This window comes from Fictibacillus macauensis ZFHKF-1, assembly GCF_000269865.1.
GTDB lineage: Bacteria > Bacillota > Bacilli > Bacillales > Fictibacillaceae > Fictibacillus_C > Fictibacillus_C macauensis.
The window spans coordinates 57,672-138,696 of sequence record NZ_AKKV01000042.1 but is presented as its reverse complement, the minus strand read 5'-3'; the positions used below and the strand labels follow the sequence as shown (position 1 = coordinate 138,696).

General features: G+C 40.0%; 88 protein-coding genes, 3 pseudogenes and 1 other annotated feature (1 of these 92 running past the window's edge). Of the genes and pseudogenes, 29 read left to right on the top strand and 62 right to left on the bottom strand.

Translation table 11 applies throughout. From position 1 onward, the window contains the following. Positions 1–210 precede the first annotated feature (210 nt). Entirely contained in the window at positions 211–468 is a 258-nt protein-coding gene (locus tag A374_RS18240) for a hypothetical protein (protein WP_007203727.1), read from the bottom strand. Between the two features lie 804 nt (positions 469–1,272). Here A374_RS18240 and A374_RS18235 point away from each other — a divergent pair. Then, the gene (locus tag A374_RS18235) at positions 1,273–2,322 is read left to right on the top strand and encodes a serine hydrolase domain-containing protein (RefSeq protein ID WP_007203726.1); all 1,050 of its coding nucleotides are present in this window, start codon (positions 1,273–1,275) and stop codon (positions 2,320–2,322) included. Positions 2,323–2,471: 149 nt separating this feature from the next. Here A374_RS18235 and A374_RS18230 read toward each other — a convergent pair whose 3' ends face one another. After that, complete coding sequence (locus A374_RS18230; RefSeq protein WP_007203725.1) at positions 2,472–2,951, bottom strand: DUF2247 family protein; 480 nt, start codon at positions 2,949–2,951, stop codon at positions 2,472–2,474. Positions 2,952–3,216: 265 nt separating this feature from the next. On the opposite strand from A374_RS18230, the gene A374_RS18225 reads away from it, so the two are divergent. Then, positions 3,217–4,410: an ABC transporter permease gene (locus A374_RS18225; RefSeq protein ID WP_007203724.1), complete on the top strand. Its 1,194-nt coding sequence runs from the start codon at positions 3,217–3,219 to the stop codon at positions 4,408–4,410. A gap of 223 nt (positions 4,411–4,633) precedes the next feature. On the opposite strand, the gene A374_RS20775 is transcribed toward A374_RS18225, so the two are convergent. From A374_RS20775 to rbsK, 18 genes and pseudogenes are all read right to left on the bottom strand, one after another. Further along, complete coding sequence (locus tag A374_RS20775) at positions 4,634–4,759, bottom strand: GAD-like domain-containing protein (RefSeq protein WP_007203723.1); 126 nt, start codon at positions 4,757–4,759, stop codon at positions 4,634–4,636. Further along, positions 4,740–4,997, bottom strand: a complete 258-nt coding sequence (locus A374_RS18220; protein ID WP_007203722.1) for a polymorphic toxin type 15 domain-containing protein — start codon at positions 4,995–4,997, stop codon at positions 4,740–4,742. Before A374_RS18220 ends, A374_RS20775 begins: the two co-directional genes overlap by 20 nt. Before the next feature lies 1 nt (position 4,998). Beyond that, complete coding sequence (locus A374_RS20770; protein WP_156793274.1) at positions 4,999–5,160, bottom strand: hypothetical protein; 162 nt, start codon at positions 5,158–5,160, stop codon at positions 4,999–5,001. Between the two features lie 169 nt (positions 5,161–5,329). Further along, the gene (locus tag A374_RS18215; protein WP_007203721.1) at positions 5,330–5,647 is read right to left on the bottom strand and encodes a hypothetical protein; all 318 of its coding nucleotides are present in this window, start codon (positions 5,645–5,647) and stop codon (positions 5,330–5,332) included. Between the two features lie 170 nt (positions 5,648–5,817). Continuing rightward, positions 5,818–6,173: pseudogene (locus tag A374_RS18210) on the bottom strand (Imm3 family immunity protein). A 26-nt stretch (positions 6,174–6,199) separates the two neighbouring features. After that, positions 6,200–6,514 (bottom strand): annotated as a pseudogene (locus tag A374_RS21335) (deaminase domain-containing protein); the annotation flags it as partial. Positions 6,515–6,878: 364 nt separating this feature from the next. Further along, positions 6,879–7,217: a hypothetical protein gene (locus tag A374_RS18200; protein ID WP_007203719.1), complete on the bottom strand. Its 339-nt coding sequence runs from the start codon at positions 7,215–7,217 to the stop codon at positions 6,879–6,881. Between the two features lie 19 nt (positions 7,218–7,236). After that, positions 7,237–7,602 (bottom strand): annotated as a pseudogene (locus tag A374_RS18195) (polymorphic toxin type 50 domain-containing protein); the annotation flags it as partial. 461 nt (positions 7,603–8,063) lie between these two features. Beyond that, a complete protein-coding gene (locus A374_RS18185) occupies positions 8,064–9,113 on the bottom strand; it encodes a GDP-mannose 4,6-dehydratase (RefSeq protein ID WP_007203716.1) in 1,050 nt (349 codons plus the stop codon). Next, positions 9,088–10,500 carry a UDP-glucose dehydrogenase family protein gene (locus tag A374_RS18180; protein WP_007203715.1) on the bottom strand — a complete coding sequence of 471 codons (1,413 nt, stop codon included), beginning with the start codon at positions 10,498–10,500 and terminating at the stop codon, positions 9,088–9,090. The genes A374_RS18185 and A374_RS18180 overlap by 26 nt, the downstream gene beginning before the upstream one ends. A 13-nt stretch (positions 10,501–10,513) precedes the next feature. Further along, positions 10,514–11,401: a UTP--glucose-1-phosphate uridylyltransferase GalU gene (gene galU / locus A374_RS18175; RefSeq protein ID WP_007203714.1), complete on the bottom strand. Its 888-nt coding sequence runs from the start codon at positions 11,399–11,401 to the stop codon at positions 10,514–10,516. A 14-nt stretch (positions 11,402–11,415) separates the two neighbouring features. Then, complete coding sequence (locus A374_RS18170; RefSeq protein WP_007203713.1) at positions 11,416–12,174, bottom strand: tyrosine-protein phosphatase; 759 nt, start codon at positions 12,172–12,174, stop codon at positions 11,416–11,418. A 285-nt stretch (positions 12,175–12,459) separates the two neighbouring features. After that, positions 12,460–12,891, bottom strand: coding sequence for a VanZ family protein (locus A374_RS18165; RefSeq protein ID WP_007203712.1), 432 nt, complete (start codon positions 12,889–12,891; stop codon positions 12,460–12,462). 97 nt (positions 12,892–12,988) lie between these two features. Continuing rightward, positions 12,989–13,201 (bottom strand): hypothetical protein, encoded by a 213-nt coding sequence (locus tag A374_RS18160; RefSeq protein ID WP_050979776.1) that lies wholly within the window; start codon positions 13,199–13,201, stop codon positions 12,989–12,991. A gap of 183 nt (positions 13,202–13,384) precedes the next feature. Then, positions 13,385–13,960: a L,D-transpeptidase gene (locus A374_RS18155; RefSeq protein WP_007203711.1), complete on the bottom strand. Its 576-nt coding sequence runs from the start codon at positions 13,958–13,960 to the stop codon at positions 13,385–13,387. Positions 13,961–14,157: 197 nt separating this feature from the next. After that, positions 14,158–15,165: a L,D-transpeptidase family protein gene (locus A374_RS20270; protein WP_007203710.1), complete on the bottom strand. Its 1,008-nt coding sequence runs from the start codon at positions 15,163–15,165 to the stop codon at positions 14,158–14,160. 142 nt (positions 15,166–15,307) lie between these two features. Beyond that, positions 15,308–15,550, bottom strand: coding sequence for a hypothetical protein (locus A374_RS18145; protein WP_007203709.1), 243 nt, complete (start codon positions 15,548–15,550; stop codon positions 15,308–15,310). Between the two features lie 122 nt (positions 15,551–15,672). After that, complete coding sequence (rbsK, locus tag A374_RS18140) at positions 15,673–16,548, bottom strand: ribokinase (RefSeq protein WP_007203708.1); 876 nt, start codon at positions 16,546–16,548, stop codon at positions 15,673–15,675. Positions 16,549–16,710: 162 nt separating this feature from the next. Here rbsK and A374_RS18135 point away from each other — a divergent pair, with 162 nt between their 5' ends. The 3 genes from A374_RS18135 (at position 16,711) to A374_RS18125 (ending at position 20,769) form a co-directional block, all read left to right on the top strand. After that, on the top strand, positions 16,711–17,652 hold the full coding sequence (locus tag A374_RS18135; RefSeq protein WP_007203707.1) for an LCP family glycopolymer transferase: 942 nt from the start codon (positions 16,711–16,713) through the stop codon (positions 17,650–17,652). Positions 17,653–17,739: 87 nt separating this feature from the next. Beyond that, positions 17,740–18,039 (top strand): GNAT family N-acetyltransferase, encoded by a 300-nt coding sequence (locus A374_RS18130; protein ID WP_156793272.1) that lies wholly within the window; start codon positions 17,740–17,742, stop codon positions 18,037–18,039. A 369-nt stretch (positions 18,040–18,408) separates the two neighbouring features. Continuing rightward, entirely contained in the window at positions 18,409–20,769 is a 2,361-nt protein-coding gene (locus tag A374_RS18125; protein ID WP_007203705.1) for an ABC transporter permease subunit, read from the top strand. 14 nt (positions 20,770–20,783) lie between these two features. On the opposite strand, the gene A374_RS18120 is transcribed toward A374_RS18125, so the two are convergent. Beyond that, complete coding sequence (locus A374_RS18120) at positions 20,784–21,962, bottom strand: macrolide family glycosyltransferase (RefSeq protein WP_007203704.1); 1,179 nt, start codon at positions 21,960–21,962, stop codon at positions 20,784–20,786. Between the two features lie 229 nt (positions 21,963–22,191). Between A374_RS18120 and A374_RS21190 the strand changes: the two genes are divergently transcribed. Together A374_RS21190 and A374_RS18110 are read left to right on the top strand one after the other, a co-directional pair. Beyond that, positions 22,192–22,329: a DUF3953 domain-containing protein gene (locus A374_RS21190; RefSeq protein WP_274517066.1), complete on the top strand. Its 138-nt coding sequence runs from the start codon at positions 22,192–22,194 to the stop codon at positions 22,327–22,329. Positions 22,330–22,569: 240 nt separating this feature from the next. Further along, positions 22,570–23,379 (top strand): SDR family oxidoreductase, encoded by an 810-nt coding sequence (locus A374_RS18110; RefSeq protein WP_007203702.1) that lies wholly within the window; start codon positions 22,570–22,572, stop codon positions 23,377–23,379. 85 nt (positions 23,380–23,464) lie between these two features. On the opposite strand, the gene A374_RS18105 is transcribed toward A374_RS18110, so the two are convergent. Beyond that, a complete protein-coding gene (locus tag A374_RS18105; protein ID WP_007203701.1) occupies positions 23,465–24,175 on the bottom strand; it encodes an SH3 domain-containing protein in 711 nt (236 codons plus the stop codon). 116 nt (positions 24,176–24,291) lie between these two features. Here A374_RS18105 and A374_RS18100 point away from each other — a divergent pair, with 116 nt between their 5' ends. Both A374_RS18100 and A374_RS18095 read left to right on the top strand, forming a co-directional pair. Beyond that, a complete protein-coding gene (locus tag A374_RS18100) occupies positions 24,292–24,855 on the top strand; it encodes a DUF2238 domain-containing protein (RefSeq protein ID WP_007203700.1) in 564 nt (187 codons plus the stop codon). 137 nt (positions 24,856–24,992) lie between these two features. Continuing rightward, complete coding sequence (locus A374_RS18095; RefSeq protein WP_007203699.1) at positions 24,993–25,367, top strand: hypothetical protein; 375 nt, start codon at positions 24,993–24,995, stop codon at positions 25,365–25,367. Between the two features lie 150 nt (positions 25,368–25,517). Here the strand turns inward: A374_RS18095 and A374_RS18090 are convergent, their stop codons facing one another. The 3 genes from A374_RS18090 to A374_RS18080 form a co-directional block, all read right to left on the bottom strand. After that, positions 25,518–25,790: a hypothetical protein gene (locus tag A374_RS18090; RefSeq protein WP_007203698.1), complete on the bottom strand. Its 273-nt coding sequence runs from the start codon at positions 25,788–25,790 to the stop codon at positions 25,518–25,520. A gap of 129 nt (positions 25,791–25,919) precedes the next feature. After that, positions 25,920–26,189, bottom strand: a complete 270-nt coding sequence (locus A374_RS18085) for a hypothetical protein (protein ID WP_007203697.1) — start codon at positions 26,187–26,189, stop codon at positions 25,920–25,922. Positions 26,190–26,268: 79 nt separating this feature from the next. Then, positions 26,269–27,072, bottom strand: a complete 804-nt coding sequence (locus A374_RS18080) for a hypothetical protein (RefSeq protein ID WP_007203696.1) — start codon at positions 27,070–27,072, stop codon at positions 26,269–26,271. Positions 27,073–27,336: 264 nt separating this feature from the next. Here A374_RS18080 and A374_RS18075 point away from each other — a divergent pair, with 264 nt between their 5' ends. Further along, positions 27,337–27,792: a hypothetical protein gene (locus A374_RS18075; protein WP_007203695.1), complete on the top strand. Its 456-nt coding sequence runs from the start codon at positions 27,337–27,339 to the stop codon at positions 27,790–27,792. Between the two features lie 46 nt (positions 27,793–27,838). Here A374_RS18075 and A374_RS18070 read toward each other — a convergent pair whose 3' ends face one another. Together A374_RS18070 and A374_RS18065 are read right to left on the bottom strand one after the other, a co-directional pair. After that, on the bottom strand, positions 27,839–28,276 hold the full coding sequence (locus A374_RS18070) for a YrvL family regulatory protein (RefSeq protein WP_007203694.1): 438 nt from the start codon (positions 28,274–28,276) through the stop codon (positions 27,839–27,841). A gap of 61 nt (positions 28,277–28,337) precedes the next feature. Then, positions 28,338–28,880, bottom strand: a complete 543-nt coding sequence (locus tag A374_RS18065) for a DUF4865 family protein (RefSeq protein ID WP_007203693.1) — start codon at positions 28,878–28,880, stop codon at positions 28,338–28,340. Positions 28,881–28,998: 118 nt separating this feature from the next. Between A374_RS18065 and A374_RS18060 the strand changes: the two genes are divergently transcribed. Continuing rightward, on the top strand, positions 28,999–29,808 hold the full coding sequence (locus tag A374_RS18060; protein WP_007203692.1) for a LysR family transcriptional regulator: 810 nt from the start codon (positions 28,999–29,001) through the stop codon (positions 29,806–29,808). 98 nt (positions 29,809–29,906) lie between these two features. Then, positions 29,907–30,734: a hypothetical protein gene (locus A374_RS18055; protein WP_040340720.1), complete on the top strand. Its 828-nt coding sequence runs from the start codon at positions 29,907–29,909 to the stop codon at positions 30,732–30,734. A 50-nt stretch (positions 30,735–30,784) separates the two neighbouring features. On the opposite strand, the gene A374_RS18050 is transcribed toward A374_RS18055, so the two are convergent. The 8 genes from A374_RS18050 to A374_RS18015 form a co-directional block, all read right to left on the bottom strand. Continuing rightward, positions 30,785–32,071: a flippase gene (locus A374_RS18050; RefSeq protein WP_007203691.1), complete on the bottom strand. Its 1,287-nt coding sequence runs from the start codon at positions 32,069–32,071 to the stop codon at positions 30,785–30,787. Continuing rightward, positions 32,065–33,231, bottom strand: coding sequence for a glycosyltransferase family protein (locus A374_RS18045; RefSeq protein WP_007203690.1), 1,167 nt, complete (start codon positions 33,229–33,231; stop codon positions 32,065–32,067). The genes A374_RS18050 and A374_RS18045 overlap by 7 nt, the downstream gene beginning before the upstream one ends. 5 nt (positions 33,232–33,236) lie before the next feature. Beyond that, positions 33,237–34,412, bottom strand: a complete 1,176-nt coding sequence (locus A374_RS18040; protein ID WP_007203689.1) for a hypothetical protein — start codon at positions 34,410–34,412, stop codon at positions 33,237–33,239. Beyond that, positions 34,405–35,514 carry a glycosyltransferase family 1 protein gene (locus A374_RS18035; protein WP_007203688.1) on the bottom strand — a complete coding sequence of 370 codons (1,110 nt, stop codon included), beginning with the start codon at positions 35,512–35,514 and terminating at the stop codon, positions 34,405–34,407. The genes A374_RS18040 and A374_RS18035 overlap by 8 nt, the downstream gene beginning before the upstream one ends. After that, positions 35,511–36,599: a glycosyltransferase family 4 protein gene (locus A374_RS18030; protein ID WP_007203687.1), complete on the bottom strand. Its 1,089-nt coding sequence runs from the start codon at positions 36,597–36,599 to the stop codon at positions 35,511–35,513. The genes A374_RS18035 and A374_RS18030 overlap by 4 nt, the downstream gene beginning before the upstream one ends. A gap of 74 nt (positions 36,600–36,673) precedes the next feature. After that, on the bottom strand, positions 36,674–38,518 hold the full coding sequence (locus tag A374_RS18025) for a polysaccharide biosynthesis protein (protein ID WP_007203686.1): 1,845 nt from the start codon (positions 38,516–38,518) through the stop codon (positions 36,674–36,676). A 183-nt stretch (positions 38,519–38,701) separates the two neighbouring features. After that, a complete protein-coding gene (locus A374_RS18020) occupies positions 38,702–39,403 on the bottom strand; it encodes a CpsD/CapB family tyrosine-protein kinase (protein ID WP_007203685.1) in 702 nt (233 codons plus the stop codon). A gap of 15 nt (positions 39,404–39,418) precedes the next feature. Continuing rightward, positions 39,419–40,132, bottom strand: coding sequence for a YveK family protein (locus A374_RS18015; protein WP_007203684.1), 714 nt, complete (start codon positions 40,130–40,132; stop codon positions 39,419–39,421). Between the two features lie 545 nt (positions 40,133–40,677). Between A374_RS18015 and A374_RS20765 the strand changes: the two genes are divergently transcribed. After that, a complete protein-coding gene (locus tag A374_RS20765) occupies positions 40,678–40,935 on the top strand; it encodes a hypothetical protein (RefSeq protein ID WP_007203683.1) in 258 nt (85 codons plus the stop codon). 61 nt (positions 40,936–40,996) lie between these two features. Here the strand turns inward: A374_RS20765 and A374_RS18010 are convergent, their stop codons facing one another. The 4 genes from A374_RS18010 to A374_RS17995 form a co-directional block, all read right to left on the bottom strand. Further along, complete coding sequence (locus tag A374_RS18010; RefSeq protein ID WP_007203682.1) at positions 40,997–42,136, bottom strand: hypothetical protein; 1,140 nt, start codon at positions 42,134–42,136, stop codon at positions 40,997–40,999. Positions 42,137–42,283: 147 nt separating this feature from the next. Next, the gene (locus A374_RS18005) at positions 42,284–43,417 is read right to left on the bottom strand and encodes a hypothetical protein (RefSeq protein WP_007203681.1); all 1,134 of its coding nucleotides are present in this window, start codon (positions 43,415–43,417) and stop codon (positions 42,284–42,286) included. 180 nt (positions 43,418–43,597) lie between these two features. After that, complete coding sequence (locus A374_RS18000; protein ID WP_007203680.1) at positions 43,598–44,350, bottom strand: hypothetical protein; 753 nt, start codon at positions 44,348–44,350, stop codon at positions 43,598–43,600. Between the two features lie 74 nt (positions 44,351–44,424). Next, the gene (locus A374_RS17995) at positions 44,425–44,895 is read right to left on the bottom strand and encodes a hypothetical protein (RefSeq protein WP_007203679.1); all 471 of its coding nucleotides are present in this window, start codon (positions 44,893–44,895) and stop codon (positions 44,425–44,427) included. Between the two features lie 388 nt (positions 44,896–45,283). Here A374_RS17995 and A374_RS17990 point away from each other — a divergent pair, with 388 nt between their 5' ends. Continuing rightward, positions 45,284–46,594: an MFS transporter gene (locus tag A374_RS17990; protein ID WP_007203678.1), complete on the top strand. Its 1,311-nt coding sequence runs from the start codon at positions 45,284–45,286 to the stop codon at positions 46,592–46,594. A gap of 804 nt (positions 46,595–47,398) precedes the next feature. On the opposite strand, the gene A374_RS17985 is transcribed toward A374_RS17990, so the two are convergent. Beyond that, positions 47,399–47,980 (bottom strand): hypothetical protein, encoded by a 582-nt coding sequence (locus tag A374_RS17985; protein ID WP_007203676.1) that lies wholly within the window; start codon positions 47,978–47,980, stop codon positions 47,399–47,401. A gap of 251 nt (positions 47,981–48,231) precedes the next feature. Between A374_RS17985 and A374_RS17980 the strand changes: the two genes are divergently transcribed. The 3 genes from A374_RS17980 (at position 48,232) to A374_RS17970 (ending at position 50,439) form a co-directional block, all read left to right on the top strand. Continuing rightward, entirely contained in the window at positions 48,232–48,516 is a 285-nt protein-coding gene (locus A374_RS17980; protein WP_007203675.1) for a CD3324 family protein, read from the top strand. Positions 48,517–48,615: 99 nt separating this feature from the next. Then, on the top strand, positions 48,616–49,263 hold the full coding sequence (locus tag A374_RS17975) for a FusB/FusC family EF-G-binding protein (protein ID WP_007203674.1): 648 nt from the start codon (positions 48,616–48,618) through the stop codon (positions 49,261–49,263). Positions 49,264–49,323: 60 nt separating this feature from the next. Beyond that, complete coding sequence (locus A374_RS17970; protein ID WP_007203673.1) at positions 49,324–50,439, top strand: hypothetical protein; 1,116 nt, start codon at positions 49,324–49,326, stop codon at positions 50,437–50,439. 12 nt (positions 50,440–50,451) lie between these two features. On the opposite strand, the gene A374_RS17965 is transcribed toward A374_RS17970, so the two are convergent. The 4 genes from A374_RS17965 to A374_RS17950 form a co-directional block, all read right to left on the bottom strand. Further along, on the bottom strand, positions 50,452–50,952 hold the full coding sequence (locus A374_RS17965; protein ID WP_007203672.1) for a hypothetical protein: 501 nt from the start codon (positions 50,950–50,952) through the stop codon (positions 50,452–50,454). Positions 50,953–51,076: 124 nt separating this feature from the next. Then, positions 51,077–51,724, bottom strand: a complete 648-nt coding sequence (locus tag A374_RS17960; RefSeq protein ID WP_007203671.1) for a TerC family protein — start codon at positions 51,722–51,724, stop codon at positions 51,077–51,079. Positions 51,725–51,802: 78 nt separating this feature from the next. Continuing rightward, on the bottom strand, positions 51,803–52,609 hold the full coding sequence (locus A374_RS17955) for a YihY/virulence factor BrkB family protein (protein WP_007203670.1): 807 nt from the start codon (positions 52,607–52,609) through the stop codon (positions 51,803–51,805). A gap of 87 nt (positions 52,610–52,696) precedes the next feature. Then, complete coding sequence (locus tag A374_RS17950; RefSeq protein WP_007203669.1) at positions 52,697–54,157, bottom strand: flavin monoamine oxidase family protein; 1,461 nt, start codon at positions 54,155–54,157, stop codon at positions 52,697–52,699. 172 nt (positions 54,158–54,329) lie between these two features. On the opposite strand from A374_RS17950, the gene A374_RS17945 reads away from it, so the two are divergent. Further along, a complete protein-coding gene (locus A374_RS17945; protein ID WP_007203668.1) occupies positions 54,330–55,064 on the top strand; it encodes a class I SAM-dependent methyltransferase in 735 nt (244 codons plus the stop codon). Positions 55,065–55,129: 65 nt separating this feature from the next. Here A374_RS17945 and A374_RS17940 read toward each other — a convergent pair whose 3' ends face one another. Then, positions 55,130–55,627: a hypothetical protein gene (locus A374_RS17940; protein ID WP_007203667.1), complete on the bottom strand. Its 498-nt coding sequence runs from the start codon at positions 55,625–55,627 to the stop codon at positions 55,130–55,132. 196 nt (positions 55,628–55,823) lie between these two features. On the opposite strand from A374_RS17940, the gene A374_RS17935 reads away from it, so the two are divergent. Continuing rightward, positions 55,824–56,243: a hypothetical protein gene (locus A374_RS17935; protein WP_007203666.1), complete on the top strand. Its 420-nt coding sequence runs from the start codon at positions 55,824–55,826 to the stop codon at positions 56,241–56,243. A gap of 53 nt (positions 56,244–56,296) precedes the next feature. Here the strand turns inward: A374_RS17935 and A374_RS20760 are convergent, their stop codons facing one another. From A374_RS20760 to A374_RS17915, 4 genes are all read right to left on the bottom strand, one after another. Then, positions 56,297–56,731: a hypothetical protein gene (locus A374_RS20760; protein WP_156793271.1), complete on the bottom strand. Its 435-nt coding sequence runs from the start codon at positions 56,729–56,731 to the stop codon at positions 56,297–56,299. Positions 56,732–57,098: 367 nt separating this feature from the next. Continuing rightward, the gene (locus A374_RS17925; RefSeq protein WP_007203664.1) at positions 57,099–57,515 is read right to left on the bottom strand and encodes a DUF1284 domain-containing protein; all 417 of its coding nucleotides are present in this window, start codon (positions 57,513–57,515) and stop codon (positions 57,099–57,101) included. Between the two features lie 93 nt (positions 57,516–57,608). Then, the gene (locus tag A374_RS17920; RefSeq protein WP_007203663.1) at positions 57,609–58,829 is read right to left on the bottom strand and encodes a PAS domain-containing sensor histidine kinase; all 1,221 of its coding nucleotides are present in this window, start codon (positions 58,827–58,829) and stop codon (positions 57,609–57,611) included. Next, the gene (locus A374_RS17915; RefSeq protein ID WP_050979778.1) at positions 58,789–59,433 is read right to left on the bottom strand and encodes a response regulator transcription factor; all 645 of its coding nucleotides are present in this window, start codon (positions 59,431–59,433) and stop codon (positions 58,789–58,791) included. The genes A374_RS17920 and A374_RS17915 overlap by 41 nt, the downstream gene beginning before the upstream one ends. 179 nt (positions 59,434–59,612) lie before the next feature. Between A374_RS17915 and A374_RS17910 the strand changes: the two genes are divergently transcribed. Then, positions 59,613–60,404, top strand: a complete 792-nt coding sequence (locus A374_RS17910) for an STAS domain-containing protein (RefSeq protein ID WP_040340718.1) — start codon at positions 59,613–59,615, stop codon at positions 60,402–60,404. On the opposite strand, the gene A374_RS17905 is transcribed toward A374_RS17910, so the two are convergent. Then, a complete protein-coding gene (locus A374_RS17905; protein ID WP_007203660.1) occupies positions 60,401–61,189 on the bottom strand; it encodes a TrmB family transcriptional regulator in 789 nt (262 codons plus the stop codon). The genes A374_RS17910 and A374_RS17905 overlap by 4 nt on opposite strands. Before the next feature lie 371 nt (positions 61,190–61,560). On the opposite strand from A374_RS17905, the gene A374_RS20950 reads away from it, so the two are divergent. Next, positions 61,561–61,710: a hypothetical protein gene (locus A374_RS20950; RefSeq protein WP_007203659.1), complete on the top strand. Its 150-nt coding sequence runs from the start codon at positions 61,561–61,563 to the stop codon at positions 61,708–61,710. 161 nt (positions 61,711–61,871) lie between these two features. After that, positions 61,872–62,774 carry a COX15/CtaA family protein gene (locus tag A374_RS17900; RefSeq protein WP_007203658.1) on the top strand — a complete coding sequence of 301 codons (903 nt, stop codon included), beginning with the start codon at positions 61,872–61,874 and terminating at the stop codon, positions 62,772–62,774. A 50-nt stretch (positions 62,775–62,824) separates the two neighbouring features. Here A374_RS17900 and A374_RS17895 read toward each other — a convergent pair whose 3' ends face one another. Then, positions 62,825–63,184: a hypothetical protein gene (locus A374_RS17895; protein ID WP_007203657.1), complete on the bottom strand. Its 360-nt coding sequence runs from the start codon at positions 63,182–63,184 to the stop codon at positions 62,825–62,827. 388 nt (positions 63,185–63,572) lie between these two features. Further along, entirely contained in the window at positions 63,573–64,613 is a 1,041-nt protein-coding gene (locus A374_RS17885) for a lactonase family protein (RefSeq protein WP_007203655.1), read from the bottom strand. Positions 64,614–64,748: 135 nt separating this feature from the next. On the opposite strand from A374_RS17885, the gene A374_RS17880 reads away from it, so the two are divergent. Next, positions 64,749–65,207, top strand: coding sequence for a DUF6143 family protein (locus A374_RS17880; RefSeq protein ID WP_007203654.1), 459 nt, complete (start codon positions 64,749–64,751; stop codon positions 65,205–65,207). Here A374_RS17880 and A374_RS17875 read toward each other — a convergent pair. From A374_RS17875 to A374_RS17860, 4 genes are all read right to left on the bottom strand, one after another. Further along, positions 65,204–66,019 (bottom strand): lipid II flippase Amj family protein, encoded by an 816-nt coding sequence (locus tag A374_RS17875; RefSeq protein ID WP_007203653.1) that lies wholly within the window; start codon positions 66,017–66,019, stop codon positions 65,204–65,206. The genes A374_RS17880 and A374_RS17875 overlap by 4 nt on opposite strands. A gap of 152 nt (positions 66,020–66,171) precedes the next feature. Beyond that, complete coding sequence (locus tag A374_RS17870; RefSeq protein ID WP_007203652.1) at positions 66,172–66,900, bottom strand: alpha/beta hydrolase-fold protein; 729 nt, start codon at positions 66,898–66,900, stop codon at positions 66,172–66,174. 87 nt (positions 66,901–66,987) lie between these two features. Further along, the gene (locus A374_RS17865; RefSeq protein ID WP_007203651.1) at positions 66,988–67,200 is read right to left on the bottom strand and encodes a hypothetical protein; all 213 of its coding nucleotides are present in this window, start codon (positions 67,198–67,200) and stop codon (positions 66,988–66,990) included. Between the two features lie 187 nt (positions 67,201–67,387). Beyond that, positions 67,388–70,072 carry a S8 family peptidase gene (locus A374_RS17860; RefSeq protein WP_007203650.1) on the bottom strand — a complete coding sequence of 895 codons (2,685 nt, stop codon included), beginning with the start codon at positions 70,070–70,072 and terminating at the stop codon, positions 67,388–67,390. Between the two features lie 284 nt (positions 70,073–70,356). On the opposite strand from A374_RS17860, the gene A374_RS17855 reads away from it, so the two are divergent. Together A374_RS17855 and A374_RS21185 are read left to right on the top strand one after the other, a co-directional pair. Further along, complete coding sequence (locus A374_RS17855) at positions 70,357–71,106, top strand: sulfite exporter TauE/SafE family protein (protein WP_007203649.1); 750 nt, start codon at positions 70,357–70,359, stop codon at positions 71,104–71,106. A gap of 134 nt (positions 71,107–71,240) precedes the next feature. Next, positions 71,241–71,864, top strand: coding sequence for a hypothetical protein (locus tag A374_RS21185; RefSeq protein WP_007203648.1), 624 nt, complete (start codon positions 71,241–71,243; stop codon positions 71,862–71,864). Between the two features lie 10 nt (positions 71,865–71,874). Here the strand turns inward: A374_RS21185 and A374_RS17845 are convergent, their stop codons facing one another. Both A374_RS17845 and A374_RS17840 read right to left on the bottom strand, forming a co-directional pair. Beyond that, complete coding sequence (locus A374_RS17845; RefSeq protein WP_007203647.1) at positions 71,875–72,609, bottom strand: SDR family NAD(P)-dependent oxidoreductase; 735 nt, start codon at positions 72,607–72,609, stop codon at positions 71,875–71,877. A 39-nt stretch (positions 72,610–72,648) separates the two neighbouring features. After that, positions 72,649–73,680, bottom strand: coding sequence for a S8 family peptidase (locus A374_RS17840; protein ID WP_007203646.1), 1,032 nt, complete (start codon positions 73,678–73,680; stop codon positions 72,649–72,651). Between the two features lie 180 nt (positions 73,681–73,860). On the opposite strand from A374_RS17840, the gene A374_RS17835 reads away from it, so the two are divergent. Then, positions 73,861–74,529, top strand: a complete 669-nt coding sequence (locus A374_RS17835) for an SDR family NAD(P)-dependent oxidoreductase (protein ID WP_007203645.1) — start codon at positions 73,861–73,863, stop codon at positions 74,527–74,529. 259 nt (positions 74,530–74,788) lie between these two features. Here the strand turns inward: A374_RS17835 and A374_RS20750 are convergent, their stop codons facing one another. Together A374_RS20750 and A374_RS17825 are read right to left on the bottom strand one after the other, a co-directional pair. Further along, positions 74,789–75,190: a hypothetical protein gene (locus A374_RS20750; RefSeq protein WP_156793270.1), complete on the bottom strand. Its 402-nt coding sequence runs from the start codon at positions 75,188–75,190 to the stop codon at positions 74,789–74,791. A 108-nt stretch (positions 75,191–75,298) separates the two neighbouring features. Then, on the bottom strand, positions 75,299–75,964 hold the full coding sequence (locus A374_RS17825; RefSeq protein WP_007203643.1) for a DNA alkylation repair protein: 666 nt from the start codon (positions 75,962–75,964) through the stop codon (positions 75,299–75,301). Positions 75,965–76,110: 146 nt separating this feature from the next. On the opposite strand from A374_RS17825, the gene A374_RS20745 reads away from it, so the two are divergent. The 3 genes from A374_RS20745 (at position 76,111) to brnQ (ending at position 80,007) form a co-directional block, all read left to right on the top strand. After that, positions 76,111–76,254 carry a hypothetical protein gene (locus tag A374_RS20745; protein ID WP_156793269.1) on the top strand — a complete coding sequence of 48 codons (144 nt, stop codon included), beginning with the start codon at positions 76,111–76,113 and terminating at the stop codon, positions 76,252–76,254. Positions 76,255–76,313: 59 nt separating this feature from the next. After that, positions 76,314–76,538 (top strand) — a binding site (T-box leader). Positions 76,539–76,587: 49 nt separating this feature from the next. Then, a complete protein-coding gene (argS, locus tag A374_RS17820; RefSeq protein WP_007203642.1) occupies positions 76,588–78,273 on the top strand; it encodes an arginine--tRNA ligase in 1,686 nt (561 codons plus the stop codon). 381 nt (positions 78,274–78,654) lie between these two features. After that, a complete protein-coding gene (brnQ, locus tag A374_RS17815; protein WP_007203641.1) occupies positions 78,655–80,007 on the top strand; it encodes a branched-chain amino acid transport system II carrier protein in 1,353 nt (450 codons plus the stop codon). A gap of 26 nt (positions 80,008–80,033) precedes the next feature. Here brnQ and A374_RS17810 read toward each other — a convergent pair whose 3' ends face one another. Beyond that, on the bottom strand, positions 80,034–80,495 hold the full coding sequence (locus tag A374_RS17810) for a hypothetical protein (RefSeq protein WP_007203640.1): 462 nt from the start codon (positions 80,493–80,495) through the stop codon (positions 80,034–80,036). A gap of 130 nt (positions 80,496–80,625) precedes the next feature. Then, positions 80,626–81,025, bottom strand: the 3' end of a protein-coding gene (locus A374_RS19675) for a hypothetical protein (protein WP_007203639.1). 1,130 nt of this gene lie beyond the right edge of the window; only the last 400 of its 1,530 coding nucleotides appear in the window; its start codon lies beyond the right edge, outside the window — the gene reads right to left on this strand; the stop codon is at positions 80,626–80,628.

Below are 81,025 nucleotides of genomic sequence, written 5' to 3'. Positions count from 1 at the left end.
ATATTTCGACCTGAAATTTTCATATTGTTTTTTTAACACAAGGTCATTTCTAAAGCTTCCACCATTCTCCACTAAGAATGCATGATGTTCTTCGTATGCTTCGGATCCCCAGAACTACTGATTTTCTTGGTAAATTCCTTTTGCCACTTGTACTTAAAAAGTCGAGAAAGGTATAGCCTCTCAAGGGTTCATTGAAAACTTTACCTTGTATTAATAGATATCTAATCTTTGACAACAAAAACTTATAAAATCACCTTCATTTATATCTCCTGGTAACAAATTGTTATCCAATTCTAATAATAGTTCACCTAATTTCACTTTTTCATATTGCTTATCAATTAATTTCCCTATTAATCTATAGGCAAAATAGTCATCTAATTTTCCAATAAAATACTCTGACTTTTCAGCTTTCACAAGATTTGAGACATTTAAACAATAAATTGGCTCTATTAATTCACTTTCTTTCAAGTAATTTAATGGTTGTGCAAGACATATTATTTCAAGTTCTCCATCTGTTACAACTACTTCAGCTTCTAAAGCTTCTTGTGAAATCCAATTTATTTTTTTATTTCCAACATATCCACCTACAAATTGATTAACTTAAAAAAAGATGACTCTGGAACAATATCGGAATCACCTTTTAACTGCCTAGATCTTTTATTAAACTGTCTATTTTTAAGGATACAGTTCATAATGCCCGACAGGGTGTATTTCTCTAGATCATCGTTTATTGACAATTCCTCACAGTCTCATCGCAAACGTGAAAAATCATTTATATGTTTTTCCTTATTAATTCTATACTAATTCTGTCCACTTTTATTTCAACATACCTATTAAACAACTCTGGATAATCAAACAAATACTCATCTTAATCGGTAAAAACGTTCCTCATCCACTGAATTCCCATATAATAGTCCTCTTAGATTATATTTAAACCAGTACGATGTATTTCTTTCTTCATCCCTGGAATTTCACGAATAAATAAGCCATCTAAAATCGCATATCCAATTAATACAGGATATGTTTTTCTTACTTCAATTTTATAAGGACAACTAGAAGAAAACCCTGTGTTGTCACTTCTTATTCAATATGTGGATCTAATCTCTTAACAGGATAAATCCTCACTTTCTACTCTATTACCCCATTTCATGTTGAGCAGAATCAATAGTCTTTTATAACAACGATGTTAGATGCTTTAACTATTCTTGCTAAAGAGATAAATTGTTGTTAACATTAATTTACTTAAATGTAAATTAAAATGAGGTGTAACGAATGACGATTGCTGAGAAACTTCAAAATTTCGTGTTAAGCGGCAAAGACCACCTACCATTTTCCGGTTCGATTTTAGTGCAAGAAGGACAAAACACTCATTATAAAGAAGGTTTTGGTTATGCCAACAGAAGTGAAAAGCTACAGATTACTCCCTCTACAAAATTCGGGATGGCATCTGGATGTAAAATATTTACCTCTCTGTCTATTAGTCAATTAGTTCAGGCAGGAAGATTAAGCTTTAATACGCGTTTGAAAGATGTTTTAATAGCGCCCTTCCCTCACTTCCATCCCGACATCACCATCCATCAGTTATTAACACATACTTCCGGTATCCCGGATTATTTTGATGAAGAAATAATGGATGATTTTGAAGAACTGTGGAAACAAGTACCTATGTATTCCATTAAAACACCGAAAGATTTTTTACCCATGTTTCAACAGGAAAAGATGAAGTTTACTCCTGGCAGTTCATTTGCTTATAACAATGCAGGTTATATATTACTGGGTTTAGTTGTTGAAGAAATAAGTGGACAAGCTTTCCCTGAGTATGTACAGAAACATATTTTTAATGTTTGTGAGATGACGGATTCTGGCTACTATCGCATGGATCAACTCCCAGAGCATACTGCATTAGGATATATAGATAATGTGGAGATGGATACATGGAAAACTAACATATATTCCGTACCAATCATTGGCGGATCAGATGGAGGAGCATTTACATCTGTAATCGATTTAGTAAAGTTTTGGGATGGACTCATGAACGGAAAGCTGCTGAACAAAACGTTTCTTGATCAGATATTATGTCCTCACGTTGAAAGTGGAGAAGAAATGGCTTACGGTTATGGTATTTGGATATCAAAAGAAAAAGGCGAGATCAGTAAGTATTTACTTTTTGGTTATGATCCAGGAGTTAGAATGCACTCTTCATTTCATGTAAAAACGAAAATTCAAACACATATTTTATCTAATATCGAGCAAAGTGTATATCCTATTGGATCCTATGTAGATGAATTGTTTGCTGATATAAAAGCACATCAGAATTTATGAGCATGGAGAAAAAATAGTAATACTATACAACCAGATTGATGAACGCTGTTCGTCATTCTGGATTTTTATATAAAGTATCTTGATCGTTCTTTTATCGTTTGCCCCTTATACTGAAAATTCCCTTGTGCCCAGAATTGGATTGCCCGTAGCTAACTAAATCTCGCTCTCTCTATTTTCAAAAATTCATCAAATCTATACAATAAATCTTCTTTCGTACTAGGAACTTCTGAAGGCATATAATTAATAAAACTCAACATTTCTTCTGGGTAGTGATGATTTCCATAAAACTCTGCAATTTTATTTAATAATTCATGACCTTCTTTACATTCTTCTTTTAATACAGATAAATAAACAAATCTGAGCTTTCTATTCTCATATACCAATATTTCACAATATTCATCTGATTGGGGAAAATAATTAGTTTTTATTTCTAACAACACTCTATTTAAATCTTCACTACATACTCCCCATGCAAGTTCATTAACCATCCCACTTTCATCATACCGTTTCATCAACTCTACCGCATAATCAGAAATAACGTCTTTACTAAAATAATTTTCTTGGACACCTACAAAGATAGTTTTCCAATCATACTCAATATTTCTATTTTTTAAATCTTTTAAATTCATAGGATCTACCTCCTACTGCTTTTTTACACTATTCATTTCACTAGCCCACAATCGTTAGCCACTTACCAGTCCGTTAGCGATAATGCTTAAATTTTTGCACTACGATCATATCCACCACTCTGTAATGTCCCTTTGATACATCTCAAGAATTTGAATGAGACCTTTGAAGATTAGAAGGAATCCACTGAATGGCTATCGAAATGTATTAAGAAATATATTTCGTAATTTGTAGTGAAGACAGATTCATGAAGGTATAGGTGTATTAATGAATATAAATACATTATGGACTTCACGGGTTCAAGAATTTTATAGAAAGATTTTCGGATACTATTCAATCATCGGTGCGAATGTTATTTATTTTTTGCTGATTATTAGTAGTGTCTTTATTTATTATTTACATCTATTTCTTCAATGGATCCCTCCACAAATTCCTGTTGAAGCAATCTTGTCACTATTTATTACTTTAATTTTATTACCTGCAAAAGTTCGTACCTTTATTAAAAGGGCAGACATCGTCTTTTTATTAGCATTAGAATGGAAATTACAATCATACTTTATTAGATCAATTGTCTATAGCTTTGTTATTGATGCTATTAAATTGCTTAGTATCGTTATCATCTTTATATCACTATTTTTACAAGTAGCTACTATACATCTTTTTGTACTTATTTTCATAGTGGGAATTGTTTTTTATAATATTCTTATGAAGTGGACTGAACAATGGCTAGAAAACCATGTACAATACATTTTCCATAGATTAATTCGAGTTTTTTCACTATATTTCATGTGTTATTTTGCGCTTATAAGTGAGTGGATTTTTGGGCTTATCTTAATGGGTTTATGTTTCATTTTTTTAATGTATTTTATAGGTAAAAAAAGAACCGTGAATTGGAACTGGCTAATATCTGAAGAAGAAAGCGCCTTACTACGAAACTATAAATTTATTAATAATTTCATGGATGTCCCTAATCTTAGACGTTCGTTTCGTAATAGACGCTTGCTCGCTATGATTGTCAAAAGGTGCATTCCATATAGTCAGAGTAGTACATTCTTATATTTATACTCGCTTTTATTTGTTAGATATAATGATTACTTCTACCTTTATTTAAGACTCACTGTGATTGGAATATTTGTTAATGTTGTAATACCAACAAGTGGGTGGTTTTTTACTTTTCTAATTATACTTGCTACTGGATTTCAAATTCTCCCTCTGCAACATGAAATTAAACAAAGTGTATTACTTAATCCTATTTCTACATCACAAATGAATAAATCCTTTTTGAAGGTAATCTTGGTAATATTATATGCACAATTTTTTATCCTATATAGCGTTCGGCTCATTCATCCTTCTACAGCTACTATATACTACCTTGCAATTGGCATTTTATTTGTTTATCTCTATGTAAATTTCTTTGTATCAAAGAGAGTCAATGTCTCAAGAAGCGCAATTAAAGAATAGCCTAATCCAATTAACAGTACTTGGGCAGCATAACTGAGGACGTAATAATTAATACTTCCCTTAATTTCATCCTTTATACTGTATTCTCAACGAGCAAGCTGGAAATCGCTCAAATCACTATTCCTTAGAAGTCTCGGGGCTTTTTCAAGTAAGCTTTCAGTTGCTTCTGCATCTCTTTCAACACGAGTTGTTCAAGTCCCGACTATGTAAATAGTTTTCAGTTTCATGTTCCAAATCCATATTCCTGCCACAAGTCTATTATTTCTTTTGGAACAAGGTTTTTATATTTTTCTATTATTTCGTTAGGAGCCTTCCTGTTTTCCTTAAAATCATATAATATTTCTTCCATAGATACATCTCCTTACATCTCCTTGGTGTGTCAGTTTTACAATTCTATATCTCCATCGGGAACCCATTGAAGAATCAATGCCTTTTTGCCCCATTCCACCAATTTCAATGGATTTTCCACCTTCAAATAGCATTGTCTGATATAGTTGCAGAATTTTAAGTCTAATGGAAATACATTGGATGAAGAAGAAAAAATGCTTAAAAATGCCTGAATACCCAAGCAACACTTCATCATCCATATTAAAGCTCTCTTAATATTTTATCAGCTCTTAATCTATCAATAAAATCATCTAACGCTTCTTCCTCATCCGCTGCTGTAGCTATTGCACCAGCAATCATAGCTCCTGTTCCACCAGCTATTTTTAAATTTTTAATAGGCGCAGCTATATAAATATTCTGCATTTTCGAGCCATTTTCTTAAAATGAACGTCGCTTGCTTGTCTTGGAGCACTTCTTCTGAGAGGAAATTTTGAATCATTCATGGTATGTTAATCTTGGTCACTTTCTCTATGTGGCTTACGTAATTTACATTGTACTTTTCACTTCATTCTTTTAATACATTAATGCTATACTAAAGCAACTCCACTCCCAATTGTTTATAAAATTTCAATTTTATTTTCTCTTCTTCACCCACGATTATTACCATAGCTTTGTCATATCTTTTTATACGTGTTACATTATTAAATTCACCTGTAAACACTATATAATCCTTAAATGTAATGCTTAGACTACTTGTTTGTTGATATACATCTAAAGTTAAATTCACCTTGAAATTCTGGTCATCTTTGTAAATATACATTAATAAACCATCATCTATATTGCCTGTAATACTCACCGGTTCACTCTCAAAAAGTTCTAACAGATCGTATTCGTCATATTTTATAAACATCCGTATTCACCCTATTATTTATTATTTCGGCATTACGATCACATCGCCTGCTCCCACGTTGTGATGTCTTTTTTTCGGTGATTGCAGCTGAGTCTTATTTCGTCAAAATGCCTATGCATCATAACAATTGGAGACCTCTATGATGGTATACTTTTGAATAACACTAACCTTTATTCTGCTGAAGAATTATAATCCACCTCTACATTTTTTAGTCCTTCTATTACTTTATTTATTCTTCTCGATAAGTCTTTTATTTCTTCTAGTGTTAACTCATCTTCCGCTTCTTGTGGATTAAACATGTTTAGTCTCTGTGTTATACCTTCAATACGACCAACAAAAACTTTCTCATGGCCAATCGCAATCTCTCCAATAGCAATATCAGCAATAACATCTTCTATCTTACCCAAGCGATCAAATTCATCCGCTAGTACGGCTAGGGCATACCTATACCCCTGTCTTCTTCTAACAACTCTTCATATGTCTCTTGAATTGCATCAAATAATTCATTATATTCCCAGTATTTCATTAGTCTTCTCCTCCAAAAAATTGTGTTTAAGGATTAATTTTATTTCCATTGTTGTGTATAACTTCTAATTCAATATTTTTATACTTAGCTGCAAATTCTGCTATAACTTTACTGCAACTGTCGCAGGTATCCAATTCTGTAAATAGCTTAATTTTCCCAGTAGCTTGTGTATTCTCTCCCAGCCTAGAAGCAACCGCTTTTTTATTTCTCCCTTTCGTTAGCTTGAGAGCAATTTCAAGCCGTTGATATTGGTCTAATAACTCCATTAAGCCATTCGCCAAATAGTCGTTTGGGTCTTTCTTATGGATACTGTACATGGGCTGTTCAATACTTTTAATATCACAGCCTTATTTCTTCAATACAATCTCGCCTATTCATCGTACTTGTCACCCTATCCGAACATTAAAACCAAACTCCATGAAGGTACTACCTTCATGAGTTCTGAATTTCATGAAAGCATTGTTTAAGTTGCTCACATATCTTTCTTTTTTACCAGCTATATGTGTTTGTATGTTATCATTCTCGTGTGAAAATATAAATCAAGTAGTTAGGGTGGTTGTATTATTTAATCGTCACCGCATCCAATCTCGTAAATTTGCTAACCATCATGGGCCTTCATGAGCTCTCAATTCTCAAACAAATATCAATTAAAGTAAAACCTTGAAAGGCTTTAGCCAATCAAGGTCTATGTTTAAAGTAACAATTTTATTTTTGACTATCCCTTTTCCACACACTTTGTCCATCAGTTAAAAAAACTGCACTTGGTGGATCATCATAGAGAGAAATTTCAACCAATGAACTTTTTTGTTGTTTCAACCAATTATATACACTCCCTTCGTTACTAGAAGGCTGGGATAGTATATGATTTACTTGAAATGCAGTTGCATAATATTCTGCGTACTTAGGGTCATCATCATCTAATCCATTGTCTGTCTCAAAAAATGTGTCTGTTTTGCCTACAATTTTCAATCCACTGTTCCACTCTATTATGATTTCTACACCTTCATACTCTATTAATATTTTAAATAAAGAATCTGCTTCCATAGACATCCTCTTTCTTATTTTATTCTGATGGTTTTTCTGGTACTATATGAGCACCATCTTTTCCATAGTGTACCATTCCTCTATTAGTCTCTATATATTGTCCAGTCACAGTGTCATAGTAATTACCTATTGGCTCACCAAAGTCCACTCTCTCTTTATTTTTGGTAACAGTGGCTCCTCTCCCAGCAAACTTATCAAGCAATTCTTGTGCTGTTTTATTATCGCCATAGAAAATACTTTTGTTTTTTCCATTTGCTATTTCTTGTTTGTAATTTGGAGTATTAGGAATATGTTTCTCTTGAGCACCTGGCTTTACTTTAACTGGGAATCCATTAACTTCTCTATAAGGTCCGATAGGTACTGAATTCTTTCCATAAGAAGGTACATCTTTAATGAATCTTTGACACAACAAAGATCGAAGGAATTCCTTTGTTGTCTAGATGAGGAACACGTTTAAAATATGTATCTCGCATCTCTACAACATTTTTCAAAAGTGATTTGTGCGTTTCAAGAGCTTCTTTTATCTGATCATGTAGTTCATCATAATCATTTTTTTTTGATCTATAGTTCCACAGATCCATAATACATTCAGCACTCCATTCTTATCAGTATCAGTAGCGCTTATTACTTGTAAAATTAAAATATGAATATCACAAGCGTGCTAAATCCATAAAAACGATTTATTTCATCACAATACCATTGCAGTAATCCACCATTTTATGGTACCTCATCTATGAAAATGTTCAATAAGGAAGAAGAACTATTAGACGAATGTATCTCTCTGAAAAAATGGTAAAATTATCATATAACCCCACAAAAAAAAGCCCTCATTCGAGGACTCTCCCTTTATCCAACCGGCTTTGGCTGAACAATTTTATAATAATCAACATACCAGTCAACAAATGCTTGCAGACCATCGGCTATCGAGGTTTTCGGCTGAAAGCCTACTGCTTGCTGCAGTTTGGTTACGTCAGCGTAGGTAGCGGGGACGTCTCCTGGCTTGATCGGTTCGAAGTTTTTTAAAAACGTAACGGGGTGACCGAGCGTGTTGCTTAAAGCGCTTTCGAGTGTTTCGATAAAGGTCATGAGTTTTTCTGGTTGGTTGTTACCGATATTATAGACGGCGTGCGGCACATCTGCGGCATTGCCCGGGCAATGATGCACCAGTCGCTCCATCCCTTCTACGATATCATCTATATAAGTGAAGTCACGGTAAAGATCATGCTCGAAATCACCATTGTTATAAATGGCAATTGCCTCGGACGCAAAGTATTTCTGAACAAATTGGAAATACGCCATGTCAGGTCTACCCATCGGTCCATATACGGTGAAAAAGCGCAGGCCGCTCGTTGGCACGTCATACAGGTGGCTGTACGTGTGCGCCATGAGCTCGTTTGACTTTTTCGTTGCCGCATAGAGAGAGACCGGATGATCAACCGGATCGTCTTCTGAAAATGGCACTTTCTGATTGGCTCCATAGACAGAGCTTGAAGACGCATACAGTAAATGCGCAACCTTGTAGCGACGGCATGCCTCCAGCACATGAAAAAAGCCCATCATATTGCTACTCATATAGTCGTGTGGATTTGTAATCGAATACCGCACCCCAGCCTGGGCCGCCAAGTGAACGACAACGTCAGGTTTATACGCTTCAAATAGCGTCATGAGCGCTTCTTCATCGCAAAGATCTTGCTTTGTAAACGTGAAATTCTCATAGCTTTGGAGCTTGGCAAGGCGGTCATGCTTTAACTGCACATCATAATACGCATTCAAACTATCAAGGCCAATGACGCGATGACCTTGCGCGAGCAATCGCGCACTAAAGTAATAGCCAATAAAGCCCGCTGCTCCTGTGACAAGGTAACACGCATTAGGTGGTATGAAGGACGAATTCACGTGTGCCACCCTCCTTTTGGTTCAAGCGTTGCACGGGCTGGCGGCCAATCGAATGGTACTCGACGCCTGCTTTTCTCATGTCAGCTATATCAAATAAGTTTCGCCCATCGTACAGAAGCGGCGTCCACATTTTTTCGGTAAAAATAGCAGGCGACAGCGCGCGGAACTCGTCCCATTCGGTGAAAATAAAGCAAACGTTTGCTCCGTCAAGCGCTTCTTTACTAGAGCTCGCATACGTCATCGTGCCGTTGCCATGCGCTCCCGCAGGATACAATTTTGCGAAATTGTCCATGCCAACTGGATCATAGGCAACGACGTTTGCACCTTGTTCGAGCAGAAGCGGTACATTCACAAGCGAAGCCGCTTCACGCAAGTCATCTGTTCCTGGTTTAAATGTTAAACCGAGCACAGCAATTTTTAGCCCATTCAGCGTAATGTGACGCTCACTTGCTTTTTTATACAGCATCGTTTTTTGCGCATCATTCACATCAATTGCCGCACGTACGGTGCGTAGCTCATAGCCATTTTGACCTGCTAAATAGGCAAGCGCTTTCGTATCCTTTGGAAAACAAGAACCCCCAAAGCCAATTCCTGCATTTAAAAACTTACTGCCAATGCGCGGATCATAGCTCATGCCGCGCGCTACATCTGAAATGTCAGCGCCAACAAGCTCACATAAATTCGCAATGTCATTCATATAGGAAATCTTTAATGCTAAGAAATCATTGGACGCATATTTAATCATCTCTGCCGAACGACGGTTCACAGACACGATGGGCAAGTCAAACGGCTCATAAATGGACGTTAATAACGCGCGCGCCCACTCGCTTTCCGTACCGATAATAATGCGCTCCGCGTACAGCGTATCATGCACGGCAGAGCCTTGTGCTAGAAATTCAGGATTTGAAGCTACCTCTACCTTTACATCACGCACTAAAAAGTCTTGAATGAACTGCTCTACTTTATCATTTGTCCCAACAGGAACCGTTGATTTCACGACGACTAAGCAATCATTTTCAATACTTTCTGCAATTTGGCGGGCGACGGTAGCGATGTGGGTTAAGTTTGCTGAGCCATCGGGTTTTTCCGGCGTTCCAACGCCAATAAAAATAGCGTCTGCATCCTTATACGCGGACTGATAATCAGTTGTATACTGAATGCGTCCCTCATCATAATTTTTTTGCATTAACTGCTGCAACCCTGCTTCATAGATCGGCGAAATACCTTGACGCATCTGCGCCACTTTTTGTTCATCAATATCTACACACGTTACCTGATGTCCCATTTCCGCAAAGCAAACACCGGCAACAAGTCCAACATAACCTGTTCCAGCAACCGCTAACTTATAATGATGATTATCCATGCCCCACACGTTCCTTTTCTCCATTTCTTGTAACTTCCTATTTAATATGCATTTCCTCTTGTTGTAAAAGCGCCGTCATTAGTGTACGTAATGGCTCACGTAACGCTTGGTCACGCAGCGCAAATTCGAGCGTCGTTTCAATAAACCCTAACTTTTCTCCAACATCATAGCGTCGGCCTTCAAAATCATAGGCAAATACACGTTGATACGTATTCAATTTTTGAATAGCATCTGTTAGCTGAATCTCCCCACCAGCACCTGTCTCTTGTTGATCTAAATAGTGAAAGATTTCTGGTGTTAATACGTAACGACCCATGATTGCTAAATTAGAGGGAGCCGTTCCAGTCGGTGGTTTTTCAATAAATTGCTCCACACCATGTAATCGACCAATTTGAAACGATGGAGCCACAATTCCGTAGCGATTCGTTTCTTGTTCCGGCACTGTTTGCACGCCAATGACCGAGGAACCTATTTCCTCATATTGCTCAATGAGCTGCTGCAAACAAGGCTTCTCTGCCTGTACAATATCATCGCCTAGGAGTACTGCAAACGGCTCATCACCGATAAATTTACGCGCACACCATACTGCATGTCCAAGTCCCTTTGGCTCCTTTTGACGAATATAGTGAATATCAGCCATTTTCGAAGAACGCTGTACTTTTGTAAGCAGTTCCATTTTTCCTTTTTCAAATAAGTTTTGCTCAAGCTCAAAGGCATGATCAAAATGATCTTCAATCGCTCTTTTCCCTTTACCAGTAACGATAATAATATCTTCAATTCCTGAAGCAATTGCTTCTTCCACTATGTATTGAATCGTTGGCTTATCAACAATGGGCAGCATTTCCTTTGGCATGGCCTTTGTTGCTGGCAAAAAGCGTGTTCCAAGCCCCGCTGCTGGAATAATGGCTTTACGTACTTTTTTCATCCTGTTCTCTCCTTTTAAAACCATCTTTTCTTCCATTCTAGTTCGTCTTGAACATGGAGCGATTTTCCGTCCATAAGTAGTCTTGTATTTCGTTCCAAGGCATGACGCATCTCACGTCCTAGCTTTTTTTCTATTTCTTCATACGCCCCCCGTAAATGAAAAGACCGCAGCGAAACATTATGAGCATCGGAAGCTATAAAGTGTGCACATTTATTTTTTAATAATTTATAAGAAAAAGACTTAACATTTCTGCCAAACTTACCGATAATACTACTAGCCGTTAGCTGAACATAGGCACCTTCATTCAGTAGCGCCACTAGCTGGGCTGGCTTCTCTTTAAAGGTCATGTTGCGCTCGGGATGAGCAATAACGGGTGTAATACCAAGTAATGTACATTCATACATCATTGCTGCCGCATAGGCAGGAACTTCCCCACTCGCAAACTCAATTAATACGTAACGCCCTTCATTACGATACGTTAGCAACCGCCCTGCTTTTAAATCCTCAATGAGCTCTTTATACATACGTATTTCCTGACCTGGATGCACAACAAGCGGGATTTTTTGCCGTTGCAATGCCTCATTTAATTCCATCGTTGCCGTAAGAATGGTTTCTTTCTCCACCTGATAACGCCCATCATAATGTGGGGTAGCCACTAGGTCTGTAATTCCTTCGTTTACCGCTATGGACGCCATCTCCAAACTTTCCGATAATGACGTAGCACCATCGTCTACACCAGGCAATATATGACTATGTATATCAATCATGTTCATGCGCCTAACCCTTCTTCTCTACATTCCATACCATCAAACTATGCTATTAGTACCATTATTTATTTTCTATCGAGTATTATAGCACAAAAATTTGGAATATCTATTCATATTTTAGATTTATATGTAATTTATTACGTATTATTGGATTAGTAACCAAACTTTTCTCATGGAGGTTAGTAGCTTAGTAGGTATATAGTTATACCTTTTTGCAATTTAAAGTGAAGATAATTCAACAGAAGTGAAGATTTTAAGAAAAAAAAACAAGCGCATGTAGCACTTGTTCCTTTATCTAGCCATTGTATTCGACATCTTTTTTCGATTGATTCGTTTCAGAAGAGCAAAAACGAGGATAATCCCAATAGAGTCAATCACGATATCATACAGTCGTCCATCTCGACCGAAATAAAGTTGAAAAATCTCTGTAAAAATCGCAAAAGCAACCGATATGAAAAACGAGCGAACATGTCGCTTCAGCCACCAAAAAACGAGTAAATCAAAGAGACCAAAGCCAACTAAATGCCCCAGTTTTACAATGACAAAGTCGGGATGAATGGTCGTTAAATCATTCATGTTTAACATGGCGGCATAATCAGGCGATGCGTTCCAAACAAAACCAACTCGTTCACCACTTAACAACTCTTCTAAATCATCTGTAAATGTATTTAAACACAAAAATAAGCCCCAGCTTAGGACCAGTAAAAATTTAAAAAATTTCATATGGCTCTCTCTTTCTGCATATGCTATAAACTTCCTCTCATTCTATCATGACCATAAAAAAAAGCCACTGCAATGAGCGGCTTATGTTGATTACTAATTATTGTGCAGCAAGTTCTTTACGCATTTTTCGATAGTGCTTTTCGCAATATCCTTTGCAAAGGTGAGGTGATTCACAGCCCTCGACTTGGCATACTTTACGGACTTTCGTTGTGAGTGGATCGCCGTGACGCGCCCACCGTTTGTAATGCATGTGACAAAGACCTCTGCCAGCAACAGGTTTTTCACAGTCCTCGATCATGCATATTTTCATGCTCCATCCCTCTCTTTGTCTAATCAGTTGTAAAGACATTATATAGCAAAGTCGTTTAAAAGTGTTAACAATTTTAATAGACAATCAGTTTACCATAATCATCAATAATCTGTCTTTATGTGGGATACTGTCCTGCGTTACTGTATGTAGGAAGGACTCGCGCTAAAACGAGCCAGCTTTGTCTTACTTTTTTGCTAGGTGCTTTTCCTTCAAGTAGCCTACCTTCTTCGCTAACGATGTAAAAGAAGAGGAAGAATAGGTGATGAAGACCGGTGTATTTACCTTTACTTGATTATACAAGGATTTTTCAATGTCTTCATTGTACATGCGAATACAACCACCAGATGCATAGGTGCCGATCGAGCTTTTTAAATTATTACCATGAATGGCATACACATTGCCAAGTCCTGCTTGCTCTCCACGCTGTGGAACAGCCAATCCTAGCCATCGTTTTCCAAGAGGATTATGTGGCGAACCACCCGCAATATTTTTAGAGAAATACGGACGATTGACAATTTTCTTTACAATCTTATACGTACCTTCTGGCGTTAAATCACGCGTTCTCCCCGTTGCCACTTTATAGACACGAACACGTTTTTGCTTGTGATAAAAAGCCAATTCATTCTTCTTTTTATTAATAATAATATAGTCGTCACTTTTCGTTGTTTTCTTCTCCACTGCTTGTGCACCAGGAGCCATTACAAACGAAAATAATAAAGTAGACAACACAATTAAGATGCATTTATTTAGTTGTTTCATAGCCTTACCAGATCTCCTCAAAACTGAATGTTAACATTCATATTTATATTAATATTACATTTGTGTTACAAAGCACACTAGCTATATTACTCCGATATTCGTCATTTGGCAATTGTTTTTTATAGGAAAAGAGCCTCATAGTTTTTGGAAACCACAAAAAAAGCAGTCGCGCGTTCACGAACTGCTTTTTACCACCTTTAGAACGGTAACTTTTTCTCAAAAGGAGAATAGGCTGTTACTTTTTGAAGAAAGTATTGGCCATTTTGATGGTGAATATAAGATAAATAATACGTACCATCATCCTGTAGCGCATTCATAAAAGCTGACTGTTGTGCTTGATAGACAGTGGGTGCTCCTGTTAGGACATCATGCGCTTCAAATGAGTGGGAATCGGCCCACCCTTTAAACGTTGCTTGTGTCGTTACGATCGTTGGACGTGTTTGCGAAGACCGGAGCAGATTGTAGGTCTCTGCATCAACAATGCCCGTTTCATTTAAATAAAATTTCTTTTGAAAGGCAGTTACCGCTTTTTTTGTAGAGACATCATAGCGCTTTGTTAGTTTAATAGGGTATCCGTGCTTTTGAAGATTTTGTTGGAGTTCTTTAATCATGGAACCGCGTTGACCGAGCGTTAGCGCTGTGAATTTTTTACCTTTTATATAGCCAATTTTTTTTGCTAATGCTGCAAAGGATTTATAGGAACGTGTGATATACACAGGTGTGTTGAGGAGGACTTTCGGATAAAGCGACTTTTCAATTTCACTGTTAAACATGCGAATACAGCCACTAGAAGCATATTTACCGATGGTACGAGGATTGTTATTGCCGTGAATGCCATAGACACTTCCCCAGCCTGCAGCTTTTCCTTTATTCGGGATGGAAATGCCAAGCCAGCGTTTACCAAGAGGATTTCTTGGATCACCACCGGGAATGTGCCCTTTATAATACGGCCGATTCACGAGCTTTTGCACAATCTTAAATTTCCCTTCAGGTGTGTAACTTTGTTTACGACCAGTAGCAACGGAATACACCCGCACGAGCTTTTTGTCTCGATAGTATGCCAATTTGTTGTAGGTTTTATTAATGATGATATAGTCGTCAGAAGCTTTTTTGTTGGCAGCTTCCACGCGTGGATGGAGGGTAACAGTACTCGTTACACTTGCAGATAACAGTAAAAGAGCAGTAACTTTCGAAACGAATTTCAATAAGATTCCTCCTTTAGTGATCTGTATATCTCATATCGTATCATCATTTTTTGTTAAAATATACTAAATTTTCAAAACATTTAGCGCACAAAAAAAGACGTGCTACCCTAAAATGAGCTACACGTCTTTTTCATGCTCCCTATTACAGCTTCTTTTTGCCTAGCAATCCTTGTTGCTCAAAAGCTGTTCGCAAAAGATCCGATACGAGTTGGCTTCCCCAACCACGCTTTCGTTTTGCGGCTTCACGCTCATATACTTGCAAAACATCTTGATCAATATAGATGCCTTTTAGTTTTTTGGAAAAACGATCGGCTTCTTCTAATGTGGCAAATGACGACGAAACCCCCGAAACGTCAATTGTGCCTTTTGTCCCCTCAAATTTCATATCGGGTTGCCCACTCCCTCTTTCACTGCAAAAACAGTTCTTCTTCCTTATAAGATTTCGTAGGCTTTTTCGTATTTTTGAGCCCATCGTTGGAATTTTTCCGAAAAAATATTTTTTTCTATTTATTCTTTCTCTACTAAGTTTTGGACCGCTTCTTTTTTCGGCATACCCGCTTGCGCACCGAGCTTTGTAGTGGAAAGCGCACCGGCTGCATTGCCAAACAAACACGCTTCTTTTAATGATTTCCCTTCACTTAATGCCGTTGCGAATGCTCCGTTAAATGTATCGCCTGCACCTGTCGTATCTTTTACTTCAACAGAGAAGGCTGGAACGCTCACCTCTTGGCCATCTTCATAGTAAATGAGACCTTCGCTTCCTTTTGTGACAATGACTTTTTCAAGAATCGCTTTTTTATCGCGACCTTCTACTAACAATTCTAGTTCATGCTCATTAGGTGTAAGATAGTCGACATTGGCTAATAATGCATCTGAGAGCTTTTGAATCGGCGCTGGATTTAAAATGACTTTTACATCATTTTCTTTCGCAATCTGAACCGCTTTCTCTACACTTTCGACAGGAATCTCTAGCTGTAGCAATACATAATCGCTATCCTTAATAGCATCCTTATGACGCTCCACAAAGTCAGGTGTCACCTGCTCATTCGCTCCCGGAACGACGATGATGCTATTGTCGCCTTGAGAAACAAGAATGGTCGCTGTGCCACTTGCTCCGTCTACTTCTTCCACAGCCGAAACATCAATCTTTTCTTTTTCTAACGTTCGCAAAAGATCCTTACCAAACGTATCATTCCCAACAGCACCGACCATCTTCACATCAGCACCTAGACGGGCAGCAGCCACCGCTTGATTGGCTCCTTTTCCGCCAGGATTACTTAGAAAATCTTGGCCAAGTAAGGTTTCACCCATTTTCGGAACTTTATTCGAAATTGTCACAAGATCCATATTAATACTGCCTACTACGGTAATTTTTGCTTTCAAGACGTACCATTCCTTTCTGTATTTACAGTATACGCTCTTTATTTTAACCTACGCAAAAAGGGAGCTTTCTGTAAAAAAAGTAGGCACATTGCTTTATTTTGTTATATTATAGGCTTAATGGTAGTTACTGTTTTTAACTTTCACAGAAAAGGTTGATGTCATTTGGAAAACAGTCGAACGACTCGTACGAAAAAAAAGCGCAGAGGCTTAAAAATTGTATTGCTCATTCTTGTCGTCTTCCTTGCGATTGGAGCAGGTGGCGTGTATTGGGTGTACAGCTCGCTAAAAGATACAGCGAGTGATATGCATGATCAAACGAGTTGGAAAGGTTCTGACAAGCGTAAAGAAGAGGTAAAAACCGGAAGTGGCCAGCCTTTTTCTGCCCTCATCTTAGGTGTTGATGAGCGTCAAGGCGATCGCGGTCGGTCCGATACGATGGTACTCGTTACCGTGAATCCGAAAAATAATAAAACCACTATGATGAGTATTCCGCGTGATACGCGCACTGAGATCGTCGGCAAAAACACAACCGATAAAATTAATCATGCGTATGCGTTCGGTGGCGTAAAAATGGCGATGAAATCTGTAGAAAATTTATTCGATATTCCAATCGATTATTTCGTAAAAGTGAATATGGAAAGCTTTCAAGGCATCGTCAATGAATTAGGCGGCGTTACCGTTAACAACGAGCGACTCGCTTTTAAATACGATGGCTACGATTTCCCGAAAGGTCAGCTGAACTTATCTGGAAAAGAAGCCCTCGCGTATACGCGTATGCGTAAAGAAGATCCAGAAGGAGACTTCGGTCGTAACGAGCGCCAGCGCCAAGTGATTACGGCAATTATTAATAAAGGAGCGAACGTCTCTTCTATTACAAAGCTCGGCGGCTTGCTGAACGTGCTCGGCTCTAACGTAAAAACAAACATGAGCTTCGATGAAATGAAAGATATTCAAGCAAACTATAAAGATGCGCGCAAAGACATTGAAACGATCAAAGTCCAAGGCGAAGGCAAAAAAATTAATAACATCTATTACTTAATCATCAAAGAAAAAGAAATTAACGCCATTAAAACAAAACTAAAACAGCAACTTGAGCTTAATTAATACCATGGCAAGCCATCCATCATTCGGATGGCTTTTTTCATTGAAGAAGATGTACTCTTTTCTTTTTAAAAAACCGGCCAACAATTCATTCTGCTCGATGAACAGAATACCATCCTTGCTTTTTGCACACTTTACTTTACATACAGCACGACAAAAGTGAAACCGATTGCCATACTTAATGATTTATTCGTAGCTTCACACGCCCGTGGCCAAGGATACGGTGAACGACTGTTTACTTACGCATTGCACTATGTAAAAGAAAACGGCTATGCCACAATGAGCTGGAAGACGGCACAAGATAACGAGACCGCTCAAGCGCTGTACGAAAAAATGGGTGGCGTCGATACAAATGCACAATGGAAGAACTATGAGATCACACTAAACTAGTTACAGAGATCATCTGTTTTAGAAATCATATATTTATCTTTACAAACGCACTTGTTACCCAGACTTCTTTTCACCAACTGATTAGAACGATGTCTACCTTCTTCTAACAAGCACGGAGCTTCACAAAAAAGCGTCCACCATTTTTCCTCCATAATGTTTGATGACGCCATCACGCAAAAGAAGCCATTCTTAGGAAACTGTTTACTGTTTCAGAGAGATTGTGACTGCTTTAGCTAAAATACTCCGACAAAGATAGTCCATTACTCCTCGCATTTTGCTAAATCCTTCTTTTTATCCGTAAAAAGAAGGACTTTTTTGTCGTTTTGTGGAATTTTTTAGAAAATATATTTAGATGTAGGGGTTGGCAGTATGGTGGTCATGAGAAGGTTACTCATTTCGTTTATTTTAGCCGTAATTGGTGTGGTGTTTTTAAGTGCCATTCCAATGGGTGTCGTAGGAACTTCGTTTCAATGGGGAGCTTATAGTGATGGAGTGTCACGCATTGCAGAAGCATTGATGCATCCAGGAGATCTTCAGACGGGTCAATATCCGTTGTTTCCAATGTTTTGGGGGCCGTTTTTCTACTCGCTTAAAGTGTTATTTGGGGCGCTAGCATTAGCAATACTCTTTGGATTTGTTTGTAGTATCCTACTCTCCCTTTTACCTGCGGGGGTTTATCGCGCTGTGAAAAGTATGCTCTTCTTCTTAGAATCTTTGCCAGATGTCCTCGTAGCGGTGACAGCACAATTAGTGATTATTATCGTGTATCAAAAAACAAATGTGCTCTTATTTGAGATTGCGCAATCGCCGATGGATGAGAATGGACCTTATATCATTCCCATTCTTTGTTTAAGTATTTTACCAACGTTGCTTTGTATTCGCATTTTATTGCATCAAATTGAAGATGAATGGCGCATGCCCTATATTGAAAGTGCACGTGGTAAAGGGATGGGCTCATTTTATATTTTAATTCATCATATTCTACCGAATACGATTCTTGCCTTTTTTCAGCATTCTAAAATGATTATTTGGTTTATGCTGTCTAATCTGGTTGTGCTAGAAGTCATTTTTGGCTTTAATGGCGTGATGACACTTGTAAAAGCAGCGAATAAGCCGGAAGTGTTCGCCATTGCTCTACTCCTTTTACTGCTTCCGATGTTTTGCTTTTTTGCGCTCGGATCGCTAGTCACGTACAAATGGCAAGCACTGCAGGAAACAGCCGCCACAACAGCAACGAGTGCGCCACCGTTCTCTTTGCGGTTAAAAAGTATCTTCCGCTATCTCTTTCGCCATCTAAAAGGATTGAAGAACCTGTGGTACGAACCGCTCTTTATAAGTGGTCTCTGTATCATTGTGGTTCTCTTAACATTAAGCTTGATTCATTACTTTGTTTATAACGACACCGTTCCACAAACGCTGCTCCTTTACTCTAGTAGCGGTGAACTGATCGGCAAAGGACCGTTTCCGCCGTCGCAGCAATTTTGGTTAGGTACCGATCAATTTGGCAACGATTTATTTTATAAAATTATATCGGGTGCAAAGTATACGCTCGGCTTAACATTAATTGTCAGCCTCCTGCGTATCGCCTTTTCTCTTGTTGGTGGCTATGGCTTTTCAATCCTACCAGCACGCACAAAAATATGGTTACGCAGCCTTGTAGAATCGACTCATTACGTGCCGGCTGCGCTGCTATGCTTTTTGATTTTAAGTCCCACCATAGGGTTACCTACTTTTTCTTTTTCGGAAAAAGGCTGGCTTTTTTTTATCGTTGTCACGCTCGTTGCCATTCCTGCCTGCTCGGTACTAATTGGCTCTGAAATTGAGACGATCATGAGTAAGGAATTTATTGAAAGCAGTCGGGTGCTTGGCGGTACGCACCGCTATATTTTCTTTAAGCACGTCTGGCGTCATCTCGTTCCTCGCCTTTCGTACATTTACATTCAACAAATGACGTATGTTCTTATTCTCATGGCTCACTTAGGGCTACTAAGCATCTTTTTTGGTGGAACCCGATTGGAAGAATATATGCCAAACTATTTTATTCCCGTTTCCAATTCAAGTGAATGGTCTGGCATGATCGGTGCCTTTTTTGCCCAAATGTCAATTCAACCGTATTTAATTTTAATTCCAGTCGCCTTCTTTTCTGTTAGTATTTTGGCAACGAACTTTATGCTTGAAGGACTGAAGCGCACCTTTGATTTGTATGAAGCACCGCGAAAAAAACGGATTCCGTTTGCTTCAATCCTCGCTGTTCTAGTGATGATTGTTGTGCTTATATGGATTCCACAAAAATTTTCTGCTGACCTTGCACCGAAAGAAGCGAAATCGCAGCTCGTCCAGTTAGATGAAGGAAAAGAAGCCTTTGCTGCTGGGAAAATTCCAGGCTTAAAGCTACCATTAGATACCACATGGACAGCTGATACCTATGAACCGTTTTATAAAAAACCTGAAGCGCGCGAACCAAATATGTACGGCGGCGAGGATGTTCGGTTTAAAAAAGATGGCGCAACCTTTACGTATAAAACGGGTTTACTAAACCTCGTCGTCGCCATTGAAACGAGCTACCAAGGTACGGAAGCTGAGATTATTAAAGCACTCGGGCAACCTACGTCTAAGAAAAACAAAACTCTCCAATATACGTTTAAAGACAACACCGTTCTTTTCAAACAACAAAAAGGTCAGACATGGAAGCTGACCTTAAAAAATAAAGATGCCGTTAAACATCGATAACTTCTCCTCCGCTTTTACGAGCGGAGGCTTTTTTTGTTGATATACGCGTCAATAATAGCAAGCGCACGCTGTGGTCCACCGCTCTGTTGAAAGCTATCCCGAAGCGCTGCAATTCCTTCCCTGTAGCAAGCGTTACTCTGCACATCGGCGACCGCTTGCGCTAGTCCTTCTGCGGTGAGCGTATTTTTATCGAGCGCGAGCGCCGCATCTAGCTCCGTTAAGCGTTTAGCGACTAGCGGCTGATCTTTATCATGGGGAATGACGACCATCGGAACGTGATAATGAATGCTTTCGTTCACAGAATTCATCCCGCCATGCGTAATGAAAACGTCCGTATGCTGTAACACTTCTAGCTGCGGTACGTACGGCGTGAGCGTAATGTGCGGTGGTGCTTCTTGCAATTGGTCGTAATGACAGCGCTCACTTGTCGCTATGAGCACCTTACCCGGGAAGGACTGAAATGCCTCTATACATAGATTGAAAAAAGCTTCTGTACGATCAAGCACGGTACCGAGGGAAATATAAAGCACCGTCTCATGAGCCAGTGCTGCGGCATCAAACATACTGGAATGCGCTCGCTTCACAAAGGATGGACCGATAAAGTGAATGGTGGGATTCGTAAAGCGCTCGCGATATGGTTGAAACGTCTCACTTGTAAATACGAGCGTCACATCACCGCGATTGTTCATAAATTGCCCCATCTGCTTCGGCTCGACGCCAAAGCTTTGTTTCATGCGCTTGAGTAACGCCTCCATCTTGGCATCAGGAGCAATCGACGCGAGCGGATTCGGCATTGCTGGTGGAAATAAAAATGAAGCAGAACACACAATGCTTGGAATGCCGAGAAACGCTTGCACAAGCTCACCCGCTCCAAACGTATCATAGATCACATAATCAAAGCTTTCTCTCTTTGAAAGCTGTTCTACCACGGTAAGAATATCGAGAGACGTCGCGATATGAATTTGTAAAAACGCCGCTAATCCCTCTTTTGAAGACGGATCTAATTTTTTTGCCGTATTCAGATGATCAGGGTGGATGTGGACGTTTGCTCCCACGTCCACTAATCGTTCGCGAAAGCGCTCAACCGTAACATAATGCACGCTGTCTCCTCGGTCAACAAGTGCTTTTGTTAGACCGATTGTCGGATTCACATGTCCCTCTGCTGGAAAACCAATCATTAATACTGTCGCCATCCCTATCACTCCTTTTCTTCTTAGTATAAGGCTCTTTTCGTAAAAATTGTTGCTTTTGAAAATAACAAGGAATAATTTACCTTTTATGGTATTATACAAACAAAGACTCATTCAATGAAAAGGTGGGGTGGTAAAATTGTTAAAGATTTTGCAAATTATTTTATCGATCATCGTCGCTTCATTTGGTGTGTATGGATTGGTTACGGGGGACTTTAAGTTCCAATCCTATATGCAATTGTTTTTAGGTTTTACGATGTTGGTAGTGGGATTAAGGGAATATCAAAAGGGCCACAAAGGTTACTTCTGGCTAAGTATAGTTGTATCGTTATTTATTTTATCTGTATCAATTGAAAGTTTCTTAGTATAAGCAAGACAGTCATTTCATAAAGGAATGGCTGTTTTTTTATACCGGAGCATTTAATTGATCTGTGCTTTTCAACCATTCTCTTACTCGCTTTGGTAGCTATTGAGGGCTTGAAGATTAAAAGGATTTCGCCCCATCTCCACTATAAGTCTATTATAAAGCGTTTGATCAAGCATAAATGTTTGATTTCTACTGAAATGGGGGAAGAGAACAAATGAAAATCAAAGAAGGAGCGATGGAGTGATGAAGCGTTTAGAAGGGAAAATTGCGGTTATAACAGGAGCTGCTACAGGCATTGGCCAAGCAACCGCTACGCTATTTGCTGAAGAAGGCGCCACCGTACTCGCCGCAGATGTAAATGAAGAAGCTCTGCACAAGACGGTATCTACCATACTCGAAAACGGTCATAAAGCAGAGGCCTTTCTTGTCGATGTAGCGGACGAAGATAGCGTGCAGCACTTCGCTACGAGACTCGAAAAAACGTACGGCAAGATCGATGTGTTATTTAACAATGCTGGCATTGATGCGCCTGGTGGAAAAGTGCACGAGTATTCAACTGAGCTGTTTGACCGCATTGTTGCCGTCGATTTGCGCGGGACATTTCTCGTTAGCAAATATTTGATTCCATTAATGCTTGCAGATGGCGGCTCCATTATAAATACGTCGTCGATGTCAGGACGTGCCGCAGACTTAGATCGCTCCGGCTACAATGCCGCAAAAGGTGGCGTAACAAACTTTACGAAAGCGGCAGCAATCGATTACGGTCGGCAAGGCATTCGTGTGAACTCCATTTCACCAGGAACTATTGAAACGCCACTCGTGGATTCTGTTGCGGGCGCCCGTGATGACGAACAAGGAAAAAGCTTTCGCGACGCCAATACGTGGGTAACTCCACTCGGACGGCTCGGCACACCACGCGAAATTGCTCAGCTCGTCTTGTTCCTCGCCTCTGATGATAGCTCCTTTATTACGGGTGAAGACATTACGATTGATGGCGGCATTATGGCATACACGTGGCCCGGGAAAATGCTGTTTGAAAAAGGATGGAAATAAAAGAATTAGCCTTGGCGTCAGAGGCGCTAGGGCACTTTTTTTCGCAGTAAAACAGTGCGGCACACGTACCGCACTGCGCTCATCCTTACCAGCGATAATGGTACACCTTCCATTGGTCGCCATATAATTTTAAGTATAAGCTTTGATGCGAGTTGTACATATCGTTGATTTTATGTTGATAGATTTTCAAATAGTGTTGGTTGTTTTTCATATAGCTCGTAATCACCGGCTTGGAGGTCGCTTCTTTTCCGCTCCAATCGAAATCCCAAATGGCGTAATACGGAAAGTCTGTGCCGCGCCACGTATAGAGCTTCTCTCCATAGCGATTCTTCTCGAAGGAATCCATATCATAGTGTATGAGTTTGTTAATGTACGCGCTAGTGAAGGCAGGAGCTAGTTTGCGGTGAATGGTAGCGACCGTATAGCTATGCGTGCTTGAAATTTTCTTTTGATAAGCTACCGCCCGTTGACCAATTTCTTTTGCTTTCGTAAAGCTCATAGGGGTGTAAAAGCGAATAAATTCAGCCGATACGTAGCCTGTACCACCTCTCCAGGAAATAGCGAGCCACGCTTTCTTAGGTGAAGACGTGACACTTACTTTTTGTTGATCACTCAGCGCGCCAATAATGTCATACGTTTTCCCTGGACCGCTTCTGACATTCAGCGTGCCAGCGTCAAGATCCACATAGCCTGTACGCACGGAGGCGGCTTGTGCTTTTCCGTTTGGAAAGAAAGCCGCCATAATAACAATGGCTGCTAACAAAACGAATAGCCATTTGGAAAGAAATAATTTCATCAATAAACTCCTCTCTTGTGGACAACCTGCATTAAGCTTATGCGCCTTATGACCTAGTTATGAATAGAATCTCTTGGCTATACTAAAGCTATTATGAAGAAGAAAGAGAGTTCAAGATGAAACGAAATCTACTGCTTTGGCTTAGTGGCCTTTATAGTTTTACAATGCTATGTTTGTTCATTTATTATATCGCGTTAGGACAAACGTCACACTGGACAGTGGCACTTGGAGGCGCCATCGTAAGTGCGTTACCATTGCTTTTTCTAAAAGCAGATCATCTGCCTTTTTCCTCGTTTTTAATAGTTGGCTATTATATATTATTACTAAGTACGATTGGACTTGGCACGTTAGCGCGTTGGTACTATCACTATTCTTGGTGGGATACGTCACTGCACGTATATGGAGGTTTTTTTACTGTATTTCTAGCGGCAGCTCTGTATGATTGGTTGCTACAAGGAACAGCGCAAGCAAAGCGCATGCGCTGGGTACGGCGTAGTTACGTGCTGGCAATTTCCGTAGCCATCACCGTTATATGGGAAGTGTATGAGTTTCTTGGTGATCTCACCATTACGCATACGATGCAGCGCGGCGGCAATAAAGATACGATGGAAGATGTGATTGCTGGCGTATGTGGAGCGCTCGTTGCGTTATGTTTCGAGTGGCGCGCACGACGTAACTAAGTGCTTACTAGGGTTTTTCCAATAGAATCCCTGTTATCACTGCCCATTTACCTAATGACAAGGCAGTGTATTTCCTTATATACTTAAATAATAGAAATACTTTTTCATATTACTTTTATACAAAAAGGAGCATCCAGATGAAAGCCTTCTCAAATCTTATTATTATACTCATTACCTTAGCTATTTTAGAATTAACGAAAACGATAGATATTGGCGGCAACATCATTTTTACCGAAGGCGCTCGAATTGTAGCTAGCCTACTGATTGTCTTCATATACTTACGCATTGTGGCTAGCTTTACGAAGAAAGCTGCCGAAACTGAAAAAATGGAAGATGCCACAATCTTCATCTTACCAATCTTCTGTTTATACGCGGCCTATCAAGTCCTGTATATGGAAATGCCTACACTCGGTAACGAGATCGTCACCATCATTATTCGCGCCATCATTTGTGCTGTCGTCTATGTGGTCATCTATCAAGTTACGAAACGCTTTGGAAAAAAAGCAGCGTAAGAAAAAGAACGCACGTTAGTAAGGAGCTTCCTTACTTGCGTGCGTTCTTTTCTTTCACCACTCCTCAGCGCTCAATTGTTCACTAAGTATGATATTCTTTTTGTATACCATAGTTAACTCCTGACTGACCTTAAAATCTTCTAATCTTCTTTATTTAGAGAAGTTTTCAAATTCCATTGGCATGAATCCATAATTATATGGCTCTTCCATCCACTCAATTTTAGTTAACTGGAATAGAGAATAGGTGGTTTTCCCAACGGTTAAGAACCCATTTATTTTCACATTGTCTTCTTGTAAGTCCATCCATAATCTTTGTGAGTAATCTACTGGCAAATCTACCTTCTCTTTATTGGAAAAGTGGAGCCTAGCTGTTCTGCTCACTGAGACTGGTTCTAAATTTGGAATCAATTGTTCTTTTTCCATAAATACCTCCATATGTGGATTTAAGTACTCAAAGATCATATGAAGGTTTTAAGAAGAGCATACCAAATAAATTTGGAATATTAAACAAATTGTTGTAAACAGCACACAAATGACTGATCTTTTCTATCGTTACCGATTCAAAGTCTGGGCGTTATGCTTTCTTACAGAGAAAAAAGCCACAAGCGATAATACGAGTACAGGAACCGCAAAAAGCAAGTAGGCCGCACCTTCAAACCCTCTTACAATAAAATAGCCATACGAAAAAGCAAGAATAAAAGCAACCATTCCTATGATACTTGGCACTTTACTCATCGTGCTGCGCTTCTTGTGTAACCGTGCTGTAATCGCTAAGATGATGATTCCAATGATCAGGCCAATGCCTGCTGGAAGTAACATCATATGACACCCTCCTAAGGAATTAAATGTGATTATTATCCATTATACAATAACTATGTATGATTAGGTGAAACTATTCGAGCTACAATCGCTGATACACGTAGGAAACAGGATAGCCTTTAAACTGCTTGCGCCATGCTTGTATCGCTTTCGGTAAGCGATCGCTATAGCTTTTGTTATTCGTAATATACAGTACTTTTTTGCCATCGATAATCGTTGCGCCATAAAGCTTGCCTGCACTGTCTTTCATAATAACGCCTTCCATCGTTCCATATAAGCCACGTACAGCCCCAGAAAGAACGTCTGCTTGGAGGGTTTCATCGTACGAGTCAGACACAAGTTGAAAATTTGCTGCGAGGGTCTCGTACTTTTTGCCGAATAATGTCTTGAATTGCTCATCTACCGACGCTGTAATCCACTGTCCCTTGCCTACTAACGTTTTTGATTCCTCGTTCTCTTTCTCTTTTCCTTGTGAATAGGTGCCTTCAAAACTCGTCCCTTCTCCACCTACTTCACTACAAGCGTCATTTGCCGTTACATTTAATACTGCACCATTTCGCTTTACTGTTAAGATACATCCGGTATCAAATTCTGCTTCTTTTACAGTTGCTTCGTTTCCTCTAATTGACCCTGTTCCTTTCAAATAGCCGAGGTGTGCACCGTTTGTAACTTCGAACGTCGCTTGAAAGCTGTTCGCTTTTTCTTTTGTAATCGTTACACTACCACCATCATACGCGCCTGAACGCTTCCATTCGCCCGACCATTTTTGCTGAACGTCTGTATCGTGTGAAACAGGTTTTACCGTCGTTGTGTGCTGAGCACTTGATTCTCCACAGCCAGCTAACACAAAACTAAGTAATACACATAAAATACACCATTTTTTCATAACCCCCCCATCCTCCTTAAGTCTATATTATTGTAACATTCTTCCTTAAAATAGATATATTTATCTAGTTTCTTTATATTTATTTACCGCCTTTTTTCACAAATGCAAACTGGCCAAAAGACCTAAAAAAAAACAAAATAATGAGAATGACACTCTTTTGATGAGTTGTAAAAGACCCGCCTTTCGACCAATTGAAATCCACACTAGAACACGTAATATAAAAGAGGTAATAACTAGAAAAAAAGAGAAAAAGGGGATTTTTTTATGTTAAAGAAAACATCTGTACTTGCATTATCTGGACTATTACTTACCGGATCACTTCTGCCTTCACTAACCCATGCAGCATCGTCTACCATCACAACTAAAGCAAAAGAGCAAGCAGAGCTTAATAAGGTTATTAAACAAGAAAAAGTAAGTAAGCATGCGCTTGATACATACAAAAAACAAGCACAAGCCGCTATGAAAACTAAAAAAATACATGCTGCTTGGAAAGTAACAGCCGTACGTAAAGCAGTAAAATTTGTTGTTACGCACCGCAATCTCATTCCAATTAAAGCTGTACGAAACGCTGTAGAAAAGTATGGCGGTAAAATGGTAAAAGCAGTGGATACAATCGAAGTGTATTCATGGTGGGGCTTAACACATGCATTTATGAAAGTAGGTATTCCGGAAAAAGTAGCCGATATGCTTGCAGATTTTATCGTGAAGTTCTTTCTATAGCATTGAAAAACCGGAAGTAATGATCAACACCTCTTCCGGTTTCTCTTTATGACTGACGGTGTTTTTTTACTTCCTCATCCAACTCTTCAATGGTTTTATCCTCTGAATCATTAATAAGCCAACCAATAAGCGCACTAATAAGTGCAAACAAAAAGCCGCCGAATACGGAAATCGACACCTTATCCATCATTAAATCGACGAGACCAATCAGTAACCACGCACTACTTAGATTGAGAAGAAAGGTCACCATTCCATTACTTGTCTTTAGAATCCCTGCTGTTGTTAGTGCTCGCGAAATAATCGTTACGAATAAAGTTATAGGCATTTCTATAAAAGAGTAGAGAAAGATAAATAGCACTAGTGCCCCAACAGAGTCATACTGCAATCCGAATAAATGGAGGAAAATAAAATCCATAAAGAAAAGAACGGCAAGGATGAGTCCAATTATTGCCACAACAATTGCAATTCCAATACCCTTTTTCATAAAATCCCTCCTCCCCGTTATTTTACCGAAGTTACATTTGCTTGCCTAGCTGTCCAAAGCCCTACTTGCTGGCTCCCCGCGAAAGATGAAGCATTTCATAAACCGTTCGCCCTGGAACACCCTGCTCACTCGGTTTCTCCTTCATAAACTCATAGCAATCGTACCGCCAACTCGTTGGATTATACAGCACCACCTTACCGAGCTCATTTGTTTTTGCAGACGGCAAGGAGGGATTCCTTAACGAAGCAGATGGCTTTAGCTTCCCTCCGTTATGAACGATATAAAGATGATGAGGCATGTCTGCTGGTATTTGTACATCATACGGAATACTAACCGCAACAGATTGCCAGCCAAAACTCGTAACAATTTGATCATAATAGCCTTGAAATAAGAACGTATTCATCCCATCCGGATCATTCCATAAATAAAGCGGGGCATAACCATTATGAGAATTACCGAAGCGATTTTTCTCACACATCAAATAGGCCTTCATTTCTAAACCATCAAAGAAATCGGTTTTTGCTCCATTTTCAGCAACGCGATTGCGTATGTGAGACATGTCATAATTCGTTGGAAATGGTATGCTATAGTGCATTGAAATCATTTCATCAGCTCCTTAAGTAAGTACCTACTTAGGATAAAGTGAACGCCACGCACTGTAAAAGAGGTAGTAATGATACGCACCATCAGGAAAACTGATGGCTAAAAAGAAGGGAATACTCATGGACTTTACTGATTTATGGATTTTTCGAACAGTAGCAGAAACGGGGTCAATGACGAAAGCTGCCGAACAGCTTGGCTATGTCCAACCGCACGTATCTGCTCGCATCCAGCAGCTAGAACACGAACTGCATGCACCGCTTCTGCAGCGTAGCAATAAAGGGACAACGCTGTTGCCAAAAGGGGTCATCTTGCTGCGTTATACCGAACAGATTTTCTCCTTACTACAACAGGCGAAGCAAGAGCTTCAAGAAACAACACCACCGTTGCGCTTGGCCACAACCCAAGCCATTGTAATGAGTGAGCTAAAGGACCGCCTTCTACACACACTCGATCCATGTCAATGTTCCATTGAGAAGCGACAGGCGCTTTTACCTCAACTACTCGCTCGCGAAGTAGATGTAATCATTACGTATGAGGCGTTGGAACATCCGGCGATTACGCAACTGCACAGCACCGTCATAGATATAGGATTGGTACAAAAAAAGGGCGTAACATGCCCTGATTTAGCCAATACGCGCTTTTTCGTCAGCCAGGATCCACACTGTCCTTTTCGACAGCATACAGAAGCATTTTTGCAGCATCATCAGCTATCATTAGCACAAGTACATCCGGTAGATTCATACGCTGTCATCGAAAGCTACATTCAAAAAGAACAGGGGCTTGCCTTTTTACCGCTTGCAAGTGAAACACTAGAACTCGTCCCTACTGAGCAAGCCTATCCGCTAACGCTCTATTACTATAGCTTGCAAGCAGCATCGCTCATCGTACCAGAGCATTTACTCTTACTAGATGACACCAAGTATTACTAAGAAATATAGAATAGTCCGTAAAAATAGGCGTTAGGACACGTTTTCTCTGCTCTCTTATTCGTTATAATTAGGTTCATAATGGAATAGGAGGAAAAACCATGAAAAAGAGACTTTCACTATGTATTCCTGCCGTTGCTCTTACACTAGCAGCTGTAAGTCCTGTTGCTGAAGCAACCGCTCCCAACACAAACAACGAATGGGTACCACAAGCAAGCAACGCCGCTCTTGCAGAACAAAGCGAATCACAAGCCATGACAATGATGGCCGCTACTAAAAGCAAGCAGCGTACCAATGCCGTTTCCTACGCTACAAAACTATCATTTAATCCAAAAAAACATACCATCACTACCTACTTCACCATTAAAAAAATAACAGGCAAAGCACCACAAAAGTTTTACTTTAACCTTAACCTACGCACAAGCACAAAGAAAAACGGTAAAACCAAATCCTTTGCCACGATGAAAGACTCTTTAACAACGAAAGAAATTAAAGCAAAAAGAACCATTACACGTACATACAAAGTCAAATCAACAAAATTCTGGCGCTATCGTCTCGTCACAAAAAGCTACTGGTCACGTTATGCTAGCACCCCATCTCGCACAACCTGGTCTGCTAGCGTCCTTGCCAACAAAAAAGCACAACCCTACCCTATTTTCTATAACCGTTACACAAAAGAAAAAATGAGCGTGCCAAACTCAGCTTCCTACAAAAAACTAGCAAAGAAAAAGCAAATCAAACCCGGCAACTACCGCAATAACTTCATCAAATACCACGATCGCAAATTCGGTCGCGCCAATTGGAAAGGCGTTAGCGTCTTCCACATGTTGCCCCTCGCATACGGCGGCAATAACCATATGAATAACCTATACGCCCTACCGACAGGCCTTTATAAGACACATGTGGCTAGTTGGTGGAAGGGGTATTAAATACTAAAAGACCCCAGGAACTGTAGAATTACTACAGGGCCTGGGGGTTTTTAAAACACCTTAGAACTTCTATGAGCGAACAAATGTTTTATTTTCAATTTTTTCAATTGAAAAGCTAGAGCTATTGTTAAAACAATTTCAGAAATTAACGAGGCAAATGCGACACCATAAACACCTAAATAATAACCTAAAACAATATTGCTTATAAAAACACTTATCATGCTAAGCTGAAAAGCCACACTATATTCCTTTTGATAACCACTTGCAACCAATATTTGAATTCCTAATAAATTATTTAATATACTGAAAATCAACCATCCTGTTAATGGAAATAAAAGATAAGAATACGGTATATATTCTGCACCATAAATAATATTGACAATATAATTAGAGAAAATTACAAGTATGACACCTATAATAGAGACAGTAGGTATAATTATTTTTATTATTTTTTTTACTGAATCCAGACCTTTTGAAATTTCAATAGCAAAATTACTACTCATATATGGGTACATAGCTTGACCTACCGGAGAATATAACATCACAATCAAAAATGGTATTTTTTGCATAGCGGAGTACACTCCTACTAAGTGATCACTTGATGTAATACCTAATACAATAACTCCCAAAGTACTAAATAATTTCGTCATCGCCGAAGTAGTAAAAGTATACCATCCCTCTTTAAGTTCGGCATATACTTCACTGAAAGAAACACTAACAAATTTAATGCTCATTTTGTATTTAACAAACAACACACTAAACAGTCCATTAAGAAAAAAAGTTAATCCATATAAAGAGCAATATAAGTAAATATCACCACTACTCTTTACTAATAAAAAAATTAATACGACTGAAATAGAGCGAGAAATTAAATTTACAATGGTTATGTATTTCATTTCTTGCAAGCCTTGAAAAAGCCATGTTTGTTGAAAAACAGATCCAACAACAAGGGAAAATAGCACTCCAACACAAATTAATTGGTTCTTTTCCATGCCCATAGTAATACAAAGAATCATTAAAAAAACTAAAGATACTGCACACAGAAACACCTTAGAAATTGTAATAGTAGAAAATATCTTGGAATGAACACTTTTTTGACTTGTTAGAGCTACTTTTCTAGACCCTGACAAATTAAATCCATATTCAACTATAACCTGAATATAGGTTACTACTGTTAATGAGAATGAGAATACCCCATATTGAGAACTCCCAAGCACTCTAGTTATGTAAGGTAAAGTTATAAGCGGTAGAATGGTATTGAAAAATTGTAACAAGTACAACCACGCACCATTTACAAATAGTTTGTTACTTGTAACTTTTTTTATCCTATTTAACAATGACCTTCCTTCCTCTCATCTACCTCAATTAATTTTAGCTTGGATATCTGACTAGAGTACATTAGCTCATTATTACATATTTTTTCAATTTTTTTATAGAAGTTTACAATATCATTCTGCCTATTTAAAATATTTTTTAAATTCAATTCCGGTTTCTCAACATCTAAAAATTCTACATTATTTTCTTTTAATATTCTAAACGGTTCAGGAATTGAATTATGAATTGCTAGTATTAGACCTGCATTTAAATAATCTGAAAATTTGTTAGGAAAAGCAACTTTATTAGTAGTGTTATAGTCTCTCAACAAAAATCCTACATCACATGCACATAAATATTTAAAGTATTCATCAAAATTTAAAAACTTAACAATAAAATTCTCTTTAGGAAAACTTTGTTTAACTAACTCTAAAAAAGGTTCATCTACGTTACAAAAAAACGCAAAAAACACATTATCATATTTACTATCATATTCTTTAAAAAGCTTAATAATTTCATCTATTTTTTGCCAGGGCATTCTATAACCACTAAAAGCAAAAACTACTGTATTATCATTTACTCCTAATATTCTTCTTGTTTCAACCCTCCAATTTATTCTTTCCTCAGTTGTTAAGACTTCATTTATTCCACATCTTATTTTATAAGTTATAAAATCATTTTTGTTTGAAATTTTTTTACAGTATTGCTCCATCTCATCAGATACTACAAATGCTCCATCTGTTTTTTCTAATGACCTCTTAAATATTCTTTTTTTCACTAAATACTTAATGTAATTTTTAAAATAATTACGTGGATTTGAATATTCTATGCCCTCCTCTAATGCCCCTTGAACATCTAGCAATAATTTACTTTTTATTTTCATTTCTCCTAAAGTCATTTTAACTATGTTTATATATGAATAAGCCCCTATACCATAGAAAATAACTTTAATTGGCTTATTATCCAAAATGAATTTTTGAATAAAAGTACTATCCTCATTTACAACAAATTCTATTCCTTTGATTGAATGATTTATCTGTTGTTCATACCTTCTTTTTACAATTACACAAGTTGTTTCGATATTATATTGATTATACATTTCTTGTGCTCTTCTAGTAATTAGTACAACATTTCCGGATTGTAATGACATATCTGCATTTGTAATTATTAATATTTTCTCCACGTATTTTAACCTCCTGCCCTAACAACTAATCTTTTTGAGTACTCAAAACTCATAGATCTTGTATAGGAAAATGTATAAATCCATATCAATAAGTACAAAAGGTTTCTATTAAACAAAATCTGATCTGAAAAAGAAATGCATATTAATATTATAATTAATACTCTATATTCCCTAGATAGTTGTTTCACTAAAGAAATATTATAAAAAAGCCATATACTTCCGCCTATAACTCCAAAGCTAATTAAAGAATATACATATGCGTTTGCATAGTTATATGCAATGAAACCATGATTCATCGCGAATTCAGCTAACCTGTTTATCCCTATACCGAAAATAAATTCTATATCCGAAAAATTCTTTAGATAATCTAAAGTACCTAAAACTCTTATATTACTAGATAAATTCTCAGAGTCTACCTTATCCCATAAGCTATTATTCAAAGAGGTTGTAATAAAAAAAATAAAAGCAGTGAGAATTAATATAAAAAGTTTCGAAAATATTTTTTTAACACTTTTTATGTAAATATACATTGGTATTATAAAAGCAATAAGTATTCCTGTAGAACTTGTAGACACAAATAATCCAACAAAAAATAAAACAGCTGTGATGTAGTCTTTTTTTATTAAGCTTATAGCAAAAATTGGCCCAATATAAATTGCATAATGAGCTGGTTCATAAAAAAAAGCACTTGGACGTCCCCACTCTATAGATTTAAAACCATCCTCTAATGGTGTTAAAAATGGAAGATTTCCTTTTACAATCACTTGAAATACATGAAAATTAATTGATTGATAAAATAAAAATATAGTAGAAAATATACCCACAAATTTAGAAGATATATAGAGCTTTTCTTTTGAAAGGTTTTCCGGTACACACAAAACAATTGCTAATAGAGTAAATATAAGAATTCCAGCACTATTATTAATAGTATTACCAATATTAGAATATTTAAGTAATCCAACAATAAGATTAATAAAAATTATTAATGACAATACAAAAAATAATTTGATGTTAATTGAAGGTTTAAATTCTCTTGTTATATACTTTAGTAATATAAATAGAAAGATAATAAAATATCCTATATTAACCAAAGGAAGCATTTGATATAAAGAAAGAATAGGGAATAAGGATAAAAATATATAACTTATAGAGTATTTAGAATGTTTTTGTTTTTTATTCATGCTCTATGATTATTCCTGTATATATATTTTGCAATGTCGTACTAGAGCTTTTTATATCGTAGCCCGCCTTTTCTAATTCTAAATGCCTTTGTCTTCTATTGTGATTTGTACCAGTATTTATTGCTTTGATCCAACTTTCTAATTTGCCATCCAAACATACGTATGTTAACAAATCTGTAATTTCAACCTCTTTAGTTACATTATCTGAAACAACACAAGGTAATCCGCTTGCCTGTGCTTCAATTAGAGTAACAGGTAGTCCCTCATATAAGGATGGAAATAAAAGCATATCCATAACTTGTAACAGGTCCGGTATATCATTTCTAACTCCTGTAAAAATAATACGATCACTAATTCCCATCTGCTTTGAACTTTTAATAATTGACTCTTTTAGTTCTCCTTCTCCAACTAATAACAAGACACTATCTAAATTTCTAAAGTAAATCTCTTTAAATAGTTTCAAAAGGAATTTATGATTCTTAGCTTTTGTAAATCTTCCTATGTGTCCAATTACAAATTTCCCTTCTAAATTCAGCTCTCTCTTTTTTTTATTTCTTATTTGTTCAGAGAAAGTGTACTTATTAATATCAATTGCATTCTTTTGTACATAATAATTTTTTTTAAATGTATGCTTTTTTCCGTATAACCATTCACCTGCTACATTTGAACAAGAGAAAAGGTAATCAGCAATAAAACGAATTGGGAATTGCAAAATTTTTTTATAAATTCCCGCTAATCCAAATCCTGAGAAAGTACTATGGCTATGAGCTATAGTTTTTAAACCGTACTTTCGAGCGACTAATAAATATAAGGCTGCAGTACTTCTAACATGTCCATGAATTAGCTTATATTCTGAATGAGTTTTAAAAAAATTTCTCCAGGAATTAATATACTCTATATAGTTTGTACCCCTAAATTTAGGTATAACATGTATTTTACCTCCTAAAGATAGTATTTCATTTGCGTAATCATTCTTTTCCGGATGATGTAAAACAAAATCAAATTGGATTTTACTCCTATCTATCTGACGATAGAGGTTCATAATCATTGTCTCTGCACCACCTTTATTCAACCCACCAAATACATGCAATACTCTAATCATTCTATATCAGCTACCTCCTTTAAATATGAGTTTACAATTATATCTCGATCAAAGAACTTTTGAACTTTTTCTCTACCCTTTAAACCCATATGTTTCCTATTGTTGAGATCAAGCTTTAAGAATAATTCAATTTTCTCAATTAAGTCAGCACTAATTTTTTCTTTTATTAAATATCCATTAACTGTGTCATCGACAATCTCTTTACACCCAGGTCGGTTCGTAGTAATAATAGGTCTACCAGAAGCAGCACTTTCGAGTAATACATTGGACATCCCTTCAGGATAATACGTAGGATGAATAATACAATGAGAGTTTCTATAAAACTCCCTCAAATCGTATTGAAAACCATGATAGATAATTATGGATTTTTGCTCTAATTCTTTTAAAATATTACTATAGTCTTCATCACATGGTCCTACTACATGAAATCTGGTTTGGGGATACTTAACTCTAATTACTTTAGCAGCCTCTAATAATTGCTCAATGCCTTTTTCTTTCATTATTCTAGCTACAAATAGAAAGTTTACAGTTTCACTTTCCGGATATATTTGCGGTGTATAATACTTTAAATTCACTCCCGAGCCAGGAAGTAACGATGTATTTCCATTAACTATTTTATTTGATAAAAAAAACTCTAAATTACTTTCATTCTGAAAAAAAACTTTTTTAGCTTTTTTTAATGCAAATTTATAAAGATTTGTAGTTAAGATTTTTAAAGGCCCTTTGTTTTCTACCGCTGATCCCAAACCTGTGATATTAGCTATGTAAGGTACATTATTAAATCTTGAGGCAAAACCGCCAAATATATTGGGTTTAATTGTGTAGGTTAAAACAACCTCTGGAGAATAATACTTAATGATCTTTCTGTATTCTTTATATAATTTAAAGTCTTCTAATGGATTCGTCCCACGATTATTTAAATGAGTATTTATAACTTTGCATCCTATGCCCGCAAAGAAATCAGTAAATTTTCCATCTGGCATTGAGATAATTACTTCATGATTATTTGTTAAATTTTCTACAAGTTCTCTTCGGAAATTATATAAACCTACATCATTATTAGTTAAAATAAGTATTTTAGCCACTTAATCCCCCTATGTTTTAGAAATACTTATCTTGACTAGAAACTATATATATCATAATCAAGATTTGTACACCTTCAGATAGTCTTTATTACTTTTTCTAAATCTCTACATGCGTAGCTTCTTTTCTCTGGTTTATTAGCCAATTCCAATACATAACTCGCTATTCCTTCTTGCGTGAAATTTGCATAGTTCTCAATAAGTTCACTAATTTTTTTATAATCAAAAACGACTGTTTTACCAATTAATATTTTGGGGAAAATTTCAATTGAGTGAACTTCATCTTCATTAAGCAGCTCTTCATACATTTTTTCCCCTGGTCTAAGTCCTGAATATTTTAATCCAACTTCTTCTAATGTATATCCTGATAATTGAATTAAATTTTTAGCTAATTCTTCAATTTTCACAGGCTCACCCATATCAAGGACAAAGATTTCACCACCACGAGCAAGTGCCCCTGCTTGCAGAACAAGACGGGAAGCTTCTGGAATCGTCATGAAGTAGCGTGTCATATCTGGATGTGTCACAGTGACAGGACCTCCATCTTGAATTTGCTTTTTAAAGAGTGGAATGACACTTCCTCGACTACCAAGCACATTTCCAAAACGAACAGCAACAAAATTTGTATCACTTTGTTTATTTATCTGTTGAATAATCATTTCTGCAATTCGTTTGGTAGAACCCATTACATTTGTAGGATTAACCGCTTTGTCTGAGGAAATAAGCACAAAGGTTGTTACTCCAAATAAATCAGCTACTTCAGCTACATTCTTAGTACCAATAACATTATTTTTTACAGCTTCACGCGGATTGTATTCCATTAGCGGCACATGTTTATGAGCGGCTGCATGATAAATAACATTTGGTAAATGTAAGCTCATAACTTCGTATAACCGGTCTTTATCTTGAACATCCGCAATGATTGGTACAATATCAATTTCACCTTTATACTTTGCACGTAGTTCGATATCAATTTGATAAATAGAATTTTCACCATGTCCGAGTAAAAGAATTTTTTTGGGCTTAAATTTACAAATTTGACGGCAGATTTCCGAACCAATTGATCCCCCAGCTCCAGTTACTAGAACTATTTTGTTGCTGAGCTTCTCCAACAATATTTCTGTATCCAGTTCAACCGGTTCACGACCGAGCAAGTCTTCTACTTGTACATCACGAAATTGATTTACAGAAACTTTTCCTGATGCAATGTCTTCAATCATCGGCATAATTTTTGTATTAGCATTCGTTTTACTACATTCTTGATAAATTTTTTGTATGTCATGCTTATTAAGAGAGGGAATGGCAATTATTATATTTTCTATTTTTAATTTCTCTACAATATCTGGAATCATTTGAGTTCGTCCGTAAACCGTAACACCTAGTATTTGCAAACGTGCTTTTTTAGGGTCATCGTCTACAAATCCAACTGGGAAAAGCTCCGAATCCTTACTTTTCATTAATTGGCGTACAAGCATTGTCCCAGCAGCCCCTGCTCCAACAATTAACGTATTTCGTTTTTGTTGATCTGGTCGGACATAATAATCACGTAATGCTCGCCACGAAAAGCGGAAGCCACCAATTAAAATAATATGTAACATCCAAGTTATTCCGAGAACACGAACATACACATCCCCTATAACACTCCACTGCACAATGCCTGTAACAATAAGAGATAATGTTACTGCTCGAACAATAGCTAACATTTCTCCAACACTTGCATACTCCCATGCTTTTTTATACAATCGATAGCTAAGTGCGAAGACATGATGACTAATTAATAAAGCAACCGAACTAATGGCTACACTTTTCAATGTGTAAAGATCAAGGTATGGATGCAGCGTGAAATATCCGAGGTAGATTGCTAGTAACACAAATAACGAATCTAGTGTCATGAGTGTTGCAACACGTATTTGATAGCCCACTTATTTCCTCCTATATATATATTCTTCACCTTTGCCTCCTTGTATTTGTAGACGACACAACCCCCAAAAACGACGAAAGATATCGAAACAATATAACAACTATAAATTTACATAAAATAAAGTAAACATTCTTTAGAAGAAGCCGATATTATAGTTGAGATAGTATCGACTCAATTAAAGACTTTATTTATAACCATAGCTATAGTACAGCTCATCTCGCTTTACTTCTTTTCCATTTAGTACGACGCCTAAAATGACAGCGCTCGCATTTTCGAGAAGTTCTTTTGCTTTACGAGCTTCTTCGCGTTCGGTTTGACCACTTGTAGCAACAAGTACGACGCCACTACAGCGATTTGCAAGTACTTGAGCGTCAGTCACATAAAGAAGTGGCGGCGAATCAAAGAGTACGTAATCGAATTGTTCAGCGACTTCACTTATTAACGTTTCCATTGCTTTAGAGTTAAGAAGCTCGGATGGATTCGGTGGTGTTGAACCACTCGTCAGCACGAATAAATGCTCGACGTTCGTGTATTGAATCGCATCTTTCAATTCTATTTGTTTCATAAGCACGTTCGTGACACCTTTTAAATTGCTTAATTGAAAGGTATAGTGCACAGTCGGTTTACGAAGATCGCCGTCAATAAGAAGAACACGTTTCCCTTCTTGCGCCATAACGACAGCTAAGTTGGCAACGGTTGTTGACTTCCCTTCTGCTTGTCCGGCTGATGTAACGAGAATCGTTTTATGTGGTACATCAATCGAGGCAAATTGAATATTTGTCCGAATGGCCCGATACCGTTCTGAAATTGGTGATTTTGGATTGTTATGTGCAATTAATGCTCGTTTCCCTAGATTCGTTAAGGATTTTCGAAATTTACGTTTCATCTCTTTCCCTCCTCTTTAGCTAATCTTTTTCCGCAGAGAGTCCTCTTTACTATCTTTTGCACTCATAAGCGGAATGCTTCCGAGTACAGGCAAGTCTAGCCACTCTTCCACTTCCTCTTCTGATTTCACGGTGTTATCAAGATACTCTAGTAAAAATGCTAGACCAACCGCAGCCATTAACCCCACTACAAATCCAATTGCCACATTCATCTTTTTATTAGGCTTTACAGGTATGGCGTCGTCTTTTTCAGTTGCTTGCGACAATATACTAACGTTTTTAATTTTCATAATGGACGGCACGTCTTCTTTAAACACGTCTGCAATCGTATTTGCAATGAGCACGGCGCGCTTCGGGTCGCCATCTTCCACCGTTACATTGAATACTTGTGAATTTTGCTCACTATTAATCGTTAATTTTTTCGTAAGCTCCTCGACTGTCTCGTTCAGCTGCAAGGTCGTGATGACTTTGTTCAAGATCGCCGGGCTCTTAATGATGACGCTGTATGTATTGACGAGCTGTACATTTGTTTGCACTTGGTTATAGTCATACGCCTCTTTCTTACCATCCTGATTGACGAGAATCTGTGTGGAAGATTGATAGACAGGCTTTACAATAAAAAACGAAACGACACCACTTATTACCATCGCACCAATGGCAATCAACACGATCATGAGCATTCGTTTCCGAATCGTACGATACACCTCTTTTAAACTAATCGTTTCCTCCATAAACGCCTCCATGATATAAGTACTATGTATTCTGGCAACAAGAAGTATTATAGCATAGAAATTTGGAATTTCTATACACTTTTTTAGAAAATTTGTTTTACTTCGTCATATTTTGTAAGTTATTGTCCTGCATACACTCTTTAAATAGTTCTTAATTCCTACTATAACTATTTCAATAGTCCTATGTTTTTGCGAAATACAGTTTCCAATTCCCATATACTAGGAATAGACACCTTTCTCCATCATACTACTTTTTCTTTAAAAAGGAAATATATTACTTAAATTAGTAATTATCAGTTTAAAAGTTTGCTAATAAATATTATAAAGGTCATAGGAACTCTGCTTTAATTCATCTTTATTAACTCATATCACATCATTAGTCCTATATAAAAAGACACCCGTAATAGAGTGTCCTTTCTAATCGAGTATAATGACATGTTTTCCTTGTTTTAAAGAAAAATGGAATGGGTACATAACAAGTAATAAAATTACAACTAAGTAAATAAATGTTTTTATTTAGTTGTAAGCGAAAGGTTGTGTCCATCATGCCCCGCCCCATTCTTACTTCAAAAGCATTTTTACTGAATCTGTTAGCGTATATGAGCATCTTCGTTCTGCTAGCCGTTTATTTTAGAGGGGATGTTTTGCATACCGCTATACTACTAATGGTTGCGATCATCAGCTGTTATTGTCAGCTTTATTTGGAGCAAGTGCGTACCTATCATGTCGATTCTAGAGAAAAAGAGCAACCTGTAAATGCTGTATTGTCGATTATTGTAGTCATGGTGATTATCTATACGTAAAGCAGCGAACACCTAAAAAACCCCAACTTTCGTTCGTTCTCTGAAAGTTGGGGTTTTCGTATTAGTCATAACGATACATATGCATATCAACAAGATCTTTGTTGCTGTGATCTGGACTTGTAAAGGCTGCGCCGTATGGCATTCTTTCTAACGGCTCATAAAAACCTGTTTCTGTCGACTTGTCTGGAAGCATCGTCTTTCCTACGATCTTGTTATTTTTCATCTTGTACATCACACGTGAAAAATCCCAACCATCTAAGCCATATAACGTATCGTGACCTTTCGTATTAAACACTTTAAAATCTGTTAGCTTTCCTGTTCCTTTTTTGCCTAATGCAAAGGAAGAGGAGACTACTTTCTTCCCTGATGTGTTATACCATTCATAGTGGTACGCTTTTTTCTTTGATTGTGTATCGCTCCAGCCGATGAACAGTTCATTTTTTGAGTTAAAGAATGTGCTCTCGCCTTTTGCTAGTGTAAAGTTCTTAAGCAACGTTCCTTTTGGTGAGTACAGTTGATGTAAGAACTTACCTTTCTTAGGGTATTTCATATCTACATACAGATGGCCATCGTCAGAAAACGTAACATACTGAGGTAAATAGTTATACTTTGTTTTGAATGAATAGAGCTTTTTTGCTCCCTTAATGACACTGTATGTTTGATCTTTTAGGGTAACTAACGCATAGCCATTCGGACCAAAGTAGGCGGCTTGACCATTAAGCTTCCACGTTCTTAGTACTTTTCCTGTTTTATAATCCAATTGCGATAAGGACTTATGCTCTTTCGCATCTTGATGTGAAACGTATAGATAGCCACCCTTTGTTGATTTCACATTAGAAATATGCGTATTTTTCATTTCCTTGCTCCACAGTAATTTACCTGTCGTGGAATAGGCATGCAAACGCTCTGTTTTGTTTTCTTTCCCATCGACGATGTACATACCGCCGCGCGGACCAAGTGTGCTCACATCACGATGATTAACTTTCACGCTATACTTTTGCTTCCCGCTATAATCATATAAGTTAAAGTGATCCTTCGTGCGAACCCCAACATACTTTTCTGTCAAATCAACATTATAGTACGATTCCTGATGAGTAAGCTTACCTGTTTCTTTCACAGCATGTGGAAGTGTAGCAGCGCTTGCTTCAAGCGGTGCCGCTACCACGACAGCTGTCGATAGTCCTAAAAGCCATTTTTTCATTTCCTCAATCTCCTTTACATGAATTTATTTGGAAACCTTTACCCATTATATACAGATTCGAAACCTACAAAATAGGGACTATGTAATGATTTTGGACATTAAAAAACTCAACTTCCGATTGTATCTTTGAAAGTTGAGTGGATTGTTTTACTTATAGCGGTAGAGGTGTAGATCTACTTTATCTTTAGAAGCGACATTGGTATCTAGAAATGAAGCGCCATATGGTACACTTTCTAGCGGTTCATAGTGAGCTGCTTCCATCATCACGCTCGGTAATTTTGTTTTGCCTATGATTTTGTTGTTACGCATTTTGTACATTACTTGCTTATTGTTTGTCACGTGATAGCCATACAATGTGTGACGGTTGGGTGCATGTAGCACGTGAAATGATTGTCCTTTTCCTTTTTTTCCAAGGGATAACGAAAAAGATTTCACGTGTTTGCCCGCTCGATCGTACCAATCATAATAATAGTTTTTCCCCTTTACACGCGAATCTTGGTAACCAATGAATAATTCGTTTTTATCGTTAAAGAAGATGGAGTTATAATTGGCTAATTTGAATGTTTTTAGCAGCTTGCCTTTTGGTGAATACAACTGTTCTAAAAGACCGCCTGTTTTTTCATTGTTACCATGCATATAGAGATGTCCATCATTTGATAGTGTAGCATATTCTATCGAAATAGCATGTTTCGTTTTAATGGTATATAGCTTTTTAGATCCTTTAATGACCGCAAATGATTGATTACTTAGCGGCAGTAGTGCGTGGCCGTTTTGACCAAAGTACACGTTCGGCTGATTTCCCTTCCACTTAGCAAGTACCTTTCCTGTTTTAGGGGCAAGCCGTGCTAACGTATAGCGCTTTTTCTCTTTATTTTGATAGGAAACGTACAAATACCCATCTTTTGTTGATTTGATTTCGGTAACGATTGTATTTTTCATCGTTTTGCTCCACAACAGCTTGCCTTTTGTAGAATAGGAGCGCAGGCGATTTAATTTCCCAGGTTTCCCATCCACTATGTAAAGACCACCACGTGGACCGAGTGTACTTACCGATCCTTTTACTTTTAGACGATAACGTTGTTTCCCACCTTGATCATAAAGCGTATACTGATTCATTCCACGAACGCCCACGTACTGATTCGTTCGATTCACATCGGCATACGCATCCTGGTGCTGAAGGGTAAACATTTTAGTTGCTGCAGCGGGAAGTGTAGCAGCATTGGCTTCAAAAGGGACACTTAAGATGGCAGCTGTTGATAAACCAATTAACCATTTTTTCATAGTTCCACTCTCCTTTTTGTAGTTTATGGAAACCTCATTATACGCAGAGTTGTTCATCGTTTCAGAGAGACTTTTTACATAAAAAGGAGAATCATCTTATACAAAAAGGATTCTCCTTGTGGTGCTTTTATTCGTTTACTGTGTAGCGTTGCTGCCTCAAGCGCTGTTGAGACATTATCCTCATTTATAAAAATAAGAGACAGGATAGTCTGAAAACCGACTTCTCCACTCGTTAACCGCTCGCGGTAGTTTATGCTTGTAGGTTGGATTGCTCGTGTAATAATACACTTTGTCTCCATCCTGAATATGTGCAGCATATACATATCCCGCTCGATCTTTCATAACGATTCCTTCCATGATCGTATACAACCCTCGCACGCCGCCAGAAACGACGTATGCACCTAGAGATGAATCATACGATGAATGGTACAATTGAAAACTTTCAGCAAGCATGTCATAGTGACGTCCTGTTAGCTTGCGAAACTTTTGATCAACAGCCGCAGTTAACCACGTGGCCTTGCCTTGTAATGACGGTTTAGATGCCTTCACTTTCCCTTTTTTATACTCTCCACTAAAATGTGTTCCATTACCTGCAACGGCTGCACACTTTTGATTTTGTTGTAGAGATATATGGGAGGATGTACGCTTGAATGTTAAAATACAGCCTGACTTATACTCAGTATCGTACAGGCGCGCTATGTTTCCTCTATACGTTGCTTTGCCTTCAATATAACCCGCATGTCCGCCGCTGACTACACTAACACTGACGTGAAAGGAGTTCGCCGTCTCGCGCGAAATGACTAAACTTCCACCATCATAATAAGAGGAACGATTCCATTCTCCACTCCACGAACTACTTTTTGCTTCCGCTTGAACAACGGAGAAACTAGAAACGATTGTTATGACTACCAAAAAATACTTATACCATTTCATCAATATAGACCCCTATTCGAGTATGAGAAGCGCCACCTACCAAAGTACTAAAAACACCCCATCAGCATTGTACGTCATCTCCAGATGAGCGTAAGTTGTGCTTTTTTCCACATCGTCTCGACAAACTGTGGTGCGACGAAAAGACGGCGGTGCTTTTTTAATGTAATGCTCTCTTCATGTTCTTGGCCTTGATCAAACCAATGAATCTTCGTTATGTAGTCAATTGAATCGTTTGGAGGTGTGTTACCTACGGACAGATCTTGGATGGCAGTGAGATCATCGTCTTCAGGTGTACTTTCGCTCATCACTTCATTGTTTTCTAGCCAGCTAATTTTCTTTACCGTCGGCTGTGCCTCTTTATTCCACTGAAAAGAGCTAGCCCACTGATCTTCTCTGCCAGCCTGAGGTGATGGCGTAAATTCAACTTTCCATTCTCCTTTGTTGGAAACGCCAATTAAGATAGGTGGTTGGTTTAGCGAATAGCTTCCCCACACGACTAAGAGCACGGCGATAATCATCCATACACGTATCTTTAGTTTCTTCATGTCACTTCATCTATTCTCCTTCTAAATAATTAGTAAAAATTACCTTAAACATCCTATGCATTCCTATACTACCATTTTTTTGAACGAAGTAAACAAAAATTTTAGGAAATACGTCCTTGTTTAGTGGCATTATTATGGAAAAATAATGATTCGATATGATGGGTAGACTTTGACCATTGATGGTCTTTTGCCTTACAGATTTTCACATGAGAATGGTTCATACTATAGTGCGTCGTTCGTATGCAAAGGTTGCTGACATCAAGGAGTTGAAATCATTCACATACGGAATGATTTAGCTGCCTAAGCTAGTTACTTGCTTTCTTCCTCTGGCTTTCGATACACTCAACACTTAAACTCGTTCATTACAAGACTAGAAAGGTGTTACATCATGACAACTCGACGTGTTCACGCACTTATTTTTACATTATGCTTTATGATTTTATCTGGCGTTGCGAATGCGGTGATCTTTAATGTAGCGCTCTTAGATATGATGAAGGATTTGCATGTGTCGAATGCAAGCATTAGCTGGATCGTTGTAAGCTATACGCTCGTGTTATCGTGCGGAGCGATTACGTATAGCAAGCTTGCTTCTTATATTCAAGTGAAAACACTGCTGATGATTGGGGTTTCTCTTTTCATTAGTGGTTCGATCGTTGGCTCGCTAGCGGATTCTTATTTGCCGGTATTGTTGGCGCGCATGCTGCAAGCGTCTGGTGGGGCTTCCTTTATTGCCTTATCAATGATTATCGCCAATCGCTATATGACGGTAGAAAAACGAAATGTTACGCTGACGCTTATTGGCGGTTGTTTATCGATCGGAACGGGCGTTGGCTTTCTAATCGGCAGCCTATTGCTTCAAAACTTTAACTGGCACGCCCTTTTTTATGTGATGCTCTTACCCATCATTGCGCTCATTGCTTTAGTATTTTTAGCGCCTGCAGGCTTTGCTCAAGATCAGAAGGAAACAGCACCTTTTGATGTGGTCGGCTTACTGCTTACGATGCTTTTTATCGTTCCATTTATTATTGGCGTAAAACTTTATGCAAGCTTGCTCATTCTCGTCGTTCTAGCTCTGTTCCTCTTACTGAGTCACGGCAAGCGAAAGCGAGAAAATGTATTTATTGACCTTACCGTGTTTAAAAACGGAGGTTATTCCCGTTTTGTCCTACTTGGCTTCTTTAATAACGCGGCGCTTGTGGGCTTAATTTTCATGTTTCCCCTCCTTATGCTGCAGGTGTTTCATTTGTCGGTCATTGAAACAGGACTCTGGCTAGGGGCAATCTCGGCTTTTGCTTTTCTTTTAAGCCTTGTGGCCCAAAAATGGCCGCAACTGCTGACGCAATCGTTTAGCTTACTATTTGTGCTCTGCCTTCATGTGCTTGGCTTTGTTCTCTTAGCCTTGCTTGGGACTACAACATTAGCAAGTGCACTCATCGGAACGACGCTGATCTATAGTGGTTATACGTTACTCACCATCATTACGAACATTGGTGTTCCAACCACATTAGCGCCAAGTAAAGCTAGTATGGGGCTAGGCGTTTACACATTAACTAACTTCCTCGGCATGGCCTTTGGACCGTCGATTGCTAGTCGCCTGCTTAGTGGCGCCAATCCTTTCATACGTTCTTTTTACGGATTTGTAGGGATGGTCCTAGTTGCTCTCGTCATCGGTTTATGGCATCGACAAAAGAGGCTGTAAACAGCCTTAGCACAAAAAATGGCTTCATCATCCGTTTCGGTGATCAAGCCATTTTTTTATTGTGTTGCGTATGTAAGCAGCTAGCGAATGCACCAAAAATTGGAGTGGAGAGCAAGCACCTCTTTAAATGCGCGTGGATTAGCTACGTTCGCTGCGGGAGTCAGCTTCGTTCGCGTGGGAGCCTTCGATTGCGCGTGGGCCAGGTCCGTTCGTGCGGGAGCCTTCCATTCGCGCGCAGACTAGCTCCGTTCGCGCGCAGGAGCCTTTGATTCGCGCGCAGATTAGCTTCGTTCGCGCGCAGGAACCTTTGATTCGCGCGCAGACCAGCTCCGTTCGCGCGCAGGAGCCTTTGATTCGCGCGCAGGATCCTTCCATTCTCGCGCAGACCAGCTTCGTTCGCGCGGGAGCCTTCCATTCGCGCGTGGGCCAGGTCCGTTCGCGCGCAGGAGCCTTCCATTCGCGCGCAGACCAGGTCCGTTCGCGCGCGGGAGCCTTCCATTCGCGCGCAGATTAGCTTCGTTCGCGCGCAGGAGCCTTCGATTCGCGCGCAGGAGCCTTCCATTCGCGCGCAGACCAGGTAAATTGCGTAGGTAAGGGATGCAAAATCATGAAAAATAGAGAAAATGAAGAGATAATCTCGTAAATATGCTCAAAAATGAGAAGAAATAGCGTAAAAGCTCTTAAATGATAGCAAAAAGAGTAAAGCGCACAAGAGATTCCCGATTCGCGCGTAACCTAGTCATTTCCCCGCATGCGCCCCACGAAACAGAGAAAGTATTGTGTCCCAGTCCCTTTTTGCTGCGCTTATTTTAAAGGAATAGCAAAGGTACCGAAACGTATTTTCTTCCCGTGATCGGAAACAGTATAGTCTTTTTTTAGAAACTTAGCAGTGGTCGGAGAGCGTTCCGAAATGTCTAATTCGTGCCTTTTTTGCACCTTGTATACAAAGCCCCATACTTTCTTATACACCGTACAAACAAGTACACTGTTCCCATGCCCATGCGTAGGGCTGTCATAAGAGAAATTCGTAGCAAGATACATTCCGTGCGTTTCTTTCGTTTGCAGAAGATAACCATCGATAAAGAACGATTGACCAACAAAGCCTACAACGAGATAAATAAAAAAGAAAAGAATAAAAAAGACGGTGACAACTACTCTTTTGATCGTGCGCGCATACCACAATAGAAAAACAATGATAATGAGCAGGACCATCAAATCAACGATGTAGCCGACTTTACTTAGATCCGCATGGAATGTTGCAGAAAAAAAGACGTACTTATTGTTACTAGAACTATATAAATACCACATCCATCCGCGTAGTCCAATGTATAGGATGAGAAGAAGTTTGCTAACTAGAAAAATTCTTTCTTTTGTACTGTGATACAACGCCCCATCTCCCTAACAATATTTTAAGATATTACCTACTATACCATTATTTCGTTTATACTAGAGGAAAAGGGGAGGTGCTACTAATGGAGAATCGCTCTCGATTGTCCGTGGCTTCTACTACTCATGCAAAGCCTACTGTTAGGCGGGCGATCCTTTGCATGGGGTAATACGGTTGGACTGATCGCCAACAAACACTGGCTTTGCACCTTATGATTTTGTTGTATTCAAAAAATAAGGGGCTGCCACACATGAAATATCAGAACGCACATCACATTTTACCGCAAGCATTAGTAGCGGAAATTCAACAATACATTCAAGGCGAAACACTTTATATTCCGAAAGAAGAGGCAACGCACAAGAAATGGGGCACGAAAAGTGGCTCGAGAAGTCTGCTCGATGCGCGCAATCAGCGGATTAAGCGGAGCTTTGCAGACGGGGTTTCCATTGCACAGCTCGCTGTGCGCTATCATTTATCACAAGCATCTATTCAGAAAATTGTATACGGTAAGAAGAAAGCAGACGTCGCTCGCTAACGTCTGCTTTTTTTCGGTAAAAAATGATTCTTACTCGTTCTTTCTGTAGGCATTAGGCGCTTTTTTTCTTACACTAAAACTTAGAAGGAGTTGATTCCTATGGAACCTTTTTTACGAAACGACCAGTACAATGCGATCGTCCAATATGTGCAAGTCATTCTCGACACGAAAAAAAAGCACGTCGCACCGAACGTGTTAAAAGCAACGATTGAACTCGCTGGCGCGAAAATACTTGCGCTTTTTCATGAGTCAACAGCAGAACAGCAAGCCTTGCTTGATGTGACAGCGCACACGACTTCAGAAGAACTGCATCGCTTTTTAGAGCAGCTACGGTCTTACGTGAATCCTTTTCCACCCATTTCGGAACCACAAATAAAAAAACTATTTCCAAAAGCAAAAAAGTTAAAAGTTCCTCCACTGGATTCCGTGGATTGGCATAAACTCACGTACTTAAGCTGGAATGACCTTGGCAGCAATAAAAAGTACATTGTCTATCCCCAAGACGGAAAATGGCTCGGCATTCAGTGCAGCCTAACCCCTCTAGCCAAAGCAGGCTATTGCAGCTTATGTAAATGTGTAAATGATGTCAGCTACGTATCGACCATTGCCAAAAAGAAACAAGCAAAAAATTCAGATTACTATAAAGCGCTGGGCAATCTCATTTGTACCGATAGTGCAACGTGTAATGAAAAAATTACAACGACAATGCATGTGGAAAAGCTGTTTGGCGATGTGCTAGAAGGGTAGAAAACAGGGTGCCTTTTGTGCCCTGTTTTTTTCCTGTTTAATGGTAAGGAGGGAAATCGAATGAAAGATCACCTTAGCAAAAGCGAGATCAACACGCTACATAGCGCAATCCATAGATTACATCTCACAAGTATTAGCAAAGTAACAAGAATCGGTGAAGGAGCTTGGCATACAGCTTATAAGGTGGAACGGTTACAGACCCATGACCTTGTGATTCGTATAAAGAAGAAAGAAGCTTACGGTGAAATTCAGCGTAACGATGAACACGCGTTAAGAACAGAATATGAATCAACGCGCGCTTACTATCAACACGCAAATAAAAGTTATGTAAACATTTGTCCGAACGATTATCACTATTTTATAGAGGACGACATCGTATTTACAGTAGAGACGTTTATGGGCGAGGGAATGGAACAACTTACGAAGAACAAGGCCTCTTTCTATGGTCAAACATTAGGAACAGCTCTGCATGCCATCCATCACAACACAACAGCCATTGAAGGTTTTGGTGAATTACACTGGAATGGGAAGACGTTACAAGGAACCCATACTAAAAATACAAGGGAGTTATGGAAGGAAGAGCATACCCATTACCGTACTGTGTTGGAAATCCTCACTCATGCTAACCTTCGTTTTAATACGAAAAAAGTTAATCGCGCTATTCATTCTTTGCTTGAACATAGAGAATCTCACATTCAAAAGGTTTCCCTAGTGAATCAAGACATTACACCAGAAAATATACTTGTGAACGGTTCACAGATTGCCATTATTGATCCGTTCCCGAAGTTGGATTTCGATTTAAAATACGCCGCTTATTTTGTATTTTGTTATAAATTTCTTTTACCTGCTTATGCCCGTGCGCCAAGATACGTAGCGAGGGGCTATGATCAGAAAAAAGAGAGCCTAAATGAAATCGCTAATGGCTTTATAAGAGGGTATTTTCTCGATCAGACTGGAGAGGCACTTACCTCCCACGTTCAGCGGTTAATGGATGAATATTGCTTATGGCTGTTACAAGAAGCTTATGAACACTATGAACGAGTCAATCAACCTCATCTTACAAATAAAATCAGTCAACAGATGGGGAATAACACTATGATTCGTGCTAGATTAGATGTATGCCTGAAACACTTAGAACAAGTTTGTTCTGACATGCTCACGAAAAAAAGCTACTAAGAGCGTAGCTTTTTACTTTGGTAAGACGACCAAACGAGCACTTGTTTTCCCCTGCTGATCCTTCACTTTTAACTGTAATCGTGATGTAGATGTTGCCCAATCCGTGTTAAAACGGTCGTAATGATTCGAATCGAAAAAGCCACCACCAAACTGATATGCCCCATCAATTTCTTGCTCTAACGAATGGTAGAGCCTTTCCATCTCTTGACCTGGAAGATACTTTCGTTGAAGTTGAAAGTCATAAAGTACACGTTCTAGCTTATTTCTCTTAAAAAAATAGGTGAGCTTCGTACGCTTACCAAATGCTTCAATTTGAAAAATTAGTGTCGTTGGGTTACGTTCGTAGACATTATTCCCACGCTTTTTTTCAACATTTTCCACATGCTTTGGTGCGTCTCCCCAATTAACGCCCCGGACCGCACAATGCTTAGAAGTAGCTTCTGCTGATTGGTCATCTAAAACCCCGATCAACAAACACATGGCCAGTAAGATTACATACCGAAATACATTCATTTCTAGCACCCTCTCTTTCTAACACTTATGAATAGCGTCTCAAAGAAAGTAAAATAAATCCATATTTTTCTGCAATAGCGACTCTCCTAAAGCCAAAAAAATAAGGCCGCGCAACAGCGCAACCTTATTTTTTCCCACCCCATTTTCCGACTAACACGACAAGCACGGCGAGGATTATCGGCAGGAAGAGGTTCACGTTCCACGGCATATTATCGAGAAAGCGGCCAACTGCTTGGTCTTTTAACATCATTTCGCCTGCGGTATACCCAAGTAAGGCAGCGCCGAGCAGAATAATGATAGGAAAGCGATCCATAATGCGCATGAGTACTTGGCTGCCCCAAATAATGAGTGGAATACTAATAATAAGACCAAGAATGATGAGGGTAATGTTGCCATTGGCAGCACCCGCGACAGCGACGATATTATCGATACTCATGACGAGATCTGCAATAATAATCGTGCGAATGGCACCTGATAGACTTGACTGTCCTTCAATATTTTCGTCATCATCTCCGCGTAGAAGATTAACGGCGATCCATAGTAACAATAAGCCTCCCGCAAAATTTAAAAAGGGGATGCGTAGTAAATAAACAGCGACAAATGTTAGGGCAATGCGAAGAAAGATTGCGCCAAACGTTCCAAAGAAAATCGCTTTATTCTTGTGCCGCTCCTGTAAGTTACGACAGGCTAAGGCAATGACCACTGCATTATCGCCACTTAACACAATGTTAATAAGCAATATTTGAAGTAAGCTTACGAATAAAGAATCCATAACCACCCTGTCCTTTTTTTGGGATCTGTCTAATGACTTGCCTTTACTAGAATGTCTATTTACAGCATGTTTTAATCGTTATTCTTGCAATGGATGGAGCTCGGAATTAAGCAATGCCCCAATAATCAGCACCATCGCTGACATGTAGAACCAAATCATTAATACAACAATACCGCCGAGCTGACCATAAAGTGCCGCATAATTATTAAGCTTTACATAGGCTGCAAATCCTAGAGATACAGCTTGCCAGCCAATCATGGAAAAAAGCGCCCCCGGCATGACTTGCCGCAATCGTACCGAAACGTTCGGTGTGAAATAGTAGACCATTGTAAAGAAAAAGAGAAGAAATAAGCTTCCCATTCCCCATTGCACAGCAATCCATAAACTATGAAAGCTTTGATTCGCAAAGATTTCGTTAAAGTAGCGATGCATAATGCGCTGCACGACCGGCAAGAAAATAGACAGCGCAATGGCTACCATAAAGCCAATCGTTAAAAGCAAGCCCTCAAAAATACGCTTCAACATATTTTCACGTTTTTTAATATAATAAGCGTCATTCACAATTCGCTTGAAACTCTGAAAGCCCATTGAAGAAAGCCAAAGCATAATAATAAGCGAAAAAGAAAGAATGTTACCGCGCTGTGTGCTAACCGTATAGTGCAACGTTTTATCAATTAAGTGGTAAGTCGCAGCAGGTGCATAGGGCTTGGCAAGCTCTAAAATCGGATGATGCCGCACCGGAACGTAGGCAAGTAGTGTATAGATCACGAGTAAGAATGGAAAAATCGATAAAAGAAAATAGTAGGCCATTTGCGCAGACAAGTCGTAAACGCGCAGCGCAAAAAAGCGTTGTCCCATTCTTTTAAATAGTTCTGTTATGTTCATATATGTTCCCTTCTCACCAGGCATTAAATAGATATTCTATCGTACCATAACACTAGAAGATTGCAAGGTAACGGAAAAAAGCGGTAACTATTGATAATATTGAATGGCCACCGCTGCTTTCACAGCCGATTTTAATGCACCTTGCATCCATCCGTGGTGATCGGAGGCATGTTCTCCCGCAAAGTACAGATGCCCCTCTCTCGTCCCAATCGCATGACCAAACTCTTCTTCTTGATACGGTTTAAACATCGTAAAGCCCCCGCCATTAAAAGGATTGCGTCCCCAGCTATACGAAGATCCCGTAACGAGTTCATCGTACACCGTGTTCCCATGAATAAGTGCAAAGCACCGCAGTGATTCCGTAATGCGTACATCATTGGGCAACAAGCTCCAAATGTTAGAATCATCTTCCCACGTATAACTCGTTACGACGACACCTCCTGAACTACCTTGCACGCGGTAGGACGGATAATGTGCAAAGCGTATCGGCAAATCACTGACCGCCTTGCCTCCAAACAAACCTTCTTGTTCCCAAAAGCGTGAGCGAAATTCAACCGCAATTTTCGTCGCAGGTGCATAATGAAGCTCGCGAATGGCTCGCCGTTTTAAATACGATAACGAATCATACGGTTCAAAGCGTACGAAGTTTAAGACAGAAAACGGAATGGTAATCAGGGCACAATCTCCTTGCACTTCATACGTTGTGCCGGTTTGCGGATGCTTCGTATTCAAGCGCACACCTTCTTCGTTCTGCGTAATTCGGGATACCCGCTGCCCGAAACAAATCTCCGCTGTCACTTCCTTCGCAAGCCGTTTTGGCAGCTGATCATTACCACCTACTATTTGAAAAAATTTTAAATCTCGCTTGAACAACACAAGAATGTCGCGAAAAATCTCTAAAAACGACAACTCCGGAAAGCCTTCTAATGACAACATCACTTTAATCATGTCAACCGCCCCAGGTGAAAGGGAGCGCCCATATGGATTTTCTTTTAAAAAACGATCCACAGAATAGCCTCCGAGCCGCTTAATGACAAGTGGCCAATGCTTCTCGGGATCTTCATCAATAAAATGAACAAGGGGCTCAGTCGCATAATGCATAAGCTGATCCGCTGTAAAGCCTTTCTCTTGCGGTGCGACAGGAAAATCTAGCGCATCAGGATCTTGCTCATACGCCGCTGCATTCATCCGTCGCCCATTAATATAATAAAGATCTTCTGGTCGTGACGTATAAAACGGTTCGAGCTTCAGTCCAAAGCGCTCTACTAAACTGAGCACGAGCGAATGCGTCTCCGGAATGCGCATCGCCCCCGCTTCAAAATAATGGCCTTCTGAAAACGGCTCAGAAATGGTTAACACGCGGCCACCAATGCGATGCGACGCCTCTAACAATACAACGTCATGTCCTGCTTCCTTTAAGAGAAGACACGCAGCAAGCCCTGACATTCCACCTCCTGCAATAATGACGCGGCGCGGAGATGTCGCCTTTGGCATTCCATACCGCAAGATGTGCGCCATCTCCACCTCTGTCAGTGCCTCTGCCTGCATACACCCTCCCCCTTACAACTTGTCTCTTTACACCCTATTCACAGAATACGGTAAACATGCGGGGTATTTACGAATGCTTGATGATAGTAAGTATCGTGGGCGGGAAAAGCGTTGATTTTTTTACCTTTTATGGTATCGTATGTAAAGTGGTTAAACATGGAGGAGGTAGTATATGGAATACAAAGGAAGTAGTGCTTACGAAAAAGATACTTTTTTTACCAACTATATGAAAAGAAGAAATCGCAAAGAAAGTCCTAACAATGCCATTGAAAAGCCCATTATGTATGCTTTAATTGGAGATGTAACGAATCTAGACATCTTAGATCTCGGCTGTGGCGATGCTTCCTTCGGCGTCGAATTGTTAGACCAAGGTGCAGCAACGTATCATGGCGTAGAAGGTTCCTCCCGTATGGCTGACGCCGCTCAGCAAAACCTCGCCCATCTTAATGGCCTCATCCATCGCCATACAATGGAGCAGTATCTCTATCCAAAAGACACATTCAATCTAGTTACCTCACGCTTTGCCATTCATTATGTAGAAAAACTCTCTCCATTATTTGAAAAAATCTATCAAACACTAAAGCACAATGGAACATTTGTCTTTAGCGTTCAACACCCTCTTACAACCGCTTCATTTAAAAGCAAAACTACTAGCGACCGCCGTGACAATTGGATCGTTGATGACTACTTTCTAGAAGGTGAACGAAAAGAACCATGGATCAACGAAACCGTAATTAAATACCATCACACCATTGAACACTATTTTACTACTTTACGCGCTGCCGGCTTTACAATAACCGATCTTCGCGAAGGCAAGCCACTACGCGAACACTTTACTGATTCGTTAGAATACGAGCGGCGCCAACGCATTCCTCTTGTATTAGCTTTCTGTTGCCGAAAAAGCTAGACGCGTTTTTATAACACAATAAAGCAGCGAGGAGTAACGCTTAGGTTCCTCCTCGCTTGTCTACTCTATTTCCACTCTTTATCACCGCAATAACCTTTTACGCACGCTCGATATTGTTGTTCTTTTCTGTCTAATTTCAGCGCAAGGTTATCAGATCGTTCCCAATCAAGCGTTGCCAACGAAACTAAGTCAGTACTCGAACGTCGTAATGCTAGAACACCATCACGTAAAAGTTCTATTTCGTTATACAATCTCACACATCTAGCTGTATCCCTATTTCCATAATCACAACAAGAATTGTTAAGCAAATCTTCTGCGGTTTCTCGAAGCAGTAATTCGCGCTCAACCATGAGACGACGTCGGTCTTGTAAACGCATCACTTCTTCAAGAAGTTGTCCTATCCGCGCATCGAGTAATTTTGTTTTCTGTCGTAACAACAAGTCTTCTTCTATTAATTGTTCCGCGTTCTTAATGACACTTTGACACTTTTCATAGTCCTGTCCAAAACGCTCTTTTTTCTCATAGTCGCTTTTATCCTCATAGTGAGTGTACTTACGTTCCATCGAGTGAATGTTCCTTTCTGCACTTAGGGTGTGTGAAATACAATACAGATACATCGATCTGCATTATTTACTTCTATACATCCTATTCATTCATCCTCACTTACGCTTGGACAGTCGTACTAAGAGCACACACCTATTTGTACGAAAACTCTCGATATGGTATATTAGTAAAAATTTACTAACTTGGAGGTTAATTATGAAAAGAGTGCTCTGTTTTGTAGGAATCACCATGAGCTTATTAGCGGCTTGCACTTCTTCTACAGATCCTTTGCTAGACAACAATCTTTTAGATGACATTAGATCTGTATGCATCTCAAAATCCAGTACATTTAGTAATACTTCTGCACAAAAACCGTTTAAAAAATTAACGAATAAAAAAGACATTGATTCTTTTAAGCAAATACTAAAAAAAGCGCATCGCGTCCAACACTCTATGGACAAAACAGATTACGATGTGCTTCTCCTCTTTAAAACAAACGATGCCAAAGGTGGCAGTCGCCTTCTAGAAATGAACGAAACAGACGACAATGGCTATTTTATTCGTCTTGTCGGGGATGATACGGAGACGTTTGAAGTAGATGCAAAGGATGCGTCTGCTTTTCGAGAAGGGCTTTAGAAGGAGCCACAAAGAAAAATTGGGAGGCTACAAAAAAAGTACTCCATGAACATTTATAGCCGGTTTCTAGGTTTAGAGGACCGACTTTGATGATTAGATGCTTTAATTTGTTTGAGATAAATTATTTCTCTTAAGTGGCTTAAAATTGTTTTTTGAGTTTCTTCTTTTCGACGTATAATGAACGTTCTAACAAAGTAGGTAATTATGCTAGCCCATACTAAAATGCTAAACCACTGGAGATAAATCGACATAATAATAGAAAATTTTTCAGCGTTTCCTTGCAAATACATAGTTACTCCTATATTCAATAAGGGAGTAGAAATACCAGCTACAATCATTGTTCCAATTAAACTTTTAAAAGGTATTTCAATTCTTTTAGGTATATAATGCTTGATAAGGTACCGCTCTAAATATTGAAATTGTTCTAGAGTGCTAGCGTCTGAAGTTTCTTTTAATATTTTCAAAAAAATTTCTTTATCATAATCCATTGTTAATAACCTAATAAACTCAGTGTGTTTATACTTTCTCTTACACCAGTATATTATCGAAATAGATATCAGAACCCACATACCCAGGAATAACAGGCCCCTATAGAAATTATCATGATTAAAATTTATCAAAGGATAATATAGCCCACCTAGTATAAATAAAAAGATTAGTATTGTTAGAGTTCGACTATGGTTCCAAATTAATAATAGTTTACTCTTACTAGAAAAATCTTCACGGTACCTCTTCAATAACTGATCCGCAACCATCACTATCAAGTCCCTTTTGGAAAATTTATCTATTATCGTAACATATGATACACGATAATACCCAGGGACAAATTACTTATTTTAACATCCTACTATTTCGCTACTTCACCACCCGCAATCCTTTTCCTTCATGCATTTCGCGTATGCCTTCTTCACATACACCGTATGTTCGCCATGAACAGGTTTCGCAAATGGTGGCGATGTCATCTGGTTTGCTATAGTTTTTAATGGCTGTTTCAATCTCCCGCCACGTTGTTTGTTGACCAACGTTCAGTTGAAGTTTCTGAAGAATCGCCGCATCGCGCTCGTAAATTTCTTCTGCTTGGCAATGATATTCTCCGCTATTTGGATAGTGAGCACACAGTTCGTCTGGGCCAAGAATAATTTTCACAGCTGAATCTGGATTTTCACGTAATGTTTTATGAAGTTGTTTCATATTGTCAACGTATTCCTTTGAATAGCCCATACCTCGAAAGCCTAGTAGACAAAAGAGATGGTGTCCGCGCAGCAAGATCATGTGAGTTCCTCCCTCTTAGAACACTTTATGTTAACTATCATTATAAAATGCGTTAACAATCGTACCATAGATCACTACGCTTTGCCAAAAGAGCTAGCATGGCAATTGAAGCTGGACGGTTGTCCCCTGACCCTTCTGACTATCCACATGTAGTGTACCACCATTCGCATGGGCACGTTCTTTCATACTAAATAATCCGACGCCACCTAGCGCTTCATGACGATCAAAGCCCCTCCCTTGATCAGAAATGGTCACTGTTACTTGTCGTTCATCACGTACAATGGAAACGCACGCTTCCTCTACTGCAGCATACTTGCGTACATTCGTTAATGCTTCTTGAATAACTCGATAAATCGTCGTCTCAAGAGTCGAAGGGAGTCTTGCTTTAAAATCCTCATGTCTAAACGAGACGAAAATGCCATAATGCTCACGATAGCGCGAGAGAAACGTTGTAATTGCCGGTAGTAAGCCTAAATCATCTAGCACTGACGGTCTTAATTCCCAGGAAATATCGCGCACTTCTTCTATTAAATCTTGTGCCTCCTGCTGTAGTTGGGCAAGTAACGGATGGTCCAGATCACGTGCTAAGCGACTGATCGTAATAAGATGACTATATAAATTTTGTCCGATGCCGTCATGCAAGTTGCGCGAGAGTCGCTTTCGCTCTTCTTCTTGAACGGTTAAAAGGCGTGTTGTCATTTGTTGTAACTTGTCTTGAACGGTCTTTTTTTCCGTAATTTCGGAGCGAATGGCTAAATATTGATAAGGTGTTCCCTCTTCTGTAAGAAACGGAACGATGGTTGTATCTACCCAATAATAGCTGCCATCTTTCGCCTTATTTTTTACTTCTCCTCGCCACACGTTTCCACGCGAAATGGTGTACCATAAATTCTTCATAAAAGCAGGCGAATGATAGCCTGAATTAATCATGCGATGATCACGACCGAGTAGCTCTTCACGCGTATATTGCGAAATCGCACAAAACGTATCGTTTACGTATGTAATTTTTCCGCGTTCGTCGGTAATGGCAACGATCGCTGCTTCATCGAGGGCAAATTTCACATCAGCTAGTTCTTTAACGGTTTCGCCTCGATCATGCGTTAGCACGTACACGGTATAGTGCAAAAATGTATGACAGACGACATAGTAGACATGCTCACCAAAAGAAAGAATTGCAGGCAATTTTGCATCCCTTAATTGGTCTGGGAGAAATTGAATTGCCCCCAATACATTTACACTTTGAGAATCTTGCGAAATGAGTTTTCCATGGCAATCACTCACTAGAATCATCGGAGATTGCAGATGATTGTCCATAACCTAAAAATCCTTTCTTTAGCGCATAATCTACGAGTTCATGACGCGCTTTTATGCCTAGCTTTTCCATCACATGTCCTTTGTGGGTTTCAACGGTTTTTACACTAATTACGAGAACGTGAGCAATCTCTTTATTCGAATAGCCTTTAGCAATGAGCGTTAGCACTTCCTTTTCGCGCTGCGAAAGCGGGTGATCCTCCTCCACTTGCGGTTTCCTACGTGAAGTTGGCCAATACGGCTCACCGCGACTAATCTGATGAATGGCTTCTATTAGTGCTTCATGAGGCGCACTTTTTAAAATACAGCCGGCGGCCCCAGCCTGCCTAGCTTGATAAATATAGCCCTCATCGTTGTGCATCGTTAGTACTAATATCGCAACGTTTGGCTGGGAAGCATGAATTTCGGCGGAGGCAGATAGCCCATCACGCCCAGGCATGCTAACATCCATGACGATTACATCTGGACAAAGCGCTGCCGCTTGCGCAATGGCTTCATCACCATTTGCCGCTTCTCCAATGACGGAAAAGGACGGTTCCGCATTAAGTAGCATCGTTAACCCTTGGCGAACGACAGCATGATCATCTACGAGAAGGAGCGTTAGCACTAAAATCACACCCTTTTTCCTAAAAAAATTTTAGTAATATAGAAGGAAATCGTTTTCGTTATACAGAAGTAGTGAGGATAGCTCCATAATCTCTTCTTTTTAGCCACTAACCCTTCACGCCAACCATTCCTTGCCGATTGTATAGTAAATACCTTTATTTCCATGATAGGAGGAATCGTATGATGAACGAGCGACTTTCTTCATTTTTGAATGATCAGTCCTCATCCATGGCGGAGGAATGGCTTCAAGGGAGAGATGCTACTACATCTAAACTCATCGAACAAACACTTCGCGAGCAGCATCAAACGCTTACGACCCGATTGGCTTCATACTTTATTAAAAGAAATGACCGCTTTCTATGGGTCCAGCAACTTGCACAAGACCGCTATGATCATTCGATTTCTTTGCGCGAAAATGTTCATCAAATTCAACGCAGTCAAGTGCTTGCTTTTGGACGCATTCGCCAATTTGCAGATATGTATCCGACAGAAATAACGACGGGTCAGCTTAGCGAATGGTTTGAATTGCTGCAGCTTTTTTTCAAACAATTGCTTGAACATTTCGTTGATTTTTATCATAAACAAGAGGCCTCTGAACCTTCTATTTTTCAAATGGGGGCCCCCGTCATCCCACTAACAACGGAAATTGGCATTTTGCCTTTAACCGGTGAAATTAATACGCACCGCGCTACGGTTATTCAAGAACAAACGATGCAAAAAGTAACAAAACTAAAGCTCGCTCATCTGATTATCGATCTTTCTGGCGTTGCTTCGTTAGATACTACGGTAGCAGATGAGGTATTTACAGTCATTAAGCAACTTTCCTTGCTTGGTGTGCAAGTTGCGATTGCTGGCATTCGCCCAGAAATTGCGGTTACAAGTGTTCAGCTTGGCATTGATTTTACCCGCGTTCTTACGTTTGCCAACGTTCAAAGTGCGCTTTATGCCTTATATCACAAGGCACCTCGCTAGATCTTCAAGCCTATTTCATACATCATATGGTAGAGGAGGCGCTCATAATTTTCTCCATACGCTTCCTCTAACTCTTCATTAAAATCATATTCAATTTGCTTTAAAATCATATCTTGATAAAAGCTGTTTTTTAACGTTTCAATGAGTGCCGGATGCTGACTTTCTACCGCTGCCGGTACAAGTTCCCCGCCAAAACTTCCTATGATCGCTGTGCGTTCATCACAAAGCACAGAAAACTTTCGCTCCGTACTATGCCAATCATCTTCTTCATTTCGAAAATATACATGCTGTAGCGCTGAAACACACGAGCCAATTACTTGAACAATGACGGTCACACCACGGTCTTGTGCAGCTACGAGCTCTGCCTCAAGAGGAGGTAAGTCTTGGGCCCACACTGTTAGAACGAGCGTAGTTTGGGCAGATCGTACGGCTTTGTGAATGATGCGTTGAACGTGTGCTTCTTCTTCCCAATGATAAAAGACAGGCGCCTGCGCTTTTTGTTCCTTTAAGTGCGCTAATAACGTTTGTTCGGTTTCAAGAAACTCTTCTTTATAACGTTCTAAAACGTCTGCAATAGGCACTGCCTCATATTTTGCGTGTTCACCTTCAATGACTCGACAGGCATTTTTTGTAAGCAAGGAACGTATGGCACTATATACATTGGGGCGCGATGCACCGACCCGCTTCGCTACTTCATAGCCAGAAAGACGCGGAGTTTCATGTAGTACAACGTAACATTTTCCTTCAAGATCGGTCATGCCAAGTTTTTTTAATGATTGATGCATAGGCGCTTCTCCTCCAAAAAAACTGGTAGTTTATTGTAATGCTACTGTAGGTCAATGGCGCTGTCAACGCCTTCTTCAAGCGTTGTTTCATATAACACTACGCTTTTTTATAAACGTAGTTTTGCTCAACACTACTAGTGGTCTTCCCATTATTATCCTCCTTTTTTTACAATTGTTATGTTTTAACTACAATCATTACGGCTATTATGATAGTATCCTCTCCTTTTACGTTAGCGTCCGGCACATGTGCCGATCACTATCTCTTTAGCGGAGATATACAATTCCAATTACGTAAGCCAGTTTCCACCTGGCTTTGCCGCCTAGAGTGAGCGTAAGCAGACGGAAAGTCACACAAAGAGGAGTTGGTTCACTTGGCTGACAGAGTGGAGACTTTATTGTTCATTAAAGAACTTGATCGTCTGCTCCAAGATTATAGCCGTTGTCCTGACGAACATTATAAAGAATTGATTAAAGAAGACATCTTGCTATTAAGTGAAGTTGTCTCTTCTTATGACTCCTGAAGAGCTTCCATTGCCCATCAGGAGGTTTTTTTTGCAATGTGTGATGTGTTCTAGCGTGACATATGACAAATGTTTGTCATTTATAGCTTCTCAGTTGACTGTTGGCGTAGAATCATCCATGATGCTAAGTGTGAGTATATAAGACTAAAGGAGCTTTTTGTATGGGAAAAGCCTTTAAATGGATGGCTATTATAACGAGTGTTGTGATGTTTATATTAATGATTGCTGGGTCGCTCGTCACGAAAACGGGTTCTGGCATGGGCTGTGGTAGTGATTGGCCACTATGTAACGGTCAATTCATTCCAGAATATACAGTCGCTACAATGATTGAATATACGCACCGAGTGATTACCGGATTTGCCGGCATTCTTGTGTTCGTATTCTCGATTTGGGCAATGATTCGCTACAAAGGCAGCCGCGAAGTACGCGGTCTCGCTATTCTTGGCATTACTTTTATTATCGTTGAATCAATTATTGGTGCTGCAGCTGTTCTTTGGCCACAGTCCGCTGAAGTGCTGGCGATGCACTTTGGATTTTCATTGCTTGCATTTACAGGTGTCGCCCTTTTAAGCATGTACGTACTGCAAAAGGATCGTTATCATAAAATTGTAAAGCAAGGTGTCTCACGACGCTTTAAAATTTTAGCGTGGGTGACGGTCGTTTATGCGTATCTTGATATTTATAGTGGCGCCTATTTGCGTCATAAGAAAGCAAGTCTTGCTTGTTGGGAATTTCCGGGCTGTACGCCAGAGCAATTTTTCCCAGGCTTAGGCGGCTTACAAGGCATTCATTTCTTACATCGTATGGCCGGTGTTGTGCTTTTTGTTCTGATTGCTGCGCTGATGATTTATGCCATTCGCCATTATCGTGGCGTGCGACCAGACTTGTACTACGGTTCCATTGTTGCTTTTATCCTTGTTTTGGCACAAATTATGAGTGGAATCGCCATTATTTGGACTAGTGCAAGCATCTTTACAACGCTTGCTCACTCTGGATTCATTACACTCTTATTTGCTTTATTGTTTTACATTGGGATTCAGTCAACAAAAAAACCAACGCGATGAACATCGTGACGAAAACAGGCTGTCGAGCATTTTCTCGATAGCCTGTTTTTTTACTTATTGGTCTGCGCGCAATTCGGGGCCTCATACGCGCGAATGAACGTGGTCCGCGCGCGATTCAGGGCCTCCTGCGCGCGAATGACTTTTTTTACAATTCTCAAATGCCTTGAACGTGATTTTTTTGCAATTATTAGCCTCTTTTGTAGCTTTTGTTTTCGATTTGCTTTCTTTTTGACCTCTTTCACCTGCTCTAGCACACGATTTGCCATGCCTGCGCGCGAACGAACATGGTCTGCGCGCGATTCGGGGCCTCCTGCGCGCGAATGAACAGAGTCTGCGCGCGATTCGAAGCCTCCTGCGCGCGAATGACTTTTTTTACAATTCTCAAATGCCTTGCCCGTGATTTTTTGCAATTATTAGCCTCTTTTGTAGCTTTTGTTTTCGATTTGCTCTCTTTTTGACCTCTTTCACCTGCTCTAGCACACGATTTGCCATGCCTGCGCGCAAATGAACATGATCTGCGCGCGATTCGAAGCCTCCTGCGCGCGAACGCACATGATCTGCGCGCGATTCGAAGCCTCCTGCGCGCGAATGAACGTGGTCCGCGCGCGATTCGAAGCCTCCTGCGCGCGAATGACTTTTTTTACAATTCTCCAATGTCTTGCGCGTGATTTCTACTCCCGGGATTCAGCTCCCAGTTCATGCGCCTGCAAGTTCATGGCAAGGTTAGGTCAAATGTAAGACATTCTAAATTTCAAAAAAATGGCTTTATCATCAACATCAATGATAAAGCCATTCGACTTATAGGAATTTTACGCACACTGGATATGGTACGTATGCATCCTTATATTTTAGTGATAGTTTGCCTGTATGCTCGTCGCGTGAGAACAGAACGAGTGAGCTGGACTGTTCGTTAGCAGCTAAGATAAATTTCTGTGATGGATCGAGAGCAAAGTCTCGCGGCCAGTCACCTTCTGTAGAAGTAATGTCTACTAAAGTTAATTGCCCTTGATCGGATACTGAGAACACGGCAATGGAGTTATGACCACGGTTGCCAGCATAGACGAAACAGCCATCTGCTGAAATGTGAATCGCACTTCCTTGGTTGTTTTCTGTAAAATCTTCAGGAATGGTAGAAATCGTTTGTAGCACTTGGAAGCTTCCGTCTTCCTCGTTATAGGAAAGCACGATTACTTCTGAGCTAATTTCTGTCATCACGTAGGCATATTTTCCATTTGGATGGAACGTAATATGACGGGGACCGCTCCCTGGTTTTACGTGTAGTGTGTGTACTTCTTTCAGCGTATCGTTGCTGTAGTCATACGTGATGATTTGGTCAATGCCAAGATCAACTGCTACGATATACTTTTCATCGGGTGTAAAGCCTGCATAGTGCGTATGTGGCTTTTCTTGGCGCTCGTGAGGACCATTTCCTTCAAGTTGCGCAACAGAAGCTACGGGCTGAATGCCACCTTCTTCGTTATCCACCGCAAAAAGCTCGACCGTTCCTCGATGATAGTTAGCTGTTACCACATGTTTATTTTTAGAGTCAACGCTTACGTGACAAGGTGAAGCGCCCTCTGTTACTTGGCTTTTTAAATGAGACAGACCATTCGTATCACCAGTAATCGAATAACCGGCAACGCCACCCATATCGCCATCTTTTTTTACAGCGTAAAGGTATTGATGATCCGCGCTTACGGTTACGTACGTAGGATTTCCTAATTGTGCCTCTGCTTTAATATCTGTAATTTCACCTGTTTCCGTATTCAATGTAAAGCCATACACGCCTTTACTATCACCTTTTGTATACGTTCCAATATAACCAGAATAATGTGTCATGATTGTTTTCCCCTCTCGATAATAGTACCATTCCTTAAATATTACCATATATCGCATCTTACAAACCTCTTTAACGATTGACGCATGAGCCAAGGGCGTTCTACATATGTTTGGGTAGTGAAGGGGGACGACGGCATGGCTACCATTTTCGTAGGTGCTTCACCAATTGTTACGTTTGATGAACAGGGCAATGGCCTCATTCTCTTAAATAACCCAAAACAGTCTGGGGTGAACATTACGATTGAAACGCTCGTTTTTGCGAATTTATCAAAAGCGGCTGTGAGCGTACAATTTTTCCCTTATTTAACGGTCCGTTCACAATTGAAAGAAGCACAGCCCGGCATTCCTGGCAACAATGCGCTGATTGGAAAAGTTGCTCCTAAAGGACGTATTTTTTACGGCCAAAACGTTGAAATTGCAAACGGTGATTCGCTTGGCTATTTAACGGTACCACCTTATGAGTCCAGTACAGTAAAACCGACCGGCATTATACTTGCGCCAGGCACGAGTCGCTTTTATTATTTAAAAATTATCGGCGAAGCGAAGCAAGCAGCTGTAAGCTTGTATACGGCTTGGCTTGAGGAGAAAAGTTAAATCCACTGCGCAAACCAAGCTACATAGTAGGCAGCTGGTAAAAATAATAATTGCGCAACCAGCGTGCCCACTAACTTTGAACTGACCATCGTCACAGAATAGCTTTTCAAATAAATGTAGGGACTCTGCTTTTTCGTCACACGATCTGCTAATACCGAGGCTTTCGGATCGACAAACAACGTTAATAAAATCGTCGCAATGCCGTTTATAATGCCTGATGACATTAAGGCCGCTTGCGCTTGGTCGGGTGGAACTAACATTGATGCGTAAATGGAAGAAAGGACACCAATCGTAAAAACAGCGGATATGAGTACGTTTATAACAAACAATCGCCTTGGAATTGTTTGATACGTAATGCCTTTTAAGTACGCTAGGCGTGGTAAGCGAATGCATTGCACGATCTTTTTTACAACGGTTGGATTGATGTGTTTTGTTAGAAGCGCAACGAGGGAACCACGTTCATGTGAAAGTCCAACAATTGCCCGGGAAAATATAGCGATAAACGTCGGAAACAGCACAATGCCAAGCATAACGCCTACTGAAGTTACGGCAATTAACAAGCGATATTGCTCTTCAATAAACAGCAAACGATTCTGTAACGGGGCCTCTGCAATCAATTTAGCGGTTAAGGGTTGTTGAATCATCGTAGAAAATCGTGAAAGAATGACAAGTGTACTAAATAACGAAAGCGCTGTCGCAATTAAGCGCACGCGTGCACCCGATATTCTCGTCGAATATGCGAGCGTTTCAATCGTCGTAATGACTAAGATAAAGAGAGCAATCACGACCACTTTGTTTGTTATAACATCCATACCATTAGCTCCTTCATGTCTATTAGTATATAAATTACAACATTTGGAACAAAAAGTATAGAAATGATTAGAAAATCGGCAGCTTTTTTGCTGACATCGAGCTGCTTAGGATCATGAAAAAATGACACTCGGGTTTTCGAGTGTCATTAATCTTATGACTGCACAAAGAAATGCAGTGCTCTTCGCAAGTCCTCTTTCCAAAATACCCAAACATGCTCGGCATCTTCCCTATGATAATCAAGGGCAAGCTGCTGCTGTAAAAAAAGCCGACGCACTGCTTCGTTTCCATCGGTAATATGCGTTATTTCTCCTGTTACCGGTGACTTGAAATGATTTTCATGCTCTCCCACTACTTGATAAATATGCCACGACGGCTGTTGCAGCTGATGCGTTACATCTGCTATGATGCCTTCATCAAACGCAGCGGATTGCAGCATTAAATGCGTCCAGCGCGTCGGTTGAGTGATCGCTAAATATAATGCGGCCACGCCCGCTAATGAATCGCCAAGACCGCCCATTTTTACCGGCTGAAGATTCATCGCTGCTAGCTTTCGTTCCACGTCCGGTAAAAGCTCATCATAGAAAAAGTGTAGAAATTGTTCAAAATGAGCACCCTCTGGATGATACAAATCGCGACGTTGCGAAGGCGAGCCCGGGCTCACGGTAATCATAATCACATTGTTCATCTCTGCAGGCTTTTCTTCAAGAAGTGCTGTAAACGTCTCCTTTAAGCCACCAAGTTTCATATAATAATAGCCATCTTGCACGAATAACAGCTGCACATCGCCTTCTGTCAGCGTCTCGGGAAATAGCCATTTTACATCAATTGTCCGTCCTAACACCTGTGATGCTAACGGATTTTCACTTATAAATAACGACAAAAAAAGCCCTCCATTCTCATCCAACTTGCCACTATATCGTAGCATACTCCATCAATACTTTGGATGAAGACTTAAGGGCTTTCTTCTTTATAACGTTCGCTTTGCTTTCTTTTTGTTTTGAATGCTTGCATAAAATTTATAGAGCGCATACATAATACTTATCTCTAAAATGGCAATACCACCGATGAACAGAAGGCGTTGTTGAACGTCTGCAACAACCTTCCATAAGATCGTTATAAAAATAGATAAAAAAAGGATACTATTCACCCATAAAATGAGTTTAAGACGTTTTAAGGACATACTCCCTTGGCCGCTCCTTTCTATTTTCCACACCTAAAGGAATGGTCAAACCACTCCTCAATTATGCTCTTGTTGCTTGTATAGTAGCAATTATTCCGTCTCACTAAAATATGCCAAAAGAAGGATTTAACGGTAAAGAAAAAGCAGACATGGAGCTCTGGGCTTCAATGTCTGCTTTTCGCTGTTGTTATTTTACAGTTACAACTGTTGCTTTGCTTGGAACGCCGTCACGAGAGGTTACGGTTACATAAAGTTTCGTTCCTTTTTTCTGTTTTTTATAAGTGAGTGTAAATGTTCCTTTTTTCGATACAGTGCCTTTGGCAAGCTTGCTCTTGCCTTTATTCATGATCGTAATGCTGCCACCTGCTACGGCTTTACCTGTTAGCTTTGTCGCACTTGCTGCTTTTACTGATGGAGCAGCAGGTACTTTTGCTTTTACAGATACAGTGTGTAGTGTGGTGCTTGCTGCACTCGTTGTAATATGCACTGAAATCACTTTTGCTTTTAGCGTTGGAGCAATTTTTACAGAATAACGACCCTTGTTATCTGCAGTCGTTTTGCCTAGCGTGTGCTTGCCGTCTTTTACAACAATGCTAGCGCCCTTTTCAGCTGTTCCCGTTAGAGTGGTTGGCGTTACTTTGCCAATTGAAGCATGTAAGCGCACAGCGCTAAGAGCATTATAGGCATTCAAGCGACCCCAGCCAGATTTTTTATCATACCCAACGGATGACTTGGCACCAAGTAACTCGTCCATCATTTCTTGTTTCTTATCAAGCTTAGAATCTACCGAATGGAAGGAAAGTTGATCCGCTGTTTGTGTTAAAATCGTTGCAATTTCTTTCGCTGTTAATTTCGGATTGGCTGCAAGTAACATGCTGGCAGCACCGACTACGTGCGGTGTAGCCATTGATGTTCCAGAGAAGAACGTAACGTTACCATCTGGGACAATACTCGGTATGTCAGTACCTGGGGCAACCATATCAAGTCCTTTTCCATAGTTGGAATAATCCGAAACCACATCTAAACTATTTGTTGCGCCAATGGTAAAGGCGTATTTTGATGAAGCAGGATAACTGACTTCTGATTTTGCTTCATTTCCAGAGGCAACGACGAGCAATGCACCTTTATCATGCGCATATTTCATCGCTACTTCAAGTGAACGGCTATATGGTCCACCAAGACTTAAGTTAATAACTTTCGCTCCTTGGTTTGCGGCATAGACAATTCCTTTTGCCACATTCTCAAGATCGCCGCTACCATTCTCGTCTAATACTTTAACAGGAATAATTTCAGCTGACGTGTTAATACCCGTCATGGAATACCCGTTATTGGCAGAAGCAGCGATAATACCCGCTACGTGTGTACCGTGAGCATTATCGTCTATTGTACTAGTGCCCATTTTATGAAAGTTTTTACCTAGTTCGGGATGAACAACTTCTTTTAAATCTGCTAACGTATGATCTACGCCTGTATCAACAACGGCCACTTTTACTTTTTGTAGAGGCATTGTCGCAGCAAGCTTATTCATTTTTGTAAAACCAATATCGGCACCTTTTTTGCCATCTTTATTTTCAAGGGACCATTGGTATGGATACTGTGTATCAGTTGTTAGAGCGTGATATTGCTTATTTTCTTCGACAAATTCAACACCTGATAGTTTTTCAATCTTCTCTTTTGTCATGCCCATATGTGCTTCTTGACTCGCGGCTGATTGCTTTTTAATGGAGGAAGGTTGTTTTACCTTCACAACATATAAATCATCAAGAATGGCATCTTGACTTGGGAAGGCTGGCTTCACTTCAGCAGAAACGCCATTTTGTTTCAATTTACTTGTTGTTATAGGAGCTTTCTCGTTGTCTTTCAACTTTACGATTAACTCAGTAGATGGCGCTTCATTTCTATTGACTAGCTTCGCCCCTACTAAAATGTCTGAAAGCTTTTTGCCAGCAAGGTGATGTAAATCGACTGAATCAGCAACTTTTTCGATTTGATCTTTCCACATGCTTGGCGTTGCATCAAGCACAATTTTATAAAGAGCGTCAATGGCTTTTTGCTCTTGAGCTGTTATGACATGCGTGCTGTTTCCACCTTTTTCAGCAAGCTCTTTAAAAATTGGTTTTAAGACGAGTAGATGTTGCAGAACATCTTCGCGCAAATCTTTGGAAACGATCATTTTTCCTACAAGGAACGGTGCTGTTTTGTAGTAAAGTGATGATAGTTCTTTCCCTTCTTTTGTTTGCGAAAGCAAGCCATCACGAATGTGACGAAGCTGTGCTAATACGGATTGTCCTGCTTTTTCTTTACCAACCGTCATTTCAACAGGACAGACTGGCATCCCGCCTTTGTCCGGCGTTGTTGGCGGTAAGTTTACACTATGATATTCCATTTCGTAAGATGCTGGCTCTTCTGCTTTTGCTTCTTCTTTCGGAGCTTCTGGATCTTCACTTGGAGGATTGCCGAGGTTTGTCACTTTTATGTAATAGGGACCTTGCCACCCATAAGGCATGTTGATTTCCACGGGCTTTCCATTTTGTTCAATCGCATTGCTTCGGTACATATCAAATGTTTCGTCCTTTTCAGCGCGATCTTTTGAAGGATAGACACTGATCGAAACATTTGCTTTTGTTTTGAGTGTAATACGAGCATGCGTTGTTTTTTGTACATCTGCTTGATTAGGTGTAAGCTCAAACCACTGCTCACCCTCTGGTTTTTCAATGGTGCTCTTTACCCATTTTCCTTGTTGAAGAGAAGATGGACCTTCAAGCGAATCAGAACTATCTGCTAACGCCACCCGACTTGTCATCGGCTGAAGCATCGCAAATACGAGTACCGCTACAAGTAGTAGCGCATTCCATTTAAACATCTTTCTCATAATAAGCCTCCCTTTTTTTGCGGGCTCATCGCCCTATAAAGTCTATTAAACCATAACCTTATCATCTCGTGGATAAATTTTGAAAACGTCCACACATTTTCCACAAGACTCTCACCTATTCCCTACTGGTAAAAAAATGAAACCACTCTAAAGACGAATTTTAGTAAATCCTCCAAGGTAATGCAAGTTGCATTGCTTCAATTGGCAGCTCTACTTCAAAAGCATTTCCATTGCTTTTTTTGACAACATTTGGTTTAGTGAACGAGGGAAGGGGTAGATCTGACGTGTTCTTGATCGTAACGATGCTTATCATTGGGGTTATGTGTGGTTTTGTTGGGGTTGGCGGTGCAGGCTTTATTATTTCGGTACTGCTTTTGTTTGATGTTGAGATTCATACGGCGCTAGCAACGTCGCTTTCAGCAATGGTGTTTACAACGCTATCAGGAGCTGTTAGTCATCTTCGTGAAGGAAACATTAAAATTTCTGTAGGGGCTGCCACTGGCATTTTCGGCGCACTTGGTGCCCTTGTTGGCTCACATCTAACATCGTATATTCCGGCGGGTGATCTTCATTATTTAACAGCAGGAATGCTATTGGCATCAGCAGTACTTATTGTATGTCGCCTGTTTGTTTTCCAAAAACGGAGCGATGACGAACGCAAGCCTCTGTTAGAAAAGAAAAACCTTGTGTTGCGAGCACTTCTGCTTGGCTGCGTGACAGGCGTATTATCAGGCTTGTTCGGCATAGGCGCAGCACCATTTATCCAAATAGGCTTAATTCTCTGCTTTTCCTTAACGATTGCTGAAGCTATTGGCACGACCATGCTTGTCATTTTGCCCATTGCTGCTGGTGGCAGTATTGGCTATGTACTACAAGGCTATTTGGATGTGACATTGCTGCTTCAAGTGCTAGTCGGTACGATGATTGGCGCCTATTTAGGGGCAAAACTAACGAACTATGCACCAACACAGCTCTTAAAAATAGCGATGGTGGCCACACCTGTGATCGCAGCTTCTCTCATACTATGGAAATAAAAAAAGGCTGAGACATAAGCAGCCCTAACTCATAAAAATGGCTTCACCATCAGTTTTTGATGCAGAAGCCATTTTTTGATGTTGTTTAATATTTTTATTATAGATTGACTTGCGTTGAAGGTTTGGAAGAGTGCTTGGGGGCGTGTGGTTCGCGTGCAGGAGCGTTCGGTTCGCGCTCGGGGGCATCACGTTCGCGCGCGGGGGCATTCGGTTCGCGCGCAGGAGCATCACGTTCGCGCGCAGAAGCATCACGTTCGCGCGCAGGAGCATCACGTTCGCGCGCAGAGGCACTCGGTTCGCGCGCAGGAGCATCACGTTCGCGCGCAGAGGCATCACGTTCGCGCGCAGGAGATCAAAAAGAGAGTAAATCAAGCGCCAAACACTCGAATGCACTACAAAATTTTGTAGAAATCGTGTGCAAGCCCTTCAATGATGACGAAAAGAGTGATTCGCGGGCGGGAACGTTCGGTTCGCGCGCAGAGGCACTCCGTTCGCGCGCAAAAGCACTCCGTTCGCGCGCAAAAGCACTCCGTTCGCGCGCAGAGGCACTCCGTTCGCGCGCAGAGGCACTCCGTTCGCGCGCAGAAGCACCTGATTCGCGCGCAGAGGTACTCCGTTCGCGCGCAGGGGCACTCTGTTCGCGCGCAAACAAGATAAATCCTCCCTCAGAGAATGTGCAAATGATCAAAAAGAGAGCAAAGCAAGTGCTAAGCTCTCGGAAATGTTACAAAACAGAGGAAATAGTGTGTCTAACCTAGTTTTTTCGTATTATTTAAAGGATGCGTAGCCATCATCCGCCATGACGATACTGCCATTAACTGCCGCGGATTCTGGTAGTGATAACAAATAGACGATATTTGCGATGTCTGCGGGTTTTGTTAGTGTATTTCCCATCACTTTTGCTCCCATTGCTTCTACTTTTCCACTCTGACGATATCCATCTAGGATTGGGGTGTCAACAACACCTGGCGCCACGCCAACGACGCGAATGCCGTATGGCGCAAGCTCTAGGGCTGCTGATTTCGTCATCATAATAACGGCTCCCTTTGTTGCATGATAAGCGAACGTACCTGGTGAAGCTAAATAACCGAATACTGAAGCTGTATTAATAATTACGCCCCGTGTTTCTAATTTACGCATAGCATTACCAGCTGCTATAATGCCGTAGGCAACGCCATGCTGATTAATGCTAATTACATCATGATAGTCTTGTAATGTTTGATCCAGAACAGGCGTTAATCGGCCAATTCCTGCGTTGTTAAACATCACATCGATGGAGCCAAATTCATCAATTGTATGTTGAATGAGCTGTTCTACTTGCTCATAGTCAGCAACATTTGTTTTTATGAACAGGCCTTGTAGTTCGGCCGCTAATGCTACGCCAGCTTCTTCATTTACATCAGCAATAACAACTTGGTCGCCTTTTTCGGCAAACAGACGCGCTGTTGCTTCCCCAATTCCACTTGCCCCACCAGTTATGACGACAACTCGCTTATTTAACATGTGAATTTACCCCTTTTTACCAATCAGTATATCTATATCTTACAAATTAGTAAAATTTAAGTACCCTCTACCTTGAATTGTCGCTTCATAGCCAAGGTCATTCGCTGCCTGTACTAACTTCTCTTTTATTTCATCGGGTGTTAATTCTGGTTGCTTTTCTAATAAAAGTGCAACGAGACCAGCACATCGTGAAGTGGCCATGGATGTTCCGCTCATAACACAATACGCTTCCCCTACACGATCTATGGGCCGACGCTGATCTAAGTAACTGTAGGGAGCTCGTAGCGAGATAATACCAGTGCCTGGCAAGAGAAAGTCCGGTTTCGTGTGACCATGAACGGTTGGGCCTCGACTGGAGTAAGAAGCAGGTACAATCACCTCGCCATAGTGGGTTGCGGCGGTATCAGATGCTCCCACGGTAATAACGGTTGGGCACATGCCTGGGCTTGATATGGTGCCCATTTCCGGTCCTTTATTGCCCGCTGACACGCAGACAACAATGCCAGCTCGCCACGCTTTTTCAACACTTTGTATGACAGGATCATCCACTTCCGTACCGCCTGTTACGTACCCAAAGGAAAGAGAGAGCACCCGAATGTTATACACATCCTTATAGCGAATGCACCATTCAATCGCGGCTACAACCGTTGCTGCTTGTCCCGCCCCTTTTTCATCCAAAACTTTTAAGATTGCTAGATTCGCTTCATAGGCTGGACCTTTGTACAAGCCTTGTGATAAGCAGCCATTGCCAGCTGCACAGCCAGCACAGTGGGTCCCATGACCGTTATCATCGTAGGGAACATGTTTGCCATGTAAAAAATCACGAAAAACAACGATGCGCTCTTGGACATCATTGTGTAAATGAATGCCCGTATCGATCATTGCAATGGTAATGCCTTTACCACTCGTTGTAGCTTGATTGTGATTCACGTTACTGGGCTTGTAATACGGATGGTGCGCCTGTGTCTGTAGTCGCACATCCGGTACTTTATGCTGAAAAAAGCCCCATAACCTCGCCACCATTTCTCGCGACCATTGACTTATTTTTATTTTTGTAAAAAACCCATCCATTCCGTTCCCCCTTTAAAAAGATCTCTGCAATAGCTTATGAACACTAGGTTTAAGGGGAAACGGTGTTTGTCCTACCAAGGGTGTATTTACTTTTCTAAAAAAAGTAAAAATTGACGAAACTTTTTTTTGTTGTGATAATTTGTATGTAGCGAATGATTGCAATGCTAAAGGAGGGCTATCATGTCTAAGAACAAAGTGTTAGTCATTGTTGGTGCAGGACCCGGAATTGGCATGAGTATAGCAAAACAATTCGGAATGGAAGGTTTTTCAGTAGCGCTGATTGCGCGTCGTCTCGATAAGTTATTTTTGTACGAAAAAGAGCTTCGACTAGCAGGCATTGAGGCAAAAGGTTTTCCTGGCGATGCTGCGAGTGAAGTAAGTTTAAAAACCGCCATAGAAGCCATTGTTGATACATATGGAAGAATCGATGTGCTTCACTATAACGCCGCGGGTAAGACAAGCGGTTCTCCCATTGAACTGCGGATGGCAGATGCGGTTCGTGACTTTAAAATTAGTGTCGCTGGTGCGCTCGTTAGTGTGCAAGAATGCCTTCCTCACATGGGCAATGACGGAGCCGTCTTGCTAACAGGTGGTGGTTTTGCCTATGCTCCATTAGCGCAATACACCTCCCTTTCACTCGGCAAAGCAGGGATCCGTAACCTCGCCCAGAGCCTACACCAAGAGCTAGCTCCAAGAGGAATTTACGTTGGTACGCTAACGATTAGTGGCTTTGTTTCACCCGATACTTATTATTCTCCCGACCGAATTGCTCATAGCTTTTATCAAATGTATTGCGATCGAAAAGAAACAGAAATTATATTTGAAGAACACTCTAACAGCGTGCATTAAGCAATGCTTCCCCTTAGTGCACATATTACCTGTTCTGCTTTTTGTCGTATTCGAGGCGTTCTTCTTCCTCCCTCTTACATGATCTGAGGGGGGATTTGTTATGCTTGTGCGCGAACCGAATGCTCCTGCGCGCGAATCAGGTACTCTTGCGCGCGAACTACTCTTTTTGCAATTATTGAAGAGTTTGCAACCTATTTCCACTCAATTTTTCGTCGTTTTCAAAGACTTGGCTCTTAATTTGCTCTCTTTTTCCTCCCTTTTACATGGTATGAGGGTCCATTTGCCTTGCCTGCGCGCGAATCGGATGCTTCTGCGCGCGAATCAGGTGCTTCTGCGCGCGAATCAAGTACTTCTGCGCGCGAATCGAGTGCTCCTGCGCGCGAACCGAGTGCTCCTGCGCGCGAACGCTTGCCCCAGCGCGAATCGGATTCCCTTGCGCGTGAACCGAGTGCTCCTGCGCGCGAACGCGTGCCCCAGCGCGAATCGGATTCCCTTGCGCGTGAACCGAGTGCTCCTGCGCGCGAACGCGTGCCCCAGCGCGAACGAATGCTTCTGAGCGCGAATCAAATGCTCCTGTGCGCGAATCAGGTACTCCAGTGCGCGAACTACTCTTTTTGCCATCATTGAAGGGCTTGCCCACTGAATTTTTCGTTGCGTTCAAGCGTTCACTCCCTTTCACCTGCCCTCGCATTCCTATCAGCCAACTTGAACACAAGCGATATAAAAAAATGGCTTTCATCACCAAAATTGATGATAAAGCCATTTTTATTTATTTTATATGCTTTAATGCTTCTTTTCGACTCAGGGGGGAAAGGTCAGGATGCTTTTCTACGAATGTGCGCACCCAGTCTGGATTCGTTTTGGCATATTCGCGCAATGCCCAGCCGATTGCTTTGCGGATGAAAAATTCTGGATCGTCTATTTTCTTTTCAATAACATACGTTAATCGTTCTTCGTCTGTGCGCTCTTTATAGCTTAATTGATGCAAGATGGCACTGCGGTTCATCCACATATTCGATGCGTTAATCCACCGCTCGATCACCTCGTTCTTTGTCTCTGGAAAACTTTGTACATAGTGGCCGAGATGATGCTTAGCAATATGATCAATCGTGTCCCACCAAGACTTTTTTGTAACAATATACTCTAAGTGAGTAAGATCTTCTTCTTGAAAATCTTTTTTTAATAAATCAATTACGTAAAGACCTATGTATTGCATTTCACGTAGTTGATAGCCCCAGCATTTTTTTACGACTGTTTCAATCTTTAAATCGGGACGACCATACATTTTTACGTGTTTTTTTACAATATGATTCAAAATTGGCGCCCTTAATCCTGCAAATGTGAACTTATTTTTCATATAGCTTGCCATTTTGACAGCTTCAGCAGGATTTTGCATGCCTCTTACTTCTTCATACAAGGCTTCTATGTAATCCATTACCCCTCACTCCTTATCGCCTCTCCTATTGTAAGGATTCTGTATAACTCGACACAATTCCTTTTTGACGTCAAAGTTTTTAAAAACAAGGAAATGGCCAAACTACGGAAGAATCAATATAACAGCAAAATAGGGGGTGGCTATAATTGGACGTTAAAAAGCAGCATCAAAAAGCGGATGAAGCAACTGAATTGCTCCATCGGCCGTTCGTAGGTAGCTTTCCATTTTCAGTTCTTGTAACGCTCGGTGTCATCATTGCCAATGTTCTATTTACATTATTCGCTTCTTAACACTCATTCCATACAATTTAGTTATATATTTACATTTCCGGCTTTTTACCGTATACTATCAAAAATCAATGATGAAGAGAGTACAATGAGTAGAATGAGTAGACATGCAAAGCGAGCCAGGGATGGTGAAAGCCTGCGCGATTCGTCTCTTGTTGGAAGCGCACTTCTGAGATGTCTACTTGAACATTGTCGTAGAGTAGATCGGGTGATGTCGTTATTCATTTTTTAAAGTGGGTTCAGTACTGAACAACAAGAGTGGTACCGCGGGTATGCCCGTCTCTTTCAATAGAGACGGGCTTTTTTTTATTATATTGAGAAGGGAAGATGCGACACATGGAATCCTATCAACTCACGTTTGCACAAGCGCTTCATACCGCGCTCCAAGGTAAGCTTTCACTACAACACATTACGAACTTGCTTGAAACACCACGCCGCAAAGAGCTAGGTGATGCAGCCTTTCCTTGCTTCACTCTTGCTAAAGAACTGAAGATTTCTCCTGTCGATATAGCCCAAGAGCTTGCTGAGGCGATTTCGCATCCTGCCTTTGAAAAAGTAGAAGCGCATGGGCCGTATGTAAACGTCTTTTTTCACCGTTTATCCTTTAGTGCTGAGGTACTATCGCGCATTTTACGCGAAGGCGAACATTATGGTGATCATGATGCTGGTAACGGTGCTACTGTGACGATTGATTTATCGTCACCGAACATTGCCAAGCCGTTTTCAATGGGTCATCTACGCTCAACGGTCATTGGCGCAAGCCTAAGTCATCTTGCTGAAAAAAATGGCTACGTGCCAATTCGCATTAACTATCTTGGTGATTGGGGCACACAATTTGGCAAGTTAATTACGGCCTATTTACACTGGGGTGACGAAGACCGTGTTCGTAAGCAACCTATTATCGAACTGCTAGCACTTTATGTAATGTTTCATGAAAAAGCACAAACCAATCCTGCGCTCAACGATGAGGCGCGCCTTTGGTTTAAAAAGCTTGAAGATGGTGACGAGCAAGCCTTACAGCTCTGGAAATGGTTTCGTGATGAATCCATCCAATCGTTTCAGAAGACATATGATTTATTGTCTATCTCTTTTCATTCTTATAACGGCGAAGCCTTTTATAACGATAAAATAGCAGGCGTTGTAAACCAACTACGAGCAAAAGGACTCTTAACCTTGTCAGATGGCGCTGAAGTTGTTTCCTTAGAGGAGCACGGTTTACCGCCTTGTCTTATTGTCAAAAGAGACGGTGCCTCCACATATGCTGTGCGTGATTTGGCAGCTGCTATTGATCGTTACAAAACGTATCATTTTAAGAAAAGCTTATATGTTGTTGGTCCTGAACAAAGCTTACATTTTCAACAAGTGATGCTTGTGTTAGAGAAAATGGGCTACACTTGGGCAAAAGAGATGATTCATATTCCGTTCGGCTTTATTTTAAAAGAAGGGAAAAAAATGTCCACGCGAAAAGGGAAAATCATCTTGTTAGAAGAGGTGATTGCTGAGGCGATTTCACTCGCACGCCAAACGATCGAATTAAAAAACCCCACCTTGCCTAATAAAGAAGTCGTTGCCAAACAAATCGGGGTCGGAAGTCTGATCTTTCATGATTTAAAAAATGATCGTCTTGGCAATGTTGAATTTTCCTTACAAACTATGCTTGCCTTTGAAGGTGACACCGCCCTTTACCTTCAATATACACATGCTAGAGCTTGTTCGCTCTTACGAAAAGTAACATCTGCTCCATCTACATCAGGACTTTGCGATGATCACAGCTTTTCTATTGTGAAGCACCTCTCTCTATTTCCGGTCATCGTCCAAAATAGCTTTAGTCACTATGAGCCATCACAACTAGCCAAGTACGCCATTCAACTCGCCCACCTTTTTAATGCTTATTACAGCGCTGTTCGCATTCTTACAGAAGACTCCGAGCGCGACAACCGTCTCGCTCTTGTGAAAAGTGTAACGATTGTGTTAAAAGAAAGCTTACGACTGCTCGGCGTGCAGGCACCTGAAGAATTATAAAGACAATGCAGTAAATCAAACCGCATAAGGTGTGATTTACTGCTTTTATGTTATTTTTCACCTAACTCAGGGAAAAAGTAGATACGATTTATCTTATGAGCAAAAAAATTTTAGCTGTTAATATCCTCCAGTTCATTTTTTCATATTTATGGTGATTCATAAGGACTTTCGTTGTAGGACAAGCTATGAGGGGACTTTTGTCATCATTTCATCTCTTCATCACTTTATTACGTTGAAGTTGTAATTTTGAAAAAAATTAAATTTTTTACGTATATCTCTTGAAATTTTATGAGAGTTTGTTATTATTCATTAATGACTTCGACAGCAAACGACATTGGTCGTTCTAAATTTTCATAATATTCTTATTCGGAGGGTTTTATCGTGTCTACTAATAAACAATCTTCGCAAACACTGGTCATAGGTCTTATGTTATTTGCCCTATTTTTCGGTGCAGGTAACTTAATCTTTCCAGCTATGCTTGGTCAATCGGCTGGTTCCAACGTTTGGGAGGCTACGATTGGCTTTCTCATTACAGGGGTTGCAATGCCTCTTTTAGGTGTTTTTGCTTTTGGTATTTCCGGCAGTGAAGATCTTCAATCACTAGGAAATCGTGTGCACCCTTGGTTTAGTGCTATTTATACTTTTATTTTGTATTTATCGATTGGACCGCTATTTGCACTTCCCCGTGCTGGAAGTGTTTCGTTTGAAATTGGGGTAAAGCCTTTTTTGAATGAAAATGCAGGTCATTTACCACTTGCCATTTTCACCATTGTTTTCTTCGGATTATCTTGCGTTCTCTCGTTAAATCCAACTAAGATTGTGGATGTTGTTGGGAAAGTATTAACGCCACTAAAGCTTACATTTATCGGTGTACTTGTACTTGCGGCCATCATTCGTCCGATCGGTGCGATTCAAGCACCAACGAAAGAATTTTTAAACCATTCTTTCTTTACTGGTTTTCAACAAGGTTACTTAACGATGGATACGCTCGCTGCCTTCGTTTTCGGAATTATTATTATTAATGCAATTAAAACGAAGCAAGGAACAAATAAACGTTCCATTGCCATTACGTGTGCAAAAGCTTCGGGGATTGCTGCTCTCGTTCTTGTTATTGTGTATTCAGCATTATCGTACATGGGTGCATCAAGTGTTTCGAAGCTCGGTCACTTTAGTAACGGTGGTGAAGTTCTTGCCGCTGTCGCAAATTACTACTTCGGCTCATTAGGAAATGTATTCTTAGGACTGATGATTGTTATTGCTTGTTTAACAACAAGTGTTGGGCTCATTACGTCTTGTGCAGCTTATTTTCATAAAGTATTTCCGAAGATCTCCTATAGAGTCATTGCCGTCGTCTTGTCCGTCTTTAGTGCACTTGTAGCTAATATCGGCCTTAATCAATTGATAAAAATCTCTGTGCCTGTTCTTACAGCGATTTATCCGATTGCGATTATGTTGATTTTCTTAACCTTTGCGCATTCTTTATTTAAAGGTCGTCGTCTCGTCTATCAACTAAGCCTATTGTTCACATTTATCGTTAGTGTGTTTGACGGATTAAAAGCTGCCGAAATTCCTGTTTCATCCGTAACAAATGTCTTTGCTAACATACTACCGTTTTATAGTACGGGGCTTGGATGGGTAGTGCCTGCCTTAGTCGGTGGTGTCATTGGATATATTTTATCCTTACTTCTTCACCAAGAAGGACAAGCAAAAATGAGTAAAGAAAAAATTTCCTAATCATAGAACAAACCCGCTGATGGTAGTCATTCAGCGGGTTTTTCTTTTCGTTGATCGGGATGTGATAAGTAGTCTGATGTAGTAAAAGCACCCACAGGTGGTAACTGAGATTCATACTGTTGTGGCTGACTACTAAGACCCGGAACATAAATATCAGTGGAGGCAATCCATGTTCCTCCTTGCCCAGCTTGTTGAGACGATGGCTTCATGATGACACGTCCGTTAATAACAAAGTGACGAATATTAATGCTAGGATCTTCGTATAAAAAAACGGTACCCGTAAATTCTGCATACGGCGATTCAAGCATCACTTGCTGTGTACTTTCGCTATAGTAACCAGACAACGGGATGGGCGCTCCGCGAAAATTAATAGAACCCGTTAGCTGATTACCTTGAAGTGTCGCTAAATACATCGTCCCCCAAATTAGCGGCATTCCCCCTACATTTGCGCTAATACCCCAAGTTGATGGAATAGGTAGCATCGTCATCGCCTCTCCCCCTTTCCTCGTACGCTAGCAGTATATGTAGGACGGCTTAATTGGGAAGTTGTATACCTAAGATTTGGGCACTAGAAAAAGCTGTTTGAGTAGGGCGTTCCCCGCAAACAGCTTCATATAATTAGTATTTTTTATTTTGACAACGGTCGTACTTTCTTTTCGCTTGTTCTAACCGTTGATCATTGCGATATGCACGATCTAGTTCTTTTAGCGCTGATTGCATCTCTTTAAGAGCATCCGTACGATCACGGTCTACTTGAGCAATCAGCTTGCGTACGTCTTCATAGGCCTTCAAGCAATACGAATCACTATTTGGTTTGTTTTTATACTCAAGATTAACGTATTTTCTTGCTAACTCTATTCCCTCTTCTTGATAACTAGCAGCCTCTTTTAACGCTTTATACGCACGATCGTCGAACTCATGCGCTCTTTTTAAGAGAGACTCATTAGATGTCTTGCGAGAACCTGATTTATAAAATTGGCCACCATATTTTGGTCCGCCTTGTTTCCTTTTGTACGTT

What these genes read in the sequence shown, in the direction of transcription:
- A374_RS18235 (WP_007203726.1), top strand. Translation starts at nt 1,273, where the DNA reads ATGACGATTGCTGAGAAACTTCAAAATTTCGTGTTAAGCGGCAAAGAC.
- A374_RS18230 (WP_007203725.1), bottom strand. Translation starts at nt 2,951, where the DNA reads ATGAATTTAAAAGATTTAAAAAATAGAAATATTGAGTATGATTGGAAA.
- A374_RS18225 (WP_007203724.1), top strand. Translation starts at nt 3,217, where the DNA reads ATGAATATAAATACATTATGGACTTCACGGGTTCAAGAATTTTATAGA.
- A374_RS20775 (WP_007203723.1), bottom strand. Translation starts at nt 4,759, where the DNA reads ATGGAAGAAATATTATATGATTTTAAGGAAAACAGGAAGGCTCCTAAC.
- A374_RS18220 (WP_007203722.1), bottom strand. Translation starts at nt 4,997, where the DNA reads ATGGATGATGAAGTGTTGCTTGGGTATTCAGGCATTTTTAAGCATTTT.
- A374_RS20770 (WP_156793274.1), bottom strand. Translation starts at nt 5,160, where the DNA reads ATGCAGAATATTTATATAGCTGCGCCTATTAAAAATTTAAAAATAGCT.
- A374_RS18215 (WP_007203721.1), bottom strand. Translation starts at nt 5,647, where the DNA reads ATGTTTATAAAATATGACGAATACGATCTGTTAGAACTTTTTGAGAGT.
- A374_RS18200 (WP_007203719.1), bottom strand. Translation starts at nt 7,217, where the DNA reads ATGGAAGCAGATTCTTTATTTAAAATATTAATAGAGTATGAAGGTGTA.
- A374_RS18180 (WP_007203715.1), bottom strand. Translation starts at nt 10,500, where the DNA reads ATGGAGAAAAGGAACGTGTGGGGCATGGATAATCATCATTATAAGTTA.
- galU (WP_007203714.1), bottom strand. Translation starts at nt 11,401, where the DNA reads ATGAAAAAAGTACGTAAAGCCATTATTCCAGCAGCGGGGCTTGGAACA.
- A374_RS18170 (WP_007203713.1), bottom strand. Translation starts at nt 12,174, where the DNA reads ATGAACATGATTGATATACATAGTCATATATTGCCTGGTGTAGACGAT.
- A374_RS18165 (WP_007203712.1), bottom strand. Translation starts at nt 12,891, where the DNA reads ATGAAATTTTTTAAATTTTTACTGGTCCTAAGCTGGGGCTTATTTTTG.
- A374_RS18160 (WP_050979776.1), bottom strand. Translation starts at nt 13,201, where the DNA reads ATGAAAATATGCATGATCGAGGACTGTGAAAAACCTGTTGCTGGCAGA.
- A374_RS18155 (WP_007203711.1), bottom strand. Translation starts at nt 13,960, where the DNA reads ATGAAACAACTAAATAAATGCATCTTAATTGTGTTGTCTACTTTATTA.
- A374_RS18145 (WP_007203709.1), bottom strand. Translation starts at nt 15,550, where the DNA reads ATGAAATTTGAGGGGACAAAAGGCACAATTGACGTTTCGGGGGTTTCG.
- A374_RS18125 (WP_007203705.1), top strand. Translation starts at nt 18,409, where the DNA reads ATGGTGGTCATGAGAAGGTTACTCATTTCGTTTATTTTAGCCGTAATT.
- A374_RS18120 (WP_007203704.1), bottom strand. Translation starts at nt 21,962, where the DNA reads ATGGCGACAGTATTAATGATTGGTTTTCCAGCAGAGGGACATGTGAAT.
- A374_RS21190 (WP_274517066.1), top strand. Translation starts at nt 22,192, where the DNA reads ATGCAATTGTTTTTAGGTTTTACGATGTTGGTAGTGGGATTAAGGGAA.
- A374_RS18110 (WP_007203702.1), top strand. Translation starts at nt 22,570, where the DNA reads ATGAAGCGTTTAGAAGGGAAAATTGCGGTTATAACAGGAGCTGCTACA.
- A374_RS18105 (WP_007203701.1), bottom strand. Translation starts at nt 24,175, where the DNA reads ATGAAATTATTTCTTTCCAAATGGCTATTCGTTTTGTTAGCAGCCATT.
- A374_RS18100 (WP_007203700.1), top strand. Translation starts at nt 24,292, where the DNA reads ATGAAACGAAATCTACTGCTTTGGCTTAGTGGCCTTTATAGTTTTACA.
- A374_RS18095 (WP_007203699.1), top strand. Translation starts at nt 24,993, where the DNA reads ATGAAAGCCTTCTCAAATCTTATTATTATACTCATTACCTTAGCTATT.
- A374_RS18090 (WP_007203698.1), bottom strand. Translation starts at nt 25,790, where the DNA reads ATGGAAAAAGAACAATTGATTCCAAATTTAGAACCAGTCTCAGTGAGC.
- A374_RS18085 (WP_007203697.1), bottom strand. Translation starts at nt 26,189, where the DNA reads ATGATGTTACTTCCAGCAGGCATTGGCCTGATCATTGGAATCATCATC.
- A374_RS18080 (WP_007203696.1), bottom strand. Translation starts at nt 27,072, where the DNA reads ATGAAAAAATGGTGTATTTTATGTGTATTACTTAGTTTTGTGTTAGCT.
- A374_RS18075 (WP_007203695.1), top strand. Translation starts at nt 27,337, where the DNA reads ATGTTAAAGAAAACATCTGTACTTGCATTATCTGGACTATTACTTACC.
- A374_RS18070 (WP_007203694.1), bottom strand. Translation starts at nt 28,276, where the DNA reads ATGAAAAAGGGTATTGGAATTGCAATTGTTGTGGCAATAATTGGACTC.
- A374_RS18065 (WP_007203693.1), bottom strand. Translation starts at nt 28,880, where the DNA reads ATGATTTCAATGCACTATAGCATACCATTTCCAACGAATTATGACATG.
- A374_RS18060 (WP_007203692.1), top strand. Translation starts at nt 28,999, where the DNA reads ATGGACTTTACTGATTTATGGATTTTTCGAACAGTAGCAGAAACGGGG.
- A374_RS18055 (WP_040340720.1), top strand. Translation starts at nt 29,907, where the DNA reads ATGAAAAAGAGACTTTCACTATGTATTCCTGCCGTTGCTCTTACACTA.
- A374_RS18040 (WP_007203689.1), bottom strand. Translation starts at nt 34,412, where the DNA reads ATGAATAAAAAACAAAAACATTCTAAATACTCTATAAGTTATATATTT.
- A374_RS18035 (WP_007203688.1), bottom strand. Translation starts at nt 35,514, where the DNA reads ATGATTAGAGTATTGCATGTATTTGGTGGGTTGAATAAAGGTGGTGCA.
- A374_RS18020 (WP_007203685.1), bottom strand. Translation starts at nt 39,403, where the DNA reads ATGAAACGTAAATTTCGAAAATCCTTAACGAATCTAGGGAAACGAGCA.
- A374_RS18015 (WP_007203684.1), bottom strand. Translation starts at nt 40,132, where the DNA reads ATGGAGGAAACGATTAGTTTAAAAGAGGTGTATCGTACGATTCGGAAA.
- A374_RS20765 (WP_007203683.1), top strand. Translation starts at nt 40,678, where the DNA reads ATGCCCCGCCCCATTCTTACTTCAAAAGCATTTTTACTGAATCTGTTA.
- A374_RS18010 (WP_007203682.1), bottom strand. Translation starts at nt 42,136, where the DNA reads ATGAAAAAATGGCTTTTAGGACTATCGACAGCTGTCGTGGTAGCGGCA.
- A374_RS18005 (WP_007203681.1), bottom strand. Translation starts at nt 43,417, where the DNA reads ATGAAAAAATGGTTAATTGGTTTATCAACAGCTGCCATCTTAAGTGTC.
- A374_RS18000 (WP_007203680.1), bottom strand. Translation starts at nt 44,350, where the DNA reads ATGAAATGGTATAAGTATTTTTTGGTAGTCATAACAATCGTTTCTAGT.
- A374_RS17995 (WP_007203679.1), bottom strand. Translation starts at nt 44,895, where the DNA reads ATGAAGAAACTAAAGATACGTGTATGGATGATTATCGCCGTGCTCTTA.
- A374_RS17990 (WP_007203678.1), top strand. Translation starts at nt 45,284, where the DNA reads ATGACAACTCGACGTGTTCACGCACTTATTTTTACATTATGCTTTATG.
- A374_RS17980 (WP_007203675.1), top strand. Translation starts at nt 48,232, where the DNA reads ATGAAATATCAGAACGCACATCACATTTTACCGCAAGCATTAGTAGCG.
- A374_RS17975 (WP_007203674.1), top strand. Translation starts at nt 48,616, where the DNA reads ATGGAACCTTTTTTACGAAACGACCAGTACAATGCGATCGTCCAATAT.
- A374_RS17970 (WP_007203673.1), top strand. Translation starts at nt 49,324, where the DNA reads ATGAAAGATCACCTTAGCAAAAGCGAGATCAACACGCTACATAGCGCA.
- A374_RS17965 (WP_007203672.1), bottom strand. Translation starts at nt 50,952, where the DNA reads ATGAATGTATTTCGGTATGTAATCTTACTGGCCATGTGTTTGTTGATC.
- A374_RS17960 (WP_007203671.1), bottom strand. Translation starts at nt 51,724, where the DNA reads ATGGATTCTTTATTCGTAAGCTTACTTCAAATATTGCTTATTAACATT.
- A374_RS17955 (WP_007203670.1), bottom strand. Translation starts at nt 52,609, where the DNA reads ATGAACATAACAGAACTATTTAAAAGAATGGGACAACGCTTTTTTGCG.
- A374_RS17950 (WP_007203669.1), bottom strand. Translation starts at nt 54,157, where the DNA reads ATGCAGGCAGAGGCACTGACAGAGGTGGAGATGGCGCACATCTTGCGG.
- A374_RS17945 (WP_007203668.1), top strand. Translation starts at nt 54,330, where the DNA reads ATGGAATACAAAGGAAGTAGTGCTTACGAAAAAGATACTTTTTTTACC.
- A374_RS17940 (WP_007203667.1), bottom strand. Translation starts at nt 55,627, where the DNA reads ATGGAACGTAAGTACACTCACTATGAGGATAAAAGCGACTATGAGAAA.
- A374_RS17935 (WP_007203666.1), top strand. Translation starts at nt 55,824, where the DNA reads ATGAAAAGAGTGCTCTGTTTTGTAGGAATCACCATGAGCTTATTAGCG.
- A374_RS20760 (WP_156793271.1), bottom strand. Translation starts at nt 56,731, where the DNA reads ATGGATTATGATAAAGAAATTTTTTTGAAAATATTAAAAGAAACTTCA.
- A374_RS17925 (WP_007203664.1), bottom strand. Translation starts at nt 57,515, where the DNA reads ATGATCTTGCTGCGCGGACACCATCTCTTTTGTCTACTAGGCTTTCGA.
- A374_RS17920 (WP_007203663.1), bottom strand. Translation starts at nt 58,829, where the DNA reads ATGGACAATCATCTGCAATCTCCGATGATTCTAGTGAGTGATTGCCAT.
- A374_RS17910 (WP_040340718.1), top strand. Translation starts at nt 59,613, where the DNA reads ATGATGAACGAGCGACTTTCTTCATTTTTGAATGATCAGTCCTCATCC.
- A374_RS17905 (WP_007203660.1), bottom strand. Translation starts at nt 61,189, where the DNA reads ATGCATCAATCATTAAAAAAACTTGGCATGACCGATCTTGAAGGAAAA.
- A374_RS17900 (WP_007203658.1), top strand. Translation starts at nt 61,872, where the DNA reads ATGGGAAAAGCCTTTAAATGGATGGCTATTATAACGAGTGTTGTGATG.
- A374_RS17885 (WP_007203655.1), bottom strand. Translation starts at nt 64,613, where the DNA reads ATGACACATTATTCTGGTTATATTGGAACGTATACAAAAGGTGATAGT.
- A374_RS17880 (WP_007203654.1), top strand. Translation starts at nt 64,749, where the DNA reads ATGGCTACCATTTTCGTAGGTGCTTCACCAATTGTTACGTTTGATGAA.
- A374_RS17875 (WP_007203653.1), bottom strand. Translation starts at nt 66,019, where the DNA reads ATGGATGTTATAACAAACAAAGTGGTCGTGATTGCTCTCTTTATCTTA.
- A374_RS17865 (WP_007203651.1), bottom strand. Translation starts at nt 67,200, where the DNA reads ATGTCCTTAAAACGTCTTAAACTCATTTTATGGGTGAATAGTATCCTT.
- A374_RS17860 (WP_007203650.1), bottom strand. Translation starts at nt 70,072, where the DNA reads ATGAGAAAGATGTTTAAATGGAATGCGCTACTACTTGTAGCGGTACTC.
- A374_RS17845 (WP_007203647.1), bottom strand. Translation starts at nt 72,609, where the DNA reads ATGTTAAATAAGCGAGTTGTCGTCATAACTGGTGGGGCAAGTGGAATT.
- A374_RS17840 (WP_007203646.1), bottom strand. Translation starts at nt 73,680, where the DNA reads ATGGATGGGTTTTTTACAAAAATAAAAATAAGTCAATGGTCGCGAGAA.
- A374_RS17835 (WP_007203645.1), top strand. Translation starts at nt 73,861, where the DNA reads ATGTCTAAGAACAAAGTGTTAGTCATTGTTGGTGCAGGACCCGGAATT.
- A374_RS17825 (WP_007203643.1), bottom strand. Translation starts at nt 75,964, where the DNA reads ATGGATTACATAGAAGCCTTGTATGAAGAAGTAAGAGGCATGCAAAAT.
- argS (WP_007203642.1), top strand. Translation starts at nt 76,588, where the DNA reads ATGGAATCCTATCAACTCACGTTTGCACAAGCGCTTCATACCGCGCTC.
- A374_RS17810 (WP_007203640.1), bottom strand. Translation starts at nt 80,495, where the DNA reads ATGACGATGCTACCTATTCCATCAACTTGGGGTATTAGCGCAAATGTA.